Source organism: Streptomyces sp. NPDC049627, assembly GCF_044465645.1.
Classification (GTDB): domain Bacteria; phylum Actinomycetota; class Actinomycetes; order Streptomycetales; family Streptomycetaceae; genus Streptomyces.
The window spans coordinates 57150-169006 of sequence record NZ_JBITLW010000013.1; the positions used below are offsets into that span (position 1 = coordinate 57150).

The window sequence follows — 111857 nt, forward strand, 5'->3', positions numbered from 1 at the left end:
TGGACCGGGCCGGGCGGGTCGAGGCGATCTGGTTCGCCTTCACCGAGTTCCCGTGGCTGAAGGTGTGGAGCGTCTCCCCCACCCGGCCGCTGACCTCGCGGCACGTGACGGCGCCGTACAACTACCCGTTCTCCGACAGCGTTCCGCGTCCGGTGGCGGAGCTCGTCGGGCGCATGGTGTCGGACGGGGCGTGGTATCTGGCGCCCGTGCTCGGCAACGCGCAGTACGACACGGCCGCGCTCGGGCTGGTGGCGACGGTGTCGGCGGACATCTGGGGGCCGTCCAAGAACACCCTGCTGTATCTGCGGCCGACGACGCTGAGGATCGCGACGAACGGCTACGTGCTGCACACCAGCAGGGCTCAAGTACAGCGGGTCCTCGCCGAGTTCACCGCCTTCTACCGGGCGCGGCTCGCGGCGTACGCCGACCGGGGCCGGTTCCCGGTCAACGGCTCGGTGGAGATCCGTGTGACGGGCCTCGACGATCCGGCGGACGTCGGCCTGGAGGGAGCGCGGACACCGCTTCTGTCGGCGCTCCGGCCGCGCGGCGACCGGCCCGAGTGGGACACCGCCGTGTGGCTGAACATCCTGACGTTGCCCGGGACGCCGTACGCGGAGGCGTTCCTGCGCGAGATCGAGCGGTTTGTGCTGCGTACCTTCGACGGCGGGTACGCCATGCCCCGCGTCGAGTGGTCGAAGGGCTGGGCCTACACGGACGGGGCCGCCTGGAGCGACACCGAGGTGCTGGACGCGCTCGTGCCCGGATCCTTCGGTGAGGGCGCGTGGGGACAGGCGTCCGGGGTGCTGGACCGGCTCGACCCCCACGGTGTGTTCGGCAACGCCTTCCTCGACCGGCTGTTCCGGTGAGGCGCGGCTACCTGCGGGACGCCAGCGCCCTGGCGTGCACGGTGCGCGCGACCTTCGGGCCCAGCCAGCGCTTGACGCGGCGCAAGGTCTCCAGCTGCCCGGACGCCCTGTCGATCCGGTAGTACAGCTGGGGCGGCATGTGGGGCAGCAGGGGTGAGTGGCGCTGGCCGAGCAGGGCGAACATCTGGTGCGGGGGCAGACGGAGGTAGCGGGGCAGGCTCTCGTACCACCGGGCGCTGTAGTGGGCCGCGCTCTGGAGGGGCAACAGGGCCTGCTGCCGCTCCCGTTCGTAGCGGGCGAGGGCCTGGGGGAGGGCGGGGTGCTCGTGCAGGGAGCGGGCGAGGGCGATGGCGTCCTCCAGGGCGAGGGTGGTGCCGGCGCCGACGGAGTAGTGCGTGGTGTGGGCGGCGTCGCCGAGCAGGACGAGGTTGCCGCGGTGCCAGGTGCGGTTGGTGAGGGTGCGGAAGGTCCGCCATGGGGCGGTGCCGTCGGCGGACGAGCGGCTGATGAGGGGGTGGCCGTCGAGAGCGTCGGTGAAGAGCTTCTCCAGCAGGGCGAGTCCGTCCGCCTCGTGCGCCGTGTCGAGGCCGAGGCCGGTCCAGGTCTCCGGCGTGCATTCGACGACGCAGGTGCCGGCCTCGGAGCCGTAGCCGTAGCACCAGATCCAGCCGTGGCCGGTCTCGACGAAGGCGAAGGTGAAGGCGTCGAAGACCTTGGTGGTGCCGAGCCAGAGGTAGCGGTTGCGGCCCGTCGTGATCCGTGTGCCGAAGTGGCCGGCGTGCCGGGTGCGCAAGGCACTGTGGACGCCGTCGGCCGCCACGACCAGGTCGGCTGCGGGCAGGCGGTCCGGCGTGATCTCGTGCCCGAACGTCAGGTGTACGCCCAGCGAGCGGGCGCGCCCGGCGAGGATCTCCAGGAGCCGACGGCGGCCGATCCCGAATCCCTGGTCGCCGGGCCGACGGGTCGTCAGGTCCCGGACATGGGCGACGCCTTCGCTCCAGCGGACCGAGTTCTCCTCGATGGCGCGGGCCGTCTCGGGGTCGTGCGCGTGCAGTCGGTCGAGCAGGCCGCGCCAGTAGGTGACGCCCCAGCCGTAGGTGGAGCCCTCCGGGTCGCGCTCGTGGACGGTGATGTCGTGGGACGGGTCCCGCAGTTTCAGCAGGATCGAGAAGTAGAGGCCGGCGGGCCCGCCGCCGATGCAGGCGACCTTCACACACACCCCCGGCTCTTACTCAAATCGGACATTTGACTTCGCAGGGTAACAGGACGAGTGCGCCGTCCCACCGCATTCCGGATCACGCCAGTTTCAGCGAGTGAAGCAGACCACTGACGGCACACCCGCCTGCGAAAGATCACCCGGAACGCGGCCCGCAGGGGAAGGAATTCCCCGTTCCGGTGACTCATGGACACCGCCCACGGCAAGATCATCTTGCTTCAACCTTGCACGACATGTGGCCACTTGTCCGGATCGGAGCCAACCACTCCCGACCGATTTCTCCCGCTCTCGTGCGGCCCGATAGGCATGCGGAGTCGTCAACCGAACGAACCCAGGAGATCCGTATGCCGGAACTCAGCCGTCGCCGTGCCCTCACCGCCGCGGCCGCCCTCGCCACCGCGGCCGCTGTCCAGACCCTCGCCGCCCCCGGCGCGACCGCCGCCGGGCACGACCACCCTTCCCCGGCGTCCTTCGACGAGGTCTACAAGGGCCGCCGGATACAGGGCCGGCCGGTCTCGGGCACCGGTCACGAGCACCACGGCGCCGGCTACGCCGTGTTCGTCGACGGGGTGGAGCTGCATGTGATGCGCAACGCCGACGGCAGCTGGATCAGCGTCGTCAGCCACTACGACCCGGTGCCCACCCCGCGCGCCGCCGCCCGCGCCGCCGTCGACGAGCTGCAGGGCGCAGCCCTCCTCCCGTTCCCCGCGAACACCAACGCCCACGCCCACGCCAACTGACCTGCCGCACGCGCACTTTGGAGCACCCGCGACCATGACCGTCCGTAAGAACCAGGCTCTGCTGACCGCCGACGAGAAGCGCCGATTCGTCGCCGCCGTACTGGAGCTGAAGCGCAGCGGCCGCTACGACGAGTTCGTCACCACGCACAATGCCTTCATCGTCGGCGACACCGACAACGGGGAACGCACCGGCCACCGTTCACCGTCATTCCTGCCCTGGCATCGCAGATTCCTGCTCGAGTTCGAGCGCGCGCTGCAGCAGGTGGATCCCTCGGTCGCGCTGCCGTACTGGGACTGGAGCACCGACCGCTCGATACGGTCCTCCCTGTGGGCTCCCGACTTCCTCGGCGGCACCGGGCGCAGCCTCGACGGCCGGGTGATGGACGGGCCGTTCGCCGCGTCGACCGGCAACTGGCCGATCAATGTGCGCGTCGACGGGCGTACGTTTCTGCGCCGCTCGCTCGGCGCCGCGGTACGGGAGCTGCCGACCCGGGCGGAGGTGGAGTCCGTGCTCGCCATGCCGACGTACGACATGGCGCCCTGGAACAGCGCGTCGGACGGCTTCCGCAACCACCTCGAAGGGTGGCGCGGCGTCAATCTGCACAACCGGGTCCACGTCTGGGTCGGCGGGCAGATGGCGACCGGTGTGTCCCCCAACGACCCGGTGTTCTGGCTGCACCACGCCTACATCGACAAGCTGTGGGCCGACTGGCAGCGCCGCCACCCCGGCTCCGGCTATGTGCCGGCCGCGGGCACGCCGAACGTGGTGGACCTCAACGACACGATGAAGCCGTGGAAGGACGTGCGTCCCGCCGATCTGCTGGACCACACCGCGTACTACACGTTCGACGCGGCCTGAGCTGTTTCTTTCTGTGGTCCAGCCGCGGTTGTCAGACCGCCTCAGTACGGTCAGCGCATGAGAGCCAAGGCAACTTTCACCGTCAAGGCGTTCGTCCCGACTGAGCTGAAGCCCGAGCCTGCTGTGTCCACGGGGCTGCCGGTAGGTGTCGCGACGATGGAGAAACACTTCGAGGGAGAGGTGGTGGGGCGCTCGGCGACCCTGTTCACCGCCGCGTTCGACCAGTCGACCGGCGTCGGCACCTATGTGGCCATGGAGTCATTCGAAGGCTCGCTGCAGGGCCGGGAGGGTTCCTTCAACTTCGTGCACTCGGCGACAACGTCCGGCAGCGACCGCACCGCGGAGTTCTTCACGATCGTGCCTTCAAGCGGCACCGGCGAGCTGGCCGGGATCTCCGGGGCCGGTGGGATGGCCGTTGATGCTGACGGCACGCATCGCATCTGGTTCGACTACGAGCTCGGCTGAACCGCGGGCCTGGCCCAGAGCTGCTTGAGATCCCCAGACCTTCTGGTGATTGAACACCGAGGTGGGGTGGGCCGAACAGCGCTCGGCCCACCCCACCTCGGCGCCGGCTCCCCCGAACAGCCTGCCAAGGCGCGACACGTGCCGGGTGAGGGATTTCCATGGAAGACATGGCCCGAATCGACAGCGCACGCCCCCGCCACCTTCGCTCCGCCGCGGCACTGGGCCTGGTGGCGGCCCTGGCCGTCGGCTGTACCGGGGCCGACGCCGACACCACCGTCGCCGGCCGTGCGGCCGTCGGGACGTCGCCGCTGCCCACCGTCCCTCCCGCCCAGCCACCGTCACAGATCACCCGGGCCGACGTCGAGAACGCGGTGGGCCGGCTGGACGACGTCGTACGGGACGCCATGCGCCGCACGGGTGTGCCCGGAGTCGCCGTGGGCGTGGTGCACGACGACGAGGTGCTGTACCTGAAGGGGTTCGGCCTGCGGAAGGCGGGCACGAAGGACCGGGTCGGACCGGACACCGTCTTCCAGCTCGCCTCGGTCTCCAAGCCCCTCGCGTCCACCGTGGTCGCCGCGGCCGTGGGCGAGAAGGCCGTCGGCTGGGACGACCCGGTCGTCAAGTACACCCCCGGCTTCGCCCTGAAGGACCCGTGGGTCACCCGCCGGGTCACGCTGGCCGACCTGTTCTCGCACCGCAGCGGACTGCCCGACCACGCCGGAGACCTCCTGGAGGACCTCGGCTACGACCGCTCGTACATCCTGGACCACCTCCGCCTCGAACCGCTGGCCCCCTTCCGCGCCGACTACGCGTACACCAACTTCGGGCTGACCGAAGCCGGCGTCGCCGCCGCGCAAGCAGCGGGGACCAGCTGGGAGAAACTGTCCGCCGACAAGCTGTACCGGCCGCTCGGCATGGACTCCACCAGCTCGTCCTTCGCCGACTACGAGAAGGCGGAGAACAAGGCCGCCCTGCATGTGCAGACCGGGGACACCTGGCGCGCCGAGCATGTGCGCAACCCGGACGCCCAGAGCCCGGCGGGCGGGGCCAGCTCCACGGCCCAGGACATGACGAAGTGGCTGCGCCTGCAACTGGCCAACGGCAAGTTCCAGGGGCGACAGGTCGTCGACGCCGACGCGCTGGAAGAGACCCACCTGCCGCACATGCTCTCCGAGCCGCCGCACTCGCCTGTGGGCCGGTCCGGGTTCTACGGGCTCGGCTGGAACGTGAGCTACGACGACCAGGGCAGGCTGAAGCTCGGCCACTCCGGCGGCTTCGCACTCGGGGCGGCCACCCACGTCGCGTTGCTGCCCTCCGAGAAACTCGGCATCGTCGTCCTGACCAACGGGCAGCCCGTCGGCGTGCCCGAGTCGATCACCGCCACCTTCCTCGACACCGCGCAGACGGGCGGGCCGACCGTCGACTGGCTGGCGTTCCTCGGGCCGATCATCAGGCAGACCCTGGCGGGGGAAGAGTCACCGGTCGACTACAGCAAGCCTCCGGCCTCGCCCGCACCCGCCAAGGCGAACAGCGCCTACACCGGAACGTACGCCAATGACTACTACGGCCCGATGACCGTCAGCGCCCAGGGGAGCACACTCACCATGCAACTCGGGCCCAAGAAGCAACGGTTCGCCTTGAGCCACTACGACGGTGACACGTTCAGCTACCGCACCACCGGCGAAATGGCCGTCGGCCTGTCCGGCGTGACCTTCACCGTCGGGTCCGGCGGACGCGCCGACAAGGTCAAGGTCGAGAACCTCGACACGACCGGTCTCGGCACCTTCACGAGGAAGGACTAGGGCGGGTCAGGCGTCCGCGGTGCGGCACTCCGGATGCCCCCAGCCCTGGGCGTTCTTGGCGATGGGCTCGCCCGCCGCGTAGGAGCGGCCGCAGACGCAGCGGCCGGGGAACTTGGCCTTGATGGTGCGCGAGGAGCTGCCGTTCTTCCGGGGCGCCGCGGACTTGCGGCGCGGTGCCTTGGCCGACGGGGTGTCCGGGGAGGGCGGCGGCTCCGCTGAGCCGAGGCCGCTGCCAGCCGGCTCCTGCACGGTGGCGGCCTGGCTGGCGGCGCGGTCGGCGAAGTCGTTCAGCGGGTCGCCGTCGACCTGGTGGGCGGGGACGTAGCGGAACTCGACCGTGCGGCCGGCGAGCAGTTCGTCGATGCGCACGACCAGGTCCTGGTTGGCGACCGGCTTGCCGGCGGCCGTCTTCCAGCCGTTGCGCTTCCAGTTGGGCAGCCAGCTGGTGACGGCCTTCATGGCGTACTGCGAGTCCATGCGGATCTCCAGCGGTACGCCGGGGTCGGTCGCCGTGAGCAGGCGTTCCAGCGCGGTGAGTTCCGCGACGTTGTTGGTGGCCCTGCCGAGCGGCCCGGCCTCCCATCGGGTGGGAGTCTCCGTCTCGTCGGCGACGACCCAGGCCCAGCCCGCCGGCCCGGGGTTTCCCTTCGAAGCCCCGTCGCACGCGGCCACAACACGTTCACGCATGGGCCGATCATGCCACGGTCCGGCGGGCCCCCGGGCCGCAGGTGCGGTCGGGGATCAGGAGACGTCGGTGGTCTTCGGCATCTCGCCCTCGGTGGTGGTGATGTCGATCACCGAGAAGTTCGCGCCCTGCGGGTCGGTGAGCACCGCGAACCGGCCGAACGGCGTGCTCATCGGCCCGAAGCGCACCACGGCGCCCTGCTTGGTGGCCTTGGCCACGGCGTCGTCGCAGTTGTCGACCGTGAAGTACACGTTGATGTAGGAGGGGACCTCGGGCGGGAGCTCGTCCGTCATCTGCATGCGGCCGAGCGCCATGTCGTCTCCGAGCGTGTAGATCCGGAAGTCGACCGCGTCGTCCTCCATCTGCTTGGCGCCGTACCCGAAGACAGCGGGGAAGAAGGTGTCGGGCTTGTGCCGCTCGCGGGTGAAGACCTCGGCCCAGCAGAATCCGCCCGGCTGGTCCGGCGGCGCCTGGAAGCCCTCGTGGGTGCCCGGCTGCCAGAGGCCGAAGACGGCGCCGCTGGGCTCGCGGGCCAGGCACATGCTGCCGAACTCACCGACCGCCATCGGCTCCATCAAGATCTCGCCGCCGTTGTCCCGGATCCTGGTGGCGGTGGCGGCGACATCGGAGGTGGCGAAGTAGAGGCACCACTGCGACGGGGCCTCCTGGCCCGGCATGGGCGGGACGACCGCGGCGGCGGCCTTGCCGTTCGCGTACGCCTCCGTGTAGTTGCCGTACTCCGACGACGCCTCGCCGAAGGTCCAGCCGAGGACATCGCCGTAGAAGCTCTTGGCAGCCTCCACATCGCTGAACATCGCGTCGGCCCAGATGGGGGTTCCGTCAGGTTTCACGGCCATGGCTGCGGCCCTCTCCCGGATCGGTGAGTTGTCCGGATTCTTACGCTAGCCACCCGGCAGTGCGGTCGCGCGCCGAATGCGGGCTTCCGTTCCAGACTGGGGGCATACGGCGACCGGGCGACGGACGGGGCACGGTATGGCGGACAGGTCGATGCGCGCGTGGTCGGTGGTCGAGCCGGGGCCGGTCGAGGCGGGGTCCCTGCGGCTGGTCGGGAAGCCGGTGCCGGCGCCGGAAGACGACGAACTGCTGGTGCGGGTGCGGGCGTGCGGAGTGTGCCGTACGGATCTGCATGTCACGGAGGGGGATCTGCCGGTGCACCGGCCGGGTGTGACGCCCGGGCACGAGGTCGTGGGCGTGGTGGCCGGGTTCGGGGCGGCGGTGCGCGGCTTCGCCGTCGGGGAGCGGGTGGGGGTGGCGTGGCTGCGGCGCACCGACGGCACCTGCGCCTACTGTGCGCGCGGCGCCGAGAACCTGTGCCCGGCCTCGCGGTACACGGGCTGGGACGCCGACGGCGGGTACGCGCAGTACACGACCGTACCGGCGGCGTACGCCTACCGGCTGCCCGGCGACCTCGACGACGTGACCCTCGCACCGCTGCTGTGCGCCGGGATCATCGGCTATCGCGCGCTGCGGCGGGCGGCGCTCCCTGCGGGCGGGCGGCTCGGGCTGTACGGCTTCGGGGGCAGCGCGCATCTGTGCGCACAGGTGGCGATCGCCGAGGGCGCCACGGTGCACGTGCTGACGCGGGGCGCGGCCGCCCGGACACTCGCGCTCGGCCTGGGTGCCGCCTCGGCGCGCGACGCGTACGAGATGCCGCCGGAGCCCCTGGACAGCGCGATCCTGTTCGCCCCGGCCGGCGATCTGGTCCCGGTGGCGCTGCGGGCCCTCGACCGGGGCGGCACGCTGGCCGTCGCGGGCATCCACCTCAGCGACGTTCCGGCGCTGCGCTACGAGAGCGAGCTCTTCTACGAGAAGCAACTGCGCAGCGTCACCTCCAACACCCGTGAGGACGGCCGTGCGTTCCTGGCCCTCGCCGCCGAGCACGCCGTACACGCCACGACGCACACCTATCCCCTGTCGCGGGCCGACGAGGCGTTGCGGGATCTGAAGGCGGGCCGGTTCGACGGGGCGGCGGTGCTGGTGAACGACCTGTCCTGAGCGCCGCCACTCGGGCGTGCGGGAGCACGGGAGGGGAGCAAGGTCACTCAGGGTGCGTCCACTGCCTCACAGGGCAGGTTTGCACCTCCAGGGTCTTAAGCCGCCCCCTTCACGCCCTGATCCGGGTGTCACAGTGGCTGTTTGGCTAGGACGCGCGCACGGCCAGCCAGCTCACCTCCCGGGAGGGAATGTGTCCACACCGGACAGCGCCACCGGTCCCGCCATCGACGAACCAGATCCCGACCCCCAGTCCGACGGTCACCTCACCAGTCTCAGCACCCAGGCGGCCCGGCAGCTCGCCACGACCACCAAGTCCGAACCCCAGATGCAGGCCATCAGCTCGCGCTGGCTGCTGCGGATGCTGCCCTGGGTGGACGTGAAGGGCGGCACCTACCGGGTCAACCGCCGGCTTCAGCTGCGCGTCGGCCGGGGCCGGGTGCAGTTCGACCAGAACGGCGCCGACGACATCAAGGTCATCCCCGAGACCCTCACCGAGCTTCCGGTCCTGCGCGGCTACGCCGATCTGGACGTGCTGCGGGAGGTCTCCACCCGCTTCCGGGTCCGGGAGGTCCGGGCCGGCCAGGTCCTCGTCGAGGCGGGGCAGCCGGTCACGGAGGCCTACCTCGTCGTGCACGGCCGCTTCACCCGCTTCACGGAAGGCAAGTACGGCGAGGAGGAGATCGTCGGGGTCGTCACCGACGGCGACCAGATCGGAGACGAGGCCATCGGCCATCCCGACCCTCTGTGGCTGAGCTCGGTGCGCGCGGAGACGTCCGGTGTGCTGCTCGTGCTCCCCTGGGCCGTGGTCGAGGAGTTCACCGAGCGGGCGCCGTCCCTCGCCGCGCACCTGGAGGCCTACGCCGCGCGGCAGAGCCTGCCCATGAACCGCAAGGGCGAGGCCGACGTGCCGGTGCAGGCGGGCCATGTCGGCGAGCCGACGATCAACGGCGGCTACGTCGACTACGACCTCGCCCCGCGCGAGTACGAGTTGTCGCTGACGCAGACCGTGCTGCGCGTCCACACCCGGGTCGCCGACCTCTACAACAACCCGATGGACCAGACCGAGCAGCAGCTGCGTCTGACCATCGAGGAGATCCGCGAACGCCAGGAGTGGGAGCTGGTCAACAACCGGGAGTTCGGGCTGCTGCACAACGCCGACTACGGGCAGCGCATCAGCACCTTCACCGGGCCCCCGACCCCGGACGACATGGACGAGCTGCTGTCGATGCGCCGCAAGACCAAGCTGTTCATCGCCCACCCGAAGGCGATCGCGGCATTCTTCCGGCAGTGCAACCGGCGCGGTCTGGTGCCCGGCACGGCGAGCGTCGAGGGGCACGAGATCCCCGCCTGGCGCGGTGTCCCGATCTTCCCCTGCAACAAGATCCCGATCAGCCGGGAGCACACCAGCAGCATCATCGCGCTGCGCACCGGGGAGGGCGACCAGGGGGCCATCGGGCTGTACCAGACCGGGATCCCGGAGGAGTACCAGCCCGGCCTGAACGTGCGGTTCATGGGCATCGACACCAACTCGATCATCCGCTACCTCGTCACCGCCTACTACTCGCTGGCGATCCTCGTCCCCGACGCGGTCGGGATCCTCGAGAACGCCCAGATCGGCCGGACGGCCGAGTGACAGTGTGGAGCACCCGATGAGCACGTCCTCCCCCACCTCCGACTTCGCGCTGCCCGGGCCGCCGAACATCGCGAGCACGCTGCGCCCCCGGCGCGGCGGGGCGATCCCCGGGCTCCGGTACCGGCAGGTCGCGCCCGCCGACCCCGTGAAGGCCGCGGAGGTCGACCGCAGGCTGGAGGCCTGGGCCCGCCGTCTCGATCTGTTCCCCGAGGCGTGGAAGGGCGACTTCTCGGGGTTCCAGTTCGGCCGGGCGGTGGTGCTCCAGCATCCGGAGGCGCTCGACCTGGAGCGTCTGACGGCCGCCGGCGAGCTGCTCCTCGCGGAGAACGTCGTCGACTCCTGCTACTGCGAGGAGGACGAGGGCCGGGGCGGCGCGCGCCGGGGCCTCGGGGGCCGCCTGGTCATGGCCCAGTCGGCACTCGACCCGTATCACGGCATTCCCGAGCTTGAGGAGGAGTGGCGGCACGGCGTGCGGGCCGACGGTCCGCTGCGCTCGTACCACTTCGCCCTCCAGGACTACGCCGCCTTCGCCACACCGAGCCAGACCGACCGCTTCGTCCACGACATCGCCCGGCTGCACCTGGGCTACCTCGCCGAGGCGGCCTGGGCCGAGACCCGGTACGTGCCGCGGGTCTGGGAGTACCTGGTGATGCGGCAGTTCAACAACTTCCGTCCCTGTCTGTCGATCGTGGACGCCGTCGACGGCTACGAACTGCCCGAGGCGGTCTACGCCCGCCCCGAGATCCAGCGGATCACGGCGCTCGCCTGCAACGCCACCACGATCGTCAACGACCTGTACTCCTTCACCAAAGAGCTGGCGAGCGACCCCACGCATCTCAACCTGCCGCAGGTCATCGCCGCGAACGAGCGCTGCGGGCTGAAGGCCGCCTATCTGAAGGCCGTCGAGATCCACAACCGGATCATGGCGGCCTTCGAGGAGGAGTCCGCCCTGCTGTCCGCCACTTCGCCCCTCGTGGAGCGCTACGCGCGGGGCCTGTCCGACTGGGTGGCCGGCAACCACGAGTGGCACGCGACCAACACCCACCGCTATCACCTGCCCAACTACTGGTAAAGCGCGACCGTATGACAGAGCGTCACAGAAACCAGCACGAGGAGTCACCGTTGACCATCGCCCCCGAAGCCGGCACCAAGACCGTCCCGGTGCCGTCCCAGTCCACGTACCAGACCCGCGTCGCGGACTACTGGAACGCCGAGGAGAACCCGGTCAACCTCGAACTCGGAAAGATCGACGACCTGTACCACCACCACTACGGCATCGGCGACGCCGACCGCTCCGTGCTCGCCGAAGGCGACCCCGTCCGGCGCCGGGAGCGCATCACCGCCGAGCTGCACCGGCTGGAACACGCCCAGGCGGAACTGCTCGCCGACCGGCTCGGCCCGCTCACACCCGACGACCGGGTCTTCGACGCCGGCTGCGGACGCGGGGGCGGCAGCGTCGTGGCCCATCTGCGCTACGGCTGCCAGGCCGACGGGGTCACCCTCTCGGACAAGCAGGCCGAGTTCGCCAACGAGCAGGCCCGCAAGCGGGGCATCGACGACCGGGTGCGCTACCACTGCCGCAACATGCTCGACACCGGTCTGCCCTCCGGGGCGTTCGCGGCCTCGTGGAACAACGAGTCCACCATGTACGTCGAGCTCGACCTGCTGTTCGCCGAGCACGCGCGGCTGCTGCGCCGCGGCGGCCGCTACGTCACCATCACCGGCTGCTACAACGACACCTACGGGCGCGCCTCCCGCGAGGTGTCCCTCATCAACGCCCACTACATCTGCGACATCCACCCGCGTTCGGCGTACTTCCGGGCCATGGCCCGCAACCGGCTCGTGCCGGTCCATGTCCAGGACCTGACCGAGGCGACCATCCCCTACTGGGAGCTGCGCCGCGAGGCGGACCACCTGGTGACGGGCATCGAGGACACGTTCCTGACCGCGTACCGCAACGGCAGCTTCCAGTACCTGCTGATCGCGGCCGACCGCGTCTGAGTGACGGCCGGACCCGTGTCGGCCACGGACGTTCCGTGGCCGACACGGGTCTTCCCCCTCGGGCCGGGCTGTGCTTGCCTGGGGAGCCGTTTTCCGGTGCCCGGGGCGGGAGTTGCCGTATGCGGAAGCCGTGGATCGTGGGAGTGCTGCTGGCCGCCGTGCTGCTCGGCGCGTGCGGTGATCCCGCGTCGGAGCCGGAGACCGGGCCGCCGCCTCGGATGCCGGGTGCGTCGGCCACCACACAGCGGCATGCGCCCGCCTCGCCGAGCGCCGAGGGGAAGAGTCCGGGCGTTGCCGTGAAGGCGCCGAGCGTGCTGTATCTGGGCGACTCGCTCGCGATGGAGGCGCAGAAGGTGCTCGGGCAGGAGCTGCGCCGCGAGCTGGGGGCGACGTACACGAGCGCCCCGTATTCGGGAACCACCCTGTGCGACTACCTGGAGGGCACGGGCAAGCGGTCCCTGGTGCCGGTCGCGGACAAGGCGGCCGCCCTGGTGCGCAGGCTGCGGCCGGACTTCGTGGTGCTGCAGTTCTGGGGGAACGCGTGGGGTTACACACCCTGCATGGACGGCATCACCCATGACGCCTCCCCCGACAAGTACTTCAGGCGCTACCAGGCCGATCTGCAGCGGCTCACCGACCAGATCGCCGCGGCCGGGGACGCCCGGATCGTCTGGGTGCTGCAGGGCCCGGACCCGATCACTCCCGACCGGATCCGGCGCGTCAACTCCCTCTACGAGCGGCGGGCGGGGGCCTCGGGCGACCTGCTCGCCGACGCGGGCAAGGTGCTGAGTGCGGCCGGCGCCCGCTACAGCTGGGTCCAGTACCTGCCGTGCACGGCGTACGAGCACGCACACGCCGAGTACTGCACCCAGCCGGACCGCGACCGCACCGCCCTGCACCGCGACGACGACTACCTGCACTTCTGTCTGGCCCCCACGACCTCGACGCCGAAGCCGTGCCCGGTCCGCTCCCCCGGAATCCTTCGGGTCGCCCGGGAGATCACCCGCGTGATCCGCCAGAACCTGGAGGGCTAGCGCGCCGGCCGGGATTCACTCCCCCGCGTACGCCTTGTCCAGGGTGGCGATGTCGAACTTGCTCATCGCCATGAACGCCTTGGTCACGCGGGCCGCCTTCGCCGGGTCCGGGTCGGTGATCATCTCCTGGAGCCGGGCCGGGACGACCTGCCAGGACAGGCCGTACTTGTCCTTGAGCCAGCCGCAGGGGCCAGGCTCGCCGCCGTTCTCGGTGAGCTTGGTCCAGTAGTAGTCGATCTCCTCCTGGTTCTCGCAGAAGATCATGAAGGAGGTCGCTTCGGTGAACTTGAACTGGGGGCCGCCGTTGAGTCCGAGGAATTTGTGACCGTTGGCCGTGAACTCCACGGTCATGACACTGCCGGCGGGCTGCATCGCTCCCTCGGGGTAGCGGGCGACCTCGCCGACGCTGGAGTTCTTGAAGATCGAGACGTAGAAATGGGCGGCCTCCTCGGCCTGGCCGTCGAACCAGAGACACGTGGTGAAACCGTCGGATGCCATGAGTACCTCCTGGGCCGTGGAACTGCTGTCATGTGTGTCGACCGGTCCTCGCCGCGAAACTCATCGCTGGTGTGGCCGATCAATCCAGGTGGCCCATACACCGTTCGGACCTAGCATCGCGGTCATGACGCCTTCGCCCGCAGACCACGGCAACAGCATCCACCCGTTCCGCATCGACATTCCGCAGAGCGACCTGGACGACCTGCACGACCGCCTCGACCGGACCCGGTGGCCCGACGAGCTGCCCGGGGTCGGATGGGCGTACGGCGTGCCCTCGGACTACCTGCGCGAGCTGGCGCGCTACTGGCGGCACGCGTACGACTGGCGGGCTGCGGAGGCTCGGCTGAACGAGTGGCCGCAGTTCACGACCGAGATCGACGGCGCGCACGTGCACTTCGCGCACATCCGCTCACCCGAGCCGGACGCCACCCCGCTCGTCATCACGCACGGCTGGCCGGGGTCGATCGTCGAGTTCCTCGATGTCGTCGGTCCGCTGACGGATCCCGCCGCGCACGGCGGCGACCCCGCCGACGCCTTCCACGTGGTGCTGCCGAGCATTCCCGGCTTCGGGTTCTCCGGGCCCACCCGCGAGAGCGGCTGGGAGGCACGGCGGATCGCCGACGCGTGGGCCGAGCTGATGACGCGCCTGGGCTACGAGCGGTTCGGGGCCCAGGGCGGCGACTGGGGTGCGGCCGTCTCCCGGGAGCTGGGCCGTGTCCACGCGGACCGGGTCATCGGCATCCACCTCAATCTGCTGCCCGGCGCACAGGCGGCCACCGAGCCGACCGCTGAGGAACTGCAGGCGCTGAGCCCGGCCGAACGGGAGCGGACGCTCACCTCGTGGCGCCGGTGGGCGCAGTGGTTCCGGGACGGGACGGGCTACTTCCACCTGCAGTCCACCCGGCCGCAGACCCTCTCGTACGCGCTCACCGACTCGCCGGTCGGCCAACTCGCCTGGATCGTGGAGAAGTTCCAGGAGTGGACCGACTCCGAGCACCTGCCCGAGGACGCCGTCGACCGGGACCTGATGCTCACGAACGTGACGCTGTACTGGCTGACGGGCACGGCGGGTTCGTCCGCCCGGGTCTACTACGAGCGCGCCCACGCCACGGGCGACCGGGTCGCCGCCCCGCACGAGCCCTCGACCGCCCCCACCGCGGTGGCGTCCTTCCCCGGCGACCCGCAGATCCCGCTGCGCCACAAGGCGGAGCGGACGGAGAACATCGTCCGCTGGACGGAGCTCGACCGGGGCGGGCACTTCGCGGCCATGGAGGAGCCCGACCTGCTGGTCGAGGACGTACGCGCCTTCTTCCGGCACCTGCGCGAAAAGGGCTGAGCCGACGCTCTGCCCGTGGCGAATCTGCTGCGGGCAGAGAACGTGCTCGTGGCCGTCGTACGAGGTCAAGAGTGGAGTCACGGCATCCGTCGCACGACGAGGAGAACCGATGACTCCACTCACCACGCTCACGCCCCGCGCCGAGGAGGGCGACACCCCGCCGACGCGCCTCGACGACCACCTCGCCGCCCAACTGCTCGGACAGCGCATCGTGTTCCTCGGCACCGAGGTCACCGAGTCCTCCGCCAACCGGGTCTGCGCCCAACTGCTCCTGCTGTCGGCGGAGGACCCGCGCACCGACATCAGCCTGTACATCAACAGCCCCGGCGGCTCGGTGTACGCGGGCCTGGCCATCTACGACACGATGCGGCTGATTCCCAACGACGTCTCGACGCTCGCCATGGGCTTCGCGGCCAGCATGGGCCAGTTCCTGCTCTGCGGCGGCGCGCCCGGCAAGCGGTACGCCCTGCCGAACGCGCGGATCATGATGCACCAGGGGTCGGCGGGCATCGGCGGCACCACCGCCGACATCGAGATCCAGGCGGAGAACCTGGAGCACAGCAAGCGGACCATGGAGCGGCTCCTCGCCGAGAACACGGGCCAGACGCCGGAGACCATCGCCCGGGACGGCGACCGCGACCGCTGGTTCACGGCCGAGGAGGCCAAGGAGTACGGCATGGTGGACCGGGTCCTGGAGTCCCTCGCGGACGTCCGCCCGGCCGCCTCGAAGCGACGGATGGGGCTGTGACATGGGGAACTACACGATTCCGTACGTCGTCGAGCGGACCGCGCACGGCGAGCGCTCCTCCGACGTCTTCAGCCGTCTGCTGTCCGAGCGGATCATCTTCCTCGGCACCGAGATCGACGACGGCGTCGCCAACGTCGTCATCGCGCAGCTCCTCCATCTGGAGTCGGCGGCGCCCGAGAACGAGATCGCGATCTACATCAACTCCCCCGGCGGCTCCTTCACTTCCCTCATGGCGATCTACGACACCATGACGTACGTGCAGGCGCCGATCTCGACGTTCTGCGTGGGGCAGGCGGCGTCCACGGCCGCCGTGCTGCTGGCCGGCGGGGATCCGGGGCGGCGGTTCGTGCTGGAGCACGCGCGCGTGCTGCTCGGTCAGCCCGCCAGCGGCGGCAGCCGGGGCGCGATCTCCGACCTCGCCCTCCAGGCCAAGGAGATGGTCCGGATCCGTTCGCAGGTGGAGGAGGTCCTGGCCCGGCACACCCGCCACGACATCGCGACGCTGCGCGCGGACATGGACCGCGACAAGGTGTTCACCGCGCAGGAGGCCGTGGCGTACGGCTTGGCGGACGAGGTGGTGAGCCGGCGCCTCGTGACGGTCTGAGGCGCCGGCGTGGCCTCACGCCGCCAGGCACAGCCCGTCGTACGACGAACCTGCCCTGCCACGGCTGCTGTGGGGCACCCGACGGCTGGTGATCCGGACCAACTCGCCCTGCGCCAGCGACAGCAGGTCGCCGAGCCGGAGCCCCAGGGCATGGGCGGCGGCCGCGAGGACCTCCGAGGAGGCCTCCTTGCGGCCGCGTTCGACCTCGGAGAGGTACGGCATGGAGATCCGGGCCGTGTCGGCCACGTCCTTCAGGGTGCGCTCCTGGGCGAGGCGCTCACGGCGCAGGACGTCACCGACGAGGTCGCGCCACAAGGGCTCTTTGGGCGCGGGTGCGGTGGGCTCCGGTGACCGGGGCACGGCGGAGGGCGTGGCGGCGGGCGCGGTCGCGGGTGCCGTGGTGGCTGGGCGTTCGGACGTGGGGCGGGTCGGTCCCGGGCGCGCTGCCGACGGGCGCAGCGGGATGACGCGGGCTTCGTTCGTCGCTTGTTCGCTCACCTTGCCCAGCCTAGAAGCGGGGGGCGCCAGCGGAAGCGTTCAGCGGGGATCAGCATTCAGCCCTGGGGGAAATCGCGCGAGTCACTCGTCGCTCAGCCGCAGCACCGCACGGACCCGCTTGCCGACCGGCACCCGTTCCACGGCGACCTCCGCCGCCAGCGCATGCACTATCTCCAGACCGTGCCGGCCGATCCGTTCGGGGTCCTTGGGGAAGCGGCGGGGCAGGGCGGAGCTGCTGTCGTACACGCAGACCGTCACCGCGTCGTCCGTGCCCTCCAGGTCCAGGATGTACGGGCCGTTGCTGTGCCGGTCGGCGTTGGTGACCAGCTCGCTGACCACCAGGAGCACCTTGTCCTGGGAGGTTTCGCCGATGGTGGCGCACCACTCGGTCCTGAGCCGGCCGAGGAACAGCGCGGCGAAGGACCGCGCCTCGGCGATGCATCCCGCCTCACCGCTGTAGTGCGCCGCCCGCCGAAGCGGTTCCACGGGCACGTCGAAACCAGTTGGAATCACTGCCCCGTCCACGTGCTCGATCATGCGTTTCTCTCTCGGAAGCCGGACTGGCCGGACACTACTGCACCAGTCCTCGTACCCAGAGCCGAGCCGCGCAGTCACCGCGCAGGTGGCGCCGTACGTCACAGCGACGGCGACCCCGGCGCGCTCGCGGTGGACGCCGACTGTGACGTCGTGGTGGTGTCCTCGTCCGGCGGCGGCCCGGAAGTCGTCGTCGAGGGCGACTCCGGCTGCGTCGTGGACGTCTGAGGGCTCGGCGACGGCGAGGAGGGGGCGGTCGACGTGGGCGGGCAGGGTGACACCGAACCGGCGGGCGTCTCCGTGGCGTCGTCGGGCAGGGACACGCACGTGGAAGGTGAGCTGGGCGGCTTGGACGTGGACACGCTGACCGACGGGGACGGCTTCGCCGGCGGGTGGATCTTCTTGTCCTTGTCGCCGTCGTCGCCGCGGTGCCGGGAGATCCACTCGTGGCGGTCGGCGTCGAAGAGGACGAAGACGTTGACGACCGTCGTCGAGGGCGAGACCACCACGACGTTCGAGGAACGGTACGACGGCCAGGAGTCACCCGTCCGCTTCGGCGTGCCCTGCTGGGCGACCGGCGGCGTCAGCGGGTTGCCGCAGGCGCAGCGCACCCGGGGCACTCCGCGGCCGTCGACGAGGACGGCGGTGCCGGCCTGGAGGACGGCCTGATAGGTGGTGGCGGCGCCGTCGCGGTAGCCGTGGTTGGTGACGCGGGTGTCCATCCGCAGCTGGACGGGGGTGAGCGAGCGCAGATAGGACGGGACGTCGGAGGAGTCGACGCGGGCGACCGACGCGAACGCTCTGTTCTTCTCCGGGGCCGCCCGGAGGTAGTCGATCTGCTTCTCGACGTCGCAGGCGGCGACCTTGCGGGTGCCCCCGTACAGGCCGGCCGCACCGCCGTCGACACCGCGTACGGCATTGGACGGCGCCGACTCGGTGGCCGCGGACGGGGTGACGGGCGGGGCGGAGCTGTCCGTCGCCGTGGACTCGGTGAACGGGTCGGGGCCCGACTTGCCCGCCGCCTGGAGGAAGACCTCGCCGCCCTGGGCGGTGCCGCCGCCACCGCCGCCGCGCGACAGGACGACGGCGACGATCACCGCGCCCACCACCACGGCGGTGAGCAGCGCGAGACGGGGTACGGAGCGCCACCAGGGGTGGTGGGGCTCGGGACCGGGTGCTCCCCCGTCGCCGCTGCCCGGGGGCTGCGAGGGCGGGCCGGAGGGCGGCTGGGAGGGACCCGACAGGGGGCCGGAGGGCGGTCCTGTGGGGCGGCCGGACGACGGAGGTTCGACGCTCACGAAGCCTTCTTCCCTACGGGGCGATTGTTGCCTTTGAGGCCTTCTGTATGGATTCATTCTGTGCCCCGGTCCTGCGCCGCCCGCAAGCCGACGCGGACGGACCTCCCGGCGGGCGCGTCCGAGGGGTGCTGCTTAGCGTGGGCAGGGTGAGCGTCCTGACAGCCTCTCGTGCGGCCGTGTCCCGTCATGGCTGGGTGCAGGCCGTCGGCACGGTGCTGGCCGGGCTGGTCTCGATGGGCGTGGTGGCCGCGCTGGGACTGTGGGCGGCCGGGGCCGCGGACCTCCCGGACGGCGCCTTCCCGAGGGTCGTCGCGGCCACCGTGGTGACGGCGGTCGGCGGCACGATCGAGCTGTCGGGGAACGCCGGAGGCCTGGCCGAGTCCGATGCCGGGCTCACCGTGATCCCGCTGTCGGTGACGCTCGTCGGCGCGCTCGTCCTGGCCGCCGGTTTCCTGCGGCCGCTGCGGCACCGGGCGGTCGCCGGCGCCGGGGAGCTGGCCGGGTGGGCCGCCAGGATCGCCGTACTGTGGCTGGCCGGGCTGCTGGCGCTGTCGTTCGCCGCCCGCCATACCTTCTCCCTCTCCCTGGGCGACCTCGGGCAGGACGCGCTCGGCGACCTCGGCGATCTGTTCGGCATCTCGCCGCAGGTCGGGTTCACCACGGACGTGCCCGCGACGCTGTTCTTCGGCGTGCTCTGGCTGGCGGGCGTGCTGGTGCTGGCCCTGCTGGTCTCGCGCGGGGCTCCGCTGCCGGGCGGACTGCTGCGCTTCCAGGAGTCGGTGCGGCCGGCCGCGTACGCCATGGTGATGCTGCTGCTCGCCTGGGTGGTGCTGGGTGTCGTCATCGGCCTGGTCGTCGCGGCGACCCGCGGGCACGCGGCCGAAACGTTCGCGGTGATCCTTCTCGGCATGCCGAACCTGGTGTGGCTCGCCCTCACGATCGGCCTCGGCGTGACCTGGAACGGCCGGGTCGAGGGGCCGTTTGGGCTGCCGATGCCGCATGTGCTCGACGAGGTGCTGCGCGGCCGGGAGACCGCCGAGCTGAATCTGGGCACGCTCGCCGAGCAGGACGGACGCGTGTGGTGGCTGGTCGCCGTCGAGGCGGTGCTGCTGCTTGCTGCCGCGTTCGTGATGGCGAGGCGTTCCCCGGCCCGGATGCGTGCCTGGCAGCACGCCGTGCACCTGGCGGTCGCGCTCGCGCTCACAGTGCTGATGATCTGCCTCGTCGGCCGTATCTCGGCGCACTACGGCCTGTCGGTACTCGGCATCGGCGACCTGGGCGGGGATCTGGGAGGCGAGCTCTTCCTCCGGCCCGAGGTGTGGTCCGCCGTCGGCCTCGCGCTGGCGTGGGGTCTGCTCGCCGGCTTCCTCGGCGGCCTGCTCGCACGACGCGCCCGGCACCGGGGCGAGGTCACGACACGCCCGGAAGAGTGAGCGGGCCGGCGTTCACCACCGGAAGACCGGCTCGGCCCACCGGGGCGGCGGCTTCGGCGTGTCCTTCGCGGGCTCCTTCGGCGCTCCTGCGACCCTCATGTCCACCTCCGTCGGCGCATGCCCGGCCGCCACTCCACCGGCCACAGCCGCACGCAGGTCGGCGACGAAGGCGAGGCAGGAGTCGTGGCGGATGTCGGGGCTCTTGGCCAGGGCCCTGGCGAACACGGCGTCCACGGTCGGGGCGAGGTCCGGGCGCGCCTCGGTCACGGGCGGCGGCTCGTCGTACTGGTGGGCCCACAGCAGGGCCATGTCGTCGTCGCGGCGGAAGGGCGGGTGGCCCGCCAGGCACTCGTAGAGCACGCAGGCGAAGCCGTAGACGTCGCAGCGCGCGTCGACCGGCTTGCCCGAGATCTGCTCGGGGGCCACGTAGTCGAGCGTGCCGACGAACTGGCCGACGGTGGTGAAGCCGGTCAGGGACAGCGACTTCTTCGTCAGGCCGAAGTCGGTGAGGTACACGTGTTCGGGGTGGTCGCTGTCGGTGCCGCGGGCGACGAGGATGTTGCCGGGTTTGACGTCCCGGTGGACCAGCCCGTGTTCGTGCGCCGCGTCGAGGGCGGAGGCGACCTGTGCGCCGATGCGCAGAGCCCTCGCGGGTGGCATCGGTCCCTGGCGGTCGAGGAGATGGCGCAGGTCGCTGCCGGAGACGTAGCGCATGGCGATGTACAGGACACCGTCCGTCTCGCCCGCCTCGAAGACCGGCACGATGTGCGGGTGGTCGATGGCGGCGGCCGCCCGGGACTCGTGGGTGAAGCGGCGGCGGAAGGTGTCGTTGCGCGCGAGTTCGGGGGCGAGGAGCTTCAGCGCGACGGTGCGTTCCAGGCGCAGGTCCCGCGCGCGGTAGACCACGGCCATGCCGCCCCGGCCGATCTCGCGCTCGATGCGGTAGCCCGCGACCTGCCGCCCGATCAGCTCGGAGGGCCGGCCCGAGAAGAGGCTCGTGTCACGGGCCATCGGGGGTCACGACCTGGGTCGGGGCGTGGTCGGGAGCCGCGGTGGGGCGGGGCCCCGGGTCCTCGGTGGCGCGGGGGCCGTCGTCCGTGGCGTAGGTGCTCAGCCGTGTGCCGTCCGCGTACACCCACCGCCCGTGCTCGGCGTCGTACAGCCACAGGGACTCCCCGTCGACGACCACCCCGATCCGCAGTCCCGACGTGCGGACGCGGAAGGCCTCGCCGTCCAGTCCGCCGGCCGCCAGGTCCTCGACCGCGGACCGGTAACCGGCCAGCACGTGTTCGACCCGGGCGAGCAGCGGGCGCGGATCGGCGGTGCGGGTGAGCGGGCCGCCGCCGGCGGTGGGCGGGTCCTGGGGTACGGCGACCAGGAAGCGGCCGTCGACCCAGGCCGACCAGCCGTTGGCGCACAGGATGTGTCCCCAGTCGCCCCGCCGTTCGACGAGCTGGACCGGCAGGAACGGGTCGAGGGGCACGGTGGGCCGGGCGGGGTCGGGGGCCTCCCAGGCGGGCATGCCGTGCCGGGGGACGACGTGGGTGGGCCGGAAACCGGGGGAAGCCATGGACGGGTGCCTACTTCCGCATCACGACGGGTTCGTGCCGGCGCAGCAGCCGGGAGACGACGTAGCCGAAGGCCACGGAGAGCACGACCAGCATGGCCACGTTGAGCAGCCACACGCCGGCCGAGTGCTCGAACAGCGGATCGTCGGCGAGGTCGCCGGGCACGATGCGGGCGAGCCCGACGGTGCCGGCCATCGCGCCGAGCGCCCACCGCGAGGGCACCAGCCAGGACAGCTGCTCCAGGCCGGGCACGCCGTGCAGCTTCAGCAGGGCGCCGCAGAAGACGACCTGGACGATGGCGAGCAGCACCAGCAGCGGCATCGTCACCTCCTCCTTGCGCACCAGCGCGGAGACGACCAGGCCGAGCATCATCGCCGTGAAGGCCAGCAGGGCGACGGCGACGGTGATTTCGACAAGGGGCGGCATCAACACGCCTTCGCCGCCGGGGGCGTTGAGATCGACGCCGAGCAGGGCGACCAGGGTCAGCACGATCGCCTGCAGCACGGTGATCGTCCCCAGGACCACCACCTTGGACAGCAGATACGCCGATCTGGACAGGCCTACGGCCCGCTCCCGCTGGTAGATGACGCGTTCCTTGACGAGCTCGCGCACGGCGTTCGCCGCGCCGGTGAGGACGCCGCCGACGCACAGGATCAGCAGCGCGTTCATCGCCGTCTCCTGGGTCAGCCTGCTGCCCGCCAGAGCGCGGGCCATGGCGCCCATCACGAACGGCAGGGCGATCATGATGGCGAGGAAGGTGCGGTCGGCGCTCAGCGCGGTGGCGTAGCGGCGGATCAGTGTGCCGAGCTGGGCGCCGCGGCTGCGCGGCCGGGGCGGCGGGGTGATGACGACCGGGCCGGTGCGGTGCTGCCGGGGCTGTCCGGTCGCGTCGGTGATGTACTGCTGATGGAAGAGCGAGGTCCGGTAGTCGCCCGCCCAGTCGCGGTCCCGGTCGCGTTCGAAGGCCTCGAAGGCCTCCGGCCAGTTCTCGAAACCGAAGAAGAGCAGCGCCTCTTGGGGCGTGCCGTAGTAGGCGATCCGTCCGCCGGGCGCGAGGACGAGGAGCCGGTCGCAGACGTCCAGGCTGAGGACGCTGTGCGTGACGACGATGACGGTACGCCCGTCGTCGGCCAGGCCGCGCAGCATGTGCATCACCGAGCGGTCCATGCCGGGGTCGAGTCCGGAGGTCGGTTCGTCGAGGAACAGCAGCGACGGCTTGGTCAGCAGCTCCAGGGCGACGCTCACCCGCTTGCGCTGCCCGCCCGACAGGCTGTGCACGGGCTGCCCGGCGCGCTGCTCGAGGCCGAGCTCGCGGATGACCTCGTCGACCCGGGTCCGGCGCTCGTCCTTGGCGGTGTCCTGGGGGAAGCGCAGCTCGGCGGCGTAGGACAGGGCGCTGCGGACGGTGAGTTGTGCGTGCAGGATGTCGTCCTGCGGGACCAGGCCGATGCGCTGACGCAGCTCGGCGTAGTCGCGGTAGAGGTCGCGGCCGTCGTAGAGGACGGTGCCGTGGTCGGCGGGGCGCTGCCCGGTCAGGGCGTTCAGGAGCGTGGACTTGCCGGCGCCGCTCGGGCCGACGACGGCGAGCAGGCACTTCTCCCCCACCGGGAAGGAGACGTGGTCGAGCAGCGTCTTGCGCCCGTGGTCGACGGCGACCGCGAGGTCCTGCACCTCCAGGGAGATCTCGCCGGTGTCGACGTACTCCTGCAGCTGGTCCTCGACCAGGCAGAACGCGGAGTGGCCGATGCCGACGATGTCGCCGGGGCCGACGGGTGCGCCGGTGACCCGGCTGCCGTTGAGGTAGGTGCCGTTGTGACTGCCCAGGTCGGCGATCTCGTACGTCCCGTCGGGCAGGGCGCGCAGTTCGGCGTGGTGGCGGGAGACGATCAGATCGTCGATGACCAGGTCGTTGTCGGCGGCGCGGCCGATGCGGACGGTCCGGGCGGGCAGGGGGCGGACGGTGGTGGGACGGCGGAAGGTGCCCGTCAGGCCGGGCCTGGAAACGGACGCGACCGACGAGGGGCGTTCCGGGGCGGCTGCCGGGGCGGGGCGGCGGTCGAGCAGGACCGCGCGGGGCCCGTCGGAGGGGTTGCCGAAGCGGATGACCGTGCCGGGGCCGACGTCCCAGGCGTGGACGCGGTGGCCTTCGGTGTACGTGCCGTTCGTGCTGTGCTCGTCCTCGAGGGTCCAGTGGTCGGCCTCGGGGCGCAGCACCGCGTGGTGCCAGGAGACACGGGCGTCGTCGATGACGATGTCGCTGAGCGGGTCGCGGCCGACGTGGTAGTCGCGGCCCGGGGTCATCACGGTGGAGCCCGACTCGGTCTCCAGGACGAGTACGGGCGCAGTCGGTGCGACCGGTCGCTCCGCCATGCCAGGATTCTATCGATCTGTCCATGTATGCGCCTGCTTGCGCCCAGGGCGGGAGGGCGCTCGCGCCGGCGGGTCAGGCGACGGGGACGACCAGCGCCGGGATGGTCCGCTGCATGCGCAGCGCGTCCACCGACTCGGCGAGCAGCTCGTACTCGGTGGTGTCGTCGCTCACGGCGATCCGCACCAGGTGCCCGGCCGCCAACTCGTCAGCCACCAGCTCCTGTTGGCCGACATCGCCGCACCAGGCGCGCAGCACGGCCGGCACATCGAGCACGGTGTCGGCGACCGGGACGAGCGCGCTCGGTGGGAAGTGCTCCGCGTCGGGCTGCGGATCTAATCGCTCGGCGATCCAGGAAGCCCGGTCGCGTAACCACCACAGGGCGAGGGCCAGGGTGGGCGCCCGATAGGTTCCCAGGGGTACACCGATGCGCCGGCCTCCGCAGACTCCGTATGCGGTGACATGGCACAGGAACTCGTCGTGCATGTGACCTCCCCCGTATTCCCGTGTTCGCCTGCCGGCGGACCTCGCTTTCCGTGCGGCTCGTGAGCGGTGCGTAAGGGCGCCGTCGCCCCATGTGAGGCACCCTCGTAGTGAGTATGTTCACTACTGAAACACTGTCACCACGACTTTCCGGCCAGTCTCCTGGCATATTCACAGCCCGCGTTGGCCGAAATACGCCGCGGAACGTCAAGGCCGTTTTCATTACCCCGGGGGTAATCGAGCTTCCCGACGAGTACGGGCATCGTTGCGGTACCGGGTCGCCGCGACCGGGATCCGGTTCCCACCAGCAGTGACGACCTCATCGGAGGCTGATCGACCATGCCCGCGTCCACCGACCGCTACGAGATCGCCGTCGCCCGCTACTTCGAGGCCTGGAACGCCCGCGAACCCGAGGCACTGGCCCGGGCGGTCGCCACGGCGTGGGCCCCGCTCGGCGGCTACACCGACCCCCTGGCCGACGTGCGCGGGCACGAGGGGATCGCGGCCGTCGTCGCGGCGGCGCACGCTCGGTTCCCCGGCTTCGCCTTCCGCCTGAGCGGCTCCGTCGACGGCCACCACGACACGGCGCGCTTCTCCTGGGAGCTGGTGAGCGAGACCGACGGCGCGGCGCCGGTGGCCGGGTCCGATGTGATCACTCTGGACGCCGAGGGACGGATCGTCTCCGTCCTCGGGTTCCTGGACCGGGTGCCCGCCGCGGCCTGAGCGATGAATTCCGCGCCGCGCGGCGGTCTTGACCGGTGAAAGCAGAAAGGGACGGGAAAGACCGCCGCGAATGGAGGACACCATGACCGCCAGCGGGAAAGTCGATGCGGAATTCACCGCCGTCCTGCGCAAGAGCCCGGGCAAGGGTGGCTGGACGTATGTGGTCTGGCCGGAGTCCGTCGACTTCTTCGGGACCCGCGGGCTGGTCAAGATCCGCGGGACCGTCGACGGACATCCGTTCCAGAGTTCGTTCATGGCCCTCGGGGACGGCACCCACAAGCTCCCCGTCAAGGCCGAGGTGCGCAGGGCGATCGGGAAGCAGGAGGGCGACCGGGTGACCGTTCACCTGGCCGAACGGCTCAGCCCCTGACCGCCCTCACCGAACGGCTCAGCCCTTGATCACGGCGTCGATCCGGGCCAGCTCCTCCGCGTCGAAGTCCAGGTCGCGGGTGGCGGCGACGCTGTCCTCGATCTGCTGCGCGCTGCTCGCGCCGACGAGCGCGGAGGTCACCCGGCCGCCGCGCAGGACCCAGGCCAGCGCCATCTGGGCCAGGGTCTGGCCACGGGACTTGGCGATGTCGTTGAGCTCGCGCAGCCGGCCCACCAGATCCTCGGTGAGCGCGTCCGAGTTCAGGAAGGGGCTGTCACTGGCGGCCCGCGAGTCCTCCGGGATGCCGTCGAGGTAGCGGGCGGTCAGCACGCCCTGCTCCAGCGGGGAGAAGACGATGGAGCCGACCTGGAGCTCGTCCAGGGCGTCGAGGAGGCCCTCGTCCTCGGGGCGACGGTCGAGCATCGAGTAGCGCGGCTGGTGGATGAGCAGCGGGGTGCCCAGCTCGCCGAGGATGCGCGCGGCCTCGCGGGTCTGCTCGGCCGAGTAGTTGGAGACGCCGACGTACAGCGCCTTGCCCTGCTGCACCGCCGAGTGCAGGGCGCCCATCGTCTCCTCCAGGGGCGTGTCCGGGTCGGGACGGTGCGAGTAGAAGATGTCGACGTAGTCCAGACCCATCCGCTTCAGGCTCTGGTCGAGCGAGGACAGCAGGTACTTGCGCGAGCCCCACTCGCCGTACGGTCCGGGCCACATCAGATAGCCAGCCTTGGTGGAGATGATCAGCTCGTCGCGGTACGGCGCGAAGTCCGTCCGCAGTGCCTCGCCGAACGCCGTCTCGGCGGCCCCGGGCGGCGGGCCGTAGTTGTTGGCCAGGTCGAAGTGGGTGACGCCGAGGTCGAACGCGCGGCGCAGGATGGCCCGCTGGGTCTCGACCGTGCGCTCCGCCGGACCGAAGTTGTGCCACAGGCCGAGCGAGATCGCGGGGAGTTTGAGGCCGCTGCGTCCGGTGCGCCGGTAGGGCATGTCCGCGTAGCGGTCGGTGTGTGCGGTGTACAACGCGACTCCAGAGGGGTTGGCACACGAGGGACGGCTCCGAAGAGCCGGATATTCCAGTCGGCACCCACTCTTCCGTGGCCTGCGGGCAGTGGTCCAACAGGTAAATCCGATGGGATTCAGCGGCTACGCTGCTCAATCATGGAACTGCGCCATCTCCAGCACTTCGTGGCGGTCGCCGAGGATCAGCACTTCACCCGGGCGGCCGAACGTCTGATGGTGTCCCAGTCGGGCCTGTCGGCCTCCATCCGGGCACTGGAACGGGAGCTGCAGACCCCGCTGTTCGTGCGCACCACCCGCCGGGTGACCCTCACCCCGGCCGGCCGGGCCCTGCTGTGCGAGGCGGAGCGGATCCTGGCGCAGGTGCGGGCCGCCCATGAGGCGGTGGCGGCGGTGCAGGGCGTGCTGCGCGGGATGCTGGCACTGGGGTCGGAGCAGTGCATCGCCGGGGTGCATGTGGCGGGGCTGCTCGCCGCCTTCCGCCGCCGCCATCCCGACGTGGAGATCTGCCTGCGGCAGGCGGGTGCGGGCGCGCTCGCGGAGGAGGTCGCCGCCGGGCGCCTGGACCTGGCCTTCGCCGTACGGACGGCCGAGGAGGACACCGACCAGCTGCGGGCGGTACCGCTGACCGGCGAGCCGATGACCGTCCTGTGCCATCCGAGCCACCCGCTCGCCGCCGCCGGCGCCGCGGTCACGCCGGAGGAACTGGGCGGGGAGGTGTTCGTCGACTTCCACCCGGACTGGGGGCCGCGCCGCACGACCGACGCCGTGTTCGCCGCGGCGGGCGTACGGCGGTCCGTCGCGCTGGAGGTCAACGACGTGCACAGCCTCCTCGACCTGGTGGACGAGAACCTCGGCGTCGCCGTCGTACCGCGCCACTTCCGGCACAAGCGGCGCTCGCTCACCGCCCTGGCGGTGAAGGGCACCGGTGAGACCGTCTACGAGACGGTCGCCCTGCTGCCGCCCGCGCAGGCCACGAGCCCGGCGGCCCGGGCACTCATGGCGCTGCTGGAAACAGAAGGCGCAGACGTGCGAACGGAAGGCGCGTGACGCACGGGTGCGCGATGGTGGAGCCATGCATGCCAAGGACATCCTCATCGACGGATACAACCGCATCCAGGAAGAAGTCCACGCCGCCGTCGAGGGCCTCGGCCCCGACGACCTGCACGCCCGCCCCTCCGCCGACGCCAACTCCATCGCCTGGCTGGTCTGGCATCTCACCCGCGTCCAGGACGACCACATCGCCGACGCCTTCGACCTCGACCAGGTCTGGCTGACCCAGGACTTCCAGAAGACCTTCGGGCTCGACCTGCCGCGCCACGACACCGGCTACGGCCACAGCGCCGCGAAGGTCGCCAAGGTGCGGGTCGACTCGGGTGACCTGCTCACCCGCTACTACGACGCCGTCCACGCCCAGACCCTCGGCGCGCTGCGGGAGGTGGCCGCCAAGGATCTGGAGCGCATCGTGGACGAGCGCTGGGACCCGCCGGTCACTCTGGGCGTCCGGCTGGTCAGCGTCCTGTCCGACGATCTGCAGCACGTCGGACAGGCCGCCTATGTGCGGGGGCTGCTGCAGAGCTCGTAGCCCCGGCAGAGCTCGTGGCCCCCGGACCGCTTCAGAGCGCGGCCGCGTAACCCGGCAGGACGACGTCCTTGATGAGGGCCTTGCGCTCGTCGAACGGGATGAACGCGCTCTTGACGGCGTTCACCGTGACCGTGCGCAGGTCCTCGACCGTCCAGCCGGCCTGCTCGACCAGCAGCGACATCTCGCGCGTCATCGTCGTCCCCGACACCAGACGGTTGTCGGTGTTGAGGGTGACGCGGAAGCCGAGGTCCTTCAGCGCGGTGATCGGGTGCTCGGCGATCGAGGTGGCCGCGCCGGTCTGCAGGTTGGACGTCGGGCACATCTCCAGCGCGATACGGCGGTCGCGCACCCAGCCGGCCAGGCGGCCGAGCTTGCCGGCGGCCAGGTCCGGGATGTCGTCGGTGATGCGCACGCCGTGGCCGATGCGCTGGGCGCCGCAGACCTGGAGGGCCTGGTGGATGCTGGGCAGGCCGTGCGCCTCACCGGCGTGGATGGTGAACGGGACACTCTCGCGGCGCAGGTGCTCGAAGGCCTCGAGGTGGTCGGCGGGCGGGAAGCCGTCCTCGGCACCGGCGATGTCGAAGCCGACCACACCGGCGTCGCGGAAGGCGACGGCGAGGTCGGCGGCCTCCCGGACGCGGTCGAACATCCGCATGCCGCACAGCAGGGTGCCGACCCGCACGGGCGTCCCGGCGGCGGCCGCCTTGGCCATACCGGCGGCGAGGCCCTCCTGGACGGTCTCCACGACCTCGCTCATCGCCAGCCCGCCCCGGGTGTTCAGCTCGGGGGCGTAGCGCACCTCGCCGTACACGACGCCGTCGGCGGCCAGGTCGAGGACGTACTCCTCGGCGGTGCGCAGCAGGCCCTCGCGGGTCTGCATCACGGCGAGGGTGTGCTCGAAGGTGGCGATGTAGCGCACCAGGTCGCCGGAGTTCGCGGCCTCGAAGTACCAGGCGGCGAGCTCGTCGGGGTCGGTGGTGGGCAGGGTGTGACCGACGGCCTCGGCGAGCTCGACCACGGTGGCGGGGCGCAGGCCGCCGTCGAGGTGGTCGTGCAGGACGGCCTTGGGGAGGCGGCGGATCACAGCGTCGTCTACGCGCGTAGCAGTCATGGCGAGGTCTTTCTTCGAGCGGGCGGTTCGAGCGGCGGGCGGAGGGTCAGCCGGCGGGCGGAGGGTCGGCGGGCTGGAGCAGGTCCCAGCGGTTGCCGTACAGGTCCTGGAAGACGGCGACCGAGCCGTACGGCTCGTGGCGGGGTTCCTCCAGGAAGGTCACGCCCGCGGCGAGCATGCGGGCGTGGTCACGGGCGAAGTCGTCGGTGTGGAGGAAGAACCCGACCCGCCCACCGGTCTGGTCGCCGACCCGGGCCCGCTGCTCGTCACCCTTGGCCCGGGCCAGCAGCAGCGAGGTGCCCTGGTCGCCGGGCTGGACGACGACCCAGCGGGAGCCGTCCGGGCGCGGGGTGTCCTCGACGAGCCGGAAGCCGAGGGCTTCGGTGTAGAAGCGGATCGCCTCGTCGTAGTCGTCGACGACGAGGGTGACCAGGGCGATGCGTCTCATCGGGGCCTTCCGGGAGGTGCGATTGACCGGAGAGGTTATACGTAAAACGTGGCGGGCGCCAGTCGCCTGCGGGAACGGCTCCGCCGGTCCTGGGGCTCAGGCCGCAACCGAGACCGGCCCTGAGCCCGATCCGCCCCCCGACACCCCCGGTACCGTCCCGGCCATGAAGATCACCGAGCAGCCCCGCAGCCCCGGGCGGCGCAAGCGCGATCTCCTGGCCCGCCTGGAGAAGGAGATGGACATCCGGGTGGCCACGGCCGACGCCGAGGGACTGCCCTGCCTGGTCCCGCTCTGGTTCGTGTGGGACGGCGATTCCGTGTGGCTCTCGACCCGGCCGGCCACTGCGACGGGCCGCAACCTGCGCGACGGCGGACGCACCCGGCTAGCGCTCGGGGACACGCTGGACGTCGTACTGATCGACGGTGAAGCGCGGATGTACGGCGCCGACGAGGTACCGGCAGCGGCGGCCGAGGCGTTCCTCGCGAAGACGGGCTGGGATCCACGGGCGGACAGCGAGCCGTACGTCTACTTCCGGGTGCGTCCGCGCGCGGTGCAGGCGCGGAACGGGGAGCACGAGATGCGAGGCCGGCATCTCATGCGGGACGGCGTGTGGGTCGTCTGAGCCGGGCGTACCGCTGCCCGACATTCTTTCCCCGCACGGGAGTTACCTGAGAGTAATCCGTGGTGGTTTGATGTGCGGCGCCACTCAACCCCCCTCACCCTCAGGGAGATCCAGTGACGCTCTTCCCGCCGCGCCGCACCCCGGGCGCAACCGTCCTCGCCCTCACGCTCGCCACCACCGGGCTCGTGGGCGCCGCACCCTCCGCCGCGGCCGCCGACCAGGCACCGCCGCTGCGGGTGCTGTCGTACAACGTGTTCCTTTTCAGCAAGACCCTGTACCCGAACTGGGGTCAGGACCACCGGGCCGCGGAGATCGCCAAGGCGTCCTTCTTCCGCGGGAACGACGTCGTGGTGGTGCAGGAGGCGTTCGACAACGCGTCGTCGGACGCGCTGAAGTCCGCGGTGGCGGGCGAGTATCCGTATCAGACGCCGGTGGTGGGGCGGACCAAGGACGGCTGGGACGCGACGGGCGGTGCGTACTCGGCGACGACGCCCGAGGACGGCGGGGTGATGGTCCTGAGCAAGTGGCCGGTGCTGCGCAAGGAGCAGTACGTGTACAAGGACGCGTGCGGGGCGGACTGGTGGTCCAACAAGGGCTTCGCGTATGTGGTGTTGAACGTGAACGGCACCAAGGTGCATGTCGTCGGCACCCACGCGCAGTCGACGGATCCGGGCTGTGACGCCGGTGAGGCCGCCGCGATGCGCAGCCGGCAGTTCAGGGCGATCGACGCGTTCCTGGACGCCAAGAACATCCCGGCGGGCGAGCAGGTCCTGGTCGCCGGCGACATGAACGTCGACTCGCGCACACCCGAGTACGCCTCGATGCTCGCCGACGGCGGGCTGGTGGGCGCCGACGCGCGCACCGGGCACCCGTACTCCTTCGACACGCAGGACAACTCCATCGCCCATGACCGCTACCCCGACGATCCGCGCGAGGACCTCGACCACGTCCTGCACCGCGCGGGTCACGTCCGTCCGGCGGTCTGGAAGAACGAGGTCGTCAAGGAGCAGTGCGCGCCCTGGACGGTGACGAGCTGGGGCACGGACTACACGTACACGAACCTGTCGGACCACTACCCGGTGACCGGGTACACCGGCTGAGCATCAGGCAGGGGCCCGGCTCAACCGGTGTGCCGGCGCGCCGCGTCGAGCCGGGCCAGCTCGTCCTCGGTGAGGCGGAGCGCGCCCGCGGCCACGTTCTCGACGAGGTGGCCGGGGTTGCCGGTGCCGGGGATGGCGAGGACGTGCGGGCCCTGGTGCAGGGTCCAGGCGATGCGGACCTGGGCGGGGCTCGCGCCGTGCGCCCGGGCGACCGCGAGGACCTCCTCCTCGTGGGCGGCGGTCGCGCCCCGCTCACCGGCCTCACCGGCCACGGCGTAGAACGGCACGAAGGCGATGCCCTGCTCACCGCACAGGCGCAGGAGTTCGTCCGCCTCGGGATCGGGCCGGTCGAGCGCGTACCGGTTCTGCACGCACACGACGGGCGCGATGGCCTGCGCCTGTGCGAGATGCCGTGGCTCCACGGCGGAGATGCCGAGGTGCCGGATCAGGCCCGCCTCGCGCAGCTCGGCCAGCGCGCCGAAGTGCTCGGCGATGGAGTCCTGCCGCATGCGGCGCAGATAGACGACGTCCAGGTGGTCGCGGCCGAGTTGGCGCAGGTTCTCCTCGACATGGCCGCGCAGTTGGTCGGGACGCGCCGAGGTGCCCCACTCCCCGTCGTAGTCGCGGAAGGGGCCGACCTTCGTGGCGATGACCAGGTCGTCCGCGTACGGCGCCAGCGCGCTGTTGATGAGTTCGTTGGCCGAGCGGATGGGGGAGAAGTAGAAGGCGGCCGTGTCGATGTGGTTCACGCCGAGCTCGGTCGCCTTGTGCAGTACGGCGATCGAGCGCTCACGGTCGCTCGGCGTCCCGTGATGGAAGGCGGCGCTGCCGGTCAGCCGCATCGCGCCGAAGCCGACGCGGCGCACGGACAGGTCGCCCAGTTTCCAGGTGCCCGCGGCATCCGCGGTGATCGTCTGCGAGGTCATCGGCGGAGTCTCGCACACGACACGGAACGCGTGCCGTCACCATCGAGGACGGCGGCATTGAGCCATCCCGCGTGACGCGTCGGCTGAAATCATCGAAGCCCTGACCACACGCCCGGGCTGGGTTAGCCTCGTCCTCCCTTGTGAGCGAACTGATGTACGTCGAAAGTCACTTCGGGAGAGCGGTGTCACAACAGCGGCCGGTGCCACCGGACTCAGCGCCGAGTGCGGCTGCCGTGCTGCGGCAGACCGGCGCCTCTCCCCTGCGCGTCGGCGACCCGGCCCGCATCGGCCCCTATGTGCCGCTGGCACTGCTGGGCAGCGGCGGCATGGGACGGGTCTATCTCGCACGTCCCGCCGACGGCAGCACCGATCCGGTCGCGGCGAAGGTGATCAGGCCGGAGTACGCGGACGACGCCGGGTTCCGGCGCCGGTTCGAGCGTGAGGCGTCGGTGCACGCCCGGGTTCGCACGGCGCACACGCCGAGACTGTGCGGCACGGGATTCCAGGACGAACTGCTGTGGATGGCCACCGAGTACCTCCCGGGGCTCGATCTGGCGGACGCCGTACGCGAGGGCGGCGCCCTGGGGATCGCCGCGGTCTGGCGGCTGGTGGCAGACCTGGGGCGGGCGCTTGCCGATCTCGCCGCCGCGGGGATCGTGCACCGGGATCTGAAGCCGTCCAACGTCCTGCTGTCCGTCCGGGGCACTCACGTGATCGACTTCGGTCTGTCGAAGGCCGTGGACGCGAGTGCGCTCACCGGCACCGGCAACCGGGTGGGAACCCCGGCCTACATGTCGCCGGAACACCTCAGAACGGGCATGTGCGACACGGCGTCGGACGTCTTCTCCCTGGCCGGGACGCTGGTCTACGCCGCGACGGGGCGTGCTCCGTTCGGCGACGGCACAGGGGTCGACGTCATGCACCGCGTGGCGTTCGAGGAACCGAATCCGGAATTGATCGCTGAAATATCGGCGGCCGACCCGGCGCTCGGCTCACTGCTGTCCGCCTGCCTGGTGAAGGAGCCCGGGCGGCGGGCCACGCCGCAGGACCTGATCGACGCGGCCGGGGCACACACCGGGACATCCGTCTGGCCCGAGCCACTGCGCGGCAGAGTGCTGGCCCGGCAGCAGGCGTACGAGGCACTGCGCCGCCTCCCCGTCGAACACGCGGCACACCCGGGCTCTCCGCACGACCGGCCGAAGGCGGTGCCGCCGCTGCCGACCGAGCGGGCGAGCGGGTCTGCGGCGGCCGGCTCCGGGCCGCCGGTGGAGGGGACGGGTCCTTCCGCCGGCGGACCGCCGACGCCGTTACGTCCGGGAGTTGCCCGCCCGTGGGCCCGGAAGAGGGGTGCGCTGGCCGTCGCCACGGGCATCACTGTCTGCGCGGTGGCCGCGGGTGTCTTCCTCCTCACCCGTCAGGACGCCCCCTCGACCGCCTCCTCCCCGGAGGCCGGCGCGACGACCGGCGCCACCTTTCCCGCCGGTGCCGCCGCCCCGCCGGCGCCAGGGGCCTCAGACGCGACGTCCGGATCCGGATCCGGATCCGGCAAGAGTGTCGACGGCGCCGCGGTCCCCGAGAGCCACGCCGCACACCCCGGTGTGTCTCCCTCCCCCGGCGCGGGCCCGCCGACGGAAGCTCCTTCCGCTTCCGTTGTCGAGCCCGGCGCTCCCGCCGATGTGTCGTCGTCCCCGAGCGGCGCGCCGCCCGCCGAGCCCACGGCCCCGCCCTGGATCTCCGAGTGCACGCACTACTCCGGCAGCGGGCGTACGCGTCAGGGCGACAGCGGCAAACGCGTACTGCAGGTGCAGTGCATGCTGACGAAGCGCGGATACAGCGTGGGGAGCACCGGCACGGACGGAGACTTCGGCCCCGGAACGGAGGCCGCGGTCCGACTCTTCCAGAGCGACAAGGGGCTGGACGCCGACGGCATCGTGGGCCACGCCACTTGGTCCGCCCTGCGCGGCACCGAGTGACGTCCGCGGCCGCGGGACCGTCGGGGGTCCGGCGGCCAGTGCTTCGTGGGCGGCCGCCGGTCAGCGTGCTTGTACGCCGCGGTGACCTCGACCTCGACGAGCCGGCCCTCGACGGCCGGTGAGGCGACCTCCGTCGTGGCCCGCGCCGGGCGGGCCTTGTCGGCGAGCGGCGGTGGCTTCGGGGCGGGGCTGGACCCGCGTTGATGTACTGGCCCTCGGAGAACGACGCGGTCGGTGCACGCCTGTCGACATCGGTCGGGGCGGCCGGTATGCCGCGGCCCGTACGTCCGGCACCGGCGCGAGGCCCAGGGCGCCCATCGCGGAGTAGAGCACTCCGGCCCCGCCCGCGATCCCGACGGAACGGCAGGAAGTCACGCCGCGGCGAGTCGCTGATGAGGCCGGAGGCCGTTCATGAGCCTCCGTCAGGAGTGTTACGTCGAGGACGCGCGGCGCGCCGTCGTCCGGAACCCGGACGGTGATCGAGTGATGCCGCGCACACCCCCGCTGAGCTGCGCCTGGTGCGTGTTAGCGTCCCGCCGTGATTTTCCCGGCTCTGGACACACGCGCACCCGGCAGCGGAGCGACGGAGGGCGGTCCGGCGGCCGGCTCCGGATCCGCCGACGCCCGCGATTCGCTCGGTCTGCTCGACCTGTTCGGCGATCCCTACGTCCGGGACCCCCACCCCTGGCTGGACCGCCTGCGGTCCGAAGCTCCCGTGCATCACGACCCCGTGACGGGCCTGTGGCTGGTCAGCCGCCACGAGGACATACGCCAGGTGCTGCTGGCCCCGGAGGCCTTCCTTCCGGACAACGCCCAGGACGCCGTCACCCCGCTGCCCGTCCCCGTGTTGCGGATCCTCGTCCGGGCCGGCTTCACCCTGCCGCCCGCGCTCGCCAACAACGGCACCGCAAGCCATGCCGGCCTGCGCCGGGTGGTCACGCGGTTCTTCAACGCGCGGCGTGTCGAGGCCGCCGTACCGGTGATCGAGCGCATCGCCGGTGAACTGCTCGACGGGGTGCGGTCGCAGCTCGACGCGACCGGCGATTGCGACCTGTTCACCTCGTTCGCCCAGATCCTGCCGTGCAGGGTGCTGATGGAGCTGCTCGGCATCCGGGGCGTCGACCCGGCCACGCTCATCCGCTGGAGCGATGCCGCGCTCGAACTGTTCTGGGGCAGGCCCGCCGTCGAACGGCAACTGGAGCTGGCAGAGCCCGTCGCGGCGTTCCATCAGTGGCTCACCGAGACCGTGCGCAGCGGTACGGCTCCCGCCGACTCGTTCATCGGGGCGCTGGCCCGCCACCGCCTGCCGGACGGCAGGCCGCTGGACACCGGGACCGCGGTCGGCGCGTGCTTCTTCGTCTTCGTCGCCGGGCAGTCCACCACCGGGCAGCTCATCGCCACGGTGCTGCTCCGGGCGCTGACCGAGTCCGGCCTGTGGCCGCGTGCGGCCGGGGAAGCCGGACTGGCCGAGGCATGGGTGGAGGAGATCCTGCGGCGCGAACCGCCGGTGACCACCTGGCGGAGAGTCACCGCGCAGGCCACGGAACTGGGCGGGGTGACCCTGCCGGCGGGTGCACAACTTCTGCTGATGCTCATGGGCAGCGGCTCCGACCCGGAGGTCTTCCCGCAGCCGGAACAGATGTGCCCGTACCGGGAGAACATCCGCCACCACCTGGCCTTCGGCGTCGGCCGCCACCGCTGCCCCGGCGCGTCTCTGGCCCGCACGGAGGCGGCGGTGGCCCTTCGGGCGGCGGCCCACGCCCTCCCGGACGTTCTGCCTGCGGCAGAGGCGGTGGAGCCACCGATGCTCGGCCTGTTGTCCTTCAGGGCACCGCTGAAGGTGGCCGTGGAACGGCGGTGAACGTCACGCGAACACGCGTACGTCCCAGGCGCCGAGTTCCAGCTCGGTCCCCGCGGGGACCCCGTCGTCGCCCAGGACGTCGGTCAGCTCCACCGGGGCGACGACTCTGACCGGATCCCAGCTCCAGTTGTGGACGACATGGACACGGCGGCCGTCACCGGAGGTGCCGGTCGTCACGGTCACGGATGCCGGGAGGTCACCCCAGCCGTGGCAGGCGGTGGGTGCAGGCCATGCGGCCGGCGCGCGGGCGGGGGTGCGGCCGGGCACGGTGCCGACGCAGGTGACGCGGCCCGCGCCGTGGCGGCGGGTGGCGGCCGCGGCCCAGCGGCCGAAGAGCGGGTGGTCGTACTCGGCGAGCACTTCGGCGTCGATCACGTTCAGGCACTCGATCCAGTGCGTCCCCGTCGCCGTACCGCCCTCCGGCAGGTCGAGCGGGCCACCCGCCACGTCGGCCAGCCGCCCCGGCGCCGGTTCCAGCCGTGCCCGCGCCTCGCCAGTCGAGGGTCGCGTCGTCGGCGAGGTACAGCGCGCCGGGGCCATCAGGACCGGGTGACGCCGTACGGCCGCCTCCGGCGTCGTGTGGGGCAGCTGCCGGGCATGCACGATCCGTACCTGGCGGCCCGCCTCGAAGGCACCGCGATAGAACGGGTCGAAGATGCGGTGGTACGCCGCCGGGTCCCGGCCGCCCGTCCGGGGTCGCGAGGGGCGGGTACTTCTGCATCAGCCACTTGCTCGGCGTCGAGTAGACCATCGCGAGATCGGCGTCCGGTTCGATCCCGGCCACGAGCGGGCCCGCCTTGTCGAACTCGGCGCCCGGGCGGGCGAGTTCGGCGTACGTACGGCCGGGCCGGGCCGCTGTGCGGAAGGACACCGCTCCAGTAGGTCTCCGCGCCGAAGCGCAAGGTCTGCCACTGCCAGTACTCGATCATCCGCGGACCGCGCGCCACGTGCGCCCAGGCGGCCTGGCGCCACTGGCCGTCGTAGCCGAGGCGGTTGTCCCAGGCGAAGCCGATGGACTGGGCGTTGGTCTCGGTGACGAGGAACGGCTGCTGGCGGGAGGAGAACATCCAGTCGGCGGTCTGGTAGGAGAGTTCGTCGTCGGCCACGCCGGCGTACTCGCGGACGATGCCGGCCTGCCGTGGGCCGACCTGTGGAGCCCGGACGGCAACGCCCCGTACTTCTCGCGCAGGTGGTCCATGAAGCGCTGGAAGACGCCGTGGTGGTGGAAGAGGTGCAGGCCGGGTTGGTTGCCGACCTGCCAGAGAATGATCGCCGGATGGTCGGCGTACCGTTCGACGATCCTGCGGATGACCCGCTCGGCGTGGAAGCGGAAGGCGGGGTGGGTGAAGTCGGCCTCCTGGCGGGCCGGCCACGGCGGCACGGCGTACGTCCGGCAGGGCGTGGGCGACCGGCCGCAGCCGGTCGCCCGGACGTCAGCAGTAGAGGTTGCCACCCGGGGAGACGCCGAGGATCTGCGTGAACCGCTGGTAGGCGTCGACGCGGCTCTGCACCTGGGCCGGGTTCTTGCCGTCGCATTCCAGGGAGCCGTTGATGCTGCGGATGGTCTGGCCGAAGCCGGCGCTGTTGACCATGGCGTTGTGGGGGGTCATGGTGCCGGGGCCGGTCTGGGTGTTCCAGTACCACAGGCCGGTCTTCCAGGCGACGGCCGCTTCGTTCTGCACGCGCCAGGGGTTGTTGAGCAGGTCGATGCCGAGGGCGTCGCCGGCGGCCTTGTAGTTGAAGTTCCAGGACAGCTGGATGGGGCCGCGTCCGTAGTACGCGGCCTGGCCGGCCGGACAGCCGTAGGGCCGGCTCCAGTCGCAGTAGTGGGGGTAGTTGGCCTGGTTCTGCTCGACGATGTGGACCAGGCCGCCGGTCTCGTGGTTGACGTTGGCGAGGAAGGCGGCCGCCTCCTGCTTCTTCACCGTGTCGCTGCCGGTGGTGGCGAAGCCGGGGTAGGCGCTGAGGGCGGCGGTGAGGCCGCTGTAGGTGTAGAAGGAGTTCCGGTTCGGGAACATCTGGTTGAACTGCGACTCGCTCACGACGAAGCCGGCGGCGGACGCGCTCGGTGCCGGCTGGAGCACCAGGGCGGCGCTGCCCAGGACGAGCGAGGACAGGACTGCGGCTGTACGGCGCCTCGACACAGGATCAACTCCTCTGCGGAGCACGGCCGCTCCCGGACAAGGGCAGGGCGGAGCGGAGCCTTGTGCGCACGCGCCGACAGGGTCGGCCACGGCGTTGGGGGCGGCCGTGGTGGGGGGTGTGAAGGCACACTCAACCGCGTTGGTCTGTACCAGTCAAGGGTGTAGACCAGTCAACCCGGCCGGAATACCGAACGATGGGGAACCGGGCGGGTGACCGGACGCGCGGTCAGGTGGCGGTCCTCGCCGCCCCTTCGAGCGCCCCGATCATCCTCTCCAGCAGCCCGCGCAGCATTTCGTCGTCACCGTCGCTCACCACCGGCCACTTGGCGCGAACGTCGCGGCCGATCCGCCGCCAGTAGGTCTCCCCGCGCGGCGTGAGGAAGGCGAGGACGCGACGCCGGTCCAGCGGATCGACGCGCCGGTGCACGAGGTTCTGCTCGACGAGGTGGTCGACCAGCTTGGTGAGCGTCGCCGGCGGCAGGAAGGCCGCTTCGGCGACCGCCGTCATGGAGTGGCCCTCGCCGTCGGCGAGCTGGGCGAGCACCCGCCAGGCGTCGAGCGAGCAGCCGTGCTCGTCGAGGACACCTTGCAGCCTGCGCGCGGCCAGTCGTTCCGCGCGCGTCAGCAGCTGCATCAGGTCCTGGGGCTGACGCGGAGGTGGCGTGGGCATCCTGCTCCTCGGTCCCTGGGTGCCGTCATCGTACAAGTGCCGCTTCGCCCAAGGTCGTCGGCGTGTCACCGAAGGGCTGTCGGCGGCCGTCACTTCCCCACCGCCCGGACCGCGAGACGGGGCTGGAGTTCACCGAGGGGACCCGGAATCATGACCGCATGTTCCAGCTCGACCCCTCTCCGCTCGACTGGTTCACCGTCGACGACTCCGTGCTCAGCGTCGCCCTCGTGTTCCCCATGCAGGGCTCCGCGGGCATCTTCGGCCCGGCCTGCGAGCTGTGCGCACAGCTCGCCGCGGAGGAAGTCAATCGCGCGGGCGGCGTGCTCGGCAAGGAGCTGCGGCTGCTGCCGGTGGACGGCGGCGGCGAGCCCCGCGAGATCGCCGACCGGGTGGCGGCTCTGGTGGAGCTGGGCGTCGTCCAGGGCGTCACCGGCTGGCACATCTCCTCCGTCCGCCGGGCACTCGCCCCGCGCATCGCACCCCGCGTGCCGTACGTGTACACGGCGTTGTACGAAGGCGGGGAGGACACGACCGGCGTCTTCCTGGCCGGCGAGACACCCGACGACCAACTGCGGCCCGCGATGCGGCTGCTGGCCCGCGAGCGCACGGTGCGCCGGTGGTTCGTCGTGGGCAACGACTACGTCTGGCCGCGCCGCACCGCGCGGGCCGCGTGCGGGTACGCGCGCGAGTCCTGGGGCGTCGTCTGCGGGCAGGCGTATGTGCCGCTCGGCACACACGACTTCGACGGGGTGCTGCGGCGGATCGAGCAGTCGGAGGCGGACGCCGTCCTGATGCTGCTGGTGGGCAACGACGCCGTCCGCTTCAACCGGGCCTTCGCCGCCGCCGGCCTCGACCAGCGCTGCCTGCGGCTGAGCACGCTCATGGACGAGAACATGCTGGTGGCCAGCGGGCCCACGGCGACGGCCGACCTGTACAGCACCGCCGGGTTCTTCGCCTCGCTCGCCAACCAGGACACCCTCGACTTCCAGGGCCGGTACGCCGGCAGGTACGGCATCGAGGCGCCGGAGCCGGGGAGCCTCGGCGAATCGTGTTACGAGGGTGTGCTGCTGCTCGCCGCGCTCGTCGCCAGGGCCCGGACGCTGGACGTCGGCGCCATCGGCGCGGCGGCGGAGTCGGTGTCGTACGAGGGGCCGCGCGGACTGCTGCGGCTCAGGGGCAGCCACCTCAAGCAGCGCATCTACCTCGCCCGCGCGGACGGCATGGATTTCGACGTCCTCACCGAGCTCGGCCTCGACGCGGCCCGCTCCTGACCTGTACCCGGCCACACCACCCCCGTGGCCACGTCGGCAAGGCGCTCAGCGTGTGAGGGTCGCCATGCGCCGCCGGAGGAAGGCGCGCTCGGCCGGGCCTTCGGTGAGGTCGATGGCCGCCCGGTACGCCCGCAGCGCCTCCGTGTCCTGTCCGAGCCGGCGCAAGAGGTCCGCGCGGACGGCATGGAAGACGTGGTATCCGTCGAGGTCCAGGGCGTCCACGAGGCCGAGGGCGGGCCTCGGGCCCTCGACCTCGGCGACGGCGACCGCCCGGTTCAGGGCCACGACCGGGCTGGGGGCGATGGCCATGAGCTGGTCGTACAGCTGCAGGATCTGCACCCAATCGGTGGCGTCGGCGGTCGGCGCGTCGCTGTGCACGGCCTGGATGGCGGCCTGGATCTGGTACGGCCCCGGCCGGTTCCTGCGCAGACAGCGTCGGACGAGCCCCTGCCCCTCGGCGATCAGTGCCCGGTCCCACCGGTCGCGGTCCTGCTCGGGCAGCGGCACGAAGTCGCCGTGCTCGCCGTGGCGGGCGTCCCGGCGCGACTCGACCAGCAGCATCAGCGCGAGCAGCCCCATGGCCTCGGGTTCGTCCGGCATGAGCTCGGCCAGCAGGCGTCCGAGGCGTACGGCCTCCTCGCACAGGCCCGCCTCACCGTCGTACCCCTGGTTGAAGATCAGGTAGACGACGGCGAGTACGGCCGTCAGCCGCTCGGGCAGGTCTGCGTCGCGGGGCACCCGGTAGGGGATCCCGGCGTTGCGGATCTTCGCCTTGGCCCGTACGAGACGCTGGGCCATGGTCGGCTCGGGCACCAGGAAGGCCCGCGCGATCTGGGCGGTGGTGAGCCCGCCGAGCAGGCGCAGGGTCAGGGCGACCCGGGCCTGCAGGGCGAGGGCCGGATGGCAGCAGGTGAAGATGAGCCGGAGCCGGTCGTCGGACACGGGGCCCTCCTCGGGCGGTGCGTCGGGGGCCTGCAGCAGGGCCGCCTGGGCGTGGCGTTCGTCGCGCTTGGCCTCGCGGCGCAGCCGGTCGACCGCCCGGTTGCGGGCGGTGGTGATGATCCACCCGGCCGGGCTCGGCGGCACGCCGGTCTCCGGCCAGCTCCGCACGGCCGTGGTGAAGGCGTCCTGGACCGCTTCCTCGGCGAGGTCGATGTCGCCGAGGAAGCGGACGAGGACGGCGACCGCGCGGCCGTACTCCGCACGGAAGACGCCTTCGACGTCCATGGCCGCCATCAGTCCCCGGCTTCGCCCATGAACGGCCGGACCTCGATCGGCAGAGTGGTCGCCAGGGCCAGCTTGCGGCCCCATGCGAGGGCGGCGTCCAGGTCGGGTGCCTTGATCAGGCTGATGCCGCCCAGCATCTCCTTGCCCTCGGCGTACGGACCGTCGGTGACCAGGACGTCGCCGTCCCGGGGCCGGAGCACCGTGGAGGACTCCGGGCCGTGCAGTCCCCCGGCGAAGACCCAGGCGCCCGCCTCGCGCAGCTCCCGGTTCAGGGCGTCGAGCCTCTTCTCGATCTCACCGAGGACGTCCGGGGCGGGCGGTTCGGCGACGGGCTGCATCACATTGAGCAGGTAGTACTTCATGACGGCCTCCTCGGGCCTTCGTCGCGGTCTCTCACCTCCTACACGAACGGCCCGCCCCCGGATCGACACCCCGCACGCGGTCCCCGGAGAAACTTTCGGAGACCGGCTCCGCTTACATCGTCATGAACCCGTCGAGCTCTACACATAAAGAAGAAATAAGCGCAGAATGACCCTAGGCGCGCCAACCGCACACCGCACCAGATGCGGTCAGGCCTGCGAGTCAAAGGAGACGAGTCATGGCCAACGTGCAGCCCACCAGGGGTGACATAACCGCCCACCCTGATGTATCCGAAATGCGGGAACGCTACGCCCGCATGCTCGGCGGTCGCGACGTGACGCTCTTGGACGGACCGGTCTTCCTGCTCGGTCTGTACTGTGCGGTGTCCCCGTGGATACTCCACTACACCACCAGCCAGCCCCCGCTCGTGCCCCACAACCTGATCGTGGGGATCGCGATCGGCCTGCTGGCCCTCGGGTTCACCCGGGCTCCGGAGCGCATGTACGGCCTCAGCTGGGCCTTCTGCGCGACGGGTATCTGGATGATCATCGCCCCGTGGGTCGTCGGCGACAGCCCGGACGCGGGAGTCATCCTGAACAACGTCATCATCGGCGGTCTGGCCGTGATCCTGGGGCTGATGTGCGCCGGTACGGCTGCACGGAGCACCACCAGGCCGTAGGAGCACACCCGAGAGGAAGCCACGCCGGCCGGTCCGCGCCCTCGCGGACCGGCCTTCTCGCGCCACTGTCACGGCCGCCGATCCGTTTTGAGCCATATGTGCCATTCAGCTGTTACATGACGTACGGGGTTCCTTAACGGACGGCCCATAGCGTCGAACGTGGAGGAACGAACCCCACCGAAGGAACGACTCACGTGCAGACGGTGACGCTCGCGGACAAGGTCAGCCAGGCGAAGGTCCACAAGGTCGGCGAAGAGCGGTACGAGGCGGAGATCTGGGCCAGGGGTGTCCTGTACGGCACCCTGTACGCGGAGGGCAGGGCCGCACGCGGCCTGAACAACGGGCTGCACATCACGCTCCACCCGGACGGCGAAGTGACGTCCTGGGTGGAGCGGGCCGAGCCGCGCCCGGAGCCCAGGCCGGTCGTACAGCGCATGCTGGTCGCCACGGCGACGCTGGCGGACGGGGTGACGACGGCGAACCTGTACCGGCTCACCGCCGACCACTACGAGGCCGACCTCTCGGCGAACGGCGTACGGCTCGGCACACTCGTCGCGGACGACCGCGCCGCCTACGGCGAGAGCAACGGGCTGCACCTCGCCCTGCGGCCGGACGGCCGGCTGACTTCATGGGTCGACGAGACGCCGGGTCCGGACGCGGCCGGCACGCGCTGACGCCACGGCCCCCCGCGCGGCGTCAGGCCAGGAACACCCCCAGTTCGCGCCGGTGTTCGGCGACCCATGCGTAGGCGTCCCGCACCTCCCGCGCGGCCCCGCGTTCCCGGAGCCCGACCATGGCGGGCTCACCGCGCGCCGCGCCGGCCTCGATCCCCCTCCAGCAGCGGTCCTGCCACCACAGGACCACGTCGACGATCCCCTCAGCGCCGCCGCCCGGACCGTAGGCGTCACAGACGAGCGCGATCCGCCGGGCCGCCTCGGTCACGTCGGTGACACCCGGCCCGAGATCCAGGTACTGCCAGCACACATGGGCGAGGTCGTGGACGCGCTCGCCGGGTGCGGCCATGTCCCAGTCGATGAAGGCCGTCGGCCACCAGTCGGCGCCGTCCAGCGCATAGACCGTGTTCTTCGGGGCGAGGTCGTTGTGACATACGACGTCCCGGTCGCCCGCCAGCGGAGTTCCGTGTGTCATGTCGTGGAACGCGCGGACGAGTCGGGCGATCCGCACGAGCCCCTCATCGGTGCACGCCGCCGCCCTCTCGCGGGGGGTGAGCGCGGCTCGCCCGTCGAGGTATCCGAACACCTCCCGTCCCCGCTCGTCGGACCCGATGTACCGCGGGGCCCCTTCCCACTCCCGGCCCTCGAAGAACGCGAGCAACTCCCTTACATATCCGGAACGTTCGTGCGGTGTACGTCGCACGGTCGTCCCGACCCTCACGACCCCGTTGACGGCTCCGCCGCCGAGCACCCGCTCCTGCATCCACACCTCCGCCGATCGGGACGAGCCCGAGCCAAAACCTCTCGCCAAGCATGCCCCCACCCGGGCACGCTGCCCCCATGGATCACGCGGAGGTACTGCTCATCGGAGGACGGGCCGGGGTCGGCAAGACCACGGTGGGCTGGGAGGTGTCGGCCCGGCTGCGCGCCGCACGGATCGCGCACGCCGTGATCGACGGCGACTTCATGGGTGCCGTCCATCCGGCCCCGGACGGCGACGCACACCGGGCCGGCATCACGGAACGCAACCTGGCCGCCGTGTGGGAGAACTACGCCGGGCTCGGATACCGGCGCCTCGTCTACACGAACACCGTCAGCGTGCTCGACGAGGCCACGCCCATGTTCCGCCGGGCCATGGGGGACGACGTACGGCTGGTACGGGTTCTGCTCACCGCCACCGACGAGACCGCCGAGCGGCGGCTGTTCGGGCGTGAGCTCGGCTCCGAGCTGGAACAGGAGGTCAGGAGCAGCGCCCGCAAGGCACGCCTGCTGGACGAGCGGTCACCGGCGGACGTGCTGCGCGTGGTGACCGACGGCCGTGCCGTGATCGACATCGCGGCGGAGGTGGTGGCCGCCACCGGGTGGGGTTCAGGCGGGGCCGCCGACGGCTCGCTGCCGACCACCGGCTGAAGCGGAACCGACTGTCCCTGCGCCCAGGGGGAACCCGAACCATGCGGGGACAGGAGGAAGAGGGACGAAATGGAGATCTCGGGCATCATCAGTGCCATTGTTATCGGCATCATCATTGGTGTGCTGGGACGTCTGGTGGTTCCGGGCCGTCAGCGCATCGGAGTCCTGTGGACGATCCTCGTCGGCATCGTGGCCGCGCTGCTCGGTTCGGCACTCGCGGCCGGCCTCGACGTGGCCGACACCGGCGGCGTCGACTGGATCGAGTGGCTCATCCAGATCGGCCTCGCCGCACTGGGCGTGGCGGCACTGGACCGGTCGAAGGCACGCCGCTGACGTCTTGAGGTCCGGGCGGACAGCAAGGCGTGACGGCGTGCACGGGACGTCACGCGTGTCCCACGGTGGCCCGCAGCGCGGCAAGTCCGTAGCGGACCGTGGGGCACGCGGGCGTCCGGCCCGAACTGCCCCGCCGCGTACCGGACATGACCTCCGAAACCGTCGGCAGGCGGTCGGTCACGTGACCCCGGGCGCCGAGACGGTGGGCGCGCGCTACGGCACGTGGACGTACGGCGTCGTGGTCGTCAACGGCGCGAAGCCGAGCCGCTCCAGGATCGGGCGGCTGGTGCTCATGGCGTCGACCTGGAGGTACCGGTAGCCGCGGTCCACGGCCGCGCGGGCCCGGTGGGCGACCAGAGCGCGGTAGATGCCCCGACCGCGCCAGGCCTCGACGGTGCCGCCGCCCCACAGTCCGGCGAACCGGGTGCCGGGCACCAGCTCCATGCGGGCGGCGCTCACCGGTGTGTCGCCGGCCAGCGCGACCACGGCGACCACGGTGTCCGGGCCGGCCGCGAGGCGGGCGAGCAGTTGGTGGCGCATCCGGGAGCTGTCGGTGCCGAACGCCTTCTCGTGCACCTCGGCCACCAGGTCGACCCCTTGCGCGTCGGTCACCGGGAGGATGCGGATGCCCTCCGGCGGCTCGGCGTCCAGGGTGAGACCGGCCACCTCGCCGATCATCAGGGTCTCCTCGGGCTGGGCCGTGAACCCGGCGTCCCTGAGCCGCCGTCCGAGGTCCACCGGCAGGTCGTGCCCGTAGAGCTTCCACTCGAACTCGCGGCCGAGGCCGGTGAAGTGGGCGATCTGCTCGGCGATCTCGGCCTCGGCGCTCGTCTCGTCCAGGTCGGACCACACGACGCCGTTCCATCCGCGTGCGGAGGAGACCTGCCGGACCACGCGCCCGGTCCGCTCCACCCTGGCGTCCGGGCTGTCCGGCTGTGCGCCTTCGCGCATGTCCCGGTCGTACAGGGCGAGTATCGCGGCATGATCCATGGGTTCACTCCAGCACCGGCCGGGGGCCGCGGCAACCGCTTTACCGGTCAACGACATCTTGGCCGGTCGCGGTCGCGCGATCATAGGGTGCCCGGGGAGAGATCACGTCGCGAGGAGAGCCGTACGCCATGGTCGTGAAGGACGCCGAACTGACGTATCTGCGCCGCTGTGTGGAGCTCGCGGCCGAGGCCCTCGAGGCCGGGGACGAGCCGTTCGGGTCGGTGCTGGTGGGGGCGGACGGGTCGGTGCTCGCCGAGGACCACAACCGGGTCGCCTCGGGCGACCGCACCCGGCACCCCGAGTTCGAACTGGCGCGCTGGTCCGCCGCCCATATGACGCCCGAGGAGCGGGCGGCGGCGACCGTGTACACCTCCGGCGAGCACTGCCCGATGTGCGCGGCGGCGCACGCGTGGGTGGGCCTGGGACGCATCGTGTACGTCGCCTCGTCGGCGCAGCTGGCCGGGTGGCTGGCCGAATGGGCGGTGCCCGCCCCACCGGTGCGGACCCTGCCTGTTCAGGAGGTCGCGCCCGGTGTGGCCGTGGAGGGGCCGGTGCCCGAGCTCGCGGCGGACGTCCGCGCGCTGCACTTCCGGTTCCACCGGCGAACGGGCTGACCCGGGCGGGCATTTCGAGCGCCGCGGGGGTTCCTGCCCGCTCAAGATGCAGGTGCCGGTCCAGGGTGCCTACGATCAGAAGTGGACCCAGACCAGGTGGACGGCCCGGTCTCCTCCGCGGGGAGGAGGCGCTTGCCCTTGCTGCCGGCTCGGCGGCTGATGGCCGCCTACATCACGTTGGTCGCCCTGGCCACGATCGTCTATATGACGGTCCCCGCCGTACTCGCCCCCACGTGGGCCGTCATCGGGCTGGCCGGTGTAGCCGCCGTGCTGACCGGCACCTCTGTGCACCGCCCCGCCCACCGCTGGCCCTGGTGGTTCCTCGCGGCAGGTCTGCTGTCCTTCATCGCCGGCGACACCTACTACAACGTGGTGGAGGAGTACTTCGACGCCTCCAACCCGTTCCCCTCTCCCGCGGACGCCTTGTACCTCGCCTGCTACGGGTTCTTCGCCGTCGGCCTGTCCGGCCTGGTGCGCTACCGATGGGCGGGCCGCGACCTGCCCAGTCTGCTCGACGCGCTGATCTTCACCGCGGGCCTCGCGCTGCCGGTGTGGGTGTTCCTGGTCCAGCCGCTGACCGAGATCGAGGGGCTGACCTGGCAGCAGCGGGCGATCAGCATCGCCTACCCGCTCGGTGACGTGCTGGTGCTGGCCCTGCTGGCCCGGCTGCTGACGCCGGGTCCGCTGGCCGGGCACAACCGGTCGGTGGGACTGCTGGTCATCGGCACGCTGACGCTGCTCGGCTTCGACATCGCGTACGGCATCCTGCAGCTCAACGACATGTGGCAGACCGGAACTCTGATCGACTCGGGGTGGATCGTCTTCTACACGGCGTGGGGCCTGGCCGCGCTCCACCCCTCCATGGTGCAGCTGACCGCGTCCCTGCCCGTGCGCGAGTCCCTGCTCCCGCCGCGGCGCCGGGTGCTGATGCTGGCCGTGGCCACCTTCATCGCCCCGGCGATCCTGCTGCACGAGGGGATCAAGGAGAAACCGCACGGACTGCCGGTGATCGCAGCCTTCTCCGGTGTGCTGTTCTTCCTGGTCATCCTGCGCCTCGCGGGCATGGTCGTGGCCCACCGGCGGGCGGTGGAACGGGAGCTGGCGCTGCGCGCTGCGGGAGCCTCGCTGGTGTCGGCGATCCGGCACGAGGAGGTCGCTCGCTCCTGCGAGGCGGCCGTCGACCGGCTGTTCGGCCCCTCCGTCCGCCACCGCACCCTGGTGCTGCCGGCCGAGCGGGCCGCCGGGCTCGCCCCACGCCGCGCCGAGCTGGTCGACGCCGACGTCCTGGACCCCGACATCACGGCCGAGCTGAGCGGTCTCACCTCCGTCCTGGTGTGCCCGATGACGCCGCCCGACCGTCCGGCCGGGGACATGCCCGGCGTGCTGCTGGTCGCCGGTCCCCCCGCGCGGCTGGGGGAGACACGGAGCTCACTGGAGATCCTCGCCTCGCACGCCGGCCTCGCCACGGAACGCGTCACGCTGCGGCAGGAGATCATCCGCCGGGAGAGCGAGGCGTACTTCCGCACCCTCGTGCGCAACGCCTCCGACGTCATCCTGATCCTGGAGGACGACGACACGATCCGGTACGCGAGCCCGTCCGCCGCGTCCGTGTTCGGCAGCACGGAACTGGTCGGGCGGCCGCTGCCGGAGCTGGTGGACCCCCGCGACCGGCACCGGGCGGCCCGGCAGCTGGCGGCCGTACGCGAGATCGGGCCGCGGACCACCCACGACCACTGGTGGGTGCGGCACCCGGACGGGCGGGTCGAGGTGGACGTGCGGTGCAGCGACTTCCGGGACGAGCGCACCGTGGGCGGACTGGTCGTCACCCTGCGGGACGTGACCGAGCAGCGCCGGCTGGAGCACGAGCTGACCGAGCGCGCCTTCCACGACTCGCTGACCGGCCTGCCGAACCGGACGCTGCTGCTGGAGCGCATCGAGCGTGCCCTGCTGCGCGGTCGCCGCGAGTCCTCGCTGACCTGTCTGCTCTTCATCGACCTGGACGACTTCAAGCTGGTCAACGACACGCTGGGGCACTCGGCGGGCGACCGGCTGCTCAGGGACGTCGGCGCCCGGCTGTCGCAGATGCTGCGCCGCACCGACACCGCGGCCCGGCTCGGCGGCGACGAGTTCGCCGTGCTGCTGGAAGGCGCACGCGAGCCGCTCGACGCAGAGCTGCTGGCCGCGCAGGTGATTCAGGCCCTGAGCAGGCCGTTCAGTCTGGGCGGAGAGTCGGTGACCGTCTCCGCCAGCGTGGGGGTGGCGACGGCGCACGACAGCAGCGACGCCGACGAGCTGCTCGGGCACGCCGACCTCGCGCTGTACTCGGCGAAGTCGGCGGGCAAGCGGCAGTGGCGCCGCTTCCAGCCCCTGCTGCACACCCGCATGATCGAGCGGCACGATCTGCAGAGCCGGCTCGCCCAGGCGGTCAGCGGGAAGGAGTTCGCACTGCGCTACCAGCCCGTCGTGGACATCGCCGTGGGCGAGGTCGTCGGCTTCGAGGCGCTGGTCCGCTGGCCGCGCGCCCCGCGCCGGCCGGTGACGCCGGAGCAGTTCATCGCCCTGGCCGAGGAGACCGGGCAGATCGCGGTGCTCGGGTCGTGGGTGCTCGAGAACGCGGTCCACGACATCGCGGGACTCCAGCGGCTGTCCACGCCGGGCGGTCCGCCGTACGTCAGTGTGAACGTGTCCGCGCGCCAGTTCCGTGACACCGGGTTCGTGGACCAGGTCGGCCAGGCACTGCGGACACCGGGCCTCGCGCCCGGCTCGCTGCAGCTGGAGCTCACCGAAACGGTACTGCTGCGCCGCGACGCCCAGATCCAGGCGGTGCTGCAGGCCCTCAAGCAACTGGGCGTGCACATCGCGGTCGACGACTTCGGCACCGGATTCTCCTCGCTGCGGTATCTGCGGGACTTTCCCATCGACGTACTGAAGATCGACAAGTCGTTCATCGACGACATCACCCGCGACGCCCAGCAGGTCGCGCTGGTCGAGGGCATCGTGCGCATCGCCGACACCATGGGGCTGCAGGTGATCGCCGAGGGGATCGAGGATCCCGCCCAGCGGGATCTCCTCGCGGCCATGGGGTGCCGGTTCGGGCAGGGCTTCCTGTTCGCCCGGCCGATGACGGTGGAGCAGAGCCGGCAGGTGCTGCGGCGCGACGGGAACCGTTTCGCGCCGGGCTCCGGCGTCCCGGAACGGCCGCCCGACCACCCGAATCTTCCGTTGCGCAGCAGGCGGGAGGCACGGTGGACGGACCTCGACCATCTGCGGCGCACCAGTCCCATGAGCGACGCCGTCCTCGACGAGGTGCGGGGCCGGCACATCCGCAGCCGGGACCACTGGCTGATCGACTTCGCCTCCTGCAACTACCTCGGTTTCGACTGGGACCCGGAGATCGCCGCCAGTATCGGTCCGGCCGTACGGCGGTGGGGGACGCACCCGAGCTGGTCGCGGCTGCTGGGCAGTCCGCGGCTGTATCCGGAGATCGAGGAACGGCTCGCGGCGCTGCTGGGCGCCCCGGACACGCTGCTGCTGCCGACGCTGACCCTCATCCATGCCTCGGTGATCCCGGTTCTGGCCGACGAGGGACATGTCTTCGTCGAGGCGGCCGCGCACCGGACGGTCTACGACGGCTGTGTCGTGGCCCGCGGCCAGGGAGCGACGCTGCGCCGCTTCCACGCCGACCGGCCCGACGAACTCGACGCGCTGCTGGCCGCGGTGCCCGCCGGTGCCCCTCGCCTGGTCTGCCTGGACGGCGTCAACAGCATGACCGGCAACATGGCCGACCTGTCCGTGCTCGCCACGTTGTGCCGCGAACGGGACGCGTCGCTGTACGTCGACGACGCGCACGGCTTCGGCGTCATCGGTGAACGCGGTCCCGACGAGCCCTGTCCGTACGGCATGCGCGGCAACGGCCTGGTCCGGCACACCGGCGAGTCGTACGACCGGATCATCGTCGTCGCCGGTTTCTCCAAGGCGTACTCCTCGCTGCTGGCGTTCCTCGCCCTGCCCACCGAGCTCAAGAACAGGCTGAAGACGGCCGCCGCGCCCTATCTCTACTCGGGCCCGTCGCCGACGGCGTCCCTGGCCACCGCGCTCGCCGGCCTGGACGCCAACGACCGGCGCGGCGACGCCCTGCGCGCCGACCTGTACCGCAGGACGGTCCGCGTCCTCGACCACCTGGACGCCCTGGGCGTCAGCACCCTCAACACCGACCGGCTGCCCATCATCGAGATCCCCCTCGCCGACCCGGCCGACCTGGAAGCGGTCGCGGGGTTCCTGTGGGACGAGGGCATCTACGTGACGCTGGCCGCCTATCCCCTCGTGCCCCGCGACCGGGTGGGCTTCCGCATCCAGATCACGGCGCTCAACTCCGACGCCGACATCGACCGGCTGACCGCCACCCTGACCCGTCTGTCCGCGCGTTTCCCGCTGCACCCGAAGAGCTGAGCCGACGATGATCACGCACAACGACGACGTGGACTGGGACAGCTGGCCGGTGGCGGACTACCTCGCGGAGAACTACCGCGAGGTGCATCCCTCCGACGCTGCCGTCATCGCCCACCACTCCGCGTTCTACCGTCGTCTCGCCCCGCATTCCCTCGGCTGCTCGGTGGAGTTCGGCGCCGGCCCCAACCTGTACCCCCTCGTCCTCGCGGCCGCGGCGAGCCGCCGGATCGACGCCGTGGAGGCGGGGGCCGGCAACGTCGCCTATCTGGAACGGCAGATCCTGGTCGAGCCCGACGGGAGCTGGCTGCCGTTCCACGCGCTGTGCCGCCGGCTCAACCCCGCTCTTCCCGCCACCCTGGCCGGAGCCCTGGCCCATGTGAACGTCGTCCACGCTGACGTCCGCGGACTGCCGCCCGGCGGCTACGACCTGGCGTCCATGCACTTCGTCGCCGAGGGCGCCACCGAGGACCGGGCCGAATTCGCCGAGTTCTGCCGGGCGTTCGTCCGGTGCGTGGCCCCGGGCGGGTACCTGGTGGCGGCCTTCATGGAGAACATGCCGACCTACCGCATCGGCCCCGCCTCACGCTGGCCGGGCTGCCCGGTCGACCCGGACACCGTCACGGCCGTCTTCACGCCGCTGACCCAAGAGCTGGCGGTCACCCACATCGACACCGACCCGACGCTGCCGGACTACGGGGACTCCGGGATGGTGCTGCTGACGGGGCGCAAGCGCTAACCCAGTTCCAGGGTGGTGACGCCGAAGACGCGCTCCTGGGCGTAGGGCCGTACCGGGCCCGTGTACATGCGGGCCGTTTCGAAGGAGGGCGTGAGGCCGGCCTCCTCGGCGAGGGCGACGGCCGCCGTGTTGGTCTCGGGGACGTCGATGGCGACCTCGCGGCCGACCGCCTCGGTGGTCAGGGCGGCGAACAGGGCCCGTGCGTCCTCGGTGGTGTCGGCGAAGAGCGGGCCGATGCGCGGGCAGTCGTGGCCGGGGCGGATCACGCCGTAGCCGGTGACGCGGTCGCCGTCGCGGCGGACCAGGGTGTGGTGCCCGGGGCCGGTGAGCCAGTGCGCGAGGAAGCGGGGACGGTCGGCGGGGGTGCAGGCGCTGTCGTACGCGGTGATGTCCGCCAGGTCCCCGGGCCCTGCCGGCCGCACGTCCGCGGGAGTCTCGCCGGCGGGCGCCGCTCCGGTGAACCGGAAGGTGCGGTGGGCGAGTTCGAAGCCGGAGCGGCGGTAGTTGTCCTGCTGGGCGACGACGCCGTCGAGGCCCACCGTGCGGTTCTCCGCGTGCGCCAGCGCTGTCTTCCACGTGGTGAGGCCGAAGCCACGGCCGCGTGCGTCGGGGCGGACCAGATACCAGCCCAGGAAGGCGTAGTCGGAGCCGTAGTTGACGACGGAGATCGCCGAGACGGGCTCGCCGTCGATCCGGCCGATGAAGAAGCCCTGTGGGTCCTGCGCGAAGAAGGCCGCGCTGTCGGCGACTCCCGGGTTCCAGCCCTCGTCGACGGCCCAGGCTCGGACGACCGGCCAGTCGTCGAGGCCGGCCTGGGTGACGACGAGGTCTTCGGGGGCCGAAAAGGCCATGGGTGTGCTCCGTTCCGTCGGGTTCTGCGTGCGCACGGTGATCGACCGTGCCCGCAGCATCCTTTCGGATCGTCCGGGAGGGCGTCACGGCATGATCAAGCCGTTGCCACACAAGGGGACATGTCCGGACGGGCGTTCGTGTGGCGAAGGCCCCACCGCGCGACCGCCCGGTGGGGCCTTCCGTGCCGCTCGTGCCGACGCGGGGTCAGCGCACCGCCTGTGGGCGGAAGCGCCGGTACAGGACGGCCCCGCCCAGCAGGAGAACCGTGCCGCCCGCCGCGGCGCCGAGGGTCCGGTCCGCTCCCGTGTGGGCGAGGGAGGCCTCGGGCCCCTGGGGGACGACGGCGGGCGGCGCCGTCTTCGGCCGCGGTGGGTGGGTGCGCGGCTCGGACGGCTTGGGCGCCGGCTTCGCCGAAGGGCTGTCGCCGGGGCCGTTGACCGACTCGTTGCCGGTCGCCGGGTTGCCGACGCCGACCACGTTCACCGTGTTCCCGCTGACGTTCACCGGGAGGTGCACGGGCAGTTGTACGACATTGCCGGACACGACGCCCGGTGAATCCTTTCCGCTCCCTTCGGCCGAGGCGCCGTGGTGCGACGCGGTGCCGGGCTTGCCTCCACCGTCCTTGTTGGCGCACGTGTTGCCCGCGGCGGGGTTGAGCAGCCCCACCACGTTCACGGTGTTCCCGCACACGTTCACGGGGGCGTGCACCGGGAGCTGGATGGTGTTCCCGGAGAGCAGCCCCGGCGAGTCGGCCGCGGCACCGTCCGCCGCGGAAGCCGCGTGCGCCGCGAAAGCCGCGGACACCGGCACCGCCACAGCCATCGCGCCGGTGGCGGCGAAGGCGATCACACCGTTTCGGGTAACCCGTTTCATAGGTTCCCTGCCTTCCAGACATGGTCGCGGGCCCTCGCCCGCACCGGATAAAACGCAGACGAACCATTCGAGTTATGGCTTATCGGCCTTTCACCCCATCGAGTGGCACGCTTGTCGAACTAGTGGCAAAAACGCCCGATAGTCACGCAAGGGGCGCAGGATACGGCGGCCCGGACGGCCCCGCACGTCCACGGGCGTGCGCTCCGGGGCCCGCTTATCGTGATCGAGGACGCCGTATCCCGGTCCGCGACGGGCGTCCCTGGAGGCATCGATGCCGGCAAAGCTGTCAACGCGGCCCATGCTGCGGCGCTGCGCGGTCACCGGCGCGGTCGGAGTGGTCCTGCTCGGCACCGGTCTGCCGACGGCCACGCGCAACGCCGAGACCGACCTCACCCGCTTCTACAAGCAGAAGGTCACCTGGGGGAAGTGCCCGGGCGAGGGACTGCCGAAGGACCTGCAGTGCGGCAAGGTCACCGTTCCCCTCGACTACGCCCACCCCAAGGCGGGGACCCTCGATCTGGCGCTCGCCCGCTACCGGGCCACGGGCGACAAGCGGGGCTCGGTGCTGCTCAACTTCGGCGGGCCCGGCGGCGCCGGCATCCCCGAATTCGCCGTCGGCGGCAAGGACTTCATGGAGCTGACGGACGGCTACGACATCGTGACCTTCGACCCGCGCGGCGTCGGCAGGTCCTCGCCGGTCAGCTGCGGGGACGGCGAGGAGAACGTCGATCTGTCGGACGACGGCACGGACCTCGGCCGCGACCCGCAGACCGTCCTCGAACACGTGAAGCAGGCGGCCGACGCGTGCGCCCGGCACTCCGGGCCCGTGCTGCCCCACATCGGCACGGTCAACGCCGCGCGCGACATGGACGTGATGCGCCAGGCCCTCGGTGACAAGAAGCTCAACTACCTGGGCTTCTCCTACGGCACACGGCTCGGCGCGGTGTACGCCGCCCAGTTCCCCGAGAAGGTCGGCCGGCTGGTGCTCGACGGCGTGGACACGCTGACCGAACCGCTGACCGAGCAGGGCGTGGCGGGCGCCCAGGGCCAGCAGAAGGCGCTGGAGGAGTTCATCAACTGGTGCGTGAAGGACATCGCCTGCCCGTTCGGCCAGGATCCACGCGAGGCCAGGAAGCAGGTCGTACGGCTCATCGACTCGCTGGACGAGGATCCGGTGCCGTCGGCGTTCGGCGAGCCCTTCACCGGACAGGATCTGGTCGGCGCCATCGGACAGGCGCTCTACAGCGAGGAGTTGTGGCCCTCCCTGGAGCGGGCGCTCGCCTCCCTGGTCGAGGACGGCGACACGCACGCCGTCGAGACCTTCGCGTCCGGCGGGGCCGCGGCCACCGGCCGGGAGGAGACCGAGGACCCCGACGGCGGTCTCGTCGACGAAGAGGACATACCGCTCGACAACGCTCCCGCGGCGCTGATGGCGATCAACTGCGCGGACGACCCCGACCGTCCGCCGGCGCAGCGGATCATCGGCGATCTCGACCGGCTGCGCACCGAGTACGAGCAGGCGTCGCCGGTCTTCGGACCCTACCGGCTCACCGGGGTGCTGATGTGCTACGGCCGCCCCAAGGGCACGGACTACATCCGCGACGAGGTGAAGGACCTGCACACGCCGAAGATGCTCCTGGTGGGCACCCGCGGCGACCCGGCGACGCCGTACCGCTGGACCGTGGAGACGGCGAAGCGGCTCGGCTCCCCGGCCGTGGTCCTGGACAACAGGAGCAGCGGCCACACCGGATACGCCTCCTCCAAGTGCGTGCACCGCAAGGTCGACGCGTTCTTGCTCTACGGCACGCTGCCGGCCGACGGCAGCTCCTGCGGGCCTGAGGACGACCGGGAGTAGGGCCGTGACGATGCACGGGATTGCCCCTAATGCCCGATCGGCGAATCGGTCCTATCGTGCTGTTATGGAGCACGCACTCAGTCCCACGACCCTCACCGAGCTGCGGCGCCCGCGCCCCTATCCGGCCGTGTCCGTGCTGACGCCCACCCATCGCCGAGAGCCCTACCGGGCCCAGGACCAGGTCCGGCTGCGCAATGTCGTGGCCGCGGCCAAGAAGCAGCTGGAAGCCGATCCGTCGGTCACCCGTGAGCGGCGGACGGAAGTCGAGCGGCAGCTCGACCAGGCCCTCGCCGAGGTCGATCTCACCTATGCCGAGGACGGCCTGGTGATCTTCGCCGCCCCGGGTGAGCACCAGGTGTGGTCGCTCGCCCGCACGGTGCCCGAGCGCGTGGTGCTCTCGGACACCTTCCTGACCCGCAATCTCGTCTCCGCACACGCCGCCGAACGGCCCTACTGGGTGCTCTCGGTCTCCGCGGACCGCGTCACCCTGTGGAACGGCAGCCTGGACCGCATCACCGAGGCCCGGATCGGCGGCTTCCCGCTGACCAGGAGAGCCGAGAACTTCGACCCCGAGCGCCGGGAGCAGATCGGCGACAGTCCGAGCAAGTTCCGTGACGAGGACACCCGCCACTTCCTCAAGGACGCGGACTCCGCCATGAGCGCGGTCCTCCGGCGCGATCCGCGGACGTTGTACGCCACCGGCGAGCCGGCCGCGCTGTCCCTGCTGGACGAGATCGGCGGCGCCACCAAGGACGCCGTGCACATCCCGCACGGTGGGCTCGCGCACGGCACGCGCGAGGCGGTGTGGCAGGCGATCCAGCCAGTGATCGCCGCCGAGGCCCGCAAGGACACCGACGCCGTGGCGCGAGAACTCGAATCGGCCATGGGCCACAAGGCGTTCGCGGCCGGTGTCGACGAGGTCTGGCGCAGCGCCCGCGAGGGCCGCATCCGGCTGCTGGCCGTGGAGGAGAACTACCGCGTCACGGTGCGCGGCGAAGGCGGCGACCATCTGATCCCGGCCGAGAGCGGCGAGCTCGACGCCCGCGAGGACATCGTGGACGAGATCGTCGAACAGTGCCTGGAGACCGGCGCCCAGGTCCGCTTCGTACCGGACGGCACACTGGGCGACGCCCAGGGGATCGCAGGGGTGCTGCGGTACTGACGCCGGAGCGTTGAGGAGGCACGGCGGCGCTCCGGTGGCCTCCTCATACGGCGGACGTCCTCATACGCCCCCGAAGAGCGCGCTCAGGCCGCGCTCCACGACCGCCCCGAGGTCCTCCTCCCCGGCCGGGACCGCCGCATACGTCCGCAGCAGGAAGCGCTGCAGCGCCGGGGTGTCGAACTGGAGCAGCGCCATGCCGTGCGGCGAGTGCAGTTCTACGACCGTGCGCGAAGGCCCGCACGGCCAGATGTGCACGTCCCCGTCCCCGGCCGGCCCGCGCAGCCCGGCCTCCAGCAGGGTGCGGGCGAAGATCCAGGTGGCGCCCTGCCCGTCGAGGGAGACCTCGCCCGGGAAGTCGAGGTGCACCGCCAGCGGATCCGTGGAGGCGTAGCGCAGCTTGGCGGGAACGGGGAGTTCACGCTCCTCGCCGGTGATCAGACGGGCACGGGCGGGCTGCTCGAGGGCGATGTCCATGGGCTGTCTCCCCTGCGGGTCGGAGGTCGGACTGTTGTGCCACTGTGCTTTTAGGACCCCGCAGGTGCCCTTCGCATTACAGCAAAGCCGCCCTGATTTATGTGATCTGCATCACTGCTGCTGAGCGCAACCGTCCGCCCGGCACCCACCGCGGCCCCACCCCTAGAACATCCGGCCGTCGAACACTCGGATGAGCGCCTGGCGATCGCACCCACAGGCCCTCAAATCACGTACGCGGCCTACGACTTGACCCCTTCGGCGACGTACGCCATTCGCACGGCGCGAGCCCTCCGTGAAGACTCTGGCATATGCCAGACGCACCACCGTATCGGGTGTTGCCAAATCCCTTACAGCGCGTCGCGGGCTGTGCAACAGTCGTAACGGTCCTTCCGTCAGCCTTGGTCGTACCGTCCCCGCATCGGAGTGCGTCATGCCGTCCCATCTCTCTGCGGACCGCCCCGCCGCTCAGCCGCCCGGACGCGGCTCGGTCGATGCGCTCATATCGCAGACGCGACGGCTCAAGGGCGACGTCGACGCCGTACGGCAGGGCACGCAGAGCGACGGTTCGGATCCGCAGGAGCGATGGCAGCGGGCGCTGTGCGACCTCGCCCTGCATCAGCTCAACGACCTCGACGAGCACCTGGCGCAACTGCGGGACGGCCCGGCCCCCGCCTCCCCGGCTCCCGCGGCCGCGCCGGCCGACGGGACCGCGGCACCCGCTCCCGGGCCCGGCTCGCTGCTCAGCCGGGTCGGCAGCGCGGAGTGGAACCTGCTGACGGACGAGGCCAGTTGGTCCGGCGAGCTCTACCAGATCCTCGGTCGTGACCCCGCCGCTCCCCCGCTCACCCTCGACGAGCTGCCGTCCCTGGTGCTCGACGAGGACCGGCCGAAGCTGACGGCGATGGTCACCCACTGCCTGGTCGACGCCAAGCCCATCGACGGGGAGTTCCGGATCGTACGGCCGGACGGCGAGGTCCGGACCGTGCACATGATGGGCGAGCCCGTGCTCGACGCCGACGGCAGCACCGCCTCGATGTGGGCCGTGCTGCGGGACGTCAGCGAACTGCGCCTGAGTCAGCGGGCGGTGAGCGAGACCCGTGACTCGCTCCAACGCCGGCAGCACCAGGCGCAGACCGAGCACCGGCTCGCGGTCGAGCTGCAGGAGGCCGTGCTGCCGCCGTGGCGCGGCTCCCTGCGGCTCCCGCACCGGGGCCCGCGGACCCTGGACCTCGCCGCCCGCCATCTGCCGTCGTCGACGCGCGCGCTGATCGGCAGCGACTGGTACGACGCCCTCGAACTCGTCGACGGCGACACGCTGTTGAGCGTCGGCGACCTCACCGGGCACGGCGTCGCCGTGGCATCGGGCATGGCGACCCTGCTGGGCGCCGTACGCGGGATGGCGATGGCGGGCACCCAGCCGGGGCAACTGATGTCCTGGCTCAACCAGTTGCTGGACGCCACCGTCCAGCCCGCCCTCGGCAGCGCCGTCTGCTGCCGCTACCGGCCCGAGACCCGCACCCTGACCTGGGCGCAGGCCGGACACCCCGCCCCGCTGCTGTTCCGCGACGGGACGGGGCGCAGGCTGAACGCGCCCGACGGCGTCCTGCTCGGCGCCACCTCGGGTGCCGTCTACACCCAGGCCGAAGACACCCTCGAGGTGGGCGACCTGCTCCTGCTGCACACGGACGGACTGGCGCCCAGGCACAAGGGAGCGGACTCCATGAACCGTCTCCTCGACCTGGCCCCCCGCCTGGGCGGGGCACACAGCGCACAGGACTGCGTACGGCTGGTCGTGGAGGAGTTCGGTGAGAGCGAGCGCGAGGACGACGCCTGCGTGCTCGTGGCCAGGGTGATGGCGTAGAAGGTCGGTGACGTGCTGGAAGGTCCAGCGATCGATCGGTCGGACAGGCCCCCTGTGCCTGTGCGCTAAGCCTGGGCGCTGCCGGGCTTCTTCGCCTTGGGCAGCGCCAGCCGGATCTCCTCCCGCAGTTCGTGGATCTTCGGGTAGCTGGAGTATTCGGCGGTCAGCCGGTACATCTGGCGCAGCCGGTCCCAGGTGCGGCCGGAGGAGTTCGAGCCCATCGACATCAGGGCCAGCCGTGCGTAGCGATCGGCCTGTTCGGGGTCGTCCGCGATGAAGCAGGCGGACGCCATGGACAGATGGTCGAAGATCTTCGACCGCTCCCGGCCGTCGATGCGCAGGGCCAGGGCCTTCTCCGCGTAGTGCTGGGCGTGCGCGGCCGCGCCCGGCTCGAACTCGGCCAGGGTGCGGTAGGCCAGGGCCTGCATGCCGTACAGATCCTCGTCCTTGAAGGTCTGCATCCAGCTCGGCGGCGGCACGTCGCCCCGGTCGGAGACGAAGAGGTCCTCCGCCTGTCCGAGGGTGCGGCGCATGGCCTGGCCCTTGCCCATCGACGCCTGTGCCCAGGCCTCGATGGTGTGGAACATGGCCTTGGTGCGCGGCAGCACCTCGTCACCGGAGCCGGACTGGGCGAGTTTCATGAGGTCGAGTGCGTCGTCGGGCCGGCCGAGGTGCACCATCTGGCGAGCCGCCCGGGAGAGCGCCTCCCCGGCGCGGGGCCGGTCGCCGCCTTCTCTGGCCGCGTGGGCGGCGATGACGAAGTACTTCTGGGCCGTGGGTTCCAGGCCGACGTCGTGCGACATCCAGCCCGCGAGGACGGCGAGGTTGGCGGCGACGCCCCACAGGCGCCGCTGCAGATGGTCGGGGTGACGGTAGGCGAGCATGCCGCCCACCTCGTTGAGTTGTCCTACGACTGCCTTGCGCTGCAGCCCGCCGCCGCGGGCCGCGTCCCAGGCTCGGAACACCTCGACCGAGCGCTCCAGTTCCTCGATCTCCTGCGACCCGATGGGGGCGGCCTCATAGCGGTCGAACCCGGCCGGGTCGGCGTGCAGGGGGTCGTCGATCTGGGGGGCGTCGGCCTTGAGGGCCGGGTCGGTGTGCAGCCAGTCGTGCATGGCGCTGCTGAGTGCGGATCCCGCGGCGAGCGCGGCACCCGCGCCCACCAAGCCGCGTCGGTTGAGCATGAGGTCCATTCCCGTGAATTCGGTGAGGACCGCAGCCGTCCGCTCGGGCGCCCACGGCACACCGTCGGGATGCTCCACACTCCCGCCGTCCTGCCGTTTCCCCGCACGCCCGTGCCGGACCAGACCGAGGTCCTCGATGGTCACGACACGGCCGAGACGCTCGGTGAACAGGGCCGCCAGCACCCGCGGTACCGGATCGCGCGGGATCTCTCCCGTGTCGATCCAACGCCGCACCCGCGAGGTGTCGGTCGCCAGCTGGGGGTGGCCCATGGCCGCCGCCTGCCGGTTGACCAGCCTCGCGAGTTCGCCCTTGGACCAGCCGGCCAGGCCGAACAGGTCCGATAGGCGGGTGTTGGGTTGTCCGCTCACGTCAAGCCCCCAGGTTCTCGGCTGAGTTGACAGTAGCCCCGTGAGAGTTGCCTCGGGACTATTCGCCAGGGTTCGCCAGGGTGCGCCAGATGGTGTGCCACTGGGCATCGGGTGTCAGGTAGGAACGCGCCACCCCGACCCGGTCGCCCTCCAGCTACGGCTGACGCATTCCCCAGGGTGCACCCGGGCGGCCGGATCGGGCAGCGCTTTGACGTCTCAGGCACACGAAGGGATCTGTCTCTCCCATGTACGCAGCATCGTCCTCCGTGTCCGCCCCGCCCCGGTCGCTGCGAGCCCGCCCGGCGGGCAGCGGCCCCTACCTCGACCCCGCGCGGCCGGCGGCCGCCCCCGTGCTCGGCGCGGGCCGGACGCGCCGCCCCGCGGGGCTCGGCACCCAACCGCTCAGCGGGAGACTCGACTTGTCCGGCCCTCAGGGCGCCCAGCTGCGTACGGCGATCGCGTCGGTGCACCGGATCTGCCCGGAGTTCACTCCGGTGCAGGTGCTGCGCCGCAGCGGGCGGTCCGTGCTCCTGGTCGGCACGACCGGGCGCAGCACGGCCGTCGCCAAGTGTTTACTGGACCACTCCCCGGCGTGGGCCGAGCGGATCCGGCACGAGATAGCGGCATACCGCTCGTTCGTCCGGCACCGCCCCCCGGTGCGTGTGCCGAGACTGATCGCGGCGGATCCGGACAACTGCACGCTGGTCGTCGAGCGGATGCCGGGCCGGGTGGCCGCCTTGCAGCGGCACCCGCTGGAGGCGCCGCCGCGTGCGGACATCAGGGCGGCCCTCGGAGCGATCTGCCGGCTCAACGCGTGGCGGCCGCCGGCGGGCACGTTCGACGCGCCGCTGGACTACGCGACGCGGATCTCCCGCTACCACGAGCTGGGTCTGCTCACCGACCGGGACCTCGGCGATCTGCAGAAGCTGCTGCACGGCATCGCGGCCACCGCGGGCCGGCAGGGCATGGGCCAGTTCTGCCACGGCGACGCACTGCTCTCGAACATCCTGCTCTCACCGGCCGGTCCAGTGCTGGTGGACTGGGAGCACGCGGGCTGGTATCTGCCGGGCTACGACCTGGCGACGCTGTGGTCGGTGCTCGGGGACGCGCCGGTGGCCCGGCGGCAGATCAGTCAGATCGCCCAGTCGGCGGGTCCGGCGTCACGGGATGCGTTCCTGGTGAACCTGATGCTCGTGCTGACCCGTGAGATCCGTACCTATGAGACGGCCGTGCAGCGTTCCATGCACGACTCGACCCCGGCGGCACCGGGTCAGGCCCACCCGGGTGCTGCGCCGTCCGGCGAGGAACAGCGGCTGCTGCTGCGGCGGCTGCACGACGACTGCCAGCTGGCCCGGCGGGCCGTGCGCGCGGCGGTCGGCACTCGCTGACGGGGACGGTGGTCCGCGGTGAGCCAGGACATCGGCGCACCGCGGACCTTCGTATGTCTGCTCGCCCCCACCCATTGGTGTACGCCACTGACGCGCCGCAGGCCCGTGGGGCGTCGCCGCGAAACTCCCGGGACCCCCGGTTGACAAGGGAAGACGCCTACCTCTTGGCATGATTGACGGATCGTCGGACAGCCGGTACCACTGACGCACGCCCGGCCCCGCACGGCTCATCGCGCCCGACCGTCCCAGGAGGCTGCAATGCGCGGATCCGTCACCGACCCCGGCACAGCGGCCGGGCCCCGACGCCGGCGGAACACCGTCGGCGCGCTGGCCTCCGCGGCGCTGTTGCTGCCGCTGCTCGGAGCGGCCCCGCCCGGTGCCCGTTCCTCGGCGGACGGCCTTCAGCAGGCGTTCGCCTCCGCCGCCGCCGAATACCACGTGCCGCAGAGCGTCCTGCTGGGCGTCTCCTATCTGCAGTCCCGCTGGGACACGCACGGCGGCGCGCCCAGCGTGACCGGCGGCTACGGCCCGATGCACCTCACCGACGCCCGCGCCGCGCTAGCCGGGACGGTCCCGCATCACAGTGACGGCGCGGAGGACCCGCGCGGCGACAGCGCCCGCGCGCCCCTGTCCCCCACGGCGAAGCTCCCGGACGCCGCGAAGATCCCGGCCCGTCTCACGACCCTGCCGAGGGCAGCGGAACTGACCGGGCTGAGCCCGCGGGAGCTGCGTACGGACCCGGCGGCCAATGTGGCGGGCGGCGCCGCCCTGCTCGTCGCCGAACAGAAGGCGCTGGGCGCACCCTTGAGTTCCGATCCGGCGGACTGGTACGGCGCGGTGGCCCGCTTCTCCGGAGCCGACGACACCGCGACGGCGGCGGCGTACGCGAACGACGTCTACGACGTGCTGCGCACCGGCCTGGAGCGCCGCACGGACGCGGGCCAGCGGGTCGCCCTGACCGGCCGGCCGGGCCTCACCCCCGACACCGGGCAGCTGAAGCGGGCGGGACTGCGCACCGTCGAGTCCGATGAGACCGAGTGCCCGTCGACCGTGGCCTGCGAGTGGGTCCCGGCGCCCTACGAGCAGTTCGGGGAGGGCGACTACGGCAACCACGACCTGGGGGACCGTCCGGCGGCGCAGGGCATCAGGTACATCGTCATCCATGACACGGAGGGCTCCTGGGAGGGGGTCCTCAAGATGGTGCAGGACCCGACCTATGTGTCCTGGCAGTACTCGCTGCGCTCCACCGACGGTCACATCGCCCAGCATGTGAAGGCCAAGGACGTGGCCTGGCACGCGGGCAACTGGTACGTCAACGCCAAGTCGATCGGCCTGGAGCACGAGGGCTTCCTGGCGCGGCCGGACGCCTGGTACACGGAGGCGATGTACCGGTCCTCAGCACGTCTGGTGACGTATCTCGCCCACAAGTACGGTATCCCGCTGGACCGGCAGCACATCCTCGGCCACGACAACGTGCCGGGCCCGACCGCGTCGAACATCAAGGGCATGCACACCGACCCGGGCCCGTACTGGGACTGGCGGCACTACTTCGAGCTGCTCGGCCGGCCCTTCGTGCCCACCGCCGGCCCGTACGGCGGCCTGGTGACGATCCGCCCCGACTACGCGGCCAACCGGCCGCAGTACACGGGCTGCGTCTCCGCGGGCGAGCCGTGCGCGGCCCACGGTTCGAGCGCGGTACGGCTGTACTCCGGGCCCGGCGAGTCGTATCCCCTGATCAAGGACGTCGGTCTGGGCACGACTCCGACCACCGGGGTGAACGACCTGTCCTCGCGGGTCTCGACCGGCCAGCAGTACGCGGTCGCCGGCCGTGAGGGCGACTGGACGGCGATCTGGTACCTGGGCCAGAAGGCGTGGTTCAGGAACCCGAAGAAGAACCCGACCGCGGTGAACGCGGCCGGGCTGGTGGTGACGCCCAAGGACGGGATGCAGAGCGTGCCGGTGTACGGGCGGGCCTATCCCGAGGCCTCCGCCTATCCGGCGGACGTTCCCGCCCAGACGGTGTCGCCGCTGCCGTACACCTTGCCGGCCGGGCAGCAGTACGCGGTGGGCGACAAGGTGCCGGGCGAGTACTACTACGCGGTGACGTTCGACGAGGGCTCGCACCGGGTCGTGGCCGGCAAGGACGAGTACTACGAGATCCAGTTCGGTCACCGGGTCGCGTTCGTGCGGGCGGCGGATGTGCGGGTGGTGCCGTCGGGCTCCTGACGGCACCACGCGCACGGCGTCAGTCCTGCCTGTCCCAGGTGTACCGCCGCCCGGCGACCGCCCTGAAGGTCAGGTCACCGTCCTTGAACAGATCGCTGCGGACGGTGAGTCGACGGGTCCGGGACGCCTTCAGGGCGATGCGGGTGGCCCTGCCGTCCGCCCACGTGACGTCGAGGGTGGCGCCGCCGCGGGCGCGCAGGCCGCGCACCGAGCCGGCCGGCCAGGCGGCGGGCAGGGCGGGCAGCACCTCGATGACGTCGTGCTGGCTCTGCAGGAGCATCTCCACGATCCCGGAGGTGGCGCCGAAGTTGCCGTCGATCTGGAACGGCGGGTGGGTGTCCCAGAGGTTGGGCAGGGTCGAGGACTTCAGCTGCTCGCCGAGCATCTTGTGGGCGTGGTCGCCGTCGCGCAGCCGCGCCCAGAAGTTGATCTTCCAGGCCTTGGACCAGCCGGTGCCGCCGTCGCCGCGAGCGGTCAGGGAGACCTTGGCGGCCTCCGCCCATGTGCTGCCGGGTTCGATCTGCCGCCCGGGGTGGAGGGCGAACAGATGGGAGACGTGCCGGTGGGTGTCGGTGGGGTCGTCCAAGTCCTGCTTCCACTCCTGGAGTTGGCCCCAGGAGCCGATGCGCAGGCCGGGGTCGAGCCGGTTCAGCGCCTCCTCGACGCGACGGCGGAAGTCGGGCGTGTCGCCCAGCGTCCGCGCGGCTTCGAGGGTGTTGGTGAACAGGTCGTGGACGATCTGCTGCGACATGGCGGCCCCGGCGGTGAAGTCGCCGTGCTCGGGCGAGTAGCTGGGGGTGACGACGAGGGTGCCGTCGCGCGGGTCGGTGCGCAGGTTGTCGAGCCAGAACTCGGTGGCTTCCTTCATCACCGGGTAGGCGGTGGTGCGCAGGTAGTCGGTGGAGCCGCCGAATCGGTAGTGCTCGTACATCTGCTGGGTGAGCCACGCCGCCGCCTCGGGGAACCAGAACGCGGTCGCCCAGTCGTGCACGCCGGTGAAGCCGTACGGGTTGGTCTCGTTGTGCACGACCCAGCCGCGCGAGCCGAACATCTCCTGCGCCGTACGGCGTCCGGGCGCGCGCAGGGCTTCGACGAAGCGGTCGTACGGCGCGGTCGTCTCCGCGAGGTTCGCGGCCTCGGCGGGCCAGTAGTTCATCTGGATGTTGATGTTGGTGTGGTAGTCCGCGGACCACGGGGGCGTGGTGCTGTGGTTCCAGATTCCCTGAAGGTTGGCGGGCAGGGAGCCGGGGCGTGAGGAGGCGATGAGCAGGTAGCGGCCGTACTGGAAGTAGAGGGCTTCGAGGGCGCGGTCCGTCGCGCTCGTGCCGCCGGTGTACGCGGCCAGGAGCGCGTCGGTGGGCACGTCTGCCGGGAGTGACTGGCCTATGTCCAGGGCGACTCGGCGGAACAGGGTGCGGTGGTCGCGCAGGTGCCGGGCCAGCAGTGCCTCGTAGTCGTCGTCGCCGGCCTGCTGTACGGCCCGGGCGACGGCGGTGTGCGGGTCCGGGCCGCGGTAGCGGGGGTAGGTGTCGGCGTAGTCGGTGCCCGCGGCCAGGACGAACCAGGCGCTGTCGGCCCCGGTCACGGTGATCGTGCCGTCGGCGTCGGACGAGACCGTGCCGCCCCGGCTGTGCACCCGGACCTGTGCTTCGAAGCGGAGCCCGTTGTCGGCGAGTGCACCCCTCACGGTCAGGGTTCCGTCGGACGCGGCGGCGGTGAAGTCGGCACGTGGTGAGGTGTAGCGCAGGGTGCAGGTGACGCTGCCGGGCCGGTCGGCGGCGAGGCGGCCCACGATCACCCCGTCGGGGTGGGAGGCGAAGAAGTCCCGTTGGTGACGGACGCCTTGGTGGGTGTAGGTGACCGAGGCGACGGCCTTGTCGAGGTCGAGCTCGCGGCGGTAGTCCTCCGGGGTCGTCGTCGGTGCGCCCGGTATGTCGAGGTGAAGGTCGCCGAAGGTCTGATGGGCGCCGTAGCCGGTTCGCGGCTGGCCGAGCCGGTCGGCCACGGACTCGGGGTCGAGTGTGGTCCGCGCGTCGAGGTCGTCCTGTACGGCGGTGATCGCGCCGGGGCGGGGTGCGCGCCAGTTGCCGTGGTCGTAGCCCTGGGCGGAGCCGGGGCCGCCGGTCCAGAGGGTCTTCTCGTTGAACTGCAGCCGTTCGGAGGCGAGGGTGCCGAACACCATGGCGCCGAGGGCGCCATTGCCGACGGGCAGGGCCTCGCGCTCCCAGTCGGCTGCCGGGGAGGCGTACCAGAGCACGGACGACTCGGTCGACACATCGGAGGTATCGACGGAACCGGCGGGCGCCGCCCCGACGGCTCCTGTGCCCAGCGCAAACCCTCCAGCACTGATGGCCGTTATGGCCGTCCCCTTCAGAGTTGTTCTTCGGGTGATCCCATGCGGCTCATGCGACATGACCCTTGACGCTAGAGGTCCGATGACTCAGCGGCAAGGGTCATGACAACACGAGCGAGGCCCCCGAGATGGGGACCCTGGCGGTGCGGTGGGGGCGGCGGTTCAGCCCTGCTGGAAGAGCTCCGCGGGCAGCGGCTTCAGGAGGGCGTACAGGTCGTCGGTGATCGGGCGGTCCCAGGCGGCGATGGTGACCAGGACGTTGTCGCTGCGGTCGAACTGCACGCAGGAGATCCGGCTCTCGGAGAGCTTCAGACGGCGCACGATCAGCAGGTTGTCACCCTGCATCACGGGCACGTCCTCGCTGCCGACGACGGTGACCTCCTCCTCGTTCTCCAGGGCCAGCAGCAGCTGCGCCACCTCGAACGGGATCTCGCCCTCCCCGACCTCGCGGGCCGGCGAGCCCTCCGGGAGGTTGCCGATGATCATCGCAGGACCACGGCCGCCGAAGAGGTCGTAACGCAGGAAGACGCCCTGGCAGCTGCCGTCCGGAGCGGGCAGCAGCCCCGCACCCAGATTGCCGGGCCAGTCGCCCGGGTCCATGGCCAGTACGTCGAAGTCGGGCCCGGCGGGCGTGGCGCTGCGGCGGCGGAGGAACGACATGTCGCCATGGTACGTGGCCGGACCTGGTCCGTGACGTGCGGGCGGACGTTCTCGCGCGGTTTCGCCGTGCTGACGTACGTCGCACATTTCGCTGTCTGCCGAGGAGCGACGGCCTACGGTCCCGGTCGTGCCGCCACCGGTGAAGACGGTCGAGGAGCGAGACACCGCCGTCCCGACGGGAGGGTGTGGCGGGCCGCATCAGAAGACCTGTGCGCGGTGGGTGGCATGACCCGCCCCGCGGCCCGTCACTCCTCCGGCGGCGCGGGCGGCACCACGGCCACGGGGCTCGCGGCGTGCAGCAGGACCGCCTGGGCGACCGAGCCCATCATGCGGGCGGGGGCCAGGAGGCGGCGTCGGTGGCGGCCGACGACGACCAGCTTCGCGTCACGGGAGGCCGCGACGAGGAGACCGGCTGCGTCGCCGGGGGCCACGTACGGCTCGGCGTGCACATCCGGGTGGCGTTCGCGGTGCGGGGCGAGGAAGCCCTCGGCGAGAGCGCGGGTCTCGCTCTCGACGGCGTCCTGGTCGACGGCCGGGGGCAGGGCCAGGGCGGGGGCCGCCGTCCAGATGTGGGCCGGCCACGAGTAGGCGGCGACGGCCTGGAGCCGGGCGCCGCGCAGGGCCGCCTCGGTGAAGGCGAAGGACAGCGTGGCCTCGTCGGGGCCGTCGACCTGCAGGCCGACGACGACCCGCGGCCCCGGCTCGATCGGCATGGCCTCGTGGACCGTGCGCCCCGGCTTGGGCACCACGACGACCGGGCACTCGGCGTCACGTGCGGCGGCCATGCCGTTGGAGCCGAGCAGCAGACCGGCGAACCCGCCGCGCCCCCGGGAACCGAGCACCAACAGCTCGGCGGTCGCGCCCAGTTCGGGCAGCATCGCACCGGGTGCGCCCTCCAGGGCGACGTACTCCATCACGGGTCGCTCGACCCGCCCTGCCAGATACCGGCGTACATGGTCGAGCACCGGGTCGCCCTCGGGTTCCGGCCGCCCGGCGGGCAGGACGTCCGGCTTGGACCAGGCGGGGTACTGCTGTACGTGGACCACCCGCAGCGGCGCCTCACGCACCAGGGCGGCCTCGACGGCCCAGTCGAGCGCGACCAGGCTGTCGTCCGATCCGTCGACCGCCGCGATGACCGGCAGGGTGCTCATGGGTTCCTCACCTCCGGAAGACGACCTTCGCACCATCCGGGGCCAGCCTCGCTCAGGCCGCGGCCGCAGGGAGTCTCTGAAGGTCGCGTGTCCGGAAAAACGGGCGGAACACGCCCGGATCGGCCCGGCGGCGGCCGGCGCGCGGAGCGACCGCCCGCCGGCTCACCGGGGCCCGCACCTCACGTCAGATCGAACTCGCCCTCCCTCGCGCCCGACACGAAGGCACCCCACTCGGCGGGGGTGAAGATCAAGGAAGGGCTCTCCGGCCGGCCGCTGTTGCGCATCGCGATGAATCCCTCGACAAAAGCGATCTGGACATCGCCCAGGCCGCGACTGCCCGAGTGCCACTCGGCGTTGCTGAGGTCCAGCTCCGGCTTGTCCCAGCCCGTGAGCGGCTGCTGCTGGATGGTGCTCTCGGCCACGTCCGTGCTCCTCCCGATTCGTCCGTCCGCGGCCAGCCTAGCGATCGGGTCCGGGTGTCGACAGGCCACATGAGGGGGACCTTTGCGGAGGCCTCTCCCCCGCTGTCCGGACAGCCGCCTCAGGCGTCCGGGGGCGCGGAGCCCACGAGCCACATCGAGAAGAACTGGGACCCGCCCCCGTAGGCGTGCCCGAGCACCTTCCGGGCCCGCTCCACCTGGTGTTCCCCGGCCTGTCCGCGCACCTGAAGGGCCGCTTCGGCGAACCGGATCATCCCGGAGGCCCCGATGGGGTTGGTGGACAGGACGCCGCCGGACATGTTGACGGGCAGGTCACCGTCGAGCTCGGTCACCCCGGCCTCGGTGAGCTTCCAGCCCTCGCCCTCGGCGGCGAAGCCGAGGTTCTCCAGCCACATCGGCTCGTACCAGGAGAACGGGACGTACATCTCGACGGCGTCGATGTCCCGGCGCGGATCGGCGATGCCCGCCTGCCGGTACACGTCGGCCGCGCAGTCCTTGCCCGCCTGCGGCGACACGGCGTCCTTGCCGGCGAAGAGGGTGGGCTCGCTGCGCATCGCGCCGCCCAACATCCACGCGGGCGGGCGGGGTGCCCGTGCGGCCCCGGCGCGGTCGGTGAGGATCAGCGCGCAGGCGCCGTCGGAGGACGGGCAGGTCTCCGAGTAGCGGATCGGGTCCCACAGCATGGGCGAGGCCTGGACCTTCTCCAGGGTGATGTCGTGCTCGTGGAGGTGGGCGTAGGGGTTCTTCAGCGCGTTGCGCCGGTCCTTGTACGCCACCAGCGAGCCGACGGTGTCGGGCGCACCGCTGCGCCGCATGTACGCGCGCACGTGCGGTGCGAAGAACCCGCCCGCCCCGGCCAGCAGGGGCTGCTGGAAAGGGATCGGCAGGGACAGGCCCCACATCGCGTTGGACTCGGACTGCTTCTCGAAGGCGAGCGTCAGCACGGTGCCGTGCACGCGGGCCGCGACCAGGTTGGCGGCCACGAGGGCGGTGGATCCGCCGACGGAGCCGGCCGTGTGCACCCGCAGCATGGGCTTGCCGACCGCGCCGAGCGCGTCGGCGAGATACAGCTCCGGCATCATCACGCCCTCGAAGAAGTCGGGCGCCTTGCCGATGACGACGGCGTCGATGTCCGCCCAGGCCAACTCGGCGTCCGCGAGTGCCCTGCGGGCCGCCTCCCGGACGAGCCCGGCGATCGACACGTCCCGGCGCGCGGCGACGTGCTTGGTCTGGCCGATGCCTACGACGGCCACGGGCTCCTTGCTCATCGGGGATCCCCTTCGAGTACGGCGACCAGGTTCTGCTGCAGACAGGGCCCGGACGTGGCGTGTGCGAGCGCCCGGTCGGACTCGCCCCGCTGGATCCGGGCCGCGGCCTCGCCGATGCGGATGAGCCCGGCGGCCATGACCGGGTTGGCGGCGAGCGCCCCGCCGGACGGGTTCACGCGCACGCCGTCGTCCAGCTCGAGCGCCTTGCGCAGGACGACCTCCTGCGAGGTGAACGGCGCGTGCAACTCGGCCGTGTCGACGGGCTGTTCGAACGCACCGGCCTTCTCGGCGGCGAGGCGGGTCGACGGCGAGTCGGTCAGGTCGCGCACGCCCAGGCCGTGTGCCTCGATGCGGTGGTCGATGCCGCGGATCCAGGCGGGCCGTGCGCACAGCTCACGGGCCCGCTCCCCCGCCGCGAGGATCACGGCGGCGGCGCCGTCGCCGATGGGCGGGCAGTCGCCGGTACGGAGCGGTCGTACGACGTACTCGCCTTGCGGCACCGAACCCCGCAGCTGGGCATGGGGGTTGGCGGCGGCGTCGTTGCGGCTGCGGGCGGCGACGGCGGCGAGCGCGGGTTCGTCGGTGTCGCCCGCGTCGACGAGAGCCTGGGCCTGGAGGGCGGCCAGGGCGACGGAGTCGGGCCACAGGGGGGCGACGTAGTAGGGGTCGAGCTGCCGGGTCAGGACGTCCCGCAGGGGGCCGGGCGAGGACTTGCCGTAGGAGTAGACGAGCGCGGTGTCGGCGTCGCCCGTCAGCAGCTTGGTCCACGCCTCGTACAGCGCCCACGCGCCGTCCATCTCGACGTGCGACTCGGAGATCGGCGGCCAGGCGCCGACGCCGTCGAGGGCAAGGGTGAAGGAGAAGGCCCGGCCGGCCAGGTAGTCGCTGGAGCCGGAGCAGGTGAAGCCGATGTCGGCGGTCTTCAGACCGGTCTGCTCCAGCACGTCGTGCAGGACCGGCATGAGCATCTCGACCTCGGAGAGCTCCGCGCTGGTGCGCCGGTGGTCGGTCTGTGCGAAGGCGACGACGGCGATCTCGCGGTTCACAGCAGCTCCCGGTAGGTGTCGTAGTCCGCGTCGGGCTCGCCCGTGGGCCGGTAGTGGTCGGGGAAACGGGCGCCTTCCGTCCACACCGGTTCGACGCGCAGGCCCATGCGCACCTGGTCGTAGGGGATGCCGCCGATCCGGCCGTGCAGGGCGAGGTCGGCGCCGTCGAGGGCGATGTGGGCGTAGACGTACGGCACTTCGATGTCGAGGTTCTTCGCCTTGATGTTGACGATGCAGAACGTCGTGACGGTGCCGCGGGGACCCACCTCGACCTGTTCCGATGTGGCCACCCCACATGTGGGACACGCACCCCTCGGCGGGACGTACACCTTGCGGCAGGACGGGCAGCGCTCGCCGACGTTGCGGTGTTCGGCCAGGGCGCCGATGTAGGCGGACTGGGCGCGGCCGGGTGAGTAGGTGTAGTCGAGGCGGGCGGGGGCGACGATGCCGGTGATCGGGTCGTGGAACTCGCCGGTGTGGGCGATGCGTTCGGCCCGGTCACCGTCGTACGGCGCGTTTTCGGTCGGCTCGCTCTCGTACGGCTCGAAACAGGCGATGTCGGTGATGGCGCCGGTGCGCTCCTCGGCCCAGCGGATGCGGACGCGCATGCCGGTGTGCACGGCGTCGGGGCCGGGGGCGTCGAGGGCGTGCAGGAGGGCGGTGTCGGCGCCGTCGAGGCGTACCAGGACCCAGGCGAAGGGGGTGTCGAGAGGCTGGTTGCGGCGGGGGGCGTGGTTCCAGGCCCAGGTGGTGACCGTGCCGGTGGGGGCGACCTCGACCAGGTCGCGGATCTCCTCCGCGGTGACGGGGTCGTACTCGACGGGTGGGACGAGCGTGCGGCCGTCGCCGGTCCGCACCCCGAGCACGACGCGTTCGCGCAGGCCGGTGAGGAAGGCGCTCTGGACGGGGCTGAGGGAGCGGGTGAACGGGAACTCGACGGTCAGCGGGGCCTTGAGAACTTCAGGCATCGAGGGCGTGCCTCCTTCGGAGGGGGGTGCGTGGAGCGCCCCGTAAGGGGCGCGGGGCAGTGACATATGCGGCTCCGCCGCGTGGGCGCGACCAGCCACATCCGGCCCGCAGCTTTGAACCGGCCCAAGTCGGCGCAGCGCTACGCACGCTTGTAGACAGGCGGCCGCTTCTCCGCGAAGGCGCGCGACCCCTCCTTGGCATCGGCGGTGTCGAAGATCGGCCAGCCACGCTTGAGTTCGGCGGCCAGCCCGTCGGTCTCGGTCATCTCGGCGGTGTCGTAGACCGACGCCTTGACGGCCTCGACGGCCAGCGGACCGCAGGCGTTGATCTGTTCGGCGATCTCCAGAGCCTTGGTCAGGGCCGTGCCGTCGCGGACCACGTGACCGATGAGGCCGATGCCGGCGGCTTCGCGGGCGCTGTAGGGGCGGCCGGTGAGGAGCATCTCCAGGGCGTGCGTGCGAGGGATCTGCCGTTGCAGACGGACCGTGGAGCCGCCGATCGGAAACAGGCCTCGCTTGACTTCGAAGAGCCCGAACGTCGCCGACTCGCCCGCGACCCTGATGTCCGTGCCCTGGAGCATCTCGGTGCCGCCCGCGACGCAGTACCCCTCGACGGCGGCGATCACCGGTTTGCGGGGGCGATGGTGGCGGAGCATCGCCTTCCAGTGCAGGTCGGGATCGGCTTTGAGGCGGTCGCGGTAGTGCTCTCCCGCCAGGCCTCCGTTCCCGGCGAGGGCCTTGAGGTCCATGCCCGCGCAGAAGCAGCCCCCCGCTCCCGTGAACACGATCGAGCGGATCGTGTCGTCCGCGTCGGCCTCGATCCAGCCGTCGTACAGACCGACCAGCATCGGCAACGACAGCGCGTTCTTCGCCTCCGGCCTGTTGAGCGTGAGCACCAGTGTGGCGCCCTCGCGCCGCACGGTGAGGTGTTCCGTCCCACCCATGACCCGTCTCCCCTCTGCCAGAACGAGAACAGGTTGCAGTAGGCGAGGGGGCACTTCAAGGGTTTTCTGACAGACAGTCAGATTCTTTTGCGCGGAGGCTTCACAGTTGTGCCGCCCTTTGCTCTGATGACCGGCGAACCGTCGGAGAGCCAGGCCCTGTTCGAGGTCAGGAGGAGCGGTGGAGTACAACCTTGCCGACCTGTTCGAGTCGGTCGTCGACGCGGTTCCCGACCGCGAGGCGCTCGTGTACGTCGACCACCCGGGCACGGGCGCGGAGCGCCGTCTGACGTACGCGGAACTGGACGCGGCCGCCAACCGGATCGCCCACCATCTGATCGACAGCGGGATACGCCCCGGCGAGCACCTCGGGCTCCACCTCTACAACGGCGTCGAGTACCTGCAGACGGTGCTGGGCTGCCTGAAGGCGCGGATCGTTCCGGTCAACGTCAACTACCGGTACGTCGAAGAGGAGTTGGTGTACCTGTACCGGGACGCCGATCTGGTGGCCCTGGTCTTCGAGGCGGAGTTCACGGACCGGGTGGCGGCGGCGCTGCCGCAGGTGGACGGGCTGCGGCATCTCGTGCGGGTCGGCTCCGCGGCGCCCGGTGCGCCGCATGCACCGGGTGCGGCCGGCGCGCCGGTCGTGCCCGCCGTGGCCTTCGCGGACGCCGAGGCGGCCGGGTCACCGGGACGCGGGTTTCCCGCGCGGTCGGGCGACGACCAGTTCATCATCTACACGGGCGGCACCACGGGGATGCCCAAGGGGGTGATGTGGCGCCAGGAGGACCTGTTCTTCTCGGGGCTGGGCGGGGGTGCGCCGACCGGCGAGCCGGTGAAGAAGCCGGAGGAACTCGCCGAGCGCGTGGCGGCGGGCGGCGACGGGATCACGTTCTTCCCCACCGCCCCGCTGATGCACGGGACCTCCACGCTGACCGCCTTCATCGGCTTCAACTTCGGGCAGCGGATCGTGATCCACCGCAAGTTTGTGCCGGAGGAGGTCCTGCGGACGATCGAGAAGGAGAAGGTCACGAGCGTGTCGCTGGTGGGCGACGCGATGCTGCGGCCGCTGATCGACGCGCTCAACGGGCCCATGAAGGGCACGGACTGCTCGTCGATGTTCAGCGTGTCCTCGTCCGGCGCGATCATGTCCGACACGGTGCGCCGGCAGTTCCAGGAACTGGTCCCGAACGTGATGCTGCTGAACAACTTCGGCTCCTCGGAGTCGGGCTTCAACGGCACCGCGACCGAGGACTCCGGACCCGAGCGCGGTTTCCGCATCCGCGTCAACTCCCGTACCCAGGTGGTCGATCCGGCGACGCACGAGCCGGTCGCGGTGGGCGAGGTGGGCCGGGTCGCGCAGTGCGGCCATGTGCCGCTCGGCTACTACAACGACCCGGCGAAAACCGCCGAGACCTTCTTCGAGAAGGACGGCGAGCGGTGGGTGCTGCTCGGCGACATGGCCACGCTCGACCAGGAGGGCGTCGTCACCGTGCTGGGCCGTGGCTCGCAGTGCATCAACACCGGGGGCGAGAAGGTGTACCCGGAGGAGGTCGAGCAGGCGCTCAAGTCCCATCCCGACGTGTACGACGCGCTCGTGGCCGGGGTGCCGGACGCGACGTGGGGGCATCACGTGGCGGCCGTCGTGCAGTTGCGCGCGGGCGCGGTCCGGCCGTCGCTGGCGGACATCCAGACGCACTGCCGCTCCCACCTCGCGGGGTACAAGATCCCACGCCAACTGGTGATCACGGAGTCGATCCGGCGCTCCCCCAGCGGCAAGGCGGACTACCGGTGGGCGCGGGACGTGGCGGCGGCCGCGGAGGGATGAATTCCGGGCAGGCTCGATTGAACCTAAGGTGACGTGCGGACGTACTCGTGGTGGCAGGCTCGGTCATCGGGCGCTGTTCGCCATGCCATCGCAAGACCGCACGGGAGGACCTCCGGGTGTCGCAGGAGGCAACAACAGAGCAGGCAGGACGACAGACAGAGGAAGCGGAGCCGGCAGAGGCGGTCGAGACGGCCGACGGGGCCGAAGCGCCGGAGGTCGCCGATGCCGCCGAGGTCGCCGAGCCGCTTGACGAGACCAGCACGCCTGCGCCCCGCGTGGCGGATCGGCCCGGCTGGTTCGGCTGGCGCCGTCGCTACCCGCCCGCCGCACGTGCCGTGCGGGTGGGGACGCATGTCCTGGCCGGTGCGCTGGTGCTCGCCGCACTCCTCGTGCCGAACCGCCTCGACTGGATCACCGTCCAGCAGTTCCTCCGTCTCCCCGTGGAGGCGATCTTCCTGGCGGCCGTCCTGCTCGCACTGCCGTCGAAGGCACGGCGGATCACAGCCGTCGTCCTGGGGGCGTTCCTCGGGCTGTCCATCCTTCTCAAATGCCTCGACATGGGCTTCCGCCAGACCCTGGCGCGGCCGTTCGACCTGGTCTTCGACTGGGTTCTGCTGAACGACGCGGCGGACTTCCTGAAGGACTCGCTCGGCCGCTCGGGCGAGGTGCTCGCGCTGGGCGGGGTGATCGTCCTGGCCGTCGCCGTGCTCGTGGTGAGCGCGCTCGCGGTGGTGCGGCTGGCGGACGTACTCGCCCGGCACCGCCCCATGGCCGTACGCACCACGCTGGTCCTCGGCATCGTGTGGGTCATCTGCTTCACCCTGGGCCTGCAGTTCGGCGGCACCACGCTCGCCACCAAGAGCTACGCCCAGTACCTCGCCAACCGTGTGCAGTATGTCCGCGACGGCCTCGGGGACGCCGAGGACTTCAAGAAGCAGCTCCCGGTCGACGCCTTCGCCGACACCCCGCCCGACCAGCTGCTGACCGGACTGCGCGGCAAGGACGTCATGTTCACCTTCATCGAGAGCTACGGCCGGGTGGCCATCGACGATCCGGCGATGGCGCCGGAGGTCGACGCGACGCTCAAGGAGGGCGACGCCAGGCTCAAGTCGGCCGGTTTCGCGGCGCGCAGCGGCTGGCTCAGGTCGCCCGTGACCGGCGCCGGCAGCTGGCTCGCCCACTCGACGTTCCTGTCCGGCCTGTGGGTCAAGAACCAGCAGCGGTACCGGACCCTGACCACCAGTGACCGCGCGACGCTCACCAGCTACTTCCAGAAGAGCGGCGCCTGGCGGACCGTCGGCATCGTCCCGGGCGTGCGGAAGTCCTGGCCCGAGGGCAAGTACTTCGGCTTGGACCACATCTACGACTCCACCCATCTCGGCTACCAGGGCCCGTACTTCAGCTGGTCGCCCGTGCCGGACCAGTTCAGCCTGGAGTCCTTCCAGAAGCTGGAGCACGGCAGGAAGAACCGCGACCCGCTCATGGCGCAGATCATCCTGGCCTCCAGCCACAATCCCTGGTCCCCCATCCCCCGAACGATCGACTGGAACGACCTCGGGGACGGTTCGGTCTTCCACAAGATCAAGAAGGAGGGCACGGACCCCACGGAGGTCTGGAAGAGCTCCGAGCGCGTGCGGACCGAGTACCGCAAGGCGATCCAGTACTCCCTGGACAGTCTGACCCAGTGGGTCGAGCGCTACGGCGACGACAACACCGTCCTCGTCTTCCTCGGCGACCACCAGCCCGTCCCGACGGTCACCGCGGGCAGCACGAGCAGGGACGTGCCGGTCACGATCGTCGCCCGGGACAAGAAGGTCCTGGACCGGATCGCCGACTGGGGCTGGACGGACGGCCTGAAGCCCGCCGAGAACGCGCCGACGTGGGGCATGGACCGGTTCCGGGACCGCTTCATGACGGCGTACGGGCCCGGGAGGGGATGAGCAACCGGGGCTGGGCCGTCCGGGGACAGTCGAGCCGCGAAAGGCTTCGTACGGCGTAGCAGGACGCGACGGTGCGCGGGTGGCGTCCCTACGGTCGCAATGACGGTCGTCGAGACCGCAGGACCGAAAGGGAACCCCCGTGAAGAGACGCATCCGCGCGATATGCACGACTGCGATCACCGTTCTCGTCACCGCCGGACCGGCGGCCTCCGTTGCCCACGCCAAGAACGACCTGGACTGCGCGGACTTCACCTTCCGGGAAGACGCACAGGCGGAGTTCAACCGCGACCCCAGCGACCCGCACCGCCTGGACGAGGACCATGGGGTGGACGACGGCATCGCCTGTGAGACGCTCCCGCGCCGGGACGTCGCCGTCTCGCCGACGATGCCCACGCTGACGCCCATCCCCACTCTGACGCCCCTCCCCACGCTGACGCCCCTGCCCACCCGTTCGGTGATGCCCACGCAGGGGGTCAGGGGCGGCCTGGGCGGGGGGAGAGGACCGGCGGACTTCGAGATGGCACTGGGCGCCGGCCTGGCCGTGGGCGCGCTGGCTCTGACCGCGGGTTACTTCGTGTATCGGCGTCGGGTCAGCCGGTGAGTCGGGTCTCGGCCGTCACTCCGCCAGAAACGCCGCCACGGCCGCCAGGAACTCCTCGGGACGGGTCTCGTGGACCAGATGTCCCGCGTCGAGGGTCACCAGTCGGGTGTCGGGGATCAGGTCGGCGAGTACGGCGAGCTGATCCTGCGGGATGAGGCTGGTGGGTCCGCCCCCGATCAGCAGCGTCGGCATGGTGATCCGACCCATGTGGTCCCACCACACAGGATCGGGGGCATTGCGCTGTTCGTCGGTCGCCCGCACCATGGCCCAGTCGAACGGCAGCTCCCCCTCCGGCCGTTCAGCCGGCGGACGCGGCGGGTCGAGGGGGAACGGTGCGGGTACGTCCTCCAGGACGAGCCGTCGTACGACTTCGGGCGACTGCTGCGCGAGGAGGTAGGCGACCGCGCCGCCGAGCGAGTGGCCGACGACATCGACCCGGCCGAGGCCCAGGGCGAGCAGGAAGGCCCGTATGTCGTCGCGCATCACCTCGTACCGGTACACCTCGGGCCCCGCGCCCGGATCGGTGCCGGGCCAGTCGCTGCGCCCGTGGCCCCGAAGATCCGGCGCGTACACCCGCCGTGGACGCGGCTGTGCGGCCAGCCCTTCCGCGATCCGCGTCCAGTCCGCGCCGTCGGCACCCCGACAGTGCAGCAGGAGGACGGGCGGCGCGTCCTCGGGGCCCCAGGCGCGATAGGCCAGAGTGATGCCGTTTGCCTTGACAGTGCGCGATGCTGTGTCCACAACGGCACGGTACTCGACCTGAGTTGGGCGGCTCGGAATGCCCGGGACGCGCTGCCCGGCGTCTCCTCTCCCGGAGGACCACAGGAGAGCGAGCCCAGACGACCGGCACGCCGGCTCCCCGACGCCCCGCCTCCTGCCTTCCCCTGGCCCCGGCTCACGACCGGCCCAGCACGTCCTGCCCGTCCACCGCGTCGTGCGGCGCTTCCGCCGTCGGGTCGAACCCGGGCTTGCCCTCAGCGGCTCACCGTACTTGCCAGAAAGTACGGCCCGCCCTCTTGCCTGATCATCCACCGCCTGGATTACTGATCCCGAACAACCAGACCGAATGATCGGTTGTCCGGATTGATGCGGTTGGCGAGGGAGAACTCCCCATGACGGATGCGACGGAGCTGCTGGACCCGGGGGAACGGCTCGACCCGGAGGCGCTGCGGGCGTTGCAGCTGGAGCGGCTCAGAGCCTCGCTGCGACACGCCTACGACCACGTGCCGTTCTACCGGGAGTCCTTCGACAAGGCCGGCGTACGGCCCGACGACTGCCGTTCGCTCGCGGACCTGACCCGCTTCCCGTTCACCACCAAGGCGGACCTGCGCGAGAACTACCCGTACGGAATGTTCGCCGTGCCCCAGGACCGTATCCGCCGCATCCACGCCTCCAGCGGCACCACGGGGCGTCCCACGGTGGTCGGCTACACCGACGCCGACCTTTCCCTGTGGTCCGACATGGTGGCTCGCTCGATCCGGGCGGCCGGCGGGCGGCCGGGGGACAAGGTCCATGTGGCGTACGGCTATGGGCTGTTCACCGGTGGACTCGGCGCACACTATGGGGCCGAACGACTGGGCTGTACGGTCATCCCGGCGTCCGGCGGGATGACGGCGCGGCAGGTGCAGCTGATCCGGGATCTCAGGCCCGAGATCATCATGGTGACGCCGTCGTACATGCTGACCCTCCTCGACGAGTTCGAGCGGCAGGGCGTCGACCCGCGCGGCACCTCCTTGCGCGTCGGCATCTTCGGTGCCGAGCCCTGGACCGAGCAGATGCGTCAGGAGATCGAGGAGCGGTTCGCGATCGACGCCGTCGACATATACGGGCTGTCCGAGGTGATCGGGCCGGGCGTCGCGCAGGAGTGCGTGGAGACCAAGGACGGGCTCCATGTGTGGGAGGACCACTTCTTCCCCGAGATCGTCGACCCGATCAGCGGTGAGGTGCTGCCCGACGGTGAGGAGGGCGAGCTGGTCTTCACCTCGCTCACCAAGGAGGCGATGCCGATCGTCCGCTACCGGACGCGGGATCTGACGCGGCTGCTGCCGGGTACCGCGCGGGTGTTCCGGCGGATGGAGAAGGTGACCGGCCGCAGTGACGACATGGTGATCCTGCGTGGGGTGAACCTCTTCCCCACCCAGATCGAGGAGATCGTGCTGCGCACGCCGGGGGTCGCACCCCATTTCCAGCTGCGTCTGACCCGGGAGGGCCGTCTGGACGCGCTCACCGTGCGGGCCGAGGCCCGCCCCGACGCGTCACCCGAGATCCGGGAGGCGGCGGCGCAGGCCATCGCGGCGGCCGTGAAGGACGGCATCGGTGTGTCGGTCGCCGTGGAGATCGTCGAGCCGGAGTCGCTGGAACGCTCGGTGGGCAAGATCCGGCGGATCGTGGACCTGCGGCAGCGCTAATCGGCGGCAAGACGGTCGCGCAGCTCCCGCTTGAGGATCTTCCCGCTGGCGTTGCGCGGCAGCTCGTCCACGAACACCACCCGCTTCGGCGCCTTGAAGTGGGCGAGCTTCTCGCGGGCGTGGTCGATCAGTTCGGCCTCGGTGACCTCGCCGCGGGGCACGACGACCGCCGTGACGGCCTCGATCCACCGCTCGTCGGGCAGACCGATCACGGCGGCCTCGGCGACTCCTTCGTGCGTGTACAGCGCGTCCTCGACCTGCCGTGAAGCGACCAGTACCCCGCCGGAGTTGATGACGTCCTTCACCCGGTCGACGATCGTGTAGTAGCCGTGCGCGTCGCGCACCGCGAGGTCCCCGGAGTGGAACCACCCGTCCCGGAAGGCTTCAGCGGTCTCCTCGGGCTTGTCCCAGTAGCCCTCGCACAGCTGCGGGGAGCGGTAGACGATCTCACCTGGGGTGCCGTCGGGCACGTCCTCGCCGTTCTCGTCGGCCACCCGGGCGTCGACGAAGAGGACGGTGCGGCCGCAGGAGTCCATGCGGCCCTTGTGCTCGTCGGGGGCCAGCACCATGGCCAGGGGGCCGATCTCGCTCTGGCCGAAGCAGTTGTAGAAGGCCAGCTTCGGCCAGCGCTCACGCAGTCGCTCCAGTACCGGCACCGGCATGATCGAGGCGCCGTAGTACGCCTTGCGCAGTCCGTCGAGATCCCGGGTCGCGAAGTCGGGGCGGCCCGCCAGGCCGATCCACACCGTGGGCGGCGCGAACACGCTGTCCACGCAGCCCGTTTCGATCAGGTCGAAGAGCCGGTCGCCGTCGGGCGCGTCGAGGATGGTGTTGGTGGCACCGACCGCCAGATACGGCAGCAGGAACACATGCATCTGCGCCGAGTGGTAGAGCGGCAGTGCGTGGACGGGGCGGTCGCCGGCGCTCAGGTCCAGGGCCGTGATCGCGCTCAAGTACTCGTGCACCAGGGCGCGGTGGGTCATCATCGCCCCCTTGGGCAGGGCCGTCGTACCCGAGGTGTAGAGCAGTTGCACCAGGTCCTCGCTGCGCGCCTCCGGGCCGTCGTACGCGGGCGCCGCGGCCTGTCGCGCCAGCAGGGAGTCGTCGGCGTCGCGCAGGGGTACCGTACGGACGCCGTCCGGCAGCCGGTGCGCCAGATCCGGGTCGGTGAGGACCAGGGAGCTGCCGGACTGGCCGACGATGTACGCGAGGTCGTCGCCGGTGAGGTTCTGGTTGACCGGGACATGGACGAGGCCGGCACGGGCGCAGGCGAGGAAGGCGATCAGATAGGCGTCCGAGTTGTGGCCGTAGGCGCCGACCCGGTCGCCGGGGGCGAGGCCTTCACCGAGCAGGACGCTCGCCGCGCGCGACACGGCCTCGTCGAGTTCCTCGTACGTCCAGGAGCGGTCGTGGTAGTCGACCGCCACGCGCGCGGGGGTGCGCCGGGCGCTGCGGCGCAGTACCCCGTCAACCGTGCTGCCGTGTCCAGGCGTCATGACACATGATCCTCGGTGCGTCGCACGGACAGGTCAAGCAGGACACAGCACAGGACACACCACACCGCGCCGGGGACACATACCCGTTGGTACGCTCAACGGCTCCTTCCCTCAATGACGTTGGGAGGCACGATGCGCACCCGCCCCAGACGGCTCGTCGTCGCGGCCGTCGCCCTGCTCGCCGCCACGGCGGCCGGGCTGCCCGCGACCGCGGCCGAGCGGCACGGCTCGCAGGACCCGCAGGAACAGCTCTCGCACGGCGGTCTGTCCGCCGTCATTCGTTACACCGAGTACGGCATCCCGCACATCGTCGCCAAGGACTACAAGGACCTTGGCTTCGGCACCGGTTGGGCGCAGGCCGCCGACCAGGTGTGCACGCTCGCCGACGGATTCGTGACCGTGCGCGGCGAGCGGTCCCGCTTCTTCGGGCCGGACGCGGCGACCGACTTCTCGCTCTCCTCGGCCACCAGGAACCTCTCCAGCGACCTGTACTTCCGCGGTGTACGGCAGGAACGCACCGTGGAGAAACTGCTCGCCGAACCGGCACCGCAAGGCCCGAGCCGTCAGGTGAAGGACCTGATGCGCGGCTTCGCGGCCGGGTACAACGCCTGGCTGGAGCAGAACCGGATCACCGACCCCGCGTGCAAGGGAGCCGCCTGGGTGCGGCCGGTGACCGCGCTGGACGTGGCCGCCCGCTTCTACGCCCTCGCCGTGCTCGGCGGCCAGGGCGGCGCGGTGGACGACATCACCTCCGCCCGGCCGCCCACCCGATCCGCCGCCCGCGCCCAGGGCCCCGCAACCCGTCCGAACGCCGAAGCCCTGATACGGGCCGTACGCGAGCGGACCACCGGAGCGGACATGGGCTCGAACGCAGTCGCCTTCCACGGCGACACCACGGCGAACGGCCGCGGTCTGCTGCTGGGCAACCCGCACTACCCGTGGCACGGCGGACGCCGCTTCTGGCAGGCGCAGCAGACGATTCCCGGCGAGCTGAACGTCGCCGGCGCGTCGCTGCTCGGCTCGCCGACGATCTCCATCGGCTACAACGCCCATGTGGCGTGGAGCCACACCGTTTCGACCGGTGTCCCGTTCAATCTGCACAGGCTGACGCTGGATCCGGCCGACCCCACCGTCTACCTGGTGGACGGCACACCCGAGCGGATGACGAAGCGGACCGTGACCGTCGCGGTCAAGGACGGCGCACCGGTGACCCGCACCCAGTGGTGGACCCGGTACGGCCCGGTCGTGGCCTCCGCCGACGGCGACCTCCCGCTCCCCTGGACGGCGACGTCGGCGTACGCGCTGAGCGACCCCAACGCGGCCAACATGAGGTTCGCCGACACCTCTCTCGGCTTCAGCAAGGCGCGCGACACGGCCGGCGTCCTCGCGTCCCTCGCCCGGCACCAGGGCCTGCCGTGGGTGAACACCATCGCCGCGGACTCCTCGGGACACTCCCTCTACACCCAGTCGCAGGTACTGCCGCGCATCACCGACGACCTCGCGGCCCGGTGCTCGACGGACCTGGGCAAGGTCACCTATCCGGCGGCGGGCCTCGCGGTCCTCGACGGTTCCCGCGGTGACTGCGCGCCCGGCACCGACACCGACGCGGTCCAGCCCGGGATCTTCGGGCCCGCACGCATGCCGACGCTGAAGGACGCACCGTACGCGGAGAACTCCAACGACAGCGCCTGGCTGGCCAACGCCGACCGTCCGCTCACCGGATACGAGCGGATCTTCGGCAACGTCGGCACCCCGCGCTCGCTGCGCACCCGTGGCGCGATCCAGGACGTGGCGGCGATGGCCGAGCGGGGCGGTCTGACCGTCCGGGACCTGGAGCGGCAGCAGTTCGCGAACCGGGTGCCTGCCGGTGACCTCGCCGCCGCCGACATGGCGAAGGGGTGTGCCCTGCTGCCGGGTGGGACGGCGACAGGCAGTGACGGCAAGGTGGTCGACGTCACCGAGGCCTGTTCGGTGCTCGCGGCCTGGGACCGCACGATGGACACCGGCAGCCGGGGCGCCCTGCTCTTCGACCGGTTCTGGCGGAAGCTGACGGCGAAGGTGCCGGCCGCCCAGCGGTGGAAGGTGCCCTTCTCGGCGGCGGACCCGGTGCGCACCCCGAACACCCTCAACACCGATGCCCCGGGCTTCGCCACGGCCCTCGCGGACGCGGTCGCTGAGCTCCGGGCGGCGGGCATCGCGCTCGGCTCGCGCCTCGGTGAGCACCAGGTCGTCGTACGGAACGGGCGGCCCCTTCCCGTTCCGGGCGGCACGGAAGGGCTGGGCGTGTGGAACAAGATCGAGCCGGTGTGGGACCAGGCGCACGGCGGTTATCGGGAGGTGACGACCGGCTCCAGTCACATCCAGGCGGTGGGCTGGGACGGCAGCCGTTGCCCGGTCGTCCGTACGCTGCTGACGTACTCCCAGTCCTCGAACCCCGGCTCGCCCCACTTCAGCGACCAGACCCGGTTGTTCTCCGGTGAGAAGTGGGTGACCTCGCGGTTCTGCGAGAAGGACATCGCAGCTTCGCCCGCTCTGCAGGTGGTGCGCGTGCGCGAACGCTGAGTGGCTGTGGTCCCGTCCCTGGGGCGGGACCACATTTTTTGCTTCCCCGTGCTTCTGTGCGCCCCTTTGGAGAAAGGATTCGGGAAGCCGAACGCCGCTTGAACTGGGCAGGACTTGTCTCAAGTGTCAAGTCCGTGGCACGTTCAACGATTTCATGTGCCGCGTTTGAGGGGGAGGTTTCCATGAGTCGTGCTGTGCCTCAACACGAGCAAGCATGGAGGACTGGTACTGCTCCAGGCATATTCCCATTCCTGGGCCACGGTATCGCGTTGTTCCGTCAACCGCTGGCGTTTCTGAATTCTTTGCCCGCGCACGGGGATCTGGTCGAAATTCGGCTGGGCTCCCAGCGGGCGTGGATGGTGTGTCACCCGGAGTTGGTTCACCGGATGCTCAGGGACACCCGCACCTTCGACAAGGGAGGTCCGCAGTACGACAGGCTCCGGATCCTGATGGGAGACGGCGTCGTGACGTGCCGTCACGCTGAGCATCGGCGGCAGCGCAGGTTGCTGCAACCCGACTTCCGCCCTTCCCGGGTCGCCGATCACACCGAGCTGATGGGCGAGGAGGCCGAGTCGGTGTGCCGCGACTGGCGGCCTGGGCAGGCGATCGACGTCAGCGCGGCCATGATGACGTTCACGACAGGGGTCATCAGCCGCGTTCTCTTCTCCGACTCGCTGAACGCGGCAGCCACCGCCGAGGTGCGGCACAGCCTCGCGGCCATCGTCCGTGGCCTGTTCGTCCGCACGGTGGTGCCGGTCGAGGCCCTGTTCCGGGTCCCCACGCCCGCGAATCGTCGTTACCGGCGTGCGGTCGACCGCGTGCACGCGATCATCGACGCGGCCATCGCCGAGCGCCGACGGGGCGCTCCCCGAGACGACCTGCTGGGGACACTGCTGGAGGCCGCACGCGGCGACGGTTCAAGGAAGGCGATCACCGAACAGGAAGTCCACGACCACCTCGTGTCGCTCCTGCTCACCGGGTCCGAGAGCCCTTCCATGGGCCTGGCCTCCGCTTTCAGCCTCCTGGCCGAGCATCCGGAGACAGAGCGCCGTCTGCACGCCGAGTTGGACGCCGTGCTCGCGGGAGGGCGGCGCCCCGGACCGAACGATCTGCCGCGCCTCGTCTACACCCGATGCGTCATCACGGAGACGCTGCGCCACTCACCACCCGGCTGGCTCTTCACACGCGTCACCGCCAAGGAGACGGAATTCGCCGGGTGCCGTCTCCCCCGCGGCGCCACCGTGCTCTACAGCCCCTACCTGCTGCACCACGATCCCTCGTCGTTCCCCGACCCGGACCGATTCCTTCCGGAACGCTGGCTGCCGGGTCAGGCAGCCGACGAGCAGCACGGTGCGTTGATCCCGTTCGCCGCGGGCAGCCGCAAATGCATCGGCGACGTGCTCTCCATGGCGGAGATGACCGTGGCCCTCGCGACCGTCGCCGGCCGGTGGCGCCTGCGCCACCGGCCCGGTCCGACAGAACAGCCGCGGCCCGGCGCGACGCTGGGGCCGAGGTCGCTGGTGATGATCTGTGAACCGCGTACGCACACGCCGGTCGGCACATCGCCTCGTACGACTTCTCCCGCAACCCGGACATCCGCCGCACCCGGCACTCCCGATTCCCGAAGGGAAGGTGGCAACGGTGTCGACGACGCATGAGGAAATCGCACTCGACGCGCAGGACGGAATTCCGGCTTCCAGCCTCAAGGACCTGATCGACACCCATCTCTACATGCCTTTCCCGTTCCTGAGCAATCGCCATGCATCCGAAGCGGCCGCCGGCGTGGACGCATGGTTACGCTCGTGCGGGCTGACCGAGGAAGTGGGAGTGGCGGCGATGATCGCCTTCACTCGGCCGGCCGAACTCGCCTCCTACAACAGCCCGACGGTTGAGTTGGACGTCCTCCAGATCATGGCCAATCAAATCGCCTATCAATTCATCTTCGACGACCGAGCGGAAGAGATCGGCCGGCGGTCACCGGACCGGCTGCTGCCCATGCTGTGCGAGAGCATCGGAATCCTGCGCGACGGTGCCGCGCCCTGCACACCGCTGGGGGCGGCGCTGGCCGATCTCCACCGGCAGGTCCGGGAGCGGTGCACACCCGCACAAGCCGCGCGATGGGAGTGGAAGAGCCGCGAATACGTCCATGGCCTCCTGTACGAGTCGGTGGCCCAGGCGCAGCCCAACCGCCCGGGCATGGGCCTGAGCACTTCGATACGTGCGCTGACCGCGGGTGTCGAGCCCTTCTACCCGTTGACCGAAGCGGCACAGGCGGGCGAGCTGGCTTCCCACGAGCTGCATCACCCCACCGTGCGGCGCCTGAGCAGGCTGTCAGCCGATGCCGCGGTGTGGATACCCGACCTCTTCTCCGCCGTGAAGGAGCAGCGGACAGGCGGCCTGATCAATCTGGCCCTCGCCCACCAGCGGACCCACCGGTGCTCCCTTCAAACGGCCCTGCTGCTGGCCATCCGCCAGATAAACGGCACCATCAGGGAGTTCGAGCGACTGTACGAGGAGATCAAACCCGAGTTGAGCCCTGCCGGGATCGGCTACGTGGAAGGGATGGTCGGCTGGATGCGCGGGTGTTACCACTGGGCGCGCACCGTGCCGCGCTATGTGGACACGGCGTTGACGCCTGCTCTCACCTGATGCCTGGTGCGCCCGCCGGTGGCAGACGGCGGGCGCACGGCTCTGCGAGGTCGCCCGCACCCAGTTCTCCGCAACGGCCCGCACCGAGAAGGGCTGATTCGGATCTCATTACCCGAAGGGCGGACAATCGAACCGCTTCGCCGCGGGATTCATCCTTCTCTGTCATTCCCCTCCCGAACACGACCATCGGGCACCGGTCCGGGGCATACGCTCTGCGCTGTCCTCCGAGGATCAACGACAGGAAGCGGTAGGGCACATGGCGCATGGGTCGTGGCAACCGAACACCGAGCCCCGCCCGTTGTTGGAGCGCCAACGGGAACTCCAGGCGCTCGACTCCGCCTTGTCGGACCTCCGGGAGGCCGCCGACGGCATGCAGCGAGCACGGTCCACCGGTCTGCTCGCCTTCACCGGGCCGGCCGGGCTGGGCAAAACGGCACTCCTCACGAAGGCACGCGCCGGCGCCGCGGCACACGGATTCCATGTGCTCTCGGCCCGGGCCGGCGAAAACGACCAGGAGTTGGCGTTCCGTCTGGTGCGCCAGCTCGTCCAGCCGGTGCTGGCCACGATGGACGAGACGGAACGCCGGGCCTTCCTGGGCAGTTGGTACGACATCCTCGCCGCCACGCTCGGCCTGGAGGCGACCGACACCGCCCACACGCCGGACCCCACCGGGGTGCGCGACGGCCTCGACTGGGTCATGACGCGCCTCGTGGCGATGAAGGCGCCGCTCGTCCTGCTCCTGGACGACCTGCACTGGGCCGACTTCGAATCACTGGGCTGGCTCGCCTCCTTCGCGCCCCGGGCCGCCGATCTCCCTCTCCTGATCATCGTCGCCTACCGGCCCGACGAACTGCAGCCCGATGCGGCCGCTTTCCGCACGGTCGTCGAACGTCACGGGGACCGCCCCTACCCGCTGGCACGGCTCAGTGCCGCAGGCGTGGCCCGGATCGTCCGGGACGAACTGGGAGAGGGCGTCGAGGACGAGTTCTGCGACGAATGCTGGTCGGTGACCGGCGGCAACCCGTTCGAGACCATCGAACTCGCCATCAGGCTCGGCGAACGGAAACTGACGGGCGCACAGGACGAGTTGCCCGCGATGCGTGACCTGGCCGCGGCGGTCAAGGGCCCCGGACTGATCGAGAGCCTGCACGCGCTGGGCACGGCCACCGTCCGTTTCGCCCATGCCGCGGCCGTACTGGGTCCCCCGGTGTCCCGGGAGCTCGCCGCCACTCTCGCGGTGATCGGCAGCGAGGAGGCCGTGGAGTCCACCGAGAAGTTGCGTGCCGCCCGGATTCTCGCCGAGGCCGAGGGGCCCGGGGGCGGCATCGAGTTCGTCCACCCGCTGATCGCCACGACGATCTACCGGTCCATCCCCTCGGGCCTGCGGGTCGGTCTGCACGACAGGGCCGCGGAGGCTGTCCGCGCGGCGGGGTTCGGCCCGACCGCCGCCGCCCGGCATCTGCTGGAGGTGCCCTGCGAAGGCCGGCCCGAGGTGGTCGATTGCCTGCGCGAGGCCGCCCGCGAGTACCTTCGGGCCGGGGCTCCGGAGGCTGCCCGGCGCGTCCTGTCCCGAGCGCTGCAGGAGCCACCGCTTCCGGAACACCGGGCCGCGCTGCTCCATGAGCTCGCGGGCTCGACCTTCCTGATCGAGCCCACGGCCACGGCCAGCCATCTCCAGGAGGCGCTGGCGGAGCCCGACGTGGATCCCCATCTGCGGGCCTCCATGGTCTACCGGCTGACCCAGGCGCTCGCCCACACCGACCGGCTGGCCGAGGCGGCGACCGTTTCCGCCGACGAGGCACGGCTCGCCACCCATCCGCGCATCCGACTGCGCATGCAGGGCGATCACTTCGTCTGGAGCGCCTTCCGCGCCGACGAGCCCGACTCCTCCGCCCGCTCACGCAGGCTGGCACGCCTGGCCGAGCGGCTGACCGGCCGCGGTCTGGAGGAACGGTACATCCTGGGTTCGCGTGCGTGGGACGCCATGGTACGCGGCGAACCCCGGCACACCGTCCTCGCGTGTGCGGAGGAGGCCCTGGGCGGCGGACTGAGCTGGACCGACGAGACCCGCGGCTTCGAGGTTCCGGTGTCGGTCGCCCTGGCGTTCATGTACAGCGACCAGCCCCACCGGGCCGAGGAACTGTTCACCGCCGGCATCGCCGAGTGCGAGCGCAAAGGCTGGCGTGGCTCCCACCTGGCCCTGGGACAGACCCTCTACGGCTACATCCGCTACCGTCGCGGCTGCCTGGCGGACGCCGAGCAACTGGCACGGGAAGGGCTGCGCATCGCCGACCGGGTCGAAGGCGCCGTCCCCGCCCAATGGTTCGCCATCGGCATCCTCATCCAGACCCTGCTCGCCCGCGGCCGCACCACCGAGGCGCGTCGCCTCGCCGACTCCTACCACTACGGCGAGGTCGTCCCGAACGCCGTCATCTACCCCGACCCCCGCACCGTGTACGCGGAACTGCTCCTGGCCGAGGGCCGGCATGCCGAGGCCGCGGCCCTGTTGTCCGCCGTCGGGGACTGGCTCGACGCACGGGGCACGGGCAACCCCTCGTGGTGCCCCTGGCAGCTGCACCTGGCGTCCGCCCTGGCCCCCACCGATCCGGCGACCGCGGTCGGCCACGCCCAGGACGCCGTCCAGCGGGCCCGGGAGTTCGGCGCCGCCTCCGTGATCGGCCAGGCCCTGCGCACCCTCGCCGAGGTGACGGGCGGACCGTCGGCGGTCGACCTGTACGCGGAGGCCGTTGACCACCTGGAGCAGTCGCCCGCCTCCTATGAGCTCGCCCGTGCCCTGATCGGCCACGGCGCCGCGCTGTCCCGGGGCGGCCGGGTCCAGGAGGCCGCCGATCGGCTCTACCGGGGCCTGGAGGGTGCCGTCCACTGTGGGGCGGAGGCGCTCGCCGCCCGGGCCAGGGAAGAACTCTCGGCGGCCGGACTGCGGCCGCTGCCGCTGCGGTACGCGCAGGCGGACACGCTGACGGGTCAGGAACGCCGTACCGCCGAGCTGGCCGTCCAGGGCCAGCCGGCGGCCGTGATCGCCAAGGAACTGCGGCTCACCGAACAGGGCGTGCGACAGTTGCTGTCCTGCGTGTACCGCAAGGTCGGTACCGACGCCGCCGGCCTCGCCAAGGCCCTGGAGACCTTTCCTCGCCCCCGGTCCTGAGGTCTCGGCCGGCCGCCGGTCCCTGACGAGTGCCGGGGCCCTGTCACACGGGTCGCTCCCGGCCCTCCCAGTACGGGTCCCGCAACCGCCGCTTGTACAGCTTGCCGTTGGGGTCCCGCGGCATCTCGGTGATGAAGTCGACGGTCTTGGGCCGCTTGTAGCCGGCGAGCCGGTCGGCGCAGTGGTCGAGGATCGCCGTGGCCAGGGCGGGGCCCGGGGTGTGGCCGGGGGCGGGTTCGACGACGGCCTTGACCTCCTCGCCCCAGTCGTCGTGCGGGATGCCGAAGGCGGCGGCGTCGGCGACGGCGGGGTGTTGGAGCAGTACGGACTCGATCTCGGCGGGGTAGATGTTCACCCCGCCCGAGATGATCATGTCGATCTTGCGGTCGCGCAGGAAGAGGTAGCCGTCCTCGTCGAGGTAGCCGAGGTCGCCGACGGTGAAGAAGTCGCCGATGCGGTTCTTCCTCGTCTTGGCCTCGTCCTTGTGGTAGGCGAAGCCGCCGGTGTTCATCTTCAGGTAGACGGTGCCGAGTTCGCCGGGCGGGAGCCGGTTGCCGTCGTCGTCGAAGACGGCGAGTTCGCTGATGGGCCAGGCCTTGCCGACCGTGCCGGGCTTCTTCAGCCAGTCCTCGGCGGTGGCGAAGGCGCCGCCGCCCTCGCTGGCCGCGTAGTACTCCTCCACGCACGGGCCCCACCAGTCGAGCATCGCCCGCTTCACGTGGTCGGGGCAGGGAGCGGCCCCGTGGATGGCGTGCCGCATGGAGGAGACGTCGTAGCGGGCCCGCACCTCCTGCGGCAGGGCGAGCAGGCGGTGGAACTGGGTCGGGACCATGTGGGTGTGGGTGCACCTCTCACGGTCGATCAGGCGGAGCATCTCCTCGGGCGTCCACTTGTCCATCAGCACCAGGCGGTGGCCGATGTGCAGGGACGCTCCCGCGAACTGGAGGACGGCCGTGTGATAGAGCGGCGAGCAGACCAGGTGCACGTTGCCGTCGAACGGGCGGATGCCGAAGATGCCGAGGAAGCCGCCCAGGTACGCCTCCTCGGGGAGCTTGCCGGGCAGCGGGCGCCTGATGCCGCGGGGGCGGCCGGTGGTGCCCGAGGTGTAGTTCATGACCCAGCCGAGGGTGCGGTCGGCGGGCGCCGACTCCGGCTGCCCGTCGAGGAGTTCGGCGTACGGCCGGAATCCCTCGACCGTGCCGATCGCGTACCGGTGGGTGACGGGCAGGCCGGCCTCGTCGGCGGCGTGGCGGGCGGGGGCGGCGAAGCGTTCGTGGGCGAGGAGCACCTTGGCGCCGGAATCGGCGACGATCCAGGCGATCTCGGGGCCGACGAAGTGGTGGTTGACGGGGACCAGGTAGAAGCCCGCCTGGCTGGCGGCGAGGTAGGCGGTGACGAACTCGGCGCTGTTGGGCAGGACCACCGCGAAGGCGTCGCCGCGCTCCAGGCCGGCCGCGCGCAGGCCGTGGACCAGGCGGTTGGCGGCGGCGTGCAGCCGGCCGGCGGTCCACTCCTCGCCGTCGGGAGCGACGAGGACGGTGCGGTGGGGGTCGGCCGCGGCCTGGGCCCAGAAGCCTGCCGGGGGTGTGCTCGTGCTCGTCACTGGCCGCTCCTTCCGGCGATGCGGTTGATGCGATCGACGGCTCGTTCGAAGCCGCGGGCGAGGTCGTCGAAGACGGCTCGGACGCTGCGTTCGCTGTTCATCCGGCCCACGATCTGGCCGACGGGGGTGCCGAGCAGCGGCCCGACCTCGTACTTCTGGATGCGCGAGACGGCCTCGGCGACCAGCAGGCCCTGCAGGGGCATGGGGAGGGTGCCGGGTCCCTGCGCGTCGTCCCAGGCGTCGGTCCACTCGGTGCGCAGCTGGCGTGCCGGTTTGCCGGTCAGGGCGCGGGAGCGCACCGTGTCGCCGGATCCGGCGGCGAGCAGTTTGCGGGTCAGGGCGGGCGAGTGGAGGTCGGCCTCTGTGGTGGTCAGCCATATGGAGCCCAGCCACACACCTTGGGCGCCGAGGGTGAGTGCGGCAGCCACCTGTTGGCCGCTCCCGATGCCCCCGGCCGCCAGCACGGGCAGTGGGTCGACCGCCTCCACGACCTCCGGCGTCAGCACCATGGAGGCGATCTCGCCGGTGTGGCCGCCCGCCTCGTAGCCCTGGGCGACCACGATGTCGATGCCGCGCTCCTTGTGTTTGACGGCGTGCCGGGCGCTGCCCGCGAGGGCGGCGACGAGGACGTCCCGCTCGTGGGCGCGCTCCACGACGTCCGCGGGCGGTGAACCGAGGGCGTTGGCGAGCAGCTTGATCGGGTAGTCGAAGGCGACGTCGAGCTGTGTGCGCGCCACCTGCTCCATCCACCCGGTGATGCGCCAGCCGGACGCCTCCCCCTCGGCCAGTTCGGGCACGCCGTACTTGGCGAGGGTGTCCTTGACGAACTGCCGGTGCCCTTCGGGGATCATCGCCTCGACGTCGGCCTCGGTGAGTGTCCGGTTGTCCGGGCCTTCCACCTTCTTCGCGGGCATGACGACGTCCAGGCCGTAGGGCCTGCCGTCGACATGTGCCTCGATCCAGTCGAGGTCGCGTTTGAGGTCGTCGGGGGCTGTGTAGCGGACCGCGCCGAGCACCCCGAAGCCGCCGGCCCGGCTGATGGCCGCGGCGACGGCGGGGAACGGCGTGAAGCCGAAGATGGCGTGCTCGACTCCCAGTTTCTTGCTCAGCTCCGTCTGCATGGGCGCAGGATGCCGGAGTCCTCCGGAGGACGGAAGAGGTTTCCTGATGGCCCATCAGTTTTCTGTTCGCCTCGTGGACCGCACCCACCTCATTGACACGACCGGCACCCGACAGCAAGGTTTCACGATGACCGATGAAGTGGCCCCCAGACCTACCCGCCGCCAGCTGGGCACCTGGGCTGTGAGCGGCGCCCTGGTCCTCGCGTCCTTACCCGCCGCCCCGGCCGCAGCAGCCCCCACGTCCGCTCACCCCACTCTCCGCCACGGTTCCCCCGAGCGTGCCGGCCTCCTCCCCGCGCACCTCCGCCGACTCGTCACCGATGCCGAGGCGTTCCTCGGCCCCTCCCCCAAGCACCCCTGGTACGCGGGCGCCGTCCTGCTCGCCGGACGCGGCGGCACCGTGGCCCTGCACCGGCCCATCGGGGCGGCGGTGCGCTACCGGGCGTACGACGAGAAGACCGACACCGGCGTCGAGTTCCCGCCCGACCGGCAGATCGCGATGGCCGAGGACACCGTCTTCGATCTGGCATCGGTGTCCAAGCTGTTCACCTCGATCCTGGCCGTGCAGCAGATCGAACGGGGGGCGCTCGGGCTGGAGGCGACGGTCGCCTCCTACCTCCCGGACTTCGGCCGTGCGGGCAAGCAGGACATCACGATCCGTCAGCTCCTCACGCACACCTCGGGGTTCCGCGCCTGGATCCCGCTGTACAACGCGCCGACGTACGAGGACAAGCTCCAGCTCATCTGGAACGAGCCGCCGCTGAACCCGCCGGGCACCAAGTACCTCTACTCGGACCTGAACCTGATCTCCCTCCAGCTGGTCCTGGAGAAGATCACCGGCCGCACGCTCGACGCCCTGCTCCGGGACGAGATCACCGCCCCGCTCGGCATGCACCGCACCCGCTACAACCCGCCCGCCGCCTGGAAACCGAAGATCGCCGCCACAGAGGACGCCCGCACACCCTGGTCCGGCCTGGACCGGGGGCTCGTATGGGGCGAGGTGCACGACGAGAACGCCTTCAGCCTGGGCGGGGTCGCGGGGCACGCCGGCGTGTTCTCGAACGCATGGGACCTCGCGGTCCTCGGCCGGACGCTGCTGAACGGCGGTGCCTACGGCAAGTCCCGCATTCTGGAGCCGGAGTCGGTGGAGCTGATGTTCACCGACTTCAACACCGCCTTCCCGGGCGACGAGCACGGCCTCGGCTTCGAGCTCTACCAGCACTGGTACATGGGCGCCATGGCCACCCCGCGCACCGCGGGGCACACCGGCTTCACCGGCACCTCGCTGGTCCTCGACCCGACGACCGACTCCTTCCTCGTCGTCCTCGGCAACTCCGTCCACCCGGTGCGCACTTGGCGCTCCGGTTCCGCACCCCGGGTCGCCGCCGCCGACAACCTGGCCCGCGCGGTACCGATCCGCCCGCGGCACGGTCGTACGGCATGGTTCTCCGGAATGGCGAACGCCACCACCGCCACCCTGGCACTCCCCGCACTCGACACGTCCTCGGACCCCGCATGCCTGCGCTGCGCCCTGTGGTGGGACACCGAACCGCAGTCGGACCTCCTCGCCCTGGAGACGAGCAGTGACGGCGGGACCACATGGCAGCCGCTGGCCTTCACCACCACCCGCCACGGCGACCGGCCCCAAGACCATCCGACCGGCACGGTCACCGGGTGGTCGGGGCGCGTCTGGCACCGGCTCACGGCCGAACTGCCCGCCGCGCGGCAGCTCGCGCTGCGCTGGCGGTATGCGACGGACCGGCTGTACGTGGGACGCGGCGCCTATGTCGACGGGCTGCGCGTCGAGACGGCCGACGGTGTCCTGTTCGACGACGCGCGCCCGGCGGACCGGGCGCGCATCGAGGCGAACGGGTGGACTCCGTCGGCCGACTGAGGCACTCCTCGCGACTGCTCGGCTACTCGTTGAAGACGGCCTTCTGGACGTCGTTCGGTCCGTCGAAGCGGTCACGCTTCATGCCGTCGAGCCGGCTGACGACCTTCTCGTCGGCGTGGTTCTTGCGGGCTCGCTCCACCAGATGCTGCTTGTCGGTCGGGTAGTCGGCGCCGCGGAGGGCCTTCTGCAGGTCGGTGGGACTGAGATCGGCCATGACAGCCTCCCCGTGAGTCGAGGTGATTCGAGCGAATTGTCCATTTTTGCCCAGTACCCCTCCTCGTCGGAGGCATGTACGTCACTCCTCGTGGGCCCGGAGGACGGCCATCGCCGCGTTGTGCCCCGGCACGCCGCTCACCCCGCCGCCGCGCACCGCGCCCGCCCCGCACAGCAGCACGTTCGGGTGCCGGGTCTCCACACCCCAGCGGCCCGTGCCCTCCTGGGCGTACGGCCAGGCGAGCTCCCGGTGGAAGATGTTGCCGCCGGGCAGGCGCAGGTCGCGCTCCAGGTCCAGCGGGGTCTTCGCCTCGATGCAGGGGCGGCCGTCGGCGTCGGTCGCCAGGCAGTCGGCGAGCGGCTCGGCGAGGTGGGTGTCCAGCTGGGCGAGTGTCGACTTCAGCAGTTCCTCGCGTACGGCGGCGTTGTCGCGCGCGAAGAGCCGGGCCGGTGTGTGCAGGCCGAAGAGGGTGAGGGTCTGGTAGCCCTGGGCGACGAGGTCGGGTCCGAGGATCGTCGGGTCCGTCAGCGAGTGGCAGTAGATCTCGGACGGCGGCGCGGCGGGGAGTTCTCCGGCGGCGGCCTGGGCGTGGGCGGCGGCCAGTTGGTCGTAGCCCTCGGCGATGTGGAAGGTGCCGGAGAACGCCTCGCGGGGGTCGACGGAGCTGTCGCGCAGCCGGGGCAGCCGCCTGAGCAGCATGTTCACCTTGAGTTGGGCGCCCTCGGCGGGAGCCGGGGGCGTGTCGCCGGTGAGGGCGGCCAGCTCCTGCGGGGAGGCGTTCACCAGGACGTGCCGGGCGGCGACTACGCCCTCGCCGTCCGCGGTGCGATAAGTGATCTCGGCCGTACGACCGTCCGTGTCGATCCGTACCGCCTCGTGCCCGGTGGCGATGGCCGCGCCCGCCTGCCGGGCCGCCGCGGCCAGGGCGTCGGTGAGGGCGCCCATGCCGCCGACGGGGACGTCCCAGTTGCCGGTGCCGCCGCCGATGACGTGGTACAGGAAGCAGCGGTTCTGCTTCAGCGACGGATCGTGGGCGTCGGCGAAGGTCCCGATGAGCGCGTCCGTCAGGACCACGCCCCGCACCAGGTCATCCGTGAAACGCTCCTCGATCGCGGCGCCGATCGGCTCCTCGAAGAGGGTCCGCCAGGCCTCCTCGTCGTCCACCCGGCGGCGCAGTTCCTCGCGGCTCGGCAGGGGTTCGGTGAGCGTCGGGAAGACGCGCCGAGCGACCTCGCCGGTCATGGCGTAGAAGCGCTGCCAGGCCGCGTACTCGCGCTCCCCGCCCGTCAGCCGGGCGAACGCCTCCCGGGTGCGCCGCTCGCCGCCGCCCACCAGCAGGCCGGTGGGCTGTCCGTCGCGCTCGGCGGGCGTGTACGAGGAGACGTTGCGCGTGCGGACCCGGAAGTCCAGTCCGAGGTCCCGGACGATCTTCTTCGGCAGCAGGCTGACCAGGTACGAGTAGCGCGACAGCCGCGCGTCGACACCGGCGAAGGGCCGCGTGGACACGGCGGCGCCCCCGGTGTGGTCCAGCCGCTCCAGCACCAGCACGGACCGTCCGGCCCGGGCCAGGTAGGCGGCGGCGACCAGGCCGTTGTGGCCTCCGCCGACGATGACGGCGTCGTAGGTGCGGTGTCCCGGGTGTCCCTCGTGTGCGGCCATGCCTCTTCGTAACACGTGATGATCTAGGTCGGCCAGAGGTGCGTAGCCGTCGGCGCACACGTCGGCTCAGACGTCCGGGCTGAAGCCTCGCACGCTGCGCAGCCCGAGGGACCGCAGGGTCTCCTCTGCGGGCTTGCTCCGGGCGTGGAGGTAGAGACTCTCGAAGAATGGACAGCACGGTGCTCGCCGGGCCACTCGCTCCGCTCGGATGTACGGCTCAAGGGCTTCCCACACCTGGTTGACACGAAAGTGGAAGATGCCCAGGGCGACACGTGAATCCACGATTCCGAACGCATACAGGATGGAGATGTACTCGTAGGTGAAGGCGACGTTGCGCGTCATGGATCGAGCCGGTTCAGGGAGCGCGTCCATTCCACCGTCCGGCGGATGGTCTGTGGCGAGCTCCGTCAGGACGTATCGCTGGTCGCTCTGGAACTCCTTGTCACGGATGTTGCGCATGGCAACCTCGAGCACCATGGTCATGTCGCTCATGGTTCGCGCGTGCCGCGTCTGCCGGAAGGTGGCGAACCCTGACAGTGCCAGGGCGATGAGTGAAACAGCTAGCGTGGCGGCGTTGTACACGGCGCCCTCCGTCTCGGTCGGAGCGTTGCCCGACGCAGTGTGAGCCTCCATCTGAAGTCGCAACAAGAGGGCAGATTGCGGCAGTTGGCGCTCAGCCCTTGAGCGTGCCAGGATCACTGCCCGCCCGCCGCCCGCCGCTGCCGCAGCGCCGTCACCCTCCGGTACAGCTCGGCCGCCTCCGCGCCCCGTCCGAGTTGCTGGAGGCAGTGGGCCTCGTCGGTGCGGCTGGCGAGGGTGTCGGGGTGGTCGGCGCCGAGGACGCGTTCGCGGGCGGCGGCCACCCTGCGGTACTCGGTGAGGGCGTCCGGCCAGCGGCCCAGCCAGCCGAGGCTCACGGCGACCTCGCGCCGGCTGACCAGGGTGTCCGGGTGCTCGGGGCCCAGCACGCGCTCCCGGATCGCGCACACGTCGCGGGACTCGGCGAGCGCCTCCTCCCAGTGGCCGAGGCGGCCGAGGTTGACGCCGAGGCCGTGCCGGGCGCGGAGGGTCTCCGGGTGGGCGGGGCCGTGGACGCGGGTGCGGTCGTCGATGAGCTCGCGGTAGAGCTGGAGCGCCTCCCCGCTGCGGCCCAGGCGGCCGAGGCTGATCCCGACCTCGTAGCGGGCGGCGAGGGTGTCGGGATGGTCGGGCCCGAGGGCCTGGGTGCGGGCCGCGGCGACCTCGCGGTAGGTCTGCAGGGCCTCCGCCCAGCGGCCCAACTGGCCGAGCGCGTAGGCGACTTCGTAGCGGGTGACCAGGGTGTCGGGGTGCTGCGGGCCCAGCACACGGGCGCGGGCCGCGGCGACCTCCGCGGCCATGCGGTACGAGTCCTCCAGGCGGCCGAGCCTGCTGAGGTTGAAGGCGAGGTTGTGGCGGCAGCGCAGGGTGTCGGGGTGGTCGGCGCCCATGGTGCGCTCGCGGGCGGTGAGCACGGACGTGTAGACCTGGTGCGCGTCGAAGTGGCGGCCCAACTGGCCGAACACATACGCCATTTCCTGGCGGGCGGCGAGCGTCTCGGGATGGTCGGGGCCGAGGGCGAGGCTGCGGGCGCGGGCGACGTGCTTGTACTCACGCAGCGCGTCGGCGGCGCGGCCGGTGCGGCTGAGGGTGAAGGCGAGCTCGTAGCGGCTGGCGAGGGTGTCGGGGTGATCGGGGCCGAGGAGGTGCTCGCGCTCGGCGGCGACGGCCCGGTGCACCTCGCCCGCCTCGGCCCAGCGGCCCAGCCGGCCGAGGCTGAGCCCGGCGTTGTGCCGGCCGGCCAGCGCGGTGAGCATCGCCGTCGACGGGGCGGGCGGTTCCTCCGGTACGGCGGCCTCCGCGGGCCGGCCGGTGACCGGACGGGGGATCCACTCGCCGGTGAGCCCGGCCGCGGCGTCGGGGGGTGTGGTGCGCGGACCGGGGCCGGTGGCCTTGTGGCCGGTGGTCATGCCGCGGGTCCAGGACGGCAGGCGGGTTCCGCGGGCCACCGGCTCCGGGGGCCGCAGGGCGGGGCGCGGGGCCACCACGGTCGGCACATAGGCCGGCGTGGTGCGGCCCAGGCCGATCCGGCGGCCCAACTCGCGGGCGTCGTACGGGCGTTCCTCGGGGCGCTTGGCCAGCAGGTCGAGGATGATCCGCTCGAAGTACTCGGGCAGCTCGGCGCGGTGGCTGCGCGGCGGGCGGGGCGGGGTGTCGCGGTGGCCGACGAGGATCGCCCAGGGGTCGTCGAGGTCGAACGGCGGTACCCCCGTGGTGATCTCGTACAGGACGCACCCCAGCGAGTACAGGTCGCTGCGCTGGTCCACCTCCTCCCCGCCGATCTGCTCCGGCGACATGTAGTGCGGGGTGCCCATCGCGATGCCGGTACCGGTCAGCCGGGAGGTGAAGCCGATGTCGTGGCCGAGGCGCGCTATGCCGAAGTCGCAGATCTTCACCGTGCCGTCGCCGAGCCGCATGATGTTCGCGGGCTTCAGGTCGCGGTGGACGATGCCCTGCTGGTGGGTGTAGGCGAGGGCGGCGGCGACCTGGTCGGCGATGTCGACGGCATCGGAGACGGGCAGCGGGTGGTGCTTGTTGTCCTCCAGCAGCTGGCTGAGGTTGCGGCCCTCCAGCAGCTCCATCACCAGGAACAGCACCCCGTCGGACTCGCCGAAGTCGTGGACGACGGTCACCCCGCGGTGCTGGAGTGCCGCGGCCACCCGGGCCTCGCGGCGAAACCGCTCCCGCAGGACGCGGGTGAAGGCCTGGTCGTGGTGGGGTCCCAGCGGCTTGAGGCACTTCACGGCGACCTGCCGGCCCAGCGACTCGTCGCGCGCACGCCACACCTCGCCCATACCGCCGCGCCCGATCAGATCGAGCAGCAGGTACCGGCCCTGGATCAGCCTGCTGTCGCCCATCGCCCGCGATCGCCCCCCGTCACGGTCCGCCCCACCCTCCCCCGGCTCGTCCAGTATGGCGAGCTATCGTCCGAGTTTGTACGGTGCCGGGCGTGAGCCGGGACCGAGCCGGGCCATGGCGCGCAGGATGTGTTTGGGCGGGAGTTGCCACCGCAGACGTGCGGGAATGCAGCGCAGCAGGGTGCCCGTGACACGCAACTGACGGGTGACAGTGGCAGGCCCGGAGACCCGTCTGCCGTACAACTCGTGGGCGTACGGCGGCAGGGCGGCGTATGCCACGTGCGCCACGCGCCGCCACAGCACCTCGCGCGCCGGGACGAGCAGGGGGTGCGTCGGCGGGCGGAGGAGGAAGTCGTCCACCGCGCGGGCCCCGGGCCCGCAGGCGAGCTCGGGGCGCACCTTCTCGAAGTACGCCGTCATCTCCTGCTGGCTCGCCGGTACGGCGTCGGGGTCCAGGCCCACCAGCCGGGCGGCGACCCGCTGTTCGGCGACGTAACGGTCGGCCTGCGCGTCCGTGAGGCGGAGCCCGGAACGCCGGGCGACCTGCAGATAGGAGTCGATCTCGGCGCAGTGCACCCACAGCAGCAGTTCGGGTTCGTCGACGCCGTACCGCTCCCCCGTGTCCGGGTCCGTGGCGCTCAGCATGCTGTGGATCTTCCGCACCCGGGCGCCGGCCTTCTCGGCGGCGTCGGTGGTGCCGTAGGTGATGGTGCCGACGAAGTTCGCGGTGCGCAGGAGGCGGCCCCAGGCGTCCTGGCGGAAGTCGGAGTTCTGCATGACACCGCGTACCGCGCGCGGGTGCAGGGCCTGGAGGTAGAGCGCGCGGATTCCGGCGACCCACATCATGGGGTCGCCGTGCATCTGCCAGGTCACCGAGGCGGGACCGAACAGTCCCGGGTCGGCATCGGTCATGCGGCCCACCTCCGCGTACGCCCGTTCGACCACGATCCCATGCTGCGCATCGGTGGTCGAGGGGCCGGATCGGGAGCTGCCGTCACCGGTTCTGCGGTGCGTCGAAGTGGGCCGTGGCCAGGACGGAGCCGTCCCCGTCCAGCAGCCGGGCACCGGACACCGTGGCCGGGTCGACTCGCGTGGGGGCTCCCCAGTAGCCCCGGCCGGCATCGTCGAGGGCGAACTCCCCGACGGGGACGGTCGTGCCGTCCGTACGCTCCAGTCGGCAGCTGACCTTTCCGCCCTCGGGGTATCCGTCGCGCGAGCCTGCGGCATCGGAGTCGTCTCCGGCCCGGAAGCCGGATCCGGATTCGTCTCCGGCCCGGACGTCGGATCCGGAGCCGTCCCGGTCGAGGTGGACCGACATGTAGACCCAACCCGGAGATCCGGTGTAGGCGAAGATCCGGCCCACCGGGCGGTCGTCGGGGGTCCGCAGAGAAGCCGCGCGCAGTTCGTGCTCCGAGCCGGAGGGCTCCGAACTCCGCGAGGAGGGAGCCGGCGCTCCCTCGATGGCCGTACCGACGGCCCAGCCGCCGAAGCCGAACCCGAGGGCGATCGCGGCGGCGGCCGCGACCGCCACGCCGGCTCGTGGTCGCCGCCGTCGCGCCGGCCGGTTCAGGCGCAGCGCTTCCATCACCCGGGTCTCGAAACCGGCGGGCGGCTCGCTGCCCGGCAGGAGAGAGAGCAGTCCGTCCGCGACGGGCGTCAGCTGCTCGACGTGCTTCCGGCAGCCGGGGCAGCGGTCCAGGTGGGCGACGGCCTCGGCGCGCTCCTGACCGGGGAGGATGCCCAGCGCCAGTTCGTCGGCGACGGCCCTCAGCCACGCGCAGTCCCTGTCAGTCATGATCGGCTCGCTCGGGTCCCAGAACCGTCCGCAGTTTCCCCATCGCCGCCCTGATCCGTGTCTTCGCCGTGCCCAGCGGGATCCCTTCGACCTCGGAGATCTGCCGTGCGGTCATCCCGTAGATCCCGGCCATGACCACGGCACGTGCCTGCTGGCGCGGCAGGCCGGCCACCGCACCCCGGATCCGGGATGCCGCCTCGTCGGCCAGTGCCCACTGTTCGGGCGTCCGGGTCACGATGCCGAGCAGGGCGTCGAGGTCCTCGGGGGAGACCGGGGTCGCCTTGCGCGCGCGGACCGCGTCGATCGCCAGGTTGTGCGCGATGGTCGCCAGCCAGGTCTTCACCGATCCGCGCCGGGAGTCGTAGACCTGCGCGTGCCGCCAAGCCCGTTCGAAGGTCTGCTGGGCGATGTCCTCGGCGAGCTGGGGATCGTCGACGACAGCGACGGCGATACCGAAGACCATGCGCTGGAACCGGCGGACGAACGCAAGCGCGATCTCCGGGGCGCCGGTCGCCATGCCCGCCAGCAGCGCCTCGTCCGACAGCCGCCCGAGGGGGAGGCCCGATCTCCGCATACCAGTGGATACGGCGAACCTCGCCGAACGGATTCCCCCGCCTCCACGCGGGAACACGGCCTCATTCTCCCGCTTGCTCCCGCCGGCCGGAAATCCCCTGGCGCGGTCCGTCCGTACCACTGGACAGGAACGATTCTCACGGAGGGCCGAGACATGGCGACGACGCTCAGGACGTGCGTGCGCAGGACCGTCGGACCCGGGCTGGCCGCCGGAGCACTGGCGGGCATCCTCGTGGCGTGCGGAGGCGGAGACGACAACGGCGGGGGCTCGTCGTCGTCACCCCCGGAACAGAGTGGCAAGCCGGGAACCACCCAGGTGGACGTCAAGATGACCGACTTCAAGATGCAGCTGTCCAAGTCGACGCTGGCGGCGGGTGACTACACCTTCGTCGCCAAGAACGACGGACACCACGACCACGCCCTGGAGATCGAGGGCTCCGGAACGGAACAGAAGACCCGAACGCTGGAGCCCGGGGAGTCGGCGAGCCTCACCATCACGCTGAAGGACGGCACGTACGAGGTCTACTGCCCTGTCGACGGACACAAGGACATGGGCATGAAGACCGAACTCACCGTCGGTGGCACCGCCTCACAGAGCGGCACCGGAAAGACCGACAGCAATGGCTACTGAGCGAACGATCGCGCTCGTCGTCCTGCGGCTGGCCGCGGCGGGAGCGACCGCGGCCATGGGCGCGATCCACCTGGACCTCTGGTACGACGGCTACCGGTATCTGGACACGATCGGCCCGCTGTTCCTGCTCAACGCGATCGGGGCCGGGTTGCTCGCGTTGGCGCTGCTGATCACACCCACCCGCCTCCTCCCCCTCCTCGCGGCTCTGGGAGCGCTCTTCACGGCCGGCTCACTCGGGGCCCTGATCGTGAGTCTCACTTCCGGTCTCTTCGGGTTCGAGGAGACTCTCGAAGCGGACCTGGTCAAGCCGACCCTCGTGGTCGAAGCCGCGGGGTGCGTGCTGCTGGTGGCGTTGGCCCTGCTGAGCAGACGGGGACGGACGGCCGTCAGCGCCGCACCCTCGGCATCCGCAGACCGATCCACGAGATGATCTCCCGCTGGATCTCGTTGTTGCCGCCGCCGAAGGTGAAGATGACGGCCGAGCGGTAGCCGCGCTCCAGCTCGCCGTGGAGCACCGCCCCCGCCGAGCCCTCCTTCAGCGCTCCCGGTGCGGCGACGACCTCCATCAGCCAGGCGTACGCGTCCCGGCGCGCCTCGGAGCCGTAGACCTTGACGGCGGAGGCGTCCTGCGGGGTGAGCGAGCCGTCCTGGACGGCGCTGACCATCTGCCAGTTGAGGAGCTTGAGGGCGTCGAGTTTGGTGTGGGTCCGGGCGAGGCGGCGCCGCACCCAGGGCAGGTCGATCACGCGGCGGCCGTCGGCCAGCTTGGTCTCCATGGCCCAGCGCTGGACGTCGTGCAGGGCGCGGATGGCCATGGTGCCGTGGGCGGCGAGGGTGACGCGCTCGTGGTTGAGCTGGTTGGTGATCAGCCGCCAGCCCTGGTTCTCGGCGCCGACGCGGCGGGAGACGGGGACGCGGATGTTCTCGTAGTAGCTGGCGGTGGTGTCGTGCGAGGCGAGGGTGTTGATGAGGGTGCAGGAGTAGCCGGGGTCGGTGGTCGGCACCAGCAGCATGGTGATGCCCTTGTGGGGCGGGGCCTCGGGGTCCGTGCGGGTGGCCAGCCACACCCAGTCGGCGGTGTCGCCGTTGGTCGTCCAGATCTTCTGCCCGTTGACGACGTACTCGTCGCCGTCCCGCACGGCCCGCGTCCGGAGCGAGGCCAGGTCCGTCCCGGCGTCGGGCTCGCTGTAGCCGATCGCGAAATCGATCTCGCCGGAGAGGATCTTCGGCAGGAAGTACGCCTTCTGCTCGTCCGTGCCGTACTGCATGATCGTCGGGCCGACGGTGTTGAGCGCCATCAGGGGCAGCGGTACGCCCGCCTGGGCGGCCTCGTCGAAGAAGATGAACTGTTCCATCGCGGTCAGGCCGCGTCCGCCGTACTCCTCGGGCCAGCCCACGCCCAGCCAGCCGTCCGTGCCGAGCCGTCGGATCGTCTTGCGGTAGTGGCGCTTCTGGGCCGCCGGGTCGGTGAAGCGGGTGTGGGCGAGGTCCGGCGCCAACTCGGCGAAGTAGTCGCGCAGTTCGCTGCGCAGCCGCTGCTGCTCGGGCGTGTATTCGAGGTGCACGGCGCCTCCAGGCTCCCAGGCCGGTCCTGACGGCGCACACCGTAGAACGTGTTTCAGAAATTGGGAATGGCGACGCAGGGAATGACGGCCGCGGGCCTGACGCGAAGCCTCAGTCGAGCGTCCCCATGAAGTCCGTGCAGGCGCGGGCGCAGTCCCGGCACGCCTTCGCCGCCTCCTCGGCGCCCGGGTGGCGGTCGAAGACGTGCGCGCACTCCAGGCAGACCGCCCGGGTCCAGTCCAGCTGGGCGCGCAGGGCGGCCTCGTCCAGCTGGTTCTGCTCGGCCAGCACCCGGCAGGTCGCGTCGCACACCTCGGCGCACATGATGCCCTTGCGCCGCAGAAGTTCCTGCTCCTCCGTCCCGTCCGGGTCCCACAGGCTCGCGCGCAGGGCACAGGCACGAGCGCACTCCGTGCAGGCCTGCGCGCAGGCGAAGCGGTCCTCCAGGAACTGGACGAGCTCTTGCTGGGTGGTTGTCTGTGTCACACCGGTCGGGTAGCCGGTCCGGGTGGGCCCAAACCCGGTGCTCGCACGGGTTCCGGCCGGTTGTGCGCGCCCTGTGCCGGGCACTCGGTGGGCCCGGACGACGACGGACGGAGGTGTCCCCGATGCCCGGACGAGAGGAACTGCCGTCGACCCTGGAGCGCTCACCGAAGGACGCCCAGCGCACCTGGATCAAGGCGCACGACTCGGCTGTCGAGAGTTACGGCGAGGGCGAGCGGGCGCACCGGGTGGCGTACGGCGCGCTGAAGCACAAGTACGAGAAGGTCGGCGACCACTGGCAGCGCAAGGAGGGCGGCCGCAAGGGACCCTCGGACCCGCAGTCCGCCCGGCCCCGGCAGCAGGGCGGCCGCAGCGGCGAAGGCGTCGACGAGCGGGCTTCGAAGCAGCACCTGTACGACCTGGCCCGGGATCTGGACATCGACGGGCGGTCCCGGATGTCGAAGGGGGAGCTGCTCGACGCGATCCGCAAGGCGAACCGCTCGCAGACGCGCGCGGCACGATCGGGGTGATCGGGTTCACGCGGGGTGCCGGGGGTACTCGCGAGCCATGGATACCGCTTGGATGGACATCGCCGCAGCCAGGGGCGCACTCGCCGCCGGACTGCTCGTCGCGGGCGTGGTCGTCGTGGCGCTGCTCGTCGGCGCCTTCGTCCTGGGCATCCGTGTCAGGCGCCGGGAACCGCGCCCGCCGCGCCCGGAGGAGCAGCCCCGGCTGCCCGCCGAGGGGCCGGTCCGTGAGGTCCGGGAGCAGCGGGAGCCCGCCGAGGTGCCGAGGAGCGACCACCGGGTCACCCCGCACGATCTGCCCGCCCACGGCAACATCCCCTCCCGCACGAGCCCGTCGCAGAAACGGCCGCGCTGGAACGAGGGCGGCAGCGGGTCGTTCGGCAGCGGCGGCACAGGCGGTACATGACGCCGACGGCCCCGCCCGGGGCCGCCGTACGCGTCGCACCTGTCGCACCGAGGGAAGTGAGAACCATGGCCGACCCCGCGCGCCACACCCTGCCGCTGCCCGACTACGACCACCTGCCGATCGGCGGCCTGGAGAGCCGCGTGCGGTCGCTGACCGCCGGTGAGGTCGAGGAGCTGCTGGCCTACGAGCGGTCCCACGCCGACCGGCTCGCGGTGATGGAGGTGCTGGCCAACCGGCTGGAGCAGCTCCAGGCCGGTGCCGAGCCGTCATCGGGCGATCCGGGCGCCCTGCGTCCCGAGAGCAGCGCCCGTCAGGGCGGCTCCCCGGTGTCCCCGGCGACCTCGCCGCAGCCCTTCAGCCCGCCTCCGCACGGCACTCCCGACCAGCGGGGGAAGCCGAAGGGTGATCGTACGTGACGGTCCGTTTCCCGGCGCGGGTGCGGGGGCACTCGTGATCCGTGCTGTGGAGGAGGAGAAGGGCCCGTGCCGGAGCGCGGGCCCGTCGTGCCGCTGAACGCACCGCCGACTACGTCGACGGACGACTGCCGCTCTCCGAGGGCGGCGGTCTGCTGCGCAAGGCCTTCCCCGACCACTGGTCCTTCCTGCTGGGCGAGATCGCCCTGTACAGCTTCGTCGTCCTGCTGCTGACCGGGGTCTGGCTGACGCTGTTCTTCCACCCGTCGATGACGGAGGTCGTCTACAACGGCTCGTACCGGCCGCTCGACGGGACGCTCATGTCGGCCGCGTACGAGTCCACGCTGGACATCAGTTTCGATGTGCGCGGCGGCCTGCTGATCCGTCAACTGCACCACTGGGCGGCTCTGGTGTTCCTCGCCGCCATCGGGCTGCATCTGCTGCGGATCTTCTTCACGGGCGCGTTCCGCCGGCCCCGCGAGGTCAACTGGCTGATCGGCGTGACGCTGTTCCTGCTGGCGCTGGCCGAGGGGTTCGCCGGCTACTCGCTGCCCGACGACCTGCTGTCGGGCACCGGCCTGCGGATCGCCCAGGGCATCATGCTGTCGATCCCGGTGGTGGGGACGTATGTGAGCATGTTCGCCTTCGGCGGGGAGTTCCCCGGCGAGGAGCTGATCCCACGGCTGTACTCCCTGCACATCCTGCTGATCCCCGGGCTGCTGCTCGCCCTGGTCTCCGTGCATCTGATCCTGGTCTTCTACCTGAAGCACACGCAGTGGGCGGGCCGCGGCCGCACGCGCGCCAATGCGGTGGGCAAACCGATGTTCCCTCAGTTCACGGCGACATCGGGCGGTCTGTTCTTCATGGTGTTCGGGGTGCTGACGCTGCTGTCGGGGGTGGCGCAGATCAACCCGATCTGGGCGTACGGCCCCTACCGTGCGGACATCGTGTCGACGGGTTCGCAGCCGGACTGGTACGTCGGCTTCCTGGAGGGCTCGCTGCGCCTGGTGCCGCCGTGGGAGACGGCGGTGGCCGGGCACACGGTGATGTGGAACGTGCTGCTGCCCGCGGTCGTGCTGCCGGGCCTGTTGTTCGCGGTGCTGTACGCGTATCCGTTCGCCGAGCGGTGGGCGACCGGCGACCGGGAGGAGCACCATCTGTGCGACCGGCCGCGGGACCACCCGGTGCGTACGGGGCTCGGTGTCGCGGCGATCAGCTGTTACGGCGTCCTGCTCACGGCCGGCGGCAACGACATCATCGCCGACAGCTTCAACGTCTCCGTGAACGCGCTGACGTGGGTGTTCCGGATCGCCTTCGTGCTGCTGCCGCCGCTTGCCTTCATGGTCACCAGGCGGGTGTGTGTGGCGCTGCAGGAGAAGGACCAGGAGCGGCTGACGGAGGGTGAGGAGACCGGCGAGGTGCGGCAGACCATCGCGGGCGGGTACGAGGAGAGCCACGAGCCGCTCGACGAGGAGCGGCGGTATGTGCTGAAGAGCTACGGCTACCGCGTCGAGGAGGAAGTCGAGGAGGAACCGGAGCCGTCCGCGGGTGAGCTGGAACGCTGACCGTCCCGGTCCGCGTACTGGAAGACCATGCCGACCACCCCGTGCCCGAGCACACCCAGGCCCAGCAGGAACAGCCACAGGCCGTACACCACGCCGAGCGCCACGAGGACGGATCCCAGGGCGGTGGTGATGGGCCAGGGGCTGTGCGGCGGGAAGAAGTCGAGCGGGCCGGCCGTGTCGGCGATTTCGGCGTCCGGGAGGTCCTGGGCGCGCAGTCCGCGCCGGCGGTACTGCACGTGCAGGAAGAACGCGACGAGCGCGGCCATCAGGAAGGCGACGATCAGTACGGCGGTTCCGGCGGGTTCCTTGGAACGCCAGCCGTAGCCGACGGCGGTGACGAGGAAGAACGCCGCGACGCCGATGAACAGTCGGGACTCGGTCCGCATCAGCTCTCCTGGGGGATGTCCGGGTGGTGCAGGTCGAACGCCGGGGACTCGGAGCGGATCCTGGGCAGCGCCGTGAAGTTGTGGCGCGGGGGCGGGCAGGAGGTCGCCCATTCGAGGGAGCGGCCGTACCCCCAGGGGTCGTGCTCGGCCACTTTCCTGCCGTAGTGGGCGGTGCGCCAGACGTTGTAGAGGAACGGCAGGGTGGACAGGCCCAGCAGGAACGCGCCGATGGAACTGATGGTGTTCAGGAGCGTGAAGCCGTCCACGGCCAGGTAGTCGGCGTAGCGGCGGGGCATGCCGTTCTCGCCGAGCCAGTGCTGGACGAGGAACGTGGTCTGGAAGCCGGTGAACAGGGTCCAGAAGTGGATCCTGCCGAGGCGTTCGTCGAGCATCTTCCCGGTGATCTTCGGCCACCAGAAGTAGAAGCCGCCGAACATCGAGAACACGACGGTGCCGAAGAGCACGTAGTGCAGATGGGCGACGATGAAGTACGTGTCCGTGAGGTGGAAGTCCAGCGGCGGGGAGGCGATGAGGACGCCGCTCATGCCGCCGAGCAGGAACGTCACCAGGAAGCCCATCGCCCACAGCATCGGTGTCTCGAAGGACAGTGAGCCCTTCCACAGGGTGCCGATCCAGGCGAAGAACTTGATGCCGGTCGGCACGGCGATGAGGAACGACATCAGGGAGAAGAACGGCAGCAGCACGGCGCCGGTCGCGAACATGTGGTGGGCCCACACGACGGCGGACAGCATGGTGATGACGATGGTGGCGCCGATGAGGCCGAGATAGCTGAAGAGCGGCTTGCGGCTGAACACCGGCAGGATCTCGGAGATGATCCCGAAGAACGGCAGCGCCACGATGTACACCTCGGGATGCCCGAAGAACCAGAACAGGTGCTGCCACAGCAGCGCCCCGCCGTTGGCGGCGTCGTAGATGTGCGCGCCGAACCTGCGGTCCGCCTCCAGGGCGAACAGGGCGGCGGTGAGGACGGGGAACGCGGGCAGGATCAGGATCGAGGTGAACAGCACGTTCCAGGTGAACAGGGGCATCCGGAACATGGTCATGCCGGGGGCCCGCAGGCACAGGATCGTGGTGATGAAGTTGACCGCGCCGAGCGTGGTCGACACACCGGTCAGCACCAGTCCCATGGTCCACAGATCGCCGCCCGAGCCGGGGCTGCGCACGGCGCTGTTGAGGGGCGCGTAGGCGAACCAGCCGAAGCTCGCCGCTCCGCCGGGCACCACGAAGCCGGACACGACCATCAGGCCGCCGCCCAGGTACAGCCAGTACGACAGGGCGTTCAGCCGCGGGAACGCCACGTCCGGGGCGCCGATCTGCAGCGGCATGACGGCATTGGCGAACCCGGCGAACAGCGGGGTCGCGAACAGCAGCATCATGATCGTGCCGTGCACGGTGAACAGCTGGTTGTACTGGTCGTTGCTGAACAACTGCAGGCCCGGGCGGGCGAGTTCGGCCCGCATCAGCAGCGCGAGGACGCCGCCGAGCAGGAAGAAGCCGAAGGAGGTCGTCAGGTAGAGGTTGCCGATCACCTTGTGGTCGGTCGTCGTCGCCCACCGCACGAGCGCCCGGCCGAGTCTCCTGCGCGGCCGGGGCGGCGTCGCCCGTGGCCGCCCGGTCCTGCTGTCCACCGCCATGGGCCGCTGGGTACCCCGGTGGCGCGGGCGTCAGTCCTGCGCCCCGGGGCATTCACCCGTGCGCCTCACCTGGTGTCGCTGCTCCCGGCGCGGTCGGCGACGGCCGCCCGGCCCGCCTCCAGTCGGGCCGCCGGGATGCGGAACGGCGAGCAGGAGACGTAGTCCAGGCCCACCCGGTGGAAGAAGTGGATGGAGTCGGGATCCCCGCCGTGCTCACCGCACACGCCGGTCTCCAGGCCGGGGTTGACGGACCGTCCGGCCTCGACGGCCAGCTCCACGAGCCGTCCGACGCCTTCCTGGTCGATCGAGTCGAACGGCGACACCTCGAAGACGCCCTTCTCGAGGTAGAGCGGGAAGAAGGACGCTTCGGCGTCGTCGCGGGACAGGCCCCACGTGGTCTGGGTGAGGTCGTTGGTGCCGAAGGAGAAGAAGTCGGCGGCTTCGGCGATGCGTCCGGCGGTGAGGGCGGCTCGCGGCAGCTCGATCATCGTGCCGATCGGGCAGTCGAGGGTCGTGCCGGTCTCGGCCGCGACCTCGGCGAGGACGCGTTCCGCCTCGGCGCGGGCCAGGTGCAGCTCCGCGACGGTACCGACGAGCGGGATCATGATCTCGGCGTGTGGCCGGCCGCCCGCGCCCAGCCGGTGCACGACCGCTTCGGCGACGGCCCGCACCTGCATGGCCATCAGGCCGGGCACGGCCAGGCCCAGGCGTACGCCGCGCAGGCCGAGCATGGGGTTCTGCTCGTGCATGCGCTCGACGGCGCGCAGGAGTTCGCGGTCGTGCGGGTCCGGGTTCGCCTCGGAGGCGAGCCGCACGGCGAGGTCGGTGCGGTCGGGCAGGAACTCGTGCAGCGGCGGGTCCAGCAGGCGGATCGTCACCGGAAGCCCGTCCATCGCCGTGAGGATTCCGGTGAAGTCCTCGCGTTGCAGCGGCAGCAGGGCGGCCAGGGCCGTCTCGCGCGCCGTGTCGTCGCGGGCCAGGATCATCGCCTCGACCAGCGCCCTGCGCTCGCCGAGGAACATGTGCTCGGTGCGGCACAGGCCGATGCCCTGGGCACCGAGGGCACGCGCGCGTGCGGCGTCCTCGGGCGTGTCGGCGTTGGCCCGTACCTCGAGGCGGCGTACGGAGTCGGCGTGGGCGAGCGCGCCCAGGACGGCGTCGGTGACCGGGTCGGTGCTCGTGGCGGTCTCCAGCGCGCGGCCGACCTCGGACGCCGTGAGCGGGAGCGCGCCGAGGTGGACGGTGCCGGCGGTGCCGTCGACGGAGACGGTGTCGCCCTCGTGGACGACGACGCCCGACTCGGTGGTGAAGCGTCGGGCGGCCGGATCGACGGTGAGGGCCTCGGCACCGCACACGCACACCTTGCCCATGCCGCGCGCGACGACAGCGGCGTGGCTGGTCTTGCCGCCGCGGCTGGTCAGGACCGCCTCGGCGGCGATCATGCCGGGCAGGTCGTCGGGGGTGGTCTCCCGGCGGACCAGGACCACGTGCTCGCCGGCCGCGGCACGGCGTACGGCCTCGGCGGAGTCGAAGACGACGGCGCCGACCGCCGCGCCGGGTGAGGCGGGCACGCCGTGTGCCAGGGGCACGTCGGCCGGGGTGGTGTCGAAGCGGGGGAACATCAGCCGGGTCAGCGCGGCCCCGTCGACGCGGGTCAGGGCCTCGTCCGCGGTGATGGTGCCTTCCTCCCGCAGGTCGTGGGCGATGTGGAAGGCGGCTTCGGCGGTGCGCTTGCCGACGCGGGTCTGCAGGATCCACAGTTTGCCGCGCTCGACGGTGAACTCGACGTCGCACAGGTCGCGGTAGTGGTTCTCCAGGGTGCGCAGGTGGTCGCCGAGTTCGACGTACGCACGCGGGTCCAGCGTCTTCAGCTCGCTCAGCGGCAGCGCGTCACGGACGCCGGAGACGACGTCCTCGCCCTGCGCGTCGGGCAGATAGTCGCCGTAGATGCCCCGTTCGCCGGTGGCGGGGTCGCGGGTGAAGGCGACGCCGGTGCCGGAGTCGCCCCCGAGGTTGCCGAAGACCATCGCCTGGACGTTGACGGCGGTGCCGAGGTCGTCGGGGATGTGCTCGCGGTGGCGGTAGACGCGGGCGCGTTCGACGTTCCAGGAGTCGAAGACGGAGCGGATGGCGCGGGCGAGCTGGTCGGTGGGGTCCTGCGGGAAGTCCTCGCCGGTCTCCTTGCGGACGATGTCCTTGAACTCATCGGTGAGGTCCACGAGTTCGGCGGTGTCGAGTTCGTGGTCGGTGGCGACGGCACGCCGCGCCTTGTGGGCGGCGATGGCCTGCTCGAAGAGGTCGCCGTCCACGCCCATCACGGTCCGGCCGAACATCTGGATGAGCCTGCGGTAGGAGTCCCAGGCGAACCTCTCCTGACCCGATGCCTTGGCGAGTCCGGTGACGGACCGGTCGTTGAGGCCGATGTCGAGGATGGTCTCCATCATGCCCGGCATGGAGAAACGGGCGCCGGAGCGTACGGACACCAGCAGGGGGTCGTCGGGCGCGCCGAGGGTGCGGCCCATGGCCCGCTCCAGGGCGGCCAGCGCGTGGGCCGCCTCCACGCCGAGTTCGTCCGGTTCCTCACCCGTGGCGAGATAGACCTTGCAGGCCTCGGTGGTGACGGTGAAGCCCGGCGGAACGGGCAGCCCGAGCCGGGTCATCTCGGCGAGGCCCGCTCCCTTGCCGCCGAGGAGGCCGGCCATGTCCCTGCTGCCCTCGGCGAATTCGTACACGTACTTGA

Annotated in this window: 102 protein-coding genes (2 of these 102 cut by a window edge); 50 read left to right on the top strand and 52 right to left on the bottom strand. The window is 71.2% G+C overall.

Features of this window, described 5'->3' with window-relative positions; genetic code table 11:
• Window positions 1-866: the 3' portion of a cholesterol oxidase substrate-binding domain-containing protein gene (locus ACIBU0_RS31855; protein WP_398825345.1), read on the top strand. The gene continues 826 nt to the left of window position 1, outside the view; 866 of the gene's 1692 nt are visible here — the last part of the coding sequence; the start codon falls outside the window, past its left edge; its stop codon occupies window positions 864-866.
• A 7-nt stretch (window positions 867-873) separates the two neighbouring features.
• On the opposite strand, the gene ACIBU0_RS31860 is transcribed toward ACIBU0_RS31855, so the two are convergent.
• Complete coding sequence (locus ACIBU0_RS31860; protein ID WP_398825347.1) at window positions 874-2085, bottom strand: FAD-dependent monooxygenase; 1212 nt, start codon at window positions 2083-2085, stop codon at window positions 874-876.
• 341 nt (window positions 2086-2426) lie between these two features.
• Between ACIBU0_RS31860 and ACIBU0_RS31865 the strand changes: the two genes are divergently transcribed.
• From ACIBU0_RS31865 to ACIBU0_RS31880, 4 genes are all read left to right on the top strand, one after another.
• Complete coding sequence (locus ACIBU0_RS31865; protein ID WP_398825349.1) at window positions 2427-2822, top strand: tyrosinase cofactor; 396 nt, start codon at window positions 2427-2429, stop codon at window positions 2820-2822.
• 34 nt (window positions 2823-2856) lie between these two features.
• Window positions 2857-3681: a tyrosinase family protein gene (locus ACIBU0_RS31870; protein WP_398825351.1), complete on the top strand. Its 825-nt coding sequence runs from the start codon at window positions 2857-2859 to the stop codon at window positions 3679-3681.
• A gap of 57 nt (window positions 3682-3738) precedes the next feature.
• A complete protein-coding gene (locus tag ACIBU0_RS31875) occupies window positions 3739-4146 on the top strand; it encodes a DUF3224 domain-containing protein (RefSeq protein WP_398825353.1) in 408 nt (135 codons plus the stop codon).
• 167 nt (window positions 4147-4313) lie between these two features.
• Window positions 4314-5948 (top strand): serine hydrolase, encoded by a 1635-nt coding sequence (locus tag ACIBU0_RS31880; RefSeq protein WP_398825355.1) that lies wholly within the window; start codon window positions 4314-4316, stop codon window positions 5946-5948.
• 6 nt (window positions 5949-5954) lie between these two features.
• Here ACIBU0_RS31880 and ACIBU0_RS31885 read toward each other — a convergent pair whose 3' ends face one another.
• Both ACIBU0_RS31885 and ACIBU0_RS31890 read right to left on the bottom strand, forming a co-directional pair.
• Entirely contained in the window at window positions 5955-6635 is a 681-nt protein-coding gene (locus ACIBU0_RS31885) for a ribonuclease H (protein ID WP_398825357.1), read from the bottom strand.
• A 54-nt stretch (window positions 6636-6689) separates the two neighbouring features.
• Window positions 6690-7490: a VOC family protein gene (locus ACIBU0_RS31890; protein ID WP_398825358.1), complete on the bottom strand. Its 801-nt coding sequence runs from the start codon at window positions 7488-7490 to the stop codon at window positions 6690-6692.
• A gap of 151 nt (window positions 7491-7641) precedes the next feature.
• On the opposite strand from ACIBU0_RS31890, the gene ACIBU0_RS31895 reads away from it, so the two are divergent.
• From ACIBU0_RS31895 to ACIBU0_RS31915, 5 genes are all read left to right on the top strand, one after another.
• Window positions 7642-8649 (top strand): zinc-binding alcohol dehydrogenase family protein, encoded by a 1008-nt coding sequence (locus ACIBU0_RS31895; protein WP_398825928.1) that lies wholly within the window; start codon window positions 7642-7644, stop codon window positions 8647-8649.
• 190 nt (window positions 8650-8839) lie between these two features.
• Window positions 8840-10282 (top strand): family 2B encapsulin nanocompartment shell protein, encoded by a 1443-nt coding sequence (locus ACIBU0_RS31900; RefSeq protein ID WP_398825359.1) that lies wholly within the window; start codon window positions 8840-8842, stop codon window positions 10280-10282.
• Window positions 10283-10298: 16 nt separating this feature from the next.
• A complete protein-coding gene (locus ACIBU0_RS31905; RefSeq protein WP_398825361.1) occupies window positions 10299-11354 on the top strand; it encodes a family 2 encapsulin nanocompartment cargo protein terpene cyclase in 1056 nt (351 codons plus the stop codon).
• Window positions 11355-11404: 50 nt separating this feature from the next.
• On the top strand, window positions 11405-12283 hold the full coding sequence (locus tag ACIBU0_RS31910; RefSeq protein WP_398825363.1) for a geranyl diphosphate 2-C-methyltransferase: 879 nt from the start codon (window positions 11405-11407) through the stop codon (window positions 12281-12283).
• 119 nt (window positions 12284-12402) lie between these two features.
• Entirely contained in the window at window positions 12403-13317 is a 915-nt protein-coding gene (locus ACIBU0_RS31915; protein ID WP_398825365.1) for an SGNH/GDSL hydrolase family protein, read from the top strand.
• Between the two features lie 15 nt (window positions 13318-13332).
• On the opposite strand, the gene ACIBU0_RS31920 is transcribed toward ACIBU0_RS31915, so the two are convergent.
• Window positions 13333-13815 (bottom strand): VOC family protein, encoded by a 483-nt coding sequence (locus tag ACIBU0_RS31920; protein ID WP_398825367.1) that lies wholly within the window; start codon window positions 13813-13815, stop codon window positions 13333-13335.
• A gap of 124 nt (window positions 13816-13939) precedes the next feature.
• Between ACIBU0_RS31920 and ACIBU0_RS31925 the strand changes: the two genes are divergently transcribed.
• From ACIBU0_RS31925 to ACIBU0_RS31935, 3 genes are all read left to right on the top strand, one after another.
• Complete coding sequence (locus ACIBU0_RS31925) at window positions 13940-15151, top strand: epoxide hydrolase family protein (RefSeq protein ID WP_398825369.1); 1212 nt, start codon at window positions 13940-13942, stop codon at window positions 15149-15151.
• A gap of 109 nt (window positions 15152-15260) precedes the next feature.
• Window positions 15261-15899 (top strand): ClpP family protease, encoded by a 639-nt coding sequence (locus tag ACIBU0_RS31930; RefSeq protein WP_398825371.1) that lies wholly within the window; start codon window positions 15261-15263, stop codon window positions 15897-15899.
• Window position 15900: 1 nt separating this feature from the next.
• Window positions 15901-16503, top strand: coding sequence for a ClpP family protease (locus tag ACIBU0_RS31935; RefSeq protein WP_398825373.1), 603 nt, complete (start codon window positions 15901-15903; stop codon window positions 16501-16503).
• Window positions 16504-16518: 15 nt separating this feature from the next.
• Here ACIBU0_RS31935 and ACIBU0_RS31940 read toward each other — a convergent pair whose 3' ends face one another.
• The 3 genes from ACIBU0_RS31940 to ACIBU0_RS31950 all read right to left on the bottom strand — a co-directional run bounded on the left by ACIBU0_RS31940 (window position 16519) and on the right by ACIBU0_RS31950 (window position 18833).
• Window positions 16519-17001 (bottom strand): helix-turn-helix domain-containing protein, encoded by a 483-nt coding sequence (locus ACIBU0_RS31940; RefSeq protein WP_398825375.1) that lies wholly within the window; start codon window positions 16999-17001, stop codon window positions 16519-16521.
• A gap of 81 nt (window positions 17002-17082) precedes the next feature.
• Complete coding sequence (locus ACIBU0_RS31945) at window positions 17083-17538, bottom strand: ATP-binding protein (protein WP_398825376.1); 456 nt, start codon at window positions 17536-17538, stop codon at window positions 17083-17085.
• 98 nt (window positions 17539-17636) lie between these two features.
• Window positions 17637-18833 (bottom strand): DUF6777 domain-containing protein, encoded by a 1197-nt coding sequence (locus tag ACIBU0_RS31950; protein WP_398825378.1) that lies wholly within the window; start codon window positions 18831-18833, stop codon window positions 17637-17639.
• Window positions 18834-18979: 146 nt separating this feature from the next.
• Between ACIBU0_RS31950 and ACIBU0_RS31955 the strand changes: the two genes are divergently transcribed.
• A complete protein-coding gene (locus ACIBU0_RS31955) occupies window positions 18980-20266 on the top strand; it encodes a streptophobe family protein (protein ID WP_398825380.1) in 1287 nt (428 codons plus the stop codon).
• Window positions 20267-20278: 12 nt separating this feature from the next.
• Here ACIBU0_RS31955 and ACIBU0_RS31960 read toward each other — a convergent pair whose 3' ends face one another.
• From ACIBU0_RS31960 to ACIBU0_RS31975, 4 genes are all read right to left on the bottom strand, one after another.
• On the bottom strand, window positions 20279-21277 hold the full coding sequence (locus tag ACIBU0_RS31960; RefSeq protein WP_398825382.1) for a serine/threonine-protein kinase: 999 nt from the start codon (window positions 21275-21277) through the stop codon (window positions 20279-20281).
• Window positions 21267-21836, bottom strand: a complete 570-nt coding sequence (locus tag ACIBU0_RS31965) for a hypothetical protein (RefSeq protein WP_398825384.1) — start codon at window positions 21834-21836, stop codon at window positions 21267-21269. Before ACIBU0_RS31965 ends, ACIBU0_RS31960 begins: the two co-directional genes overlap by 11 nt.
• 10 nt (window positions 21837-21846) lie before the next feature.
• Entirely contained in the window at window positions 21847-24204 is a 2358-nt protein-coding gene (locus ACIBU0_RS31970; RefSeq protein ID WP_398825386.1) for an FHA domain-containing protein, read from the bottom strand.
• A gap of 73 nt (window positions 24205-24277) precedes the next feature.
• Window positions 24278-24688 carry a hypothetical protein gene (locus ACIBU0_RS31975; RefSeq protein WP_398825388.1) on the bottom strand — a complete coding sequence of 137 codons (411 nt, stop codon included), beginning with the start codon at window positions 24686-24688 and terminating at the stop codon, window positions 24278-24280.
• A gap of 336 nt (window positions 24689-25024) precedes the next feature.
• Between ACIBU0_RS31975 and ACIBU0_RS31980 the strand changes: the two genes are divergently transcribed.
• Both ACIBU0_RS31980 and ACIBU0_RS31985 read left to right on the top strand, forming a co-directional pair.
• Complete coding sequence (locus ACIBU0_RS31980) at window positions 25025-25408, top strand: nuclear transport factor 2 family protein (protein ID WP_398825390.1); 384 nt, start codon at window positions 25025-25027, stop codon at window positions 25406-25408.
• An 82-nt stretch (window positions 25409-25490) separates the two neighbouring features.
• Window positions 25491-25778: a DUF1905 domain-containing protein gene (locus ACIBU0_RS31985; protein WP_398825392.1), complete on the top strand. Its 288-nt coding sequence runs from the start codon at window positions 25491-25493 to the stop codon at window positions 25776-25778.
• A gap of 18 nt (window positions 25779-25796) precedes the next feature.
• Here the strand turns inward: ACIBU0_RS31985 and mgrA are convergent, their stop codons facing one another.
• Entirely contained in the window at window positions 25797-26792 is a 996-nt protein-coding gene (gene mgrA, locus ACIBU0_RS31990; RefSeq protein WP_398825393.1) for an L-glyceraldehyde 3-phosphate reductase, read from the bottom strand.
• A gap of 138 nt (window positions 26793-26930) precedes the next feature.
• Between mgrA and ACIBU0_RS31995 the strand changes: the two genes are divergently transcribed.
• Together ACIBU0_RS31995 and ACIBU0_RS32000 are read left to right on the top strand one after the other, a co-directional pair.
• Window positions 26931-27839 carry a LysR substrate-binding domain-containing protein gene (locus ACIBU0_RS31995; RefSeq protein WP_398825395.1) on the top strand — a complete coding sequence of 303 codons (909 nt, stop codon included), beginning with the start codon at window positions 26931-26933 and terminating at the stop codon, window positions 27837-27839.
• 25 nt (window positions 27840-27864) lie between these two features.
• Window positions 27865-28374 (top strand): DUF664 domain-containing protein, encoded by a 510-nt coding sequence (locus tag ACIBU0_RS32000; RefSeq protein WP_398825397.1) that lies wholly within the window; start codon window positions 27865-27867, stop codon window positions 28372-28374.
• Between the two features lie 31 nt (window positions 28375-28405).
• Here the strand turns inward: ACIBU0_RS32000 and ACIBU0_RS32005 are convergent, their stop codons facing one another.
• Entirely contained in the window at window positions 28406-29485 is a 1080-nt protein-coding gene (locus ACIBU0_RS32005) for an adenosine deaminase (RefSeq protein WP_398825399.1), read from the bottom strand.
• 46 nt (window positions 29486-29531) lie between these two features.
• Window positions 29532-29933: a VOC family protein gene (locus ACIBU0_RS32010; RefSeq protein WP_398825401.1), complete on the bottom strand. Its 402-nt coding sequence runs from the start codon at window positions 29931-29933 to the stop codon at window positions 29532-29534.
• Window positions 29934-30096: 163 nt separating this feature from the next.
• Between ACIBU0_RS32010 and ACIBU0_RS32015 the strand changes: the two genes are divergently transcribed.
• Both ACIBU0_RS32015 and sph read left to right on the top strand, forming a co-directional pair.
• The gene (locus ACIBU0_RS32015) at window positions 30097-30555 is read left to right on the top strand and encodes a pyridoxamine 5'-phosphate oxidase family protein (protein WP_398825403.1); all 459 of its coding nucleotides are present in this window, start codon (window positions 30097-30099) and stop codon (window positions 30553-30555) included.
• A 113-nt stretch (window positions 30556-30668) separates the two neighbouring features.
• Window positions 30669-31655 (top strand): sphingomyelin phosphodiesterase, encoded by a 987-nt coding sequence (sph, locus tag ACIBU0_RS32020; RefSeq protein WP_398825405.1) that lies wholly within the window; start codon window positions 30669-30671, stop codon window positions 31653-31655.
• Window positions 31656-31675: 20 nt separating this feature from the next.
• On the opposite strand, the gene ACIBU0_RS32025 is transcribed toward sph, so the two are convergent.
• Window positions 31676-32581, bottom strand: a complete 906-nt coding sequence (locus ACIBU0_RS32025; RefSeq protein ID WP_398825407.1) for an aldo/keto reductase — start codon at window positions 32579-32581, stop codon at window positions 31676-31678.
• Window positions 32582-32733: 152 nt separating this feature from the next.
• On the opposite strand from ACIBU0_RS32025, the gene ACIBU0_RS32030 reads away from it, so the two are divergent.
• Window positions 32734-34554: a protein kinase gene (locus tag ACIBU0_RS32030; RefSeq protein WP_398825931.1), complete on the top strand. Its 1821-nt coding sequence runs from the start codon at window positions 32734-32736 to the stop codon at window positions 34552-34554.
• A 538-nt stretch (window positions 34555-35092) separates the two neighbouring features.
• The gene (locus tag ACIBU0_RS32035; protein ID WP_398825409.1) at window positions 35093-36415 is read left to right on the top strand and encodes a cytochrome P450; all 1323 of its coding nucleotides are present in this window, start codon (window positions 35093-35095) and stop codon (window positions 36413-36415) included.
• A 3-nt stretch (window positions 36416-36418) separates the two neighbouring features.
• Here the strand turns inward: ACIBU0_RS32035 and ACIBU0_RS32040 are convergent, their stop codons facing one another.
• From ACIBU0_RS32040 to ACIBU0_RS32060, 5 genes are all read right to left on the bottom strand, one after another.
• The gene (locus ACIBU0_RS32040) at window positions 36419-37018 is read right to left on the bottom strand and encodes a hypothetical protein (protein WP_398825411.1); all 600 of its coding nucleotides are present in this window, start codon (window positions 37016-37018) and stop codon (window positions 36419-36421) included.
• Window positions 36955-37428 (bottom strand): beta-galactosidase, encoded by a 474-nt coding sequence (locus ACIBU0_RS32045; RefSeq protein WP_398825934.1) that lies wholly within the window; start codon window positions 37426-37428, stop codon window positions 36955-36957. Before ACIBU0_RS32045 ends, ACIBU0_RS32040 begins: the two co-directional genes overlap by 64 nt.
• On the bottom strand, window positions 37341-37868 hold the full coding sequence (locus tag ACIBU0_RS32050) for a beta-galactosidase (protein ID WP_398825413.1): 528 nt from the start codon (window positions 37866-37868) through the stop codon (window positions 37341-37343). The genes ACIBU0_RS32045 and ACIBU0_RS32050 overlap by 88 nt, the downstream gene beginning before the upstream one ends.
• Complete coding sequence (locus tag ACIBU0_RS32055) at window positions 37849-38559, bottom strand: chitinase (protein ID WP_398825414.1); 711 nt, start codon at window positions 38557-38559, stop codon at window positions 37849-37851. The genes ACIBU0_RS32050 and ACIBU0_RS32055 overlap by 20 nt, the downstream gene beginning before the upstream one ends.
• Window positions 38560-38785: 226 nt before the next feature.
• Window positions 38786-39229 (bottom strand): MarR family winged helix-turn-helix transcriptional regulator, encoded by a 444-nt coding sequence (locus tag ACIBU0_RS32060; RefSeq protein WP_398825416.1) that lies wholly within the window; start codon window positions 39227-39229, stop codon window positions 38786-38788.
• 158 nt (window positions 39230-39387) lie between these two features.
• Here ACIBU0_RS32060 and ACIBU0_RS32065 point away from each other — a divergent pair, with 158 nt between their 5' ends.
• Window positions 39388-40500 (top strand): substrate-binding domain-containing protein, encoded by a 1113-nt coding sequence (locus ACIBU0_RS32065; RefSeq protein ID WP_398825418.1) that lies wholly within the window; start codon window positions 39388-39390, stop codon window positions 40498-40500.
• 45 nt (window positions 40501-40545) lie between these two features.
• Here ACIBU0_RS32065 and ACIBU0_RS32070 read toward each other — a convergent pair whose 3' ends face one another.
• Window positions 40546-41727 (bottom strand): RNA polymerase sigma factor, encoded by a 1182-nt coding sequence (locus ACIBU0_RS32070; protein ID WP_398825420.1) that lies wholly within the window; start codon window positions 41725-41727, stop codon window positions 40546-40548.
• Between the two features lie 8 nt (window positions 41728-41735).
• The gene (locus ACIBU0_RS32075; RefSeq protein WP_398825422.1) at window positions 41736-42089 is read right to left on the bottom strand and encodes a YciI family protein; all 354 of its coding nucleotides are present in this window, start codon (window positions 42087-42089) and stop codon (window positions 41736-41738) included.
• A 236-nt stretch (window positions 42090-42325) separates the two neighbouring features.
• Here ACIBU0_RS32075 and ACIBU0_RS32080 point away from each other — a divergent pair, with 236 nt between their 5' ends.
• Window positions 42326-42766, top strand: a complete 441-nt coding sequence (locus tag ACIBU0_RS32080; RefSeq protein WP_398825424.1) for an SPW repeat protein — start codon at window positions 42326-42328, stop codon at window positions 42764-42766.
• 194 nt (window positions 42767-42960) lie between these two features.
• Window positions 42961-43440: a hypothetical protein gene (locus tag ACIBU0_RS32085; protein ID WP_398825426.1), complete on the top strand. Its 480-nt coding sequence runs from the start codon at window positions 42961-42963 to the stop codon at window positions 43438-43440.
• 22 nt (window positions 43441-43462) lie between these two features.
• On the opposite strand, the gene ACIBU0_RS32090 is transcribed toward ACIBU0_RS32085, so the two are convergent.
• Complete coding sequence (locus tag ACIBU0_RS32090) at window positions 43463-44203, bottom strand: phosphotransferase (RefSeq protein WP_398825428.1); 741 nt, start codon at window positions 44201-44203, stop codon at window positions 43463-43465.
• A gap of 77 nt (window positions 44204-44280) precedes the next feature.
• Here ACIBU0_RS32090 and ACIBU0_RS32095 point away from each other — a divergent pair, with 77 nt between their 5' ends.
• Window positions 44281-44850, top strand: coding sequence for a hypothetical protein (locus tag ACIBU0_RS32095; RefSeq protein ID WP_398825429.1), 570 nt, complete (start codon window positions 44281-44283; stop codon window positions 44848-44850).
• Between the two features lie 69 nt (window positions 44851-44919).
• Window positions 44920-45183, top strand: coding sequence for a GlsB/YeaQ/YmgE family stress response membrane protein (locus ACIBU0_RS32100; protein ID WP_398825430.1), 264 nt, complete (start codon window positions 44920-44922; stop codon window positions 45181-45183).
• Window positions 45184-45396: 213 nt separating this feature from the next.
• Here the strand turns inward: ACIBU0_RS32100 and ACIBU0_RS32105 are convergent, their stop codons facing one another.
• The gene (locus ACIBU0_RS32105) at window positions 45397-46173 is read right to left on the bottom strand and encodes a GNAT family N-acetyltransferase (RefSeq protein ID WP_398825432.1); all 777 of its coding nucleotides are present in this window, start codon (window positions 46171-46173) and stop codon (window positions 45397-45399) included.
• 128 nt (window positions 46174-46301) lie between these two features.
• Between ACIBU0_RS32105 and ACIBU0_RS32110 the strand changes: the two genes are divergently transcribed.
• The 3 genes from ACIBU0_RS32110 (at window position 46302) to ACIBU0_RS32120 (ending at window position 51972) form a co-directional block, all read left to right on the top strand.
• Entirely contained in the window at window positions 46302-46787 is a 486-nt protein-coding gene (locus ACIBU0_RS32110; RefSeq protein WP_398825433.1) for a nucleoside deaminase, read from the top strand.
• Between the two features lie 159 nt (window positions 46788-46946).
• Window positions 46947-51236, top strand: a complete 4290-nt coding sequence (locus ACIBU0_RS32115; RefSeq protein WP_398825937.1) for an aminotransferase class I/II-fold pyridoxal phosphate-dependent enzyme — start codon at window positions 46947-46949, stop codon at window positions 51234-51236.
• A 7-nt stretch (window positions 51237-51243) separates the two neighbouring features.
• Complete coding sequence (locus tag ACIBU0_RS32120) at window positions 51244-51972, top strand: class I SAM-dependent methyltransferase (RefSeq protein ID WP_398825435.1); 729 nt, start codon at window positions 51244-51246, stop codon at window positions 51970-51972.
• On the opposite strand, the gene ACIBU0_RS32125 is transcribed toward ACIBU0_RS32120, so the two are convergent.
• Both ACIBU0_RS32125 and ACIBU0_RS32130 read right to left on the bottom strand, forming a co-directional pair.
• On the bottom strand, window positions 51969-52823 hold the full coding sequence (locus ACIBU0_RS32125) for a GNAT family N-acetyltransferase (protein ID WP_398825437.1): 855 nt from the start codon (window positions 52821-52823) through the stop codon (window positions 51969-51971). The genes ACIBU0_RS32120 and ACIBU0_RS32125 overlap by 4 nt on opposite strands.
• 205 nt (window positions 52824-53028) lie before the next feature.
• Window positions 53029-53697, bottom strand: coding sequence for a chaplin family protein (locus tag ACIBU0_RS32130; RefSeq protein WP_398825439.1), 669 nt, complete (start codon window positions 53695-53697; stop codon window positions 53029-53031).
• A gap of 271 nt (window positions 53698-53968) precedes the next feature.
• Between ACIBU0_RS32130 and ACIBU0_RS32135 the strand changes: the two genes are divergently transcribed.
• Both ACIBU0_RS32135 and ACIBU0_RS32140 read left to right on the top strand, forming a co-directional pair.
• A complete protein-coding gene (locus ACIBU0_RS32135) occupies window positions 53969-55552 on the top strand; it encodes an alpha/beta hydrolase (RefSeq protein ID WP_398825441.1) in 1584 nt (527 codons plus the stop codon).
• A gap of 64 nt (window positions 55553-55616) precedes the next feature.
• Window positions 55617-56714 carry a chemotaxis protein gene (locus ACIBU0_RS32140; protein WP_398825443.1) on the top strand — a complete coding sequence of 366 codons (1098 nt, stop codon included), beginning with the start codon at window positions 55617-55619 and terminating at the stop codon, window positions 56712-56714.
• Window positions 56715-56774: 60 nt separating this feature from the next.
• On the opposite strand, the gene ACIBU0_RS32145 is transcribed toward ACIBU0_RS32140, so the two are convergent.
• Window positions 56775-57188: an SsgA family sporulation/cell division regulator gene (locus ACIBU0_RS32145; RefSeq protein ID WP_398825445.1), complete on the bottom strand. Its 414-nt coding sequence runs from the start codon at window positions 57186-57188 to the stop codon at window positions 56775-56777.
• Between the two features lie 430 nt (window positions 57189-57618).
• Here ACIBU0_RS32145 and ACIBU0_RS32150 point away from each other — a divergent pair, with 430 nt between their 5' ends.
• Window positions 57619-59049 carry a PP2C family protein-serine/threonine phosphatase gene (locus ACIBU0_RS32150; protein WP_398825447.1) on the top strand — a complete coding sequence of 477 codons (1431 nt, stop codon included), beginning with the start codon at window positions 57619-57621 and terminating at the stop codon, window positions 59047-59049.
• Window positions 59050-59114: 65 nt separating this feature from the next.
• On the opposite strand, the gene ACIBU0_RS32155 is transcribed toward ACIBU0_RS32150, so the two are convergent.
• Window positions 59115-60602: a hypothetical protein gene (locus ACIBU0_RS32155; protein ID WP_398825449.1), complete on the bottom strand. Its 1488-nt coding sequence runs from the start codon at window positions 60600-60602 to the stop codon at window positions 59115-59117.
• A 245-nt stretch (window positions 60603-60847) separates the two neighbouring features.
• Between ACIBU0_RS32155 and ACIBU0_RS32160 the strand changes: the two genes are divergently transcribed.
• The gene (locus tag ACIBU0_RS32160) at window positions 60848-61990 is read left to right on the top strand and encodes an aminoglycoside phosphotransferase family protein (protein WP_398825451.1); all 1143 of its coding nucleotides are present in this window, start codon (window positions 60848-60850) and stop codon (window positions 61988-61990) included.
• Window positions 61991-62248: 258 nt separating this feature from the next.
• Window positions 62249-64216: an N-acetylmuramoyl-L-alanine amidase gene (locus ACIBU0_RS32165; protein ID WP_398825453.1), complete on the top strand. Its 1968-nt coding sequence runs from the start codon at window positions 62249-62251 to the stop codon at window positions 64214-64216.
• A 19-nt stretch (window positions 64217-64235) separates the two neighbouring features.
• Here the strand turns inward: ACIBU0_RS32165 and ACIBU0_RS32170 are convergent, their stop codons facing one another.
• The 8 genes from ACIBU0_RS32170 to ACIBU0_RS32205 all read right to left on the bottom strand — a co-directional run bounded on the left by ACIBU0_RS32170 (window position 64236) and on the right by ACIBU0_RS32205 (window position 73046).
• Window positions 64236-66473, bottom strand: a complete 2238-nt coding sequence (locus tag ACIBU0_RS32170; protein ID WP_398825940.1) for a glycosyl hydrolase family 95 catalytic domain-containing protein — start codon at window positions 66471-66473, stop codon at window positions 64236-64238.
• Window positions 66474-66731: 258 nt separating this feature from the next.
• The gene (locus tag ACIBU0_RS32175; protein WP_398825454.1) at window positions 66732-67229 is read right to left on the bottom strand and encodes a hypothetical protein; all 498 of its coding nucleotides are present in this window, start codon (window positions 67227-67229) and stop codon (window positions 66732-66734) included.
• Window positions 67230-67474: 245 nt separating this feature from the next.
• Window positions 67475-68380, bottom strand: coding sequence for a universal stress protein (locus ACIBU0_RS32180; protein WP_398825456.1), 906 nt, complete (start codon window positions 68378-68380; stop codon window positions 67475-67477).
• 179 nt (window positions 68381-68559) lie between these two features.
• On the bottom strand, window positions 68560-68802 hold the full coding sequence (locus tag ACIBU0_RS32185; RefSeq protein WP_398825458.1) for a DUF397 domain-containing protein: 243 nt from the start codon (window positions 68800-68802) through the stop codon (window positions 68560-68562).
• Between the two features lie 119 nt (window positions 68803-68921).
• Window positions 68922-70088, bottom strand: a complete 1167-nt coding sequence (locus tag ACIBU0_RS32190) for a thiolase domain-containing protein (protein ID WP_398825460.1) — start codon at window positions 70086-70088, stop codon at window positions 68922-68924.
• Entirely contained in the window at window positions 70085-71134 is a 1050-nt protein-coding gene (locus tag ACIBU0_RS32195) for a thiolase domain-containing protein (RefSeq protein ID WP_398825462.1), read from the bottom strand. The genes ACIBU0_RS32190 and ACIBU0_RS32195 overlap by 4 nt, the downstream gene beginning before the upstream one ends.
• Window positions 71131-72102 (bottom strand): Zn-ribbon domain-containing OB-fold protein, encoded by a 972-nt coding sequence (locus ACIBU0_RS32200; RefSeq protein WP_398825464.1) that lies wholly within the window; start codon window positions 72100-72102, stop codon window positions 71131-71133. The genes ACIBU0_RS32195 and ACIBU0_RS32200 overlap by 4 nt, the downstream gene beginning before the upstream one ends.
• A 140-nt stretch (window positions 72103-72242) precedes the next feature.
• The gene (locus tag ACIBU0_RS32205) at window positions 72243-73046 is read right to left on the bottom strand and encodes a crotonase/enoyl-CoA hydratase family protein (RefSeq protein WP_398825466.1); all 804 of its coding nucleotides are present in this window, start codon (window positions 73044-73046) and stop codon (window positions 72243-72245) included.
• A gap of 178 nt (window positions 73047-73224) precedes the next feature.
• On the opposite strand from ACIBU0_RS32205, the gene ACIBU0_RS32210 reads away from it, so the two are divergent.
• The 3 genes from ACIBU0_RS32210 to ACIBU0_RS32220 all read left to right on the top strand — a co-directional run bounded on the left by ACIBU0_RS32210 (window position 73225) and on the right by ACIBU0_RS32220 (window position 77412).
• Window positions 73225-74871, top strand: a complete 1647-nt coding sequence (locus ACIBU0_RS32210; protein ID WP_398825467.1) for an acyl-CoA synthetase — start codon at window positions 73225-73227, stop codon at window positions 74869-74871.
• Between the two features lie 116 nt (window positions 74872-74987).
• Entirely contained in the window at window positions 74988-76811 is a 1824-nt protein-coding gene (locus tag ACIBU0_RS32215; protein ID WP_398825469.1) for a sulfatase, read from the top strand.
• A 139-nt stretch (window positions 76812-76950) separates the two neighbouring features.
• Complete coding sequence (locus ACIBU0_RS32220) at window positions 76951-77412, top strand: hypothetical protein (protein WP_398825471.1); 462 nt, start codon at window positions 76951-76953, stop codon at window positions 77410-77412.
• A gap of 15 nt (window positions 77413-77427) precedes the next feature.
• Here the strand turns inward: ACIBU0_RS32220 and ACIBU0_RS32225 are convergent, their stop codons facing one another.
• Complete coding sequence (locus ACIBU0_RS32225) at window positions 77428-78153, bottom strand: alpha/beta fold hydrolase (RefSeq protein WP_398825473.1); 726 nt, start codon at window positions 78151-78153, stop codon at window positions 77428-77430.
• 371 nt (window positions 78154-78524) lie between these two features.
• Between ACIBU0_RS32225 and paaK the strand changes: the two genes are divergently transcribed.
• Entirely contained in the window at window positions 78525-79820 is a 1296-nt protein-coding gene (gene paaK, locus ACIBU0_RS32230; RefSeq protein ID WP_398825475.1) for a phenylacetate--CoA ligase PaaK, read from the top strand.
• Here paaK and ACIBU0_RS32235 read toward each other — a convergent pair.
• Entirely contained in the window at window positions 79817-81316 is a 1500-nt protein-coding gene (locus tag ACIBU0_RS32235) for an acyl-CoA synthetase (RefSeq protein WP_398825477.1), read from the bottom strand. The two genes, paaK and ACIBU0_RS32235, sit on opposite strands and share 4 nt — an antisense overlap.
• 132 nt (window positions 81317-81448) lie before the next feature.
• Here ACIBU0_RS32235 and ACIBU0_RS32240 point away from each other — a divergent pair, with 132 nt between their 5' ends.
• The 4 genes from ACIBU0_RS32240 to ACIBU0_RS32255 all read left to right on the top strand — a co-directional run bounded on the left by ACIBU0_RS32240 (window position 81449) and on the right by ACIBU0_RS32255 (window position 89693).
• Complete coding sequence (locus tag ACIBU0_RS32240) at window positions 81449-83878, top strand: penicillin acylase family protein (RefSeq protein ID WP_398825479.1); 2430 nt, start codon at window positions 81449-81451, stop codon at window positions 83876-83878.
• Between the two features lie 134 nt (window positions 83879-84012).
• The gene (locus ACIBU0_RS32245) at window positions 84013-85536 is read left to right on the top strand and encodes a cytochrome P450 (protein WP_398825481.1); all 1524 of its coding nucleotides are present in this window, start codon (window positions 84013-84015) and stop codon (window positions 85534-85536) included.
• On the top strand, window positions 85520-86527 hold the full coding sequence (locus tag ACIBU0_RS32250) for a (-)-alpha-amorphene synthase (protein ID WP_398825483.1): 1008 nt from the start codon (window positions 85520-85522) through the stop codon (window positions 86525-86527). Before ACIBU0_RS32245 ends, ACIBU0_RS32250 begins: the two co-directional genes overlap by 17 nt.
• A gap of 256 nt (window positions 86528-86783) precedes the next feature.
• A complete protein-coding gene (locus ACIBU0_RS32255) occupies window positions 86784-89693 on the top strand; it encodes an ATP-binding protein (RefSeq protein ID WP_398825485.1) in 2910 nt (969 codons plus the stop codon).
• Between the two features lie 43 nt (window positions 89694-89736).
• Here ACIBU0_RS32255 and ACIBU0_RS32260 read toward each other — a convergent pair whose 3' ends face one another.
• Both ACIBU0_RS32260 and ACIBU0_RS32265 read right to left on the bottom strand, forming a co-directional pair.
• Window positions 89737-91296: an acyl-CoA synthetase gene (locus ACIBU0_RS32260; protein WP_398825487.1), complete on the bottom strand. Its 1560-nt coding sequence runs from the start codon at window positions 91294-91296 to the stop codon at window positions 89737-89739.
• The gene (locus ACIBU0_RS32265; protein ID WP_398825489.1) at window positions 91293-92417 is read right to left on the bottom strand and encodes an NAD(P)H-dependent flavin oxidoreductase; all 1125 of its coding nucleotides are present in this window, start codon (window positions 92415-92417) and stop codon (window positions 91293-91295) included. The genes ACIBU0_RS32260 and ACIBU0_RS32265 overlap by 4 nt, the downstream gene beginning before the upstream one ends.
• Before the next feature lie 127 nt (window positions 92418-92544).
• Here ACIBU0_RS32265 and ACIBU0_RS32270 point away from each other — a divergent pair, with 127 nt between their 5' ends.
• Window positions 92545-94311 carry a serine hydrolase gene (locus ACIBU0_RS32270; protein ID WP_398825491.1) on the top strand — a complete coding sequence of 589 codons (1767 nt, stop codon included), beginning with the start codon at window positions 92545-92547 and terminating at the stop codon, window positions 94309-94311.
• A gap of 22 nt (window positions 94312-94333) precedes the next feature.
• Here ACIBU0_RS32270 and ACIBU0_RS32275 read toward each other — a convergent pair whose 3' ends face one another.
• The 7 genes from ACIBU0_RS32275 to ACIBU0_RS32305 form a co-directional block, all read right to left on the bottom strand.
• The gene (locus ACIBU0_RS32275) at window positions 94334-94525 is read right to left on the bottom strand and encodes a DUF2795 domain-containing protein (protein WP_398825493.1); all 192 of its coding nucleotides are present in this window, start codon (window positions 94523-94525) and stop codon (window positions 94334-94336) included.
• Window positions 94526-94606: 81 nt separating this feature from the next.
• The gene (locus tag ACIBU0_RS32280) at window positions 94607-96184 is read right to left on the bottom strand and encodes a phytoene desaturase family protein (protein WP_398825494.1); all 1578 of its coding nucleotides are present in this window, start codon (window positions 96182-96184) and stop codon (window positions 94607-94609) included.
• A 66-nt stretch (window positions 96185-96250) separates the two neighbouring features.
• Entirely contained in the window at window positions 96251-96766 is a 516-nt protein-coding gene (locus tag ACIBU0_RS32285; protein WP_398825496.1) for a hypothetical protein, read from the bottom strand.
• A gap of 113 nt (window positions 96767-96879) precedes the next feature.
• The gene (locus ACIBU0_RS32290) at window positions 96880-99120 is read right to left on the bottom strand and encodes a tetratricopeptide repeat protein (RefSeq protein ID WP_398825498.1); all 2241 of its coding nucleotides are present in this window, start codon (window positions 99118-99120) and stop codon (window positions 96880-96882) included.
• A gap of 63 nt (window positions 99121-99183) precedes the next feature.
• A complete protein-coding gene (locus ACIBU0_RS32295; protein WP_398825500.1) occupies window positions 99184-100032 on the bottom strand; it encodes an oxygenase MpaB family protein in 849 nt (282 codons plus the stop codon).
• 82 nt (window positions 100033-100114) lie between these two features.
• Entirely contained in the window at window positions 100115-100915 is an 801-nt protein-coding gene (locus ACIBU0_RS32300; protein WP_398825502.1) for a hypothetical protein, read from the bottom strand.
• Window positions 100908-101489: an RNA polymerase sigma factor gene (locus ACIBU0_RS32305; protein WP_398825504.1), complete on the bottom strand. Its 582-nt coding sequence runs from the start codon at window positions 101487-101489 to the stop codon at window positions 100908-100910. Before ACIBU0_RS32305 ends, ACIBU0_RS32300 begins: the two co-directional genes overlap by 8 nt.
• Before the next feature lie 153 nt (window positions 101490-101642).
• Between ACIBU0_RS32305 and ACIBU0_RS32310 the strand changes: the two genes are divergently transcribed.
• Window positions 101643-102119: a cupredoxin domain-containing protein gene (locus tag ACIBU0_RS32310; protein ID WP_398825505.1), complete on the top strand. Its 477-nt coding sequence runs from the start codon at window positions 101643-101645 to the stop codon at window positions 102117-102119.
• Window positions 102109-102549, top strand: coding sequence for a hypothetical protein (locus ACIBU0_RS32315; RefSeq protein WP_398825507.1), 441 nt, complete (start codon window positions 102109-102111; stop codon window positions 102547-102549). Before ACIBU0_RS32310 ends, ACIBU0_RS32315 begins: the two co-directional genes overlap by 11 nt.
• Here the strand turns inward: ACIBU0_RS32315 and ACIBU0_RS32320 are convergent.
• Entirely contained in the window at window positions 102506-103684 is a 1179-nt protein-coding gene (locus ACIBU0_RS32320) for an acyl-CoA dehydrogenase family protein (RefSeq protein ID WP_398825509.1), read from the bottom strand. The genes ACIBU0_RS32315 and ACIBU0_RS32320 overlap by 44 nt on opposite strands.
• Window positions 103685-103793: 109 nt before the next feature.
• The gene (locus ACIBU0_RS32325) at window positions 103794-104168 is read right to left on the bottom strand and encodes a ferredoxin (RefSeq protein WP_398825511.1); all 375 of its coding nucleotides are present in this window, start codon (window positions 104166-104168) and stop codon (window positions 103794-103796) included.
• A gap of 122 nt (window positions 104169-104290) precedes the next feature.
• Here ACIBU0_RS32325 and ACIBU0_RS32330 point away from each other — a divergent pair, with 122 nt between their 5' ends.
• The 4 genes from ACIBU0_RS32330 (at window position 104291) to ACIBU0_RS32345 (ending at window position 107076) form a co-directional block, all read left to right on the top strand.
• Window positions 104291-104695 (top strand): ChaB family protein, encoded by a 405-nt coding sequence (locus ACIBU0_RS32330; RefSeq protein ID WP_398825513.1) that lies wholly within the window; start codon window positions 104291-104293, stop codon window positions 104693-104695.
• A gap of 37 nt (window positions 104696-104732) precedes the next feature.
• On the top strand, window positions 104733-105098 hold the full coding sequence (locus ACIBU0_RS32335; protein WP_398825515.1) for a DUF6479 family protein: 366 nt from the start codon (window positions 104733-104735) through the stop codon (window positions 105096-105098).
• Window positions 105099-105163: 65 nt separating this feature from the next.
• The gene (locus ACIBU0_RS32340; RefSeq protein ID WP_398825517.1) at window positions 105164-105514 is read left to right on the top strand and encodes a hypothetical protein; all 351 of its coding nucleotides are present in this window, start codon (window positions 105164-105166) and stop codon (window positions 105512-105514) included.
• A gap of 41 nt (window positions 105515-105555) precedes the next feature.
• Window positions 105556-107076, top strand: coding sequence for a cytochrome bc complex cytochrome b subunit (locus ACIBU0_RS32345; protein WP_398825519.1), 1521 nt, complete (start codon window positions 105556-105558; stop codon window positions 107074-107076).
• On the opposite strand, the gene ACIBU0_RS32350 is transcribed toward ACIBU0_RS32345, so the two are convergent.
• From ACIBU0_RS32350 to ppdK, 3 genes are all read right to left on the bottom strand, one after another.
• Window positions 107013-107462, bottom strand: a complete 450-nt coding sequence (locus ACIBU0_RS32350) for a cytochrome c oxidase subunit 4 (protein WP_398825521.1) — start codon at window positions 107460-107462, stop codon at window positions 107013-107015. The two genes, ACIBU0_RS32345 and ACIBU0_RS32350, sit on opposite strands and share 64 nt — an antisense overlap.
• The gene (gene ctaD, locus ACIBU0_RS32355) at window positions 107462-109117 is read right to left on the bottom strand and encodes a cytochrome c oxidase subunit I (protein WP_398825523.1); all 1656 of its coding nucleotides are present in this window, start codon (window positions 109115-109117) and stop codon (window positions 107462-107464) included. Before ctaD ends, ACIBU0_RS32350 begins: the two co-directional genes overlap by 1 nt.
• Window positions 109118-109182: 65 nt before the next feature.
• Window positions 109183-111857, bottom strand: the 3' portion of a protein-coding gene (gene ppdK / locus ACIBU0_RS32360; RefSeq protein ID WP_398825525.1) for a pyruvate, phosphate dikinase. 13 nt of this gene lie beyond the right edge of the window; only the last 2675 of its 2688 coding nucleotides appear in the window; its start codon lies off the right edge, out of view; its stop codon occupies window positions 109183-109185.

Coding starts and splice junctions, on each gene's coding strand:
- ACIBU0_RS31865 (WP_398825349.1), top strand. CDS start 2,427: ATGCCGGAACTCAGCCGTCGCCGTGCCCTCACCGCCGCGGCCGCCCTC.
- ACIBU0_RS31870 (WP_398825351.1), top strand. CDS start 2,857: ATGACCGTCCGTAAGAACCAGGCTCTGCTGACCGCCGACGAGAAGCGC.
- ACIBU0_RS31875 (WP_398825353.1), top strand. CDS start 3,739: ATGAGAGCCAAGGCAACTTTCACCGTCAAGGCGTTCGTCCCGACTGAG.
- ACIBU0_RS31880 (WP_398825355.1), top strand. CDS start 4,314: ATGGCCCGAATCGACAGCGCACGCCCCCGCCACCTTCGCTCCGCCGCG.
- ACIBU0_RS31885 (WP_398825357.1), bottom strand. CDS start 6,635: ATGCGTGAACGTGTTGTGGCCGCGTGCGACGGGGCTTCGAAGGGAAAC.
- ACIBU0_RS31890 (WP_398825358.1), bottom strand. CDS start 7,490: ATGGCCGTGAAACCTGACGGAACCCCCATCTGGGCCGACGCGATGTTC.
- ACIBU0_RS31895 (WP_398825928.1), top strand. CDS start 7,642: ATGCGCGCGTGGTCGGTGGTCGAGCCGGGGCCGGTCGAGGCGGGGTCC.
- ACIBU0_RS31905 (WP_398825361.1), top strand. CDS start 10,299: ATGAGCACGTCCTCCCCCACCTCCGACTTCGCGCTGCCCGGGCCGCCG.
- ACIBU0_RS31915 (WP_398825365.1), top strand. CDS start 12,403: ATGCGGAAGCCGTGGATCGTGGGAGTGCTGCTGGCCGCCGTGCTGCTC.
- ACIBU0_RS31920 (WP_398825367.1), bottom strand. CDS start 13,815: ATGGCATCCGACGGTTTCACCACGTGTCTCTGGTTCGACGGCCAGGCC.
- ACIBU0_RS31925 (WP_398825369.1), top strand. CDS start 13,940: ATGACGCCTTCGCCCGCAGACCACGGCAACAGCATCCACCCGTTCCGC.
- ACIBU0_RS31930 (WP_398825371.1), top strand. CDS start 15,261: ATGACTCCACTCACCACGCTCACGCCCCGCGCCGAGGAGGGCGACACC.
- ACIBU0_RS31935 (WP_398825373.1), top strand. CDS start 15,901: ATGGGGAACTACACGATTCCGTACGTCGTCGAGCGGACCGCGCACGGC.
- ACIBU0_RS31945 (WP_398825376.1), bottom strand. CDS start 17,538: ATGATCGAGCACGTGGACGGGGCAGTGATTCCAACTGGTTTCGACGTG.
- ACIBU0_RS31960 (WP_398825382.1), bottom strand. CDS start 21,277: ATGGCCCGTGACACGAGCCTCTTCTCGGGCCGGCCCTCCGAGCTGATC.
- ACIBU0_RS31965 (WP_398825384.1), bottom strand. CDS start 21,836: ATGGCTTCCCCCGGTTTCCGGCCCACCCACGTCGTCCCCCGGCACGGC.
- ACIBU0_RS31970 (WP_398825386.1), bottom strand. CDS start 24,204: ATGGCGGAGCGACCGGTCGCACCGACTGCGCCCGTACTCGTCCTGGAG.
- ACIBU0_RS31975 (WP_398825388.1), bottom strand. CDS start 24,688: ATGCACGACGAGTTCCTGTGCCATGTCACCGCATACGGAGTCTGCGGA.
- ACIBU0_RS31980 (WP_398825390.1), top strand. CDS start 25,025: ATGCCCGCGTCCACCGACCGCTACGAGATCGCCGTCGCCCGCTACTTC.
- ACIBU0_RS31985 (WP_398825392.1), top strand. CDS start 25,491: ATGACCGCCAGCGGGAAAGTCGATGCGGAATTCACCGCCGTCCTGCGC.
- ACIBU0_RS31995 (WP_398825395.1), top strand. CDS start 26,931: ATGGAACTGCGCCATCTCCAGCACTTCGTGGCGGTCGCCGAGGATCAG.
- ACIBU0_RS32000 (WP_398825397.1), top strand. CDS start 27,865: ATGCATGCCAAGGACATCCTCATCGACGGATACAACCGCATCCAGGAA.
- ACIBU0_RS32005 (WP_398825399.1), bottom strand. CDS start 29,485: ATGACTGCTACGCGCGTAGACGACGCTGTGATCCGCCGCCTCCCCAAG.
- ACIBU0_RS32010 (WP_398825401.1), bottom strand. CDS start 29,933: ATGAGACGCATCGCCCTGGTCACCCTCGTCGTCGACGACTACGACGAG.
- ACIBU0_RS32015 (WP_398825403.1), top strand. CDS start 30,097: ATGAAGATCACCGAGCAGCCCCGCAGCCCCGGGCGGCGCAAGCGCGAT.
- ACIBU0_RS32025 (WP_398825407.1), bottom strand. CDS start 32,581: ATGACCTCGCAGACGATCACCGCGGATGCCGCGGGCACCTGGAAACTG.
- ACIBU0_RS32030 (WP_398825931.1), top strand. CDS start 32,734: ATGTACGTCGAAAGTCACTTCGGGAGAGCGGTGTCACAACAGCGGCCG.
- ACIBU0_RS32060 (WP_398825416.1), bottom strand. CDS start 39,229: ATGCCCACGCCACCTCCGCGTCAGCCCCAGGACCTGATGCAGCTGCTG.
- ACIBU0_RS32065 (WP_398825418.1), top strand. CDS start 39,388: ATGTTCCAGCTCGACCCCTCTCCGCTCGACTGGTTCACCGTCGACGAC.
- ACIBU0_RS32070 (WP_398825420.1), bottom strand. CDS start 41,727: ATGGACGTCGAAGGCGTCTTCCGTGCGGAGTACGGCCGCGCGGTCGCC.
- ACIBU0_RS32075 (WP_398825422.1), bottom strand. CDS start 42,089: ATGAAGTACTACCTGCTCAATGTGATGCAGCCCGTCGCCGAACCGCCC.
- ACIBU0_RS32080 (WP_398825424.1), top strand. CDS start 42,326: ATGGCCAACGTGCAGCCCACCAGGGGTGACATAACCGCCCACCCTGAT.
- ACIBU0_RS32090 (WP_398825428.1), bottom strand. CDS start 44,203: ATGCAGGAGCGGGTGCTCGGCGGCGGAGCCGTCAACGGGGTCGTGAGG.
- ACIBU0_RS32095 (WP_398825429.1), top strand. CDS start 44,281: ATGGATCACGCGGAGGTACTGCTCATCGGAGGACGGGCCGGGGTCGGC.
- ACIBU0_RS32100 (WP_398825430.1), top strand. CDS start 44,920: ATGGAGATCTCGGGCATCATCAGTGCCATTGTTATCGGCATCATCATT.
- ACIBU0_RS32105 (WP_398825432.1), bottom strand. CDS start 46,173: ATGGATCATGCCGCGATACTCGCCCTGTACGACCGGGACATGCGCGAA.
- ACIBU0_RS32110 (WP_398825433.1), top strand. CDS start 46,302: ATGGTCGTGAAGGACGCCGAACTGACGTATCTGCGCCGCTGTGTGGAG.
- ACIBU0_RS32115 (WP_398825937.1), top strand. CDS start 46,947: ATGGCCGCCTACATCACGTTGGTCGCCCTGGCCACGATCGTCTATATG.
- ACIBU0_RS32120 (WP_398825435.1), top strand. CDS start 51,244: ATGATCACGCACAACGACGACGTGGACTGGGACAGCTGGCCGGTGGCG.
- ACIBU0_RS32125 (WP_398825437.1), bottom strand. CDS start 52,823: ATGGCCTTTTCGGCCCCCGAAGACCTCGTCGTCACCCAGGCCGGCCTC.
- ACIBU0_RS32130 (WP_398825439.1), bottom strand. CDS start 53,697: ATGAAACGGGTTACCCGAAACGGTGTGATCGCCTTCGCCGCCACCGGC.
- ACIBU0_RS32135 (WP_398825441.1), top strand. CDS start 53,969: ATGCCGGCAAAGCTGTCAACGCGGCCCATGCTGCGGCGCTGCGCGGTC.
- ACIBU0_RS32140 (WP_398825443.1), top strand. CDS start 55,617: ATGGAGCACGCACTCAGTCCCACGACCCTCACCGAGCTGCGGCGCCCG.
- ACIBU0_RS32145 (WP_398825445.1), bottom strand. CDS start 57,188: ATGGACATCGCCCTCGAGCAGCCCGCCCGTGCCCGTCTGATCACCGGC.
- ACIBU0_RS32150 (WP_398825447.1), top strand. CDS start 57,619: ATGCCGTCCCATCTCTCTGCGGACCGCCCCGCCGCTCAGCCGCCCGGA.
- ACIBU0_RS32160 (WP_398825451.1), top strand. CDS start 60,848: ATGTACGCAGCATCGTCCTCCGTGTCCGCCCCGCCCCGGTCGCTGCGA.
- ACIBU0_RS32165 (WP_398825453.1), top strand. CDS start 62,249: ATGCGCGGATCCGTCACCGACCCCGGCACAGCGGCCGGGCCCCGACGC.
- ACIBU0_RS32175 (WP_398825454.1), bottom strand. CDS start 67,229: ATGTCGTTCCTCCGCCGCCGCAGCGCCACGCCCGCCGGGCCCGACTTC.
- ACIBU0_RS32180 (WP_398825456.1), bottom strand. CDS start 68,380: ATGAGCACCCTGCCGGTCATCGCGGCGGTCGACGGATCGGACGACAGC.
- ACIBU0_RS32190 (WP_398825460.1), bottom strand. CDS start 70,088: ATGAGCAAGGAGCCCGTGGCCGTCGTAGGCATCGGCCAGACCAAGCAC.
- ACIBU0_RS32200 (WP_398825464.1), bottom strand. CDS start 72,102: ATGCCTGAAGTTCTCAAGGCCCCGCTGACCGTCGAGTTCCCGTTCACC.
- ACIBU0_RS32205 (WP_398825466.1), bottom strand. CDS start 73,046: ATGGGTGGGACGGAACACCTCACCGTGCGGCGCGAGGGCGCCACACTG.
- paaK (WP_398825475.1), top strand. CDS start 78,525: ATGACGGATGCGACGGAGCTGCTGGACCCGGGGGAACGGCTCGACCCG.
- ACIBU0_RS32235 (WP_398825477.1), bottom strand. CDS start 81,316: ATGACGCCTGGACACGGCAGCACGGTTGACGGGGTACTGCGCCGCAGC.
- ACIBU0_RS32240 (WP_398825479.1), top strand. CDS start 81,449: ATGCGCACCCGCCCCAGACGGCTCGTCGTCGCGGCCGTCGCCCTGCTC.
- ACIBU0_RS32255 (WP_398825485.1), top strand. CDS start 86,784: ATGGCGCATGGGTCGTGGCAACCGAACACCGAGCCCCGCCCGTTGTTG.
- ACIBU0_RS32265 (WP_398825489.1), bottom strand. CDS start 92,417: ATGCAGACGGAGCTGAGCAAGAAACTGGGAGTCGAGCACGCCATCTTC.
- ACIBU0_RS32270 (WP_398825491.1), top strand. CDS start 92,545: ATGACCGATGAAGTGGCCCCCAGACCTACCCGCCGCCAGCTGGGCACC.
- ACIBU0_RS32275 (WP_398825493.1), bottom strand. CDS start 94,525: ATGGCCGATCTCAGTCCCACCGACCTGCAGAAGGCCCTCCGCGGCGCC.
- ACIBU0_RS32280 (WP_398825494.1), bottom strand. CDS start 96,184: ATGGCCGCACACGAGGGACACCCGGGACACCGCACCTACGACGCCGTC.
- ACIBU0_RS32290 (WP_398825498.1), bottom strand. CDS start 99,120: ATGGGCGACAGCAGGCTGATCCAGGGCCGGTACCTGCTGCTCGATCTG.
- ACIBU0_RS32295 (WP_398825500.1), bottom strand. CDS start 100,032: ATGACCGATGCCGACCCGGGACTGTTCGGTCCCGCCTCGGTGACCTGG.
- ACIBU0_RS32300 (WP_398825502.1), bottom strand. CDS start 100,915: ATGACTGACAGGGACTGCGCGTGGCTGAGGGCCGTCGCCGACGAACTG.
- ACIBU0_RS32305 (WP_398825504.1), bottom strand. CDS start 101,489: ATGCGGAGATCGGGCCTCCCCCTCGGGCGGCTGTCGGACGAGGCGCTG.
- ACIBU0_RS32310 (WP_398825505.1), top strand. CDS start 101,643: ATGGCGACGACGCTCAGGACGTGCGTGCGCAGGACCGTCGGACCCGGG.
- ACIBU0_RS32315 (WP_398825507.1), top strand. CDS start 102,109: ATGGCTACTGAGCGAACGATCGCGCTCGTCGTCCTGCGGCTGGCCGCG.
- ACIBU0_RS32330 (WP_398825513.1), top strand. CDS start 104,291: ATGCCCGGACGAGAGGAACTGCCGTCGACCCTGGAGCGCTCACCGAAG.
- ACIBU0_RS32335 (WP_398825515.1), top strand. CDS start 104,733: ATGGATACCGCTTGGATGGACATCGCCGCAGCCAGGGGCGCACTCGCC.
- ACIBU0_RS32340 (WP_398825517.1), top strand. CDS start 105,164: ATGGCCGACCCCGCGCGCCACACCCTGCCGCTGCCCGACTACGACCAC.
- ACIBU0_RS32350 (WP_398825521.1), bottom strand. CDS start 107,462: ATGCGGACCGAGTCCCGACTGTTCATCGGCGTCGCGGCGTTCTTCCTC.
- ctaD (WP_398825523.1), bottom strand. CDS start 109,117: ATGGCGGTGGACAGCAGGACCGGGCGGCCACGGGCGACGCCGCCCCGG.